The sequence below is a fragment of the Pseudomonas sp. VE 267-6A genome, from assembly GCF_024126555.1.
Classification (GTDB): domain Bacteria; phylum Pseudomonadota; class Gammaproteobacteria; order Pseudomonadales; family Pseudomonadaceae; genus Aquipseudomonas; species Aquipseudomonas palmensis.
Genome location: NZ_JAMYBY010000013.1, coordinates 114,179 through 200,059, shown reverse-complemented (window position 1 = coordinate 200,059; position 85,881 = coordinate 114,179). Strand labels below are relative to the sequence as shown.

General features: G+C 64.1%; 85 protein-coding genes, 2 tRNA genes and 3 pseudogenes. 45 read left to right on the top strand and 45 right to left on the bottom strand.

Going from position 1 to position 85,881, the window contains the following annotated elements:
• Positions 1-81: 81 nt before the first annotated feature.
• From nfuA to NJH59_RS17135, 3 genes are all read right to left on the bottom strand, one after another.
• Positions 82-666, bottom strand: coding sequence for a Fe-S biogenesis protein NfuA (gene nfuA / locus NJH59_RS17145; protein WP_058540345.1), 585 nt, complete (start codon positions 664-666; stop codon positions 82-84).
• A gap of 57 nt (positions 667-723) precedes the next feature.
• Positions 724-1,758 carry an acyltransferase gene (locus NJH59_RS17140; RefSeq protein ID WP_058540346.1) on the bottom strand — a complete coding sequence of 345 codons (1,035 nt, stop codon included), beginning with the start codon at positions 1,756-1,758 and terminating at the stop codon, positions 724-726.
• A 111-nt stretch (positions 1,759-1,869) separates the two neighbouring features.
• Positions 1,870-4,167 (bottom strand): fatty acid cis/trans isomerase, encoded by a 2,298-nt coding sequence (locus NJH59_RS17135; protein ID WP_054914322.1) that lies wholly within the window; start codon positions 4,165-4,167, stop codon positions 1,870-1,872.
• A 156-nt stretch (positions 4,168-4,323) separates the two neighbouring features.
• On the opposite strand from NJH59_RS17135, the gene metH reads away from it, so the two are divergent.
• Positions 4,324-8,031: a methionine synthase gene (gene metH / locus NJH59_RS17130; protein WP_058540347.1), complete on the top strand. Its 3,708-nt coding sequence runs from the start codon at positions 4,324-4,326 to the stop codon at positions 8,029-8,031.
• Between the two features lie 54 nt (positions 8,032-8,085).
• On the top strand, positions 8,086-8,304 hold the full coding sequence (locus NJH59_RS17125) for a DUF2970 domain-containing protein (RefSeq protein WP_043864080.1): 219 nt from the start codon (positions 8,086-8,088) through the stop codon (positions 8,302-8,304).
• A gap of 98 nt (positions 8,305-8,402) precedes the next feature.
• Here the strand turns inward: NJH59_RS17125 and NJH59_RS17120 are convergent, their stop codons facing one another.
• A complete protein-coding gene (locus tag NJH59_RS17120) occupies positions 8,403-9,023 on the bottom strand; it encodes a TetR/AcrR family transcriptional regulator (protein WP_043864081.1) in 621 nt (206 codons plus the stop codon).
• A gap of 159 nt (positions 9,024-9,182) precedes the next feature.
• Here NJH59_RS17120 and dkgB point away from each other — a divergent pair, with 159 nt between their 5' ends.
• Complete coding sequence (dkgB, locus tag NJH59_RS17115) at positions 9,183-9,986, top strand: 2,5-didehydrogluconate reductase DkgB (RefSeq protein ID WP_043864082.1); 804 nt, start codon at positions 9,183-9,185, stop codon at positions 9,984-9,986.
• Here the strand turns inward: dkgB and NJH59_RS17110 are convergent, their stop codons facing one another.
• The 4 genes from NJH59_RS17110 to NJH59_RS17095 are packed head-to-tail and all read right to left on the bottom strand — an operon-like array spanning position 9,987 to position 12,618.
• On the bottom strand, positions 9,987-10,226 hold the full coding sequence (locus NJH59_RS17110) for a DUF2790 domain-containing protein (protein WP_043864083.1): 240 nt from the start codon (positions 10,224-10,226) through the stop codon (positions 9,987-9,989). It lies immediately after the preceding gene.
• Positions 10,227-10,281: 55 nt separating this feature from the next.
• Entirely contained in the window at positions 10,282-11,499 is a 1,218-nt protein-coding gene (locus NJH59_RS17105; RefSeq protein ID WP_236176164.1) for a cyanate transporter, read from the bottom strand.
• Entirely contained in the window at positions 11,499-11,954 is a 456-nt protein-coding gene (locus tag NJH59_RS17100) for a nucleoside deaminase (protein ID WP_078481169.1), read from the bottom strand. Before NJH59_RS17100 ends, NJH59_RS17105 begins: the two co-directional genes overlap by 1 nt.
• Positions 11,955-11,973: 19 nt before the next feature.
• On the bottom strand, positions 11,974-12,618 hold the full coding sequence (locus NJH59_RS17095; RefSeq protein ID WP_253087069.1) for an ankyrin repeat domain-containing protein: 645 nt from the start codon (positions 12,616-12,618) through the stop codon (positions 11,974-11,976).
• 113 nt (positions 12,619-12,731) lie between these two features.
• On the opposite strand from NJH59_RS17095, the gene NJH59_RS17090 reads away from it, so the two are divergent.
• Complete coding sequence (locus NJH59_RS17090; protein ID WP_078481171.1) at positions 12,732-13,655, top strand: LysR substrate-binding domain-containing protein; 924 nt, start codon at positions 12,732-12,734, stop codon at positions 13,653-13,655.
• On the opposite strand, the gene NJH59_RS17085 is transcribed toward NJH59_RS17090, so the two are convergent.
• Positions 13,597-14,607, bottom strand: coding sequence for an AraC family transcriptional regulator (locus NJH59_RS17085; protein ID WP_058540352.1), 1,011 nt, complete (start codon positions 14,605-14,607; stop codon positions 13,597-13,599). The genes NJH59_RS17090 and NJH59_RS17085 overlap by 59 nt on opposite strands.
• Positions 14,608-14,787: 180 nt before the next feature.
• On the opposite strand from NJH59_RS17085, the gene NJH59_RS17080 reads away from it, so the two are divergent.
• From NJH59_RS17080 to NJH59_RS17070, 3 genes are read left to right on the top strand one after another with little or no spacing between them, the layout of a single operon-like run.
• Positions 14,788-15,972 (top strand): acetyl-CoA C-acyltransferase family protein, encoded by a 1,185-nt coding sequence (locus NJH59_RS17080; RefSeq protein ID WP_043861759.1) that lies wholly within the window; start codon positions 14,788-14,790, stop codon positions 15,970-15,972.
• A gap of 13 nt (positions 15,973-15,985) precedes the next feature.
• On the top strand, positions 15,986-16,834 hold the full coding sequence (locus NJH59_RS17075; protein ID WP_043861758.1) for a 3-hydroxybutyryl-CoA dehydrogenase: 849 nt from the start codon (positions 15,986-15,988) through the stop codon (positions 16,832-16,834).
• A gap of 9 nt (positions 16,835-16,843) precedes the next feature.
• Entirely contained in the window at positions 16,844-17,449 is a 606-nt protein-coding gene (locus NJH59_RS17070; RefSeq protein WP_253087067.1) for a TetR/AcrR family transcriptional regulator, read from the top strand.
• Positions 17,450-17,468: 19 nt separating this feature from the next.
• On the opposite strand, the gene NJH59_RS17065 is transcribed toward NJH59_RS17070, so the two are convergent.
• Genes NJH59_RS17065 through NJH59_RS17045 form a run of 5 tightly spaced genes read right to left on the bottom strand, consistent with a single transcriptional unit; the run spans position 17,469 to position 24,003 of the window.
• Positions 17,469-17,846 (bottom strand): response regulator, encoded by a 378-nt coding sequence (locus NJH59_RS17065; protein WP_043861756.1) that lies wholly within the window; start codon positions 17,844-17,846, stop codon positions 17,469-17,471.
• 55 nt (positions 17,847-17,901) lie between these two features.
• Positions 17,902-19,128 carry a hybrid sensor histidine kinase/response regulator gene (locus NJH59_RS17060; RefSeq protein WP_043861755.1) on the bottom strand — a complete coding sequence of 409 codons (1,227 nt, stop codon included), beginning with the start codon at positions 19,126-19,128 and terminating at the stop codon, positions 17,902-17,904.
• Positions 19,122-19,697, bottom strand: coding sequence for a chemotaxis protein CheB (locus tag NJH59_RS17055; RefSeq protein WP_043861754.1), 576 nt, complete (start codon positions 19,695-19,697; stop codon positions 19,122-19,124). The genes NJH59_RS17060 and NJH59_RS17055 overlap by 7 nt, the downstream gene beginning before the upstream one ends.
• A complete protein-coding gene (locus NJH59_RS17050; RefSeq protein ID WP_043861753.1) occupies positions 19,694-20,515 on the bottom strand; it encodes a protein-glutamate O-methyltransferase CheR in 822 nt (273 codons plus the stop codon). Before NJH59_RS17050 ends, NJH59_RS17055 begins: the two co-directional genes overlap by 4 nt.
• Complete coding sequence (locus NJH59_RS17045) at positions 20,512-24,003, bottom strand: response regulator (protein ID WP_054914314.1); 3,492 nt, start codon at positions 24,001-24,003, stop codon at positions 20,512-20,514. The genes NJH59_RS17050 and NJH59_RS17045 overlap by 4 nt, the downstream gene beginning before the upstream one ends.
• A 269-nt stretch (positions 24,004-24,272) precedes the next feature.
• Between NJH59_RS17045 and NJH59_RS17040 the strand changes: the two genes are divergently transcribed.
• Positions 24,273-24,632, top strand: a complete 360-nt coding sequence (locus NJH59_RS17040) for a response regulator (protein WP_054914313.1) — start codon at positions 24,273-24,275, stop codon at positions 24,630-24,632.
• 118 nt (positions 24,633-24,750) lie between these two features.
• Entirely contained in the window at positions 24,751-26,064 is a 1,314-nt protein-coding gene (locus NJH59_RS17035) for a glycosyltransferase (protein ID WP_054914312.1), read from the top strand.
• Here NJH59_RS17035 and cobF read toward each other — a convergent pair.
• Together cobF and NJH59_RS17025 are read right to left on the bottom strand one after the other, a co-directional pair.
• Positions 26,033-26,770, bottom strand: coding sequence for a precorrin-6A synthase (deacetylating) (gene cobF / locus NJH59_RS17030; protein ID WP_043861749.1), 738 nt, complete (start codon positions 26,768-26,770; stop codon positions 26,033-26,035). The two genes, NJH59_RS17035 and cobF, sit on opposite strands and share 32 nt — an antisense overlap.
• Before the next feature lie 65 nt (positions 26,771-26,835).
• Complete coding sequence (locus NJH59_RS17025) at positions 26,836-28,125, bottom strand: OprD family porin (RefSeq protein WP_196932829.1); 1,290 nt, start codon at positions 28,123-28,125, stop codon at positions 26,836-26,838.
• 358 nt (positions 28,126-28,483) lie between these two features.
• On the opposite strand from NJH59_RS17025, the gene NJH59_RS17020 reads away from it, so the two are divergent.
• The 3 genes from NJH59_RS17020 to NJH59_RS17010 all read left to right on the top strand — a co-directional run bounded on the left by NJH59_RS17020 (position 28,484) and on the right by NJH59_RS17010 (position 29,936).
• On the top strand, positions 28,484-28,843 hold the full coding sequence (locus tag NJH59_RS17020) for a histone-like nucleoid-structuring protein, MvaT/MvaU family (RefSeq protein WP_043861747.1): 360 nt from the start codon (positions 28,484-28,486) through the stop codon (positions 28,841-28,843).
• 219 nt (positions 28,844-29,062) lie between these two features.
• A complete protein-coding gene (gene gloA, locus NJH59_RS17015; protein ID WP_043861746.1) occupies positions 29,063-29,584 on the top strand; it encodes a lactoylglutathione lyase in 522 nt (173 codons plus the stop codon).
• Between the two features lie 103 nt (positions 29,585-29,687).
• Positions 29,688-29,936, top strand: a complete 249-nt coding sequence (locus NJH59_RS17010) for a hypothetical protein (protein WP_054914310.1) — start codon at positions 29,688-29,690, stop codon at positions 29,934-29,936.
• Between the two features lie 84 nt (positions 29,937-30,020).
• Here the strand turns inward: NJH59_RS17010 and ahpF are convergent, their stop codons facing one another.
• From ahpF to NJH59_RS16975, 7 genes are all read right to left on the bottom strand, one after another.
• Positions 30,021-31,583 carry an alkyl hydroperoxide reductase subunit F gene (ahpF, locus tag NJH59_RS17005; RefSeq protein ID WP_236176158.1) on the bottom strand — a complete coding sequence of 521 codons (1,563 nt, stop codon included), beginning with the start codon at positions 31,581-31,583 and terminating at the stop codon, positions 30,021-30,023.
• A gap of 117 nt (positions 31,584-31,700) precedes the next feature.
• Complete coding sequence (gene ahpC, locus NJH59_RS17000; RefSeq protein WP_043861743.1) at positions 31,701-32,264, bottom strand: alkyl hydroperoxide reductase subunit C; 564 nt, start codon at positions 32,262-32,264, stop codon at positions 31,701-31,703.
• A gap of 218 nt (positions 32,265-32,482) precedes the next feature.
• Positions 32,483-33,838: a glutathione-disulfide reductase gene (gorA, locus tag NJH59_RS16995; RefSeq protein ID WP_088514405.1), complete on the bottom strand. Its 1,356-nt coding sequence runs from the start codon at positions 33,836-33,838 to the stop codon at positions 32,483-32,485.
• Between the two features lie 98 nt (positions 33,839-33,936).
• Positions 33,937-34,776: a UTP--glucose-1-phosphate uridylyltransferase GalU gene (gene galU / locus NJH59_RS16990; protein ID WP_043861741.1), complete on the bottom strand. Its 840-nt coding sequence runs from the start codon at positions 34,774-34,776 to the stop codon at positions 33,937-33,939.
• A gap of 195 nt (positions 34,777-34,971) precedes the next feature.
• Positions 34,972-35,886: a c-type cytochrome gene (locus NJH59_RS16985; protein ID WP_043861740.1), complete on the bottom strand. Its 915-nt coding sequence runs from the start codon at positions 35,884-35,886 to the stop codon at positions 34,972-34,974.
• A complete protein-coding gene (locus NJH59_RS16980; protein ID WP_100632575.1) occupies positions 35,883-36,533 on the bottom strand; it encodes a c-type cytochrome in 651 nt (216 codons plus the stop codon). Before NJH59_RS16980 ends, NJH59_RS16985 begins: the two co-directional genes overlap by 4 nt.
• A 146-nt stretch (positions 36,534-36,679) precedes the next feature.
• Positions 36,680-37,033 carry a hypothetical protein gene (locus tag NJH59_RS16975; RefSeq protein WP_043861738.1) on the bottom strand — a complete coding sequence of 118 codons (354 nt, stop codon included), beginning with the start codon at positions 37,031-37,033 and terminating at the stop codon, positions 36,680-36,682.
• Positions 37,034-37,188: 155 nt separating this feature from the next.
• On the opposite strand from NJH59_RS16975, the gene NJH59_RS16970 reads away from it, so the two are divergent.
• From NJH59_RS16970 to csrA, 8 genes are all read left to right on the top strand, one after another.
• Entirely contained in the window at positions 37,189-37,491 is a 303-nt protein-coding gene (locus tag NJH59_RS16970) for a DUF1883 domain-containing protein (protein ID WP_043861737.1), read from the top strand.
• Positions 37,492-37,495: 4 nt separating this feature from the next.
• The gene (locus NJH59_RS16965) at positions 37,496-37,666 is read left to right on the top strand and encodes a hypothetical protein (protein WP_253087066.1); all 171 of its coding nucleotides are present in this window, start codon (positions 37,496-37,498) and stop codon (positions 37,664-37,666) included.
• Positions 37,667-37,692: 26 nt separating this feature from the next.
• On the top strand, positions 37,693-38,766 hold the full coding sequence (locus NJH59_RS16960; RefSeq protein ID WP_253087065.1) for a nitronate monooxygenase family protein: 1,074 nt from the start codon (positions 37,693-37,695) through the stop codon (positions 38,764-38,766).
• 78 nt (positions 38,767-38,844) lie between these two features.
• Positions 38,845-39,603 carry a molybdate ABC transporter substrate-binding protein gene (gene modA / locus NJH59_RS16955; protein WP_100632574.1) on the top strand — a complete coding sequence of 253 codons (759 nt, stop codon included), beginning with the start codon at positions 38,845-38,847 and terminating at the stop codon, positions 39,601-39,603.
• Positions 39,603-40,283: a molybdate ABC transporter permease subunit gene (gene modB, locus NJH59_RS16950; protein ID WP_054914304.1), complete on the top strand. Its 681-nt coding sequence runs from the start codon at positions 39,603-39,605 to the stop codon at positions 40,281-40,283. Before modA ends, modB begins: the two co-directional genes overlap by 1 nt.
• Before the next feature lie 3 nt (positions 40,284-40,286).
• Positions 40,287-41,375 carry a molybdenum ABC transporter ATP-binding protein gene (modC, locus tag NJH59_RS16945; RefSeq protein WP_078481840.1) on the top strand — a complete coding sequence of 363 codons (1,089 nt, stop codon included), beginning with the start codon at positions 40,287-40,289 and terminating at the stop codon, positions 41,373-41,375.
• Positions 41,376-41,427: 52 nt separating this feature from the next.
• Positions 41,428-42,465 (top strand): DNA topoisomerase IB, encoded by a 1,038-nt coding sequence (locus NJH59_RS16940; protein WP_054914302.1) that lies wholly within the window; start codon positions 41,428-41,430, stop codon positions 42,463-42,465.
• A 315-nt stretch (positions 42,466-42,780) separates the two neighbouring features.
• Positions 42,781-42,978, top strand: a complete 198-nt coding sequence (csrA, locus tag NJH59_RS16935) for a carbon storage regulator CsrA (RefSeq protein ID WP_043861731.1) — start codon at positions 42,781-42,783, stop codon at positions 42,976-42,978.
• Positions 42,979-43,026: 48 nt separating this feature from the next.
• On the opposite strand, the gene NJH59_RS16930 is transcribed toward csrA, so the two are convergent.
• The 3 genes from NJH59_RS16930 to NJH59_RS16920 are packed head-to-tail and all read right to left on the bottom strand — an operon-like array spanning position 43,027 to position 46,052.
• On the bottom strand, positions 43,027-43,419 hold the full coding sequence (locus NJH59_RS16930) for a response regulator (protein ID WP_054914301.1): 393 nt from the start codon (positions 43,417-43,419) through the stop codon (positions 43,027-43,029).
• A gap of 19 nt (positions 43,420-43,438) precedes the next feature.
• Complete coding sequence (locus tag NJH59_RS16925; protein WP_253087068.1) at positions 43,439-44,884, bottom strand: ATPase domain-containing protein; 1,446 nt, start codon at positions 44,882-44,884, stop codon at positions 43,439-43,441.
• Positions 44,885-44,888: 4 nt separating this feature from the next.
• On the bottom strand, positions 44,889-46,052 hold the full coding sequence (locus NJH59_RS16920) for a nitrogen regulation protein NR(II) (protein WP_054914300.1): 1,164 nt from the start codon (positions 46,050-46,052) through the stop codon (positions 44,889-44,891).
• A gap of 269 nt (positions 46,053-46,321) precedes the next feature.
• Here NJH59_RS16920 and NJH59_RS16915 point away from each other — a divergent pair, with 269 nt between their 5' ends.
• From NJH59_RS16915 to NJH59_RS16875, 9 genes are all read left to right on the top strand, one after another.
• Positions 46,322-46,516: a hypothetical protein gene (locus NJH59_RS16915; protein ID WP_043861727.1), complete on the top strand. Its 195-nt coding sequence runs from the start codon at positions 46,322-46,324 to the stop codon at positions 46,514-46,516.
• 14 nt (positions 46,517-46,530) lie between these two features.
• On the top strand, positions 46,531-47,235 hold the full coding sequence (locus tag NJH59_RS16910) for a YoaK family protein (protein WP_043861726.1): 705 nt from the start codon (positions 46,531-46,533) through the stop codon (positions 47,233-47,235).
• Positions 47,236-47,344: 109 nt separating this feature from the next.
• A tRNA-Leu gene (locus tag NJH59_RS16905) sits at positions 47,345-47,429 on the top strand.
• Between the two features lie 208 nt (positions 47,430-47,637).
• A complete protein-coding gene (locus tag NJH59_RS16900) occupies positions 47,638-48,060 on the top strand; it encodes a nuclear transport factor 2 family protein (RefSeq protein ID WP_043861725.1) in 423 nt (140 codons plus the stop codon).
• The gene (locus NJH59_RS16895) at positions 48,057-48,821 is read left to right on the top strand and encodes an SDR family oxidoreductase (RefSeq protein ID WP_253087064.1); all 765 of its coding nucleotides are present in this window, start codon (positions 48,057-48,059) and stop codon (positions 48,819-48,821) included. The genes NJH59_RS16900 and NJH59_RS16895 overlap by 4 nt, the downstream gene beginning before the upstream one ends.
• Positions 48,818-50,065, top strand: coding sequence for an FAD-dependent oxidoreductase (locus tag NJH59_RS16890; protein WP_253087063.1), 1,248 nt, complete (start codon positions 48,818-48,820; stop codon positions 50,063-50,065). Before NJH59_RS16895 ends, NJH59_RS16890 begins: the two co-directional genes overlap by 4 nt.
• Positions 50,062-50,877: a DUF1365 domain-containing protein gene (locus tag NJH59_RS16885; protein WP_253087062.1), complete on the top strand. Its 816-nt coding sequence runs from the start codon at positions 50,062-50,064 to the stop codon at positions 50,875-50,877. Before NJH59_RS16890 ends, NJH59_RS16885 begins: the two co-directional genes overlap by 4 nt.
• Positions 50,864-52,135 (top strand): cyclopropane-fatty-acyl-phospholipid synthase family protein, encoded by a 1,272-nt coding sequence (locus NJH59_RS16880; protein ID WP_104572582.1) that lies wholly within the window; start codon positions 50,864-50,866, stop codon positions 52,133-52,135. The genes NJH59_RS16885 and NJH59_RS16880 overlap by 14 nt, the downstream gene beginning before the upstream one ends.
• Positions 52,136-52,161: 26 nt before the next feature.
• A complete protein-coding gene (locus NJH59_RS16875; protein WP_253087061.1) occupies positions 52,162-52,662 on the top strand; it encodes a DUF2878 domain-containing protein in 501 nt (166 codons plus the stop codon).
• Here the strand turns inward: NJH59_RS16875 and NJH59_RS16870 are convergent.
• The 3 genes from NJH59_RS16870 to NJH59_RS16860 form a co-directional block, all read right to left on the bottom strand.
• The gene (locus NJH59_RS16870; protein WP_253087060.1) at positions 52,631-53,155 is read right to left on the bottom strand and encodes a DUF3833 domain-containing protein; all 525 of its coding nucleotides are present in this window, start codon (positions 53,153-53,155) and stop codon (positions 52,631-52,633) included. The two genes, NJH59_RS16875 and NJH59_RS16870, sit on opposite strands and share 32 nt — an antisense overlap.
• A complete protein-coding gene (locus NJH59_RS16865; RefSeq protein ID WP_054914294.1) occupies positions 53,152-53,685 on the bottom strand; it encodes a chalcone isomerase family protein in 534 nt (177 codons plus the stop codon). The genes NJH59_RS16870 and NJH59_RS16865 overlap by 4 nt, the downstream gene beginning before the upstream one ends.
• Before the next feature lie 113 nt (positions 53,686-53,798).
• Positions 53,799-53,990 (bottom strand): hypothetical protein, encoded by a 192-nt coding sequence (locus NJH59_RS16860; RefSeq protein WP_043861717.1) that lies wholly within the window; start codon positions 53,988-53,990, stop codon positions 53,799-53,801.
• A 242-nt stretch (positions 53,991-54,232) separates the two neighbouring features.
• Between NJH59_RS16860 and NJH59_RS16855 the strand changes: the two genes are divergently transcribed.
• Positions 54,233-54,796, top strand: a complete 564-nt coding sequence (locus NJH59_RS16855) for a hypothetical protein (protein WP_253087059.1) — start codon at positions 54,233-54,235, stop codon at positions 54,794-54,796.
• A gap of 37 nt (positions 54,797-54,833) precedes the next feature.
• Here NJH59_RS16855 and NJH59_RS16850 read toward each other — a convergent pair whose 3' ends face one another.
• Positions 54,834-55,136 (bottom strand): hypothetical protein, encoded by a 303-nt coding sequence (locus NJH59_RS16850; protein ID WP_253087058.1) that lies wholly within the window; start codon positions 55,134-55,136, stop codon positions 54,834-54,836.
• Between the two features lie 78 nt (positions 55,137-55,214).
• Positions 55,215-56,303 (bottom strand): methyl-accepting chemotaxis protein, encoded by a 1,089-nt coding sequence (locus NJH59_RS25520; protein ID WP_078481845.1) that lies wholly within the window; start codon positions 56,301-56,303, stop codon positions 55,215-55,217.
• Positions 56,304-56,548: 245 nt separating this feature from the next.
• On the opposite strand from NJH59_RS25520, the gene NJH59_RS16835 reads away from it, so the two are divergent.
• A complete protein-coding gene (locus NJH59_RS16835) occupies positions 56,549-56,932 on the top strand; it encodes a hypothetical protein (protein WP_253087057.1) in 384 nt (127 codons plus the stop codon).
• Between the two features lie 32 nt (positions 56,933-56,964).
• Here NJH59_RS16835 and NJH59_RS16830 read toward each other — a convergent pair whose 3' ends face one another.
• The gene (locus NJH59_RS16830) at positions 56,965-57,387 is read right to left on the bottom strand and encodes a hypothetical protein (RefSeq protein ID WP_058540370.1); all 423 of its coding nucleotides are present in this window, start codon (positions 57,385-57,387) and stop codon (positions 56,965-56,967) included.
• Positions 57,388-57,517: 130 nt separating this feature from the next.
• On the opposite strand from NJH59_RS16830, the gene NJH59_RS16825 reads away from it, so the two are divergent.
• The 4 genes from NJH59_RS16825 (at position 57,518) to NJH59_RS16810 (ending at position 59,093) form a co-directional block, all read left to right on the top strand.
• A complete protein-coding gene (locus tag NJH59_RS16825) occupies positions 57,518-57,952 on the top strand; it encodes a GNAT family N-acetyltransferase (protein WP_253087056.1) in 435 nt (144 codons plus the stop codon).
• A gap of 46 nt (positions 57,953-57,998) precedes the next feature.
• Positions 57,999-58,253 (top strand): hypothetical protein, encoded by a 255-nt coding sequence (locus tag NJH59_RS16820; protein WP_054914290.1) that lies wholly within the window; start codon positions 57,999-58,001, stop codon positions 58,251-58,253.
• Between the two features lie 155 nt (positions 58,254-58,408).
• Positions 58,409-58,741, top strand: a complete 333-nt coding sequence (locus NJH59_RS16815; protein ID WP_253087055.1) for a hypothetical protein — start codon at positions 58,409-58,411, stop codon at positions 58,739-58,741.
• 25 nt (positions 58,742-58,766) lie between these two features.
• Complete coding sequence (locus tag NJH59_RS16810) at positions 58,767-59,093, top strand: DUF2388 domain-containing protein (RefSeq protein WP_043861709.1); 327 nt, start codon at positions 58,767-58,769, stop codon at positions 59,091-59,093.
• A gap of 129 nt (positions 59,094-59,222) precedes the next feature.
• Here the strand turns inward: NJH59_RS16810 and NJH59_RS25605 are convergent.
• Positions 59,223-59,414, bottom strand: a pseudogene (locus tag NJH59_RS25605) (hypothetical protein); the annotation flags it as partial.
• A 170-nt stretch (positions 59,415-59,584) separates the two neighbouring features.
• On the opposite strand from NJH59_RS25605, the gene NJH59_RS16800 reads away from it, so the two are divergent.
• A complete protein-coding gene (locus NJH59_RS16800) occupies positions 59,585-60,733 on the top strand; it encodes a serine hydrolase domain-containing protein (protein ID WP_253087054.1) in 1,149 nt (382 codons plus the stop codon).
• Positions 60,734-60,767: 34 nt separating this feature from the next.
• On the opposite strand, the gene NJH59_RS16795 is transcribed toward NJH59_RS16800, so the two are convergent.
• The 3 genes from NJH59_RS16795 to NJH59_RS16785 form a co-directional block, all read right to left on the bottom strand.
• Positions 60,768-61,064, bottom strand: coding sequence for a hypothetical protein (locus NJH59_RS16795; protein WP_043861706.1), 297 nt, complete (start codon positions 61,062-61,064; stop codon positions 60,768-60,770).
• A gap of 235 nt (positions 61,065-61,299) precedes the next feature.
• Complete coding sequence (locus NJH59_RS16790) at positions 61,300-61,719, bottom strand: hypothetical protein (protein ID WP_253087053.1); 420 nt, start codon at positions 61,717-61,719, stop codon at positions 61,300-61,302.
• A 39-nt stretch (positions 61,720-61,758) separates the two neighbouring features.
• Positions 61,759-61,968 (bottom strand): hypothetical protein, encoded by a 210-nt coding sequence (locus NJH59_RS16785; protein WP_054914287.1) that lies wholly within the window; start codon positions 61,966-61,968, stop codon positions 61,759-61,761.
• A 65-nt stretch (positions 61,969-62,033) separates the two neighbouring features.
• Between NJH59_RS16785 and NJH59_RS16780 the strand changes: the two genes are divergently transcribed.
• A complete protein-coding gene (locus tag NJH59_RS16780) occupies positions 62,034-62,519 on the top strand; it encodes a GNAT family protein (RefSeq protein ID WP_253087052.1) in 486 nt (161 codons plus the stop codon).
• Between the two features lie 72 nt (positions 62,520-62,591).
• Here the strand turns inward: NJH59_RS16780 and NJH59_RS16775 are convergent, their stop codons facing one another.
• On the bottom strand, positions 62,592-63,059 hold the full coding sequence (locus NJH59_RS16775) for an anti-virulence regulator CigR family protein (protein ID WP_081315104.1): 468 nt from the start codon (positions 63,057-63,059) through the stop codon (positions 62,592-62,594).
• A gap of 103 nt (positions 63,060-63,162) precedes the next feature.
• On the bottom strand, positions 63,163-63,363 hold the full coding sequence (locus NJH59_RS16770) for a hypothetical protein (protein WP_054914285.1): 201 nt from the start codon (positions 63,361-63,363) through the stop codon (positions 63,163-63,165).
• Between the two features lie 146 nt (positions 63,364-63,509).
• On the opposite strand from NJH59_RS16770, the pseudogene NJH59_RS16765 reads away from it, so the two are divergent.
• Positions 63,510-63,631 (top strand): annotated as a pseudogene (locus NJH59_RS16765) (integrase); the annotation flags it as partial.
• Positions 63,632-63,730: 99 nt separating this feature from the next.
• Here NJH59_RS16765 and NJH59_RS16760 read toward each other — a convergent pair.
• Together NJH59_RS16760 and NJH59_RS16755 are read right to left on the bottom strand one after the other, a co-directional pair.
• Positions 63,731-63,804: transfer RNA gene (locus tag NJH59_RS16760), tRNA-Cys, on the bottom strand.
• Between the two features lie 182 nt (positions 63,805-63,986).
• The gene (locus tag NJH59_RS16755) at positions 63,987-66,152 is read right to left on the bottom strand and encodes a methyl-accepting chemotaxis protein (protein ID WP_123753214.1); all 2,166 of its coding nucleotides are present in this window, start codon (positions 66,150-66,152) and stop codon (positions 63,987-63,989) included.
• 302 nt (positions 66,153-66,454) lie between these two features.
• Between NJH59_RS16755 and NJH59_RS16750 the strand changes: the two genes are divergently transcribed.
• The 3 genes and pseudogenes from NJH59_RS16750 (at position 66,455) to NJH59_RS16740 (ending at position 73,407) form a co-directional block, all read left to right on the top strand.
• Positions 66,455-68,401 (top strand): methyl-accepting chemotaxis protein, encoded by a 1,947-nt coding sequence (locus NJH59_RS16750; protein ID WP_043861700.1) that lies wholly within the window; start codon positions 66,455-66,457, stop codon positions 68,399-68,401.
• Between the two features lie 154 nt (positions 68,402-68,555).
• A pseudogene (locus tag NJH59_RS16745) lies at positions 68,556-70,700 on the top strand (TonB-dependent receptor); the annotation flags it as partial.
• A gap of 241 nt (positions 70,701-70,941) precedes the next feature.
• Complete coding sequence (locus tag NJH59_RS16740) at positions 70,942-73,407, top strand: EAL domain-containing protein (RefSeq protein WP_058540378.1); 2,466 nt, start codon at positions 70,942-70,944, stop codon at positions 73,405-73,407.
• A gap of 41 nt (positions 73,408-73,448) precedes the next feature.
• Here NJH59_RS16740 and NJH59_RS16735 read toward each other — a convergent pair whose 3' ends face one another.
• Positions 73,449-74,933 (bottom strand): PLP-dependent aminotransferase family protein, encoded by a 1,485-nt coding sequence (locus NJH59_RS16735; RefSeq protein WP_054914280.1) that lies wholly within the window; start codon positions 74,931-74,933, stop codon positions 73,449-73,451.
• A gap of 161 nt (positions 74,934-75,094) precedes the next feature.
• On the opposite strand from NJH59_RS16735, the gene NJH59_RS16730 reads away from it, so the two are divergent.
• Positions 75,095-76,159 (top strand): phosphotransferase, encoded by a 1,065-nt coding sequence (locus NJH59_RS16730; protein WP_116053598.1) that lies wholly within the window; start codon positions 75,095-75,097, stop codon positions 76,157-76,159.
• The gene (locus tag NJH59_RS16725; RefSeq protein ID WP_043861696.1) at positions 76,160-77,479 is read left to right on the top strand and encodes an aspartate aminotransferase family protein; all 1,320 of its coding nucleotides are present in this window, start codon (positions 76,160-76,162) and stop codon (positions 77,477-77,479) included.
• A 96-nt stretch (positions 77,480-77,575) separates the two neighbouring features.
• Here the strand turns inward: NJH59_RS16725 and NJH59_RS16720 are convergent, their stop codons facing one another.
• Together NJH59_RS16720 and NJH59_RS16715 are read right to left on the bottom strand one after the other, a co-directional pair.
• Positions 77,576-78,610 carry an ABC transporter substrate-binding protein gene (locus tag NJH59_RS16720; RefSeq protein ID WP_054914277.1) on the bottom strand — a complete coding sequence of 345 codons (1,035 nt, stop codon included), beginning with the start codon at positions 78,608-78,610 and terminating at the stop codon, positions 77,576-77,578.
• 70 nt (positions 78,611-78,680) lie between these two features.
• Entirely contained in the window at positions 78,681-79,454 is a 774-nt protein-coding gene (locus NJH59_RS16715; RefSeq protein ID WP_078481037.1) for a class II aldolase/adducin family protein, read from the bottom strand.
• 171 nt (positions 79,455-79,625) lie between these two features.
• Between NJH59_RS16715 and NJH59_RS16710 the strand changes: the two genes are divergently transcribed.
• Positions 79,626-81,026 (top strand): PLP-dependent aminotransferase family protein, encoded by a 1,401-nt coding sequence (locus tag NJH59_RS16710; protein ID WP_043861693.1) that lies wholly within the window; start codon positions 79,626-79,628, stop codon positions 81,024-81,026.
• A gap of 183 nt (positions 81,027-81,209) precedes the next feature.
• Complete coding sequence (locus NJH59_RS16705; RefSeq protein WP_253087050.1) at positions 81,210-82,262, top strand: NAD(P)-dependent alcohol dehydrogenase; 1,053 nt, start codon at positions 81,210-81,212, stop codon at positions 82,260-82,262.
• Positions 82,263-82,271: 9 nt separating this feature from the next.
• Here the strand turns inward: NJH59_RS16705 and NJH59_RS16700 are convergent, their stop codons facing one another.
• Positions 82,272-84,155 carry a methyl-accepting chemotaxis protein gene (locus tag NJH59_RS16700; RefSeq protein WP_253087049.1) on the bottom strand — a complete coding sequence of 628 codons (1,884 nt, stop codon included), beginning with the start codon at positions 84,153-84,155 and terminating at the stop codon, positions 82,272-82,274.
• Between the two features lie 222 nt (positions 84,156-84,377).
• The gene (locus tag NJH59_RS16695; protein ID WP_253087048.1) at positions 84,378-85,793 is read right to left on the bottom strand and encodes an amino acid permease; all 1,416 of its coding nucleotides are present in this window, start codon (positions 85,791-85,793) and stop codon (positions 84,378-84,380) included.
• Positions 85,794-85,881: the final 88 nt, after the last annotated feature.

Below are 85,881 nucleotides of genomic sequence, written 5' to 3'. Positions count from 1 at the left end.
GGCCGGCTCCTACACAGGTCACGGTAAACCTGTAGGAGCCGGCCTTGCCGGCGAAGGGGCCCGCCAGAACGCTACAACTGCTTAGTAGTAGGCGTTTTCTTTCTGCGAATGGTCGGTCACGTCACGCACGCCCTTGAGCTCCGGAATGCGTTCGAGCAAGGTGCGCTCGATGCCTTCGCGCAAGGTAACGTCGGCCTGGCCGCAACCCTGGCAACCACCGCCGAACTGCAGCACCGCAATGCCGTCCTCGACTACTTCGATCAGGTTGACCTGACCGCCGTGGCTGGCCAGCCCCGGGTTGATCTCGGTTTGCAGGTAGTAGTTGATGCGCTCGTTGATCGGGCTGTCGGCATTGACCATCGGCACCTTGGCGTTCGGCGCCTTGATGGTCAACTGGCCGCCCATGCGGTCGGTGGCGTAGTCCACCACCGCATCTTCCAGAAACGGGATGCTGACCGCATCCAGGTAGGCGGTGAAGGACTTGAGCCCCACCGCTTCGTCTTCCGGCTTTTCTTCACCTGGCTTGCAGTAGGCAATGCAGGTTTCGGCGTAGTTCGTACCCGGCTGGGTAATGAAAATGCGAATGCCAATGCCTGGGGTATTCTGCTTTTCCAGCAGATCGGCCAGGTAATCGTGCGCGGCGTCGGTAATCGTTATGGCGCTCATGTAAGTTCCTCACAGACTTGTGCGCAGTTTACGCCAACACGGCCGGCGAACAAAGTCCTAGTAATTCTGTCGGGAAAGTGCCACCGGCACCGCCGGGCCCAGACGCGCCTCGAACCAGCCGCTCATGCGCCGGTACAGGCCCTTTTCCAACCAGCGGTAACTGGCCCACGACGCCCCGCCGATCAGCGGCACGCACAGCGCGAACACCAGGTAGGGGTTGAGCCCCAGACGCTCGCTGGCAAACCAGCCGCCGTACAGCACCAGCACATGGATCAGGTACACCGAATAGGAGCAGTCGCCCAGTGCCTTGAGCACCCGGTTGCCCTTGAAATACGGCTCCAGCGAGATGCACGCCAGCACGATCAGCGCACTCGGCAGGCCCCAGTGCAGCAGGCGTGACGAGGCATCCAGGCGGTAGATCGCCACCGATGCGGCCGCCAGGGTCAGCAACGGCAGCCACAGCCCCTGGGCAATCCAGCCGCGTCGGTAGAGCACGCCGATGGCTACACCCAGCAGGAACTCGTAGATGATGTTGTTGCTGTAGAACCGCCCCAGCACGCCCAGGCCGGTGAGCACCTCGCTGACCGCGAACAGCGCCAGCGCCACCAGCCACAGGTGATGGCGCTGGCGCACCAGGAACACCAGCGAGAACAGCAGGTAGAAGAACATCTCGTAGTTCAGCGTCCAGCCCACGTTGAGCGTGGGGTACAGGCCGTAGCCGCCGGGGTTTTCCGCCGGAATGAACAGCAGCGACAGCAGCAGGTGCGACAGCTCCAGGGTCTGATGCGGCATCCACTGGCTGGCCACCACCAGCAGCAGCGCCATCAGGCCGGTATAGAACCAGTAGGCCGGCACGATGCGCAGCACCCGGTTGAGCAGAAAGCGCCGGGGCGCCATGGGTTTGTCGCGGGTCGAGAGGTAGATCACCAGCCCGCTGATGACGAAGAAGATGTCCACCCCGACCGCACCGCGATCGGCCAGAAACTGCCCTACCGGGCCGCTGGCCTTGAAGTCGAAGAAGATCTGCATGAAGTGGTGACAGACCACCACCCAGGCGGCGAGCGCCCTCAATGCCTGAAGCGAAAACAGCATGTCGATTCCCGTCTCTCGTTACCCCACCCTGGCCCCGCACAAATCGGGACCGCTTGCGGGTGGGACTACGAAAGGCCGGGAAAGATCAGCCCGATCTGCCCGGCGGTTGCTTCAGAGGTTCTCGTAGCGGTTCATGTCGAGCACGCCGGCCTCCACCGGATCGGTCTGCTGGATGTAGCGGCTCAGGTCATGAAAGTACTGCCAGAACTGCGGGTGGCTGCGGCGCACGCCCCAGCGCATGACGATGCGCTCGAAGCGGGCCGGATCGTCCCGCGCCGCCTCCATGTCCTCGACCCACTCGGGCACGTCGCTGGCCGGAATGTTGAACATGAAGTTGGGGTAGCTGCTCATCACCCCCGGGTAGAGGGTCAGGGTGTCCAGCCCCGGCTGGTAGCGGTAGGCCTCGCCGAGCATGAACGCCACGTTGCTGTGGGCGCGGTTGCGCAGCAGGCTGTAGACCTTGCGCTGGCCGCCCTGCCCTTCGATGCGCAGCATGGTCGCCTCGGGCAACTGGCCGATCACCTTGAGCCCGGCCGCCGGGCGCGAGGCCAGCCGGCTCAGGGCCTGCTCCACGTCACGGAACTCCTCGCTGCCGGGCAGCGAGCAGTACGCGCCCTGGCAGCGGTTGATCGGGTCGGGCGCGGCGTTCAGGCTGCCGGTGCGCTCCACCAGCTTGAGGCCGAAGTCGCGCTTGGGGTCGCGCGGGTCGAGCTTGAGGGCGGTCGGGGTCTTGCTGTCGATCGCCTCGTAGTCCAGCCACATCTTGACCTTGCCGCTGTTCTGGTACCAGTCGCCGAGGATGTCGCTGCGCTGCTTGGCCGGCATCAGGCGCAGGAAGTTGACCTCGGCCCCGTTGCGGATCAGGTCGAAGTACAGGCGCGTCTGCGCCTGGTGCGAGACGTTGCCGTACACGTCGAAATTCACCGCCAGCTGGTAATAGGTGCGCTCGAACAGCGGGTAGTCGAACAGCCACAGGGTCTTGGGCACATCGCCGATCAGGCCCTTGCTCACCGAGGCGCTGTCGAAGTGGCGGAAGATGGTCAGCAAGGCGTTGTCGTTGCCGGCCCACAGGCTCGACCAGCTCGGTGGCGGCAGGTCGGCATAGGCGTCGCGGCGCAGTTTTTCGTACTCGTTGCGCTTGTCGCGGTAGGCGTGCCACAGGGTCAGGATGCTGCCCACGTCGTCGATCTGACCGGGCATCGCCAGCAGTGGCGTGGCCTTGCCGCGGTACTCGGCATCGGTGATGTAGCGGTCGTGTGCCGGCTCCTGGAACAGGGTCCAGAAGTTGTCGCGGATCACGTCGGTGGCGATCTGCCCACGGCATACCGGGCCGCGAATGAAGGTGCGCACGAAGTACTCGGCGTTATCGAGCATGAACTGGTAGCGCGCTATCGCCGGGATCGCCTCGAAGGTCTCGAACGGGTTGGCGCGGTGGCGCGGGCCGTAGCCGGGCAAGGCCGTGGCATGCCAGTCGCCGCTGTAGAACAGCTGCTTGACGCGCTTGAGCTTGTTCGGCCCCATCGGGTAGGTGATGTGGGTCTTGTGCACGATCACGCCCTGCACGGGCATCAGGCGGTAGTAGAAGTCGGTGCCGGGCGGATCGTTGGGGCGGCGTGTGGCGATCAGGTCGATCGGCTGGCCGCTGGGCGTGCGCGAGCGCACCCACTGGAAGAAGTGGCCCTGCTCGCCGCCGACAAAGTAGATGTGCGCCAGGAACAGGTGCTCGTACAGCCAGCGCCCCACCAGCGCCTCGGTGGACCCGGGGCGGTTGAGCAGCGCCTCCCATTCGGTGATCTGCGCGGCCTCGCTGGCACTTGGCTGGATCGGGTTGTACTCCACCGGCGCACCGGCGGCGAACCAGCGCTGCAGGGTCTGGTACTCGGCATCGGTAAGGCCGGTGACGGCCAGCGGCATGCCCTCCCTGGGGTGGGCGCCGGCGTAGGCGTCGAACTCGCCGGGCAGCGGGCACATGTTGTTGCGGTTGAGCCCCAGCACGATCTCCTCGGGCAGCTTGGCGTTGGGGGTGAGCGGCGTGTTGTGGCCCAGCTCGAGCATGCGCGCCATCAGCGCGGCCTGGCTGCCCTGGCTGTCGAGCACCGAACTGAAGCCCTTGCGCTGCCAGGCCTCGACGCTGTGCGCGTCGTAGAACAGCCGGGTCGGCGCAACCGCCGTACTGCGGTCGCCCTGATACACAGGCACCTTGGAGGCACCGCGTGCGGCGCCCTCGGCACTGCCCAGGTTCAGCTGGCAGGCCGCGTCGTTGCAGGCATGGCAGGCAACGCACTTCTCGGTGAAGATCGGTTGGATGTCCCGGGTATAGGAAATAGCCGGGCTTGTGACGGGGGCTTGTCCGAGCGCCGCGCCGCTGATGAGCAGTGCGAAGGCGCCGGCAAGTAAACGATGCACCATGTGCCGAATGTCCTGGGTATTGATAGCTTCACGATTCTACCGGTGGCGGCAGCGTGCCAACATGAATCAAATTCATGCAAACCGGCAACACGCCTAAAAACCGCGCAGGTTTGTTATTATTCCGCAACTTTTGTATTTGCCCGACCAGGTAGTCCTATGTCTGACCGCAGCGCCCGTTACCAAGCACTTCAGCAAGCCCTCAAAGAGCGCATACTGATCCTCGATGGCGGCATGGGTACTATGATCCAAAGCTACCGCCTGGAGGAACACGACTATCGTGGCACGCGCTTTGCCGACTGGCCTAGCGACGTCAAGGGTAACAACGACCTGCTGCTGCTTTCGCGCCCCGACGTGATCGCGGCCATCGAGAAAGCCTACCTGGATGCCGGCGCCGACATCCTCGAAACCAACACCTTCAACGCCACCCAGGTATCCCAGGCCGACTACGGCATGGAATCGCTGGTGTACGAACTCAACGTGGAAGGTGCGCGCATCGCCCGCCAGGTGGCCGATGCCAAGACCCTCGAAACCCCCGACAAGCCGCGCTTCGTCGCCGGGGTGCTGGGCCCCACCAGCCGGACCTGCTCGATCTCCCCGGATGTCAATGACCCCGGCTACCGCAACGTCACCTTCGACCTGCTGGTGGAAAACTACATCGAGGCCACCCGCGGCCTGATCGAGGGCGGCGCCGACCTGATCCTGATCGAGACCATCTTCGACACCCTCAATGCCAAGGCGGCGATCTTCGCCGTGCAGCAGGTGTTCGAGGACGACGGCATCGAGCTGCCGATCATGATCTCGGGCACCATCACCGACGCCTCGGGCCGTACCCTCTCGGGCCAGACCACCGAGGCGTTCTGGAACTCGGTGCGCCACGCCAACCCGATCTCGGTGGGCCTGAACTGCGCACTGGGCGCCAAGGACCTGCGCCCCTACCTCGAAGAGCTGTCGAACAAGGCCGGCACCCACGTTTCGGCGCACCCCAACGCCGGCCTGCCGAACGCCTTCGGCGAGTACGACGAGACCCCGGCCGAAACCGCCGCGGTGATCGAAGAGTTCGCCGCCAGTGGTTTTCTGAACATCATCGGCGGTTGCTGCGGCACCACCCCGGGGCATATCCAGGCCATCGCCGAGGCAGTGGCCAAGTACCCGCCACGGGCGATCCCCGAGATTCCCAGGGCCTGCCGCCTGTCGGGCCTGGAGCCGTTCACCATCGACCGCAGCTCGCTGTTCGTCAACGTCGGCGAACGCACCAACATCACAGGTTCCGCCCGCTTCGCGCGGCTGATCCGTGAAGAGAACTACACCGAGGCGCTGGAAGTGGCCCTGCAGCAGGTCGAGGCCGGCGCCCAGGTGATCGACATCAACATGGACGAAGGGATGCTCGATTCCCAGGCGGCCATGGTCAAGTTCCTCAACCTGATCGCCGGCGAACCCGACATCTCCCGGGTGCCGATCATGATCGACTCCTCCAAGTGGGAAGTGATCGAGGCCGGCCTCAAGTGCATCCAGGGCAAGGGCATCGTCAACTCGATCTCGATGAAGGAAGGCGTCGAGGCGTTCAAGCACCATGCCCGCCTGTGCAAGCGCTACGGCGCCGCCGTGGTGGTGATGGCCTTCGACGAGGTCGGCCAGGCCGATACCGCCGCCCGCAAGCGCGAGATCTGCAAGCGCAGCTACGACATCCTGGTCGATGAGGTGGGCTTCCCGCCCGAAGACATCATCTTCGACCCGAACATCTTCGCCGTGGCCACCGGCATCGAGGAACACAACAACTACGCGGTGGACTTCATCGAGGCCTGTGCCTACATCCGCGACCACCTGCCGTATGCACTGACCTCCGGCGGGGTATCCAACGTGTCGTTCTCGTTCCGTGGCAACAACCCGGTGCGCGAGGCGATCCACTCGGTGTTCCTCTACCACGCGATCCAGAACGGCCTGACCATGGGCATCGTCAACGCCGGCCAGCTGGAGATCTACGACGAGATCCCGGCGCTGCTGCGCGAGAAGGTCGAGGACGTGGTGCTCAACCGCACCCCCGACGGCACCGATGCACTGCTGGCGATTGCCGACGACTACAAGGGCGGCGGCGCGGTCAAGGAGGTCGAGAACGAGGAGTGGCGTTCGCTGCCGGTGGACAAGCGCCTCGAGCACGCCCTGGTCAAAGGCATCACCGCGTTCATCGTCGAGGACACCGAGGAGTGCCGCCAGCAGTGCGCGCGCCCCATCGAGGTGATCGAGGGGCCGCTGATGAGCGGCATGAACGTGGTGGGCGACCTGTTCGGCGCAGGCAAGATGTTCCTGCCCCAGGTGGTCAAGTCGGCGCGGGTGATGAAGCAGGCGGTGGCTCACCTGATCCCGTTCATCGAACTGGAAAAAGGCGACAAGCCCGAGGCCAAGGGCAAGATCCTGATGGCCACGGTCAAGGGCGACGTGCACGACATCGGCAAGAACATCGTCGGCGTGGTGCTCGGCTGCAACGGCTACGACATCGTCGACCTGGGCGTGATGGTGCCGGCCGAGAAGATCCTGCAGGTGGCGCGCGAGCAGAAGTGCGACATCATCGGCCTGTCGGGGCTGATCACCCCGTCGCTGGACGAAATGGTGCACGTGGCCCGCGAGATGCAGCGCCAGGACTTCCACCTGCCACTGATGATCGGGGGGGCAACCACCTCCAAGGCGCATACCGCGGTGAAGATCGAGCCCAAGTACAGCAACGACGCGGTGGTCTACGTGACCGACGCCTCGCGTGCGGTGGGCGTGGCCACGCAGTTGCTGTCCAAAGAGCTCAAGCCGGCCTTCGTGCACAAGACCCGCGAGGACTACGTGGAGGTGCGCGAACGCACCGCCAACCGCAGCGCGCGCACCGAGCGCCTGAGCTATGCGCAGTCGATCGAGGCCAAGCCGAAGTACGACTGGTCTGCCTACCAGCCGGTGGCACCGACCTTTACCGGTACCCGCGTGCTGGAGAACATCGACCTCAAGGTGCTGGCCGAGTACATCGACTGGACGCCGTTCTTCATCTCCTGGGACCTGGCTGGCAAGTACCCGCGCATCCTCAACGACGAGGTGGTGGGCGAAGCGGCCACCGCCCTGTTCGCCGATGCACAGGAAATGCTGGCCAAGCTGATCGACGAGAAGCTGATCAGTGCCCGCGCGGTGTTCGGCTTCTGGCCGGCCAACCAGGTGGCGCACGACGACATCGAGGTGTACGGCGATGACGGCCAGCCCCTGGCCCTGCTGCACCATCTGCGCCAGCAGACGATCAAGCCCGACAGCAAGCCCAATTTCTGCCTGGCCGACTTCGTGGCGCCCAAGGACAGCGGCATCACCGACTACGTGGGCGGCTTCATCACCACCGCCGGCATCGGCGCCGAGGAAGTGGCCAAGGCCTACCAGGACAAGGGCGACGACTACAGCTCGATCATGGTCAAGGCCCTGGCCGACCGCCTGGCCGAGGCCTGCGCCGAGTGGCTGCACGAGCAGGTGCGCAAGGAGTACTGGGGCTATGCCAAGGACGAGCACCTGGACAACGAGGCGCTGATCAAGGAGCAGTACGCGGGTATCCGCCCTGCCCCGGGCTACCCGGCGTGCCCGGACCACACCGAGAAGGAAACCCTGTTCCGCCTGCTCGACGGCACGGCGATCGGCGAGACCGGCCCGAGCGGCGTGTTCCTCACCGAGCACTTCGCGATGTTCCCGGCGGCGGCGGTCAGCGGCTGGTACTTTGCCCACCCGCAGGCGCAGTACTTTGCCGTAGGCAAGGTCGACAAGGACCAGGTCCAGAGCTACACCGCGCGCAAGGGGCAGGACCTGGCGGTAACCGAGCGCTGGCTGGCGCCCAACCTGGGGTACGACAACTAAGCGCTGGTGAGGCAAGGGTCTACACTGAGCTGAAGCCTTTTACAGGAGCAGATCATGGAAGACCCGGCCGAACACAAACCGCCGACCTTCTGGCAAATGCTGCACAGCGTGCTGGCTGCAGCCTTTGGCGTGCAGACCGGCAAGAACCGCGCCCGCGACTTCACCCACGGCAAGCCCGCGCACTTCATTGCGCTGGGCACGGCCTTCACGCTGGTGTTCATCCTGGTGCTGATAGGGCTGGTTCAGCTGGCGATGCACCTCACCGCCCGCTGAGGCGACCGCGTTGGCGCCTTCGCCGGCAACGCCGGCTCCTACAGGTCATGTGTGGCCCTGTGGGAGCCGGCCTTGCCGGCGAAAAGGCCGGTACAGCCTCAGGGCTCCAGCCCGATCCCGCGCAGTATCACACTGGTCACCGTCTGCAACGCCCGCTCGAACTGCGGTTCGCTCAGCGGCTGGTGCGCGTTGAGCAGGTTCACCTGGTGGCTGAAGTCGGCGTAGTGCTGGGTCGAGGCCCAGATCATGTACAGCAGCCCCGAGGGCTCCACCGGCAGAATCCGCCCGTCCTCGACCCACTGGCGAATCTTGCCCTCCTTGAGCTTGGCCCATCCGTACAGGCTGTCATCCAGCGCCGCCCCCAGGTGCGGCGCACCGTGGATGATCTCGTTCGCCCACACCTTGGAACCGTGCGGGCGGGTCCAGGAATGGTTCATCTTGGCGCGGATATAGGTGCTGAGCACGATGCGCGGGTCATCGTAGAGCTCGAAACACAGGGCGTCCTGCTTCCACACTTCCAGCAAGCCGAACAGCACCGCCTGGTACAGCTCGGCCTTGGTGCTGAAGTAATAGTGCACGTTGCTGCGCGGCAGCGCGGCGGCCTCGGCGATGTCGGCCATGGCCGTGCCGGCGAAGCCCTTCTCGGCAAAGACCTTTTCTGCTGCCAGCAGGATGCTGTCGACATTGCGTTGGCGAATGCTGTGCTTGTGCGCGGCCATGGGCGGGTCCGTTGCGGATGACCCTGCAAGGCTACCACCGCCAGGGCGATTCGTGCCGCACGCTCAAAAAAGTTGTGCCGCGGGCGGTGTTTTTCAGCGCCGTGCGCTGTCCGATACTGCGCATCACGGCATTACATCCCAAAGAAGAGGACGCACTCCATGACTATTCCCCTGCTCGGCCTGGGCACCTTCCGGCTCAAGGACCAGGTGGTCATCGACTCGGTCAGCCAGGCCCTCGAACTGGGCTATCGGGCCATCGACACCGCGCAGATCTACGGCAACGAGGCCGACGTCGGGCACGCCATCGCCGCCAGCGGCGTTGCACGCAACGAGCTGTTCCTGACCAGCAAGATCTGGACCGAGAACCTGGGCGCCGACAAGCTGATCCCCAGCCTGAAAGAGAGCCTGCACAAGCTGGGCACCGACTATCTGGACCTGACCCTGATCCATTGGCCGTCGCCCAAGGGCGCCGTGCCGGTGGCCGAGTTCATGGGCGCCCTGCTCGAAGCGAAGCGCCAGGGCCTGACCCGCCAGATCGGCGTGTCCAACTTCACCATCGCCTTGCTGCGTCAGGCCATCGAGGTGGTGGGCGCCGAACAGATCGCCACCAACCAGATCGAGCTGCACCCCTACCTGCAGAACCGCACGCTGGTGGATTTCATGCACGAACAGGGCATCGCGGTGACCTCCTACATGACCCTGGGCTATGGCAAGGTGCTGCACGATCCGCTGATCCAGCAGATCGCCGAACGCCATGGCGCCACCCCGGCGCAGGTGGCCCTGGCCTGGGCGATGCAGCTGGGCTATGCGGTGATCCCCTCCTCGACCCGGCGTGAAAACCTGGCCAGCAACCTGAAGGCAGCGCAGCTGCGCCTGAGCGAACAGGACATGGCGCAGATTGCCGGCCTGGACAAGGGCGAGCGCCTGGTCGACCCCGAGTCGCTTGCACCCGCCTGGGACTGATCAACCGCGGTCGGTGCACACCTTGGCCAGTTTCAGGTACTGCACGGTGTGCTGCCGGCCGGCAGAGTCCACGTAGGTCATGTACGCCTTCACCACGTCGCAGACCTCGGTGGCCGGCTCGTCCAGTTGCACCACGCGCGCCACGTCCAGTGGCATGCCGTACTGATAGACCGTGGTCGTCTGGGCCTGGGCGGCACCGGCCAGCAACAGCGCCAGGGGCAGCAGCATTCGCAGCGTCATGACAGTTCTCCCGTGAAATGGAAGGCACGCCCGGCACCGGCGCGCGCCGACCCTTTCAGTGTGGTGCCATGCCTGCCCTGGCGTCGCTTTCGCGGATCAACGGCATGCCCATCGCCTGCGCATAGCCGCTGGGAGCGAAGCGCCAGGTCACCAGCAGCATCAGCAGCACCGTCACGCTCAGCAGCAGCCAGGAGGCCTGGAAGTCGCCGCTGACGTCGCGCAACCAGCCGGTGACGTAAGGCACGATGCCGGTGATGATGAAGCCCACGCCCTGCACGAACGCCGCCAGCGCCCCCGCACTGGCGGGGGCCTTGAGGTGTTCGAGGGTCAGCGTGAGGCTGAGGCTGAAGCACGCGCCCAGGCCGAAGCCGATCAGGGCCACCCATAGCCCGGCGATTGCCGGGGCCAGCAGCAGGCCGAAAAAGCCTGCCAGTTGCACGGTCAACGCCAGCCACAGGCCGGGGCGCCGATCCACCAGGCGACGCAGCAGCAAGGGCAGCCCGAGGGCGCCGGCCACCTGGAACACGGTCATCAGCCCCACCAGCTCGCCACCGCCCTGGGCACTGCCGCCGACCTGCTGGTAGTAGGCCGGCAGCCACGCCACCATGCTGGTGTAGCCGCCATTGATCAGCCCGAAATAGACCGCCAGCAGCCATGCCCGACGGCTGCCGAACAGGTGCCCGCTGGCACCTGCGCCGCCGACCGCCGCTTCGAGCTGCGGGCGCACCCAGGCCCATACCGCGAACGCCAGCAAGGCCGGCAACAGCCAGATGCCCAGGCCTGCCTGCCAGTGCGAGAACTGCTCGGCCACCCGCGGCCCGAGCACGGCGGCGGCCCCGCCGCCGCTCATCAGGGCTGCCGAATACACACCCATGGCCATGGCCAGGCGGTGAGGAAACCAGCGGTTGACCAGCCCCGGCATCAGCGCCTGAATGCAGGCCACCCCAAGCCCGGCCAATGCTGCGCTGGCGATCAGCGCAGCGGCGGAGTCGAGGGTCAGGCGCCAGGCGCAGGCCAGCGCGATGGCGGCCAGCCCGGCGAGCATCGCGCCCTGCTCGCTGACCCAGCGGCGCAACCAGGGTTGCAGCAAGGGCACCAGCCCCATGCACAGCACGGGCAAGGCGGTCAGCAGCGCGGCCTGCTGGTAGCCGATGCCGGTGCTCTGGCGGATGGCCTCCAGCAATGGGCCGATGCTGGTGAGGATGGGGCGCAGGTTCAGCGCCATCACCACCACCAGCAACAGCAGCAAGGTACTGCGAGCCTGCTCGCGCATCACCCCTGCACCTGCTGCCAGGCGGCGTACAGGCCCTGCTCGCCGGCTGGCTTCAGGGGTGCCAGGGGCAGCGACTGCTGCTGCGGCGGGCGTGCCATCTGCGCGTACACCGCTGCCGTCGACAGGCCATAGGGCTCGCCGTCTTCGTTGCTGTAGGCGAACCAGGCGCGCTCGATACCGCACAGGTGCATGGCAGCCAGGCACATCGGGCAGGGGTGGCCGGTGGCGTAGATTTCGCAGCCCTCCAGGCGCGGGCTGCCGAGCACCTGGCTGGCCAGGCGGATGGCCTGCAGTTCGGCGTGGGCGGTCGGGTCCTGGGTCAGGTGGATCTGGTTGACCGCCTCGGCGATCACCCGGCCCTGGTGCACCAGCACCGCCGCGAACGGGCGGCCGCCGGCCTGGATGTTCGCCCGGGCCAGCCCCAGCGCTTGCTGCATGAAATGTTCGTTGGCCATGGTCAGGCTCCTGTCAGGTTCAATGGGCATCGTGGGCCAGCAGCAACTCGACGATCCGCTGCTGGCCGCGTTCCCGGGCGTGCTGCAGGGGCGTCACGCCCTGGCGGTCGGCAAGGTTGACGTCGGCACCGGCGTCGATCAGCAGTTGCACGATGGCCTGGTGACGCGGGCCGCCATCGCTGAGCAGGATGGCTTCGAGCAGCCCGGTCCAGCCCAGCGAGTTCACGTGGTCGGGTGCAACGCCGGCGGCCAGCAGGCGGGCGACCACCTCGACATGGCCGCGCTCGCATGCGGGGATCAGCGCCGTGCCGCCATAGCGGTTGGTGCTCTTGAGGTCCGCGCCATGGGCCAGGGTCATCTCCAGAATCTGCAACTGGCCTTCGGCGCCGGCCAGCAGATACGGGCTGTCGTGCATCCAGTTGCTGGCGTTGACGTCGGCGCCGGCGTCGATCAACCGGCGCGCCGCCGCCACATGCCCACCGGCAGTGGCCAGCAGCAGCGGCGTATTGTTGTGCGAGTCGCGCTGATCGACGTCGGCGCCCTGGGCCAGCAAGGCGCCGACGCGGGTGGGGTTGCCGCTGACGGCGGCTTCGAGCAAGGTGTCGGCCGCCCCGGCGGCCCCGGCGATGCCGAGGCTGGCGCACAGCCCGGCAACCCCGTACATCCACTGTCTGAGCAATGACATGGCGCCTCCTTTGGTGCAATGAAGCGGGATTATCCGAGGCTTGGGGTGTAGCATGAAATTAATTGATTTCATGCATACCAGTGGGTAATCGAATGCTTGACCCTGTACTGCTGCGCAGCTTCGTGACCGTGGTGGAAACCGGCAATTTCACCCGCGCCGCCGAGCGCCTGCACCTGACCCAGTCGACCATCAGCCAGCAGATCATCCGGCTGGAGCAGCACCTGGGGGTGCGCCTGCTGGATCGCAGCCAGCGCCAGGTGTGGCCGACCGAAGACGGCGAGCGCCTGCTGGGGTATGCCCGGCGCCTGCTGCGCCTGGACGAAGAGGCGCGCCAGGCGTTCAGCCCGGTGCAGGCGCAACGGGCGCTACGTCTGGGGGTGCCGGAAGACCTGGCCGGGGAAGTGCTGACCGAGCCATTGAGCCGGTTCATCGGCGAGCGCCCGCATGTGCGCCTGGAGGTCGAGAGCGGGCTGAGCAGCCCGCTGCTGCGCCTGTACCGTGATGGCGAGCTGGACCTGCTGCTGGTCAAGCAATGGGGCGCGGACCGCGACCGCCATGCCGGCTGGCACGAGCCGTTGTCGTGGGTGTGCAGTGCCGGGCAGACGCAGCTGGCCGACCCGGTGCCGCTGGTGGTGTTTCCGGTGGGGGCGCTGTACCGGCAGGAAATGATCAATGCGCTGGAAGCCCGTGGGCGCAGCTGGCGTATCAGCTATTCGAGCACCAGTCTGGCCAGCCTGGGGGCGGCGGTGAGTGCGGGGTTGGGCGTGAGCCTGATACCGACCCGCAGCGTGTTGCCGACCCATCGGGTGCTGGGTGAAGCGCAGGGGTTTACCCCGGTCCAGGGCCTGGAGCTGGCGTTGTACGGGCGCAAGGGGCTGGACGCCGATGGCCTGGCGCTGCGCGAGCTGCTACAGACCCTGTGCGAGCAGCGCGCAGGGTGTCGAGGGGGCCAGCCCCCTACTCCCCCGCCACCCGCGCCCGGTAGCTCCCCGGGCTCTCCCCCGTCCATTTCTTGAACGCGCGATGAAACGCGCTGGGCTCCTGGAAGCCGGTCTGCTCGGCAATCTGCGCCACGCTCAGCACACCATCGCGCAAGCATTCGAACGCCAGCGCACGGCGCACCTCGTCCTTGATCTGCTGGTACGAACACCCCTCACGCTCCAACTGCCGGCGAAAACTGCTCGGGCTCAGGCCCTCGGCTGCCGCCATGCCCAGCAAGGTTGGCCACTGGCCGTACTGACGCCCGCGCAGATGCCGGTATACCCGCGCCGCCAATCCGTTCTGGTTGCGGTAGCGCACCACCAGCCACTGCGGCGCACTGCGCAGGAAGGTCTTGAGCGCACCCAGGTCCTGCACCACCGGCAAGCGCAGGTAGTGCGCCGAGAACTCGACCTGGGTGCGGCCACTGCCCAACTGCAGGTTCGGCCCCCACAGCAACGCGTCGTCCTCCAGCACCGCACGCCCGTCGCGCAGTTCGGTACGGTCGATGGCGATGCGCCGCCCCCCCAGCCAGCACAGCAGGCTGACCACCAGCACCAGGAAGGTCTCCTCCGCATATACCCGAGTCTGCGCATCGTCGAAATGCGACTCCAGGCTGATCACCGCACGCTGCCCACGCACCACCAGGCGCCCGCGCACGTCACGCAGGAACAGGCCGAAGTTGCTCAGGCACTGGCGCAAGGCCTTTTCCAGCGTCGGCTCCTGGATCAGCCCACGACAGATCAGGGCGAAACTGCCCAGCGGCATGCCGTGGCTGTCGAGGTTGAAGAATTCGTCGCCCAGGTCTTCAATGAGCAGCAGCCACAGCCGTGCGAACGCCCTGGCCGGCACCCGTGCATCGGGTGCGTCCACCACTGCCGGGTCGATGCCCGCCTGCACCAGCAACGCACTGGCGCGCGCCGGCTGTTGGCGCAGTGTGTGCAGCATGATGTGCACGAAGTACACCGCGACCGAATCGTTTTCCCGCATGACTGTTTCCGCTATGCAGCGTAAGAATATGGCAAAAAGTGCCAGCCTCGCTGGGCAGTTATGGCATAGGCCCAGGCGTGGCCTTTGCCTAGACTCGAACCCATCCCGAGCGTGGCCCCGGGCGCCATTCTGGCAGAGCCAGGCAGCGCCCCGCCACGCTTTCGCACACTGGAGTCGCGTATGAACACCCCGCAAATCTATGTAGTGAGCGCCGTTCGCTCGGCCATCGGCACCTTCGGCGGCTCGCTCAAGGACCTGCCCCTGGCCGACCTGGCCACCCAGGTGACCCGCGCCGCCATCGAACGCTCCGGCATTGCCCCCGAACAGATCGGCCACATGGTCATGGGCAACGTGATCCCCACCGAGCCGCGTGACGCGTACCTTGGCCGCGTGGCTGCGATGAACGCCGGCGTACCCAAGGAAACCCCGGCATTCAACGTCAACCGCCTGTGCGGCTCGGGCCTGCAGGCCATCGTCTCGGCCGCGCAGAGCCTGCTGCTGGGCGAGGCCGAGGCGGTGATTGCCGCCGGCGCCGAATCCATGAGCCGCGGCCCGTACCTGCTGCCGCAGGCGCGCTGGGGCGCGCGCATGGGTGACCTGAAGGGTGTCGACTACATGCTGGGCATTCTGCAGGACCCGTTCGAAGGCTTTCACATGGGCATCACCGCCGAGAACGTGGCGGCGAAAAACGGCATCACCCGCCAGATGCAGGACGAGGTGGCCCTGACCAGCCAGCAGCGCGCCGCCCGCGCCATCGCCGAAGGCCGCTTCACCAGCCAGATCGTGCCCATCGAGATCCCGAGCCGCAAAGGTCCGGTACGTTTCGAGGTGGACGAGCATGTGCGTGGCGATGTGAGTGCCGAGCAACTGGCCGGCATGAAGCCTGCCTTCAAGAAGGACGGCACCGTCACCGCCGGCAACGCCAGCGGCCTCAACGACGGCGCCGGCGCCCTGGTGCTGGCCACCGGCGAAATGGTCGAGCGCCTGGGCTTGCGCCCGCTGGCGCGCCTGGTGGCCTATGCACATGCAGGCGTCGAGCCCGAGCTGATGGGCCTGGGCCCGGTGCCGGCCACGCGCAAGGTGCTGGAAAAGGCCGGCCTGAGCGTCGCCGACCTGGACGTGATCGAGTCCAACGAAGCCTTCGCTGCCCAGGCCTGCGCCGTGTCGCGGGAACTGGGCCTGGACCCCGAAAAGGTCAACCCCAACGGCTCGGGCATTTCCCTGGGCCACCCGGTGGGGGCCACCGGGGCCATCATCGCCACCAAGGCGATCCATGAGCTGCAACGTATCCAGGGCCGCTACGCGCTGGCCACTATGTGCATCGGCGGCGGTCAGGGTATCGCCGTCGTGTTCGAACGTGTTTGAGTCGGAGTTAACCGTGAGTATTGAAAACATCGCCGTGATCGGCGCCGGCACCATGGGCAACGGGATTGCCCAGGTGTGTGCAGTGGCCGGCTACCAGGTCACCCTGATCGACGTGTCCGAGGCCGCGCTGGAGCGTGGCCTGGCCACCCTGCGCAAGAACCTGGAGCGCCAGGTCAGCAAGCAGACCCTGCAGGCCGAACAGGCCGAGGCAGCCCTGACGCGCATCGCCACCAGCACCGACTACGCGCAGCTCAAGGGCGCGCAGCTGGTGATCGAGGCAGCCACCGAGAACCTCGCCCTGAAGGTGAAGATTCTGCAGCAGGTGGCCGCCAGCGTGGCCGACGACTGCGTCATCGCCACCAACACCTCGTCGCTGTCGATCACCCAGCTGGGCGCATCGGTGAGCCAGCCCGAACGTTTCATCGGCGTGCACTTCTTCAACCCGGTGCCGATGATGGCGCTGGTCGAGATCATTCGCGGCCTGCAGACCAGCGATGCCACCTACGCCAGCGCCATGGCCCTGACCGAGCGCGTGGGCAAGACCGCCATCAGTGCCGGCAACCGCCCGGGCTTCGTGGTCAACCGCATCCTGGTGCCGATGATCAACGAGGCGATCATGGTGCTGCAGGAAGGCCTGGCCAGCGCCGAGGACATCGACACCGGCATGCGCCTGGGCTGCAACCAGCCCATCGGCCCGCTGGCCCTGGCCGACCTGATCGGCCTGGACACGCTGCTGGCGATCATCGAGTCGTTCCACGACGGCTTCAACGACAGCAAGTACCGCCCCGCTGCCCTGCTCAAGGAAATGGTCGCCGCCGGCTACCTGGGGCGCAAGAGCGGCCGCGGCTTCTTCACCTACTGAGGTACGGGCATGCCGCAGACCTGCGCCGAACGTTGCGCCAACTTTGAAGAACGTCGGGACAAGGCACTCGAACTCTTTGCGGTCAAGGGGTTCGGCCAGGTCAGCATGCGTGAACTGGCCAGCCACCTGGGGCTGACGGCGGGCTCGCTGTATCACCACTTCCCGAGCAAGCAGCACTTGCTGTTCGACCTGATCGAAGAGCTGTTCGAGGAGTTGCTGGCCACCCTGCAGCCCCGTGGGCGCGGCAAGCCCGAGGCCACGGCGTTGAGCCGGGTGATAAAGGCACACTGGGCGCTGCATGCCGAGCGCCCGTTGCAGTTTCGCCTGGCCGAACGTGACCTGTGCTGCCTGAGCGAGGAACAACAGGCACGCATCGCCCAGCTGCGCCGTGAATACGAAACCCACCTGTTGCAGCTGATCGCCCCTCACGCGGCCCTGCCGCCGCCGGCCCGGGAGGCGACCGGCCATGTCATCGCCACGCTGCTCAACAGCCTGCCCGGCTGGTTGCAGGCCTCACCGCTGGGGCAGCCACAACGCCTGGCGCTGATGGAAAACATGCTGCTGGGGGCGATAGAGCGCACCCTGCAGACCGGTGCGCTGGACGCTGCCGCTTGAACTCACGCCAACGTCAGGCCTATTTCAGGAGTTCCTGAATCTGGTCGCGCAGGCTGTCCAGGTCGAACGGCTTGGCCAGGATCGGTGCCTTGAACGCGATCGGGCTGCCCGACTCGCGGATCTCCGCCGGGTAGCCACTGATGAAGATCACCTTCAGGTCCGGGCGCAGCTTGACCGCAGGTTCGGCGATCTGTACCCCTGAAATGCCGCCCGGCAGGCGGAAGTCGGTCACGATAAGGTCCAGGTGCGGCTTGCTGGCCAGGATCTTGAATGCCTGCTCGCCATCTTCGGCCACCAGCACGTGATAGCCCTCGCCTTGAAGATAGTCCTTCAGGATCATGCGAATGACCGGTTCGTCTTCGACGACCAGTACTACATCTTGCGCATCTTCACTCATGCCAATGCCTTCAACTCGTATTTGATTCATGGGGGATCGCTATACGACCCCGGCCTCACGCAGAGGTTGCCTGCTGCGCGCCACTTTCTTGCGGGCTGCGTACCAGTGGCAGGCGCACGCTGAATGTCGCGCCCTGGCCCTCGGTACTGCTGACCGTGATGCTGCCGCCATGGGCCAGCACGATCTGTTCGGAAATATACAGGCCCAGCCCCAGGCCGGCACTGCTCTGGTTGGAGCATACCCGCTCGAACTGCTGGAAGATGCGCTGCTGGTTCTCGGCACTGATGCCGATGCCATGGTCGCGCACCTGCACGCAGGCCATGCCCTGTTCCTCGAACACGCGCACCTGCACCGGCGACTTGGCGCCATAGCGCAGGGCGTTGGTGAGCAGGTTGGCGATCACCTGCTCGATACGAAACTCGTCCCAGTAGCCGACCAGTTCGGCGCCGGCCTGCAGGCTGATGCTCGAGTCGACCGCAGCCGCCTGGGCGGCGAAGTTCTCGACCAGGCCGCTGACCAGCTGGCACAGGTCGAACGATGCGGGCCGGATCGACAGCTTGCCGGTACGGATGCGCGACACGTCGAGCATGTCTTCGATCAGCCGGATCAGGCTGTTGATCTGGCGCTCGTCACGCTCGACCATGGCGTGCATCTTGTCCAGGGTGAAGGCATCGGCGTTGTTGCGCGCCAGGTGCAGCTTGCGCAGCTGGGTCTCCAGTATCAGACCGTTGAGCGGTGTGCGCACCTCGTGGGAGACGATCGACATGAAGTCGTCGCGCATGCGTACCGCGTGCTCCAGCTCGCTGCGCGTGACCTGCAGCTGCGCCAGCAGCAGCTCCTGCTCCTGGCGGCTGCGCTCCAGGGCCTCCAGCTGCTGGCCGAGGGCCTTGCGCTGGCGGTACAGGTCGATGAACACCGCCACCTTGCTCTTCACCGCCTGGGTGTCCAGCGGCTTGTGCAGGAAGTCCACCGCGCCGCTCTCGTAGCCCTTGAAGGCGTAGTTCATCTCGCGCGCCGCAGCGCTCACGAACACGATGGGAATGTTCTTGGTCTTTTCCGTACCGCGCATCATCTCGGCCAGTTCGAAACCGTTCATTCCGGGCATCTGGACGTCGAGGATGGCCAGCGCGAACTCGTGCTCGAGCAACAGCGACAACGCATGGTCGGCCGATTGCGCCTGGTACACGTTGCGGTCCGGCCCCTTGATCAGCGCCTCGAGCGCCAGCAGGTTTTCCGGCAGGTCGTCGACGATCAGCAGGTTTGCTTGGATATGGCTTAGCATGCACGTGGTTCCAGCTTGGCGAGCAATTGCCCGATGCCATTCAATGGGAGTATGTGGTCGGGCCGGTGCAGCGCCAGCGCCGCCTCGGGCATGACCGCGACTTGCGCCTCATGCGGGTCCTGAATCAGGGTAGTACCGCCGTGCTCCTTGATGCGCGCCAGCCCGCGCGCTCCGTCTTCGTTGGCGCCGGTCAGCAACACGCCGACCAGGCCGTCGCCATAGGCATCGGCGGCCGACTCGAAGAGGATGTCGATCGAGGGCCGGGAAAAGTGCACGCGGTCCTCCTGGCTCAGGGACAGGCTGCGGTCACGCTCCACCGACAGGTGATAGCCGGGGCCGGCCACGTAGATCATCCCCGGCACCACGCTTTCCTTGTCGCGGGCCTCCTGCACGGGGCGCTGCAAGCGGCGGCTGAAGACTTCGGCCAGCTGGCTGTGGCGGTCGTCGGGCAGGTGCAGCACGCACAGCAACGCAATGGCGTAGTCGGCGGGCAAGGCGGCAAACACCGTGAGCAGCGCCGACACGCCCCCGGCTGAAGCCCCCACCACGATCGCATCGGTGCCTTTCATGACTTTCGGTAGATCCGTTCTGGCTTGACCAGCGCGTCGAAGCGGTTGGCGTAAGCGGAAAAATCCAGGGTTTCCTTGCTGCCCAGCACCAGAAAGCCACGGTGGCACAGCGAGTCGTGAAACAGGCCGAAGGCCCGGTCCTGCAGGGTCTTGTTGAAGTAGATGAGCACGTTGCGGCACGAGATCAGCTGGGTTTCGGAGAACACGCTGTCGGTGGCCAGGCTGTGGTCGGCGAAGGTCACGTTTTCGCGCAGGCTGCTGTCGATGATCGCGTTGCCATAGGCGGCAGTGTAGTAGTCGCTGAAGGCCCGGCGCCCGCCGGCCTTCTGGTAGTTCTCGGTGTACTCGCGCATGTTCTGCATCGAGTAGATGCCCTGCTTGGCCTTTTCCAGCGAGCTGGGGTTGATGTCGGTGGCGTAGATGATGGTGCGTTCGAGCAACCCTTCTTCGCGCAGCAGGATGGCCATGGAGTAGACCTCCTCGCCCGTGCTGCAGCCGGCAATCCAGATCTTGATCGAGGGCCAGGTCTTGAGGTGCGGCACCACCTCCTCGCGCAGCGCGAGGAAGTGACCGGGGTCGCGAAACATCTCGCTCACCGGGATGGTGAGGTACTGCAGCAACTGCATGAACACACTCGGGTCGTGCAGCACCCGTTCCTGCAGGGCCGACACCGTGGCACATTCGAACTGGCGCACGGCATGCAGCACCCGGCGCTTGATCGAAGCGCCGGAATAGTCGCGAAAGTCGTAGCTGTACTTGAGGTAGATCGCCTCGATCAGCAGCCGGATTTCAATGTCGGTGTTACGTTCGATACTCAAATTCGCTCCAGTTGCGGCAGCCATACCCGAATCAGGGAGAACAGCCGGTCCAGCTCTATCGGCTTGGCCAGGTAGTCGTTGGCGCCGGCCTGCAGGCAGCGCTCCTGGTCATCCTTCATGGCCTTGGCGGTGACGGCGATGATCGGCAGCTTGCGCCAGCGCGGGTCCTTGCGAATGCGCCGGGTGGCTTCATAGCCGTCCATCTCCGGCATCATCACGTCCATCAGCACCAGGTCGATATCGCTGACCTGCTCGAGTTTTTCGATGGCCTCGCGGCCATTGCGACCGATCTCCACGATCGCGCCCTTGTGCTCCAGCGCACTGGTGAGGGCGAAGATGTTGCGCACGTCGTCGTCCACCAGCAGGATCTTGCGCCCCTCGAACACCTTGTCGCGGCTGCGCGCGGTCTTGAGCATGCGCTGACGTTCATGGGACAGCGTCGACTCGACTTTGTGCAGAAACAGCGTGACTTCATCCAGCAACCGCTCGGGTGAACGCGCGCCCTTGATGATGATCGAGCGCGAGTACTTGAGCAGGTCGGCCTCTTCGTCGCGGGTCAGGTTGCGCCCGGTGTAGACGATCACCGGCGGGAACGAGCGGATATCGTCGGCGGTCATGCGCTTGAGCAGCTCGTTGCCGAGCATGTCGGGCAGCTTGAGGTCGATGATCATGCAGTCGTAGATGTTCTCGCGCAGCAGCTCCAGGGCTTCCTGGGCCATGCCCACCGCGGTGATCTTGATGTCTTCGTCGCCGATCAGGCGGGCGATGCTTTCGCGCTGCAGGTCATCGTCTTCCACCAGCAGGATGTGCTTGAGCTTCTGGGTCAGCTTGGCTTCCAGGCGGCCGAACACGGCCTTGAGCTCCTCGCGGCTGGTGGGCTTGACCGCATAGCCGATCGCGCCCATGTGCATGGCCGCCTCGACACGGTCCTCGACCGAGATGATGTGCACCGGTATGTGCCGGGTGGACGCCTGCTCCTTGAGCCGCTGCAGCACGGTTAGGCCGGAATGGTCGGGCAGGCGCATGTCCAGCAGGATGGCGTCGGGGATGTAGCTGGCCGCCAGTTCGAAGCCTTCGTCGGCGGCCTGGGCCACCAGGCAGCTGTAGCCCAGTTCGTGGGCCAGGTCGAAGAGGATGCGGGCAAAGTTGGGCTCGTCCTCGATCACCAGGATGCAGCGGTTGCTGAACGGTGCCAGGTGACGGTCGTCGGCGAAGCTGGCCGCCGGGCGCGGGGCTTCGGCGGCCGGCAGCACGACGGGGGCCGCCACGGGCAACGGCGCGGCGGCGCGGGCCACCAGTGCCAGCGGCTGCGCCTCGACGCTCGGCTCGTACGACTCGGGCAGTATCAGGCTGAACACGCTGCCCTGGCCCAGTTGGCTTTCGACACGGATCTGGCCGCCCAGCAACTGCGCCAGGTCACGGGAAATCGACAGCCCCAGGCCCGTGCCGCCGTAGCGCCGGTTGGTGGTGCCGTCGGCCTGGTGGAAGGCTTCGAAGATGCTCTGCTGCTGGTCGTCGGCAATGCCGATGCCACTGTCGCGCACCGAGAACACGATGCCGGTGCCGGCCTGGTAGCCGATGGTCAGCGCCACCTGGCCGCGCTCGGTGAACTTCAGCGCGTTGGACAGCAGGTTCTTGAGGATCTGCTCCAGGCGCTGTCGATCGGTGAACAGGGTGGCCGGCACCTGCGGCTCTACGGTGACGCTGAAGGCCAGCTGCTTCTGCTGCGCCAGCGGCTCGAACAGGCTGCGCAGGCCTTCGGCCATGCGGCTGATGTGGGTGGTTTCGGCGCGTACATCGAGCTTGCCGGCCTCGACCTTGGCGATGTCGAGAATGTCGTTGATCAGGTTGAGCAGGTCGTTGCCGGCCGAATAGATCGACTCGGCGAACTTGACCTGCTCGGCGCTGAGGTTGTCCTGCGGGTTCTCGGCCAGCAGCTTGGCCAGGATCAGCGAGCTGTTGAGCGGGGTGCGCAGCTCGTGGGACATGTTGGCGAGGAATTCGGACTTGTACTTGCTCGAGCGCTGCAGTTCCTCTGCACGCTCCTGCAGCTCGACCTGCACCCGGTTCAGCTCGCCGTTCTTGCGGTCCAGCGCATCGCGCTGCTCGGCCAGCGCGTCGGTACGCTCGGCCAGTTGCTCGTTGGTCTGCTCCAGCTCGGCCTGCTGCGTCTCCAGATGGGCCTGGGACTCCTTGAGCACCCGGGACTGTTCCTCGAGCTCTTCGTTGGCAGTCTTGAGCTCTTCCTGCTGCACCTGCAGCTCTTCGTTGAGCTGCTGGGTTTCGGCCAGCACTTCCTGCAGGCGCTGGCGATAGCGCGCACTCTCGATGGAGGTGCCCAGGTTGTCGGCCAACCGCTCGAGAAACTCGATGTCGCGGTCCTCCACTGCGCGCAGAAAGCCCAGCTCGACCACACCATTGACCTGGCCGTCGTTGATCGCCGGAATCACCAGCACGTTGCGCGGGCACCCCTCGCCCAGCCCGGAGCTGACCTTGAAGTAGTCCTGCGGCACCTCGTCCAGGCGCATCAGGCGACGCTGCGCCACGGCCTGGGCAAGGATGCCCTCCTGGGCGCCGACGACCTGCTCCTGCCCCTGCTGCTCGCGGGAGAAGCCGTAGCTGGCCACGCGGCGCAGGCTGCCATGCTCGTCACGCACGTACACGGCCGCCACCACGCTGCCCAGGTAATGGGCGAAGAACTGCAGGATGTTGTTGCCCAGCATCGGCAGGGTCAGTTGCCCCAGCACCTGCTCGGCCAGACGCGATTGCCCGGCGCGCTGCCAGGCCTGCTGTTCGAGGCGCTCGGCAGCGCGCTGCTGGGCCTCCAGGTTGGCCGCGTAGTTGCTGGACAGGTTGAGCAGGTCGCGGCGGCCGATGTAGGCCAGCAATGCGCTGAGCAGCACCACGAAGGCCAGGTAAAGGGAAATGGACCACTTCGTGGTGTTGCTGACCTGATCGTTGCGGGCAAGACGCAGCTGTTGCTCCATCGCGACGAAATCGTCGAACTCCTTGCGGATCTCGTCGGTCAGGCGCTTGCCCTGACCGAGCTTGATGGGCGTGCGGTAGTCGTCATTGGCGCGGCGCAGGGCGATCATGTCCTTGCCGAAGTTGTTCCAGGCGGCCTGCAGGGCTTGCAGGCGGCTCAGGCGGTCGACCTGCTGCGGGTTGTCGGCCACCAGTTCCTTGAGCGTCTCGAGTTCGGCCTGTATGCGTGGCTTGGCCACTTCATAGGGGTCGAGGAACTGCTCGTCGCCGGTGAGCAGGAACCCGCGCATGCCGGTTTCCATGTCGATGGACAGCTTGACCGCCTCGTTGGCGTTGTTGATCACCCGGTCGGTGTGGGCGACCCACTGGATGACCGACAGCAGGTAGGCAATCACGGCGACGAAAACCACCGCACTGATCAGACCGACCCCCAGGGGCAGGCCGATGTTGCGGCTCAGCAGCTTGCGAAAGCTCTGCTGATCGGTCGAGGCTGGTTGACTCATTGGAAAGGCCCGAGCAAGTAGACGAACGAAAGAGTGTGACGGATTTTCGAGCAATTGTTCCAGTTTTCCGCCAGTTCAATGCCCGCAGCGTGGCGCCGTGCCCGTGTTGGCCGGGCATCGAGCCCGTATTTGAGCCAGTGCTGCGCCAAACGTTCCCTGTTTGGCCAGAGCCCGCTATGCTCACTGGCTGGTACGTTTGACGATCCAGGGAACTAAGCACCGCGTGCTGTTTACAGATAGTGTGTCACCCATTTTCACAGGATCCTGCCATGCCCGATAATCACCCTCTTCTGGTCGTCGAAGACGACGCCATCGTGCGCATGCTGATGGTGGATGTGCTCGATGAACTGGGTTACCAGGTGGTGGAGGCCAAAGATGCCGAACAAGCGCTGCAAGTGCTGGGCAACCCGGACAAACCCCTTGCCCTGATGATGACCGATGTCGGCTTGCCCGACATGGACGGCAAGCAACTGGCGGGCAAGGCCCGCGAACTGCGGCCGCTGTTACCCATCCTGTTCGCCAGTGGCTATGCCGACAGCTTCGATGTGCCCGAGGGCATGCACATGATCGGCAAGCCGTTCAGCATCGACCAGCTGCGCGACAAGGTGACCTCGATTCTGGCCCTCTAGGCGCGCCAGCTCCCGCACCGCTGTACCTGCGGGAGCCGGCCTGCCGCCGAAGAGGCCGAAACGGGTGGCCCGGATTCTGGTTTAATACGCCTTTTTTGCCCAAAGGCCCGCCCTCCCCATGCACCCAACCGCCCTCCACGTCCTGGTCATCGGCTATGTCTGGCCCGAACCCCGCTCTTCGGCCGCCGGCGGGCACATGATGCAGCTGCTGGAGTGTTTTCTGGAGCGCGGCTGGCGCATCACCTTCAGCAGCCCCGCAGCCATCGGCGAACACAAGGCCGACCTCGCGAGCCTGGGCATCGCCGAGCAGGCCATCGAGCTGAACAACGCCAGTTTCGACCGTTTCATCGCCGACCTTGCCCCCGACGTGGTGCTGTTCGATCGCTTCATGATGGAGGAGCAGTTCGGCTGGCGCGTCGAGAAGCATTGCCCGGCGGCCCTGCGCGTGCTCGAGACCTCCGACCTGCAGAGCCTGCGCGATGCCCGTCATCAGTTGCTGCGCCGGCGCCTGGCCGAGGGCCTGGACAGCAACGACTTTCGCGCGCTGTTCAACACCTCGGGCCCCGACCTGTATCGCCAGATGGCCGGTGCCGACCTGGCCCAGCGTGAACTGGCGGCGATCTACCGCAGCGACCTGAGCCTGATGATCTCGGATGTCGAGATAGACCTGCTGGTCAATGGCTTCGGCGTGCCCGAGGCGTTGCTGCACTGGTGCCCGCTGATGCTGGCGCCGCCCACCGAAGCCTTCAGGCCGTTCGCGGAACGCGAGCACTTTCTCAGCATCGGCAACTTCCGCCACGCGCCGAACTGGGATGCGGTGCTGTGGATGAAGCACAGCCTGTGGCCGATGATCCGCCGTCGCCTGCCCAAGGCTCAGTTGCACATCTATGGTGCCTACACGCCGCCCAAGGCCACCGCGCTGCACAATGCTGCCGAAGGGTTTCACGTGATGAACTGGGCTGAGGACGCCCTGCAGGTGATGAGCGGCGCACGGGTGTGCCTGGCTCCGCTGCGCTTTGGCGCCGGCATCAAGGGCAAGCTGACCGATGCGATGCTGTGCGGCACGCCCAGCGTGACCACCCCGATTGGCGCCGAGGCCATGCACGGCGACCTGCCCTGGCCAGGCCTGGTGGCCGACACCGCCGAAGGGTTGGCCGATGCCGCGGCGCGGCTCTACAGCGAGCAACCGCGCTGGGAGCAGGCCCAGCGCGACGGGCGCCAGCTGCTGAGCGCCCGCTACGACAGGCGCTGGCACGGCCAGGCCCTGGTGCAGCGCATCGAACACACGCTGGCGCACCTGGATGAACAGCGCCTGTACAACTTCACCGGGGCCATGCTGCGCCACCATCACCACAAGAGCACCCAGTACATGGCCCAGTGGATCGAGGCCAAGAACCGGCCTAGCGGCGGCGCAGCAGATACGTGTCCATGATCCAGCCCTTGCGCGCGCGGGCCTGCTCGCGCTGAGCCAGGATCTGCGCCTTGACCTGCATCAGCGGCCCCTCGATCAGCAGCTCGTCGGCAGTGCCCAGATAGGCGCCCCAATAGATGTGCAGGTGCGGATCGTCCAGTTCGGCAAAGGCGCATTGCCCGTCCAGCATCACCACCACGTTGTCGATGCCTGACTCATCAGCCAGGCGTCGGCCCGGCAGGATATGCAGCGGCTCGCCAATACGGTTCAGTGCAATGCGGTGAGCGGCCGCCAGGGCCTGGACGCTGCTGATGCCGGGGATGACTTCAAGGCTGAACGCCGGCTGCGCCACCCGCTCCAGAATGCGCAGGGTGCTGTCGTAAAGCGTCGGCTCGCCCCACAGCAGGAACGCGCCGCATTGCCCCTCGGCAAGCTCGTCGTGCAGCAGGCGCCCATACAGCGCAGCGCGCTGGCGGTGCCAGTCCTCCACGGCACCGACGTAGTCTGCAGCCGCCGCGTCGCGTTGCGGGTCTTCGACCTGCACCAGGCGATAGGGCCGGGTGACGTGGCGCTCCAGCAGCTCCTTGCGCAGGCGCAGCAGGTCGTCCTTGGCGGCGCCCTTGTCCAGCACGAAGAACACGTCGGCGCGGTTCAGGCTGTCGATGGCTTCGAGGGTGATCTGCCGGGGGTTGCCCGGGCCTATTCCAATCAGCAGCAGGTGTTTCATCGCAAGCTCTCCCAGGGGCGCGCGGCCATTGTCGACCGGCCCGCGCCACTTGGCAAAGCCTGCGCCTACAGTACGGAGAAGTTGTAGCTGACGATCACCCGGGTCTCATCCATGTCGCGGGCGAATTTCTCGTAGTTGCTGCGGTAGGTGGAGTTGCGCAGGCGCACGCTGACGTCCTTGAAGGTGCCGCTCTGCACCTGGTACTTGAGTTCGCTGTCCCGCTCCCATTCCTTGCCCTGTGCCGGGCTGCCCGGCACCTTGACGTGATCGCCGCTGATGTAGCGGCTCAGGAAGCTCAGGCCTTCGAGCCCTACTGCCTTGAAGTCGTAGTCGTAGCGCACCTGCCAGGACCGCTCCTGGGCCGCAGCGAAGTCGTTGACCTGGGCGTAGTTGACCAGGTAGGGGTTGCTGCCATCGAGGTACGGCATGGCGTTCTCGCCGTACATGCGCTGCCAGCCGGCGCTGAGCTTGTGCCCGCCCAGGCTGTAGCCAAGCATGGCGCTGAAGGCGCGGTGGTCGATGTCGCCGGCACGGGCACGACCGATGTCGTCGCTCTTGATCAGGCGCAGGTCGGCCGAGAGGCGGCCCACGCTCAAGGGCTGGCTGGCCACCAGCCCGAGGAAATGCTGGCGATAGATGTTTTCGAGCTTGGCCACCTGGTACTGCGCGCTCAGGCGCTCGTTGAAGCGGTACTCCAGCCCGGCCGTGTCGAAGTGGTCGGCGCGGGTGTCGCAGGCATAGCGCTTGTTCTTGCAGTGCACGCGGATATCTTGCTGGTCGGTCGAATCGCGGGCAGTGTACTTGTCGAGCCGCGCGGCGCTGAAGGTGAGGTTGTCGACCTCTCTGGACGTCAGCATCGCGCCATGGAACATGGTGGGCAACAGGCGCCCGTCGTTGTACTTGAGCAGCGGCATGTCCGGCAGCATGGCACCGTATTTCAATACGGTCTGCGAGTAACGCACCTTGCCGGCCACACCCAGTTTTGCGTACTGATCGGCCGAATGGCGCGGGTTGTGGCCGCTGGACGGGAGCAGCCCGCTGTTGCTGTCGGCCGGGCTGGAATCGAGTTTGAAACCCAGCATGCCCAGCGCATCGATACCAAAGCCCACGGTGCCCTGGGTATACCCGGACTGCGCGTTGAGTATGAAACCCTGCGCCCACTCTTCACGTTTCGACGCGCCCTGGGAGGAGGCGGTGTGACCGTCACGAAAGTCACGATTGAAATACACATTGCGCGCCTCGATGTTGACACTGCTGTCTTGCAGGAAACCACTGGCCTGGGCCGAAACAGTAACGAAGGACAACAACGCGCCGACCACCGGGCGTTGGGCAATGAAGGGAGTTGGGGCACGCATGAAAAGCAGTATCCAGAACGAAGGGCAAGGTATCCATCAGCCCCGACGGGGCTGGGCAAGGGCCGCTGCACACAACTAGGCAGCGACCGCTTATTATCTCCAAAGCGCTCTGGCACGGGCCATTGGACCATGGTCTAGAACAGATGCCGATGCGGTAATTAATTCTTTAGTGTGGCGAGCACTGTGCAATAAGAAAGTTCCGTAGTGTGTTGTCGTAAAAGTTTGATGTTTATCGCAGGGCGATTGACTACACTCTTTTTACTGTGTTGTTTGTTTTCTACCCGGTGACGCGGCATCAATAGCGGCCTCAAGCGGTTGCGCCGCGCACGGCCCTTACCGACCAACAGGAGAGATGACAGTGTCCAGACTTGCAGAGTTTCGTGCTGCCGAAAAAGCCCTTCAGGAACAGCTTGCTCAACTGGAGGCACTGAAAAAAGACGCCGGCCTCAAACGGGAAATCGAATTCGAGCAGAAACTTGTCAGCCTGATGAAAACCTATGACAAGGGCTTGCGCGACATCATCAATATTCTCGACCCGGCGGCCACTACGCGCCGGCCTGCCAGCGCGCCCAAACAACGCCGTGCGCGCGTGGTGAAAGTCTATGAAAATCCGCATACCGGCGAGCTGATCGAAACCAAGGGCGGCAATCACCACGGCCTCAAGGCATGGAAGCAGGAGTACGGCGCACAGACAGTCGACAGCTGGTTGCGCAAGTGAAACAGTACTTCACACTTTTTTCACATGTACTGGCTCAGGATGAAGACTGCTAAAGGATTAGCGCCCCATACGCCCGCTTCGGCGGGCTTCTAATTCTTGCGCCCCGTCAGGCCTGGCCGACGGGGCGCAAACCGTTTGCGCAATCGCTTCAGTTCCGTATCATTGCTCCCTGACTGTTTTGCTGGCGCGCCAAGCGCCGGCCCTATCTGCGGAGTGCCCATGAGCCTGCAAAACCTCGACACCCTCCCCGGCGTCACCGCGCAACCGGATGCCGCGACCCACAACTTCGTGTTCAACCACACCATGCTGCGGGTCAAGGACGTCGCCAAGTCCCTGGACTTCTACACCCGCGTTCTGGGCTTCAGCCTCGTGGAAAAACGCGACTTCCCGGAAGCCGAATTCAGCCTGTACTTCCTGGCGCTGGTGGACAAGGCGCAGATTCCGGCCGACCCGGCCAAGCGTACCGAGTGGATGAAGTCGATCCCGGGCATCCTCGAGCTGACCCACAACCACGGCACCGAAAACGATCCCGCGTTCGCCTACCACAACGGCAACACCGACCCGCGCGGTTTCGGCCATATCTGCATTGCCGTACCGGACATCCGCGCGGCCTGCGAGCGCTTCGAACAGCTAGGCGTGAACTTCCAGAAGCGCCTGAGCGACGGGCGCATGAAGCACCTGGCCTTCATCAAGGACCCGGACGATTACTGGGTAGAGATCATCCAGCCGACCGAGTTCTGACAGCGGCCCCGGGGGCGCGCTCGTCGGCGCGCCGCCCCGGCGCACCTGGCTGTGGTATACCGGAGCTGATACCGGTTGAAGCCACCACAGCGAGGTAGCGCTCATGCACACCCTTGAATGTGTCCACCGCAACTACACGGTCACGGCAAACGTGGTTCCGCATGCCGGCATTCCCCTGCCGTTCGAAGTCGGATGCCGCATCACCTCCCCAGACAAGCACAGCACCCGGCGATTGTGTGCCCACGCGCCTCTGTTTCTGGCCGACCTGGAAAACGCCCAGCGCGCGTCGATTGCACTGGGCAAGTCGCTGGTCGACCAGCAACTGGACAAGGGCCGGTCGCTGTTCGAATAGGCCACGCAAAAGCCCTGACAGGCTGACCTGTCAGGGCTTTTGCGTTGTTGCACCGTCACGGGCCGGCAAGGCCGGCGATGCGCCTCAGGCCGGAGCGCTGGTACGGATCAGGTGGTCGAACGCTGCCAGCGATGCCTTGGCCCCCTCACCCACCGCGATCACGATCTGTTTGTAGGGCACCGTGGTCACGTCACCGGCGGCAAACACGCCCGGCACGCTGGTCTGGCCCCGCGCATCGACAATGATCTCGCCACGGGGCGACAGCTCGAGGGTGCCCTTGAGCCAATCGGTGTTGGGCAGCAGGCCGATCTGGACGAAGATCCCTTCCAGCGCGATGTCATGCTGCACGTCGCTGTTGCGGTCCTTGTAGCGCAGCCCGTTGACCTTCTGGCCGTCGCCCAGCACTTCGGTGGTCAAGGCGCTGGTGATCACGGTCACGTTGGCCAGGCTGTGCAGCTTGCGCTGCAGCACCGCGTCGGCACGCAACTGGCTGTCGAACTCGATCAGCGTGACATGGGCGACGATGCCGGCCAGGTCGATGGCCGCCTCCACGCCGGAGTTGCCACCACCGATCACCGCCACACGCTTGCCCTTGAACAGCGGGCCGTCGCAGTGCGGGCAGTAGGCCACGCCACGGCTGCGGTACTCCTTTTCGCCCGGCACGTTCATCTCGCGCCAGCGTGCGCCGGTGGCCAGGATCACGGTCTTGGCCTTGAGCGTGGCACCGTTGGCCATGCGCACCTGGTGCAGCGCGCCGTCCTGGCCCGGCACCAGCGCATCGGCGCGCTGCAGGTTCATGATGTCGACGTCGTACTGCTTGACGTGCTCTTCCAGCGCCGTGGCCAGCTTCGGCCCTTCGGTCTCCTGCACGGAGATGAAGTTCTCGATGGCCATGGTGTCCAGCACCTGCCCGCCGAAGCGCTCGGCAGCCACGCCGGTGCGAATGCCCTTGCGGGCCGCGTAGATCGCTGCTGCCGCGCCTGCCGGCCCACCACCGACCACCAGCACGTCGAAGGCGTCCTTGGCATTGAGTTTCTCGGCCTGGCGCTCGCTGGTGCCGGTGTCGAGCTTGGCGACGATCTCCTCCAGGCCCATGCGGCCCTGGCCGAACACTTCGCCATTGAGGTAGACGCTTGGCACTGCCATCACCTGGCGTGCCTCGACTTCGGCCTGGAACAGCGCGCCGTCGATGGCCACATGGCGCACGTTGGGGTTGAGTACCGCCATCAGGTTCAGCGCCTGCACCACGTCCGGGCAGTTCTGGCACGACAGCGAGAAGTAGGTTTCGAAGTTGAACTCACCCTTGAGCCCGGCGACCTGTTCGATCAGCTCGGCGCTCGCCTTGGAGGGGTGGCCACCGACTTGCAGCAGCGCCAGCACCAGCGAGGTGAATTCGTGGCCCATGGGGATGCCGGCAAAGCGCAGGCTGATATCGCCCCCCGGGCGATTGAGCGAGAACGACGGGCGACGGGCGTCGGCACCGTCCTCGCGCAAGGTAATCAGATCCGACAGGCTGGCGATTTCCCGCAGCAGGTCGTGCATTTCACGGGACTTCGCGCCGTCGTCGAGGGAGGCAACGATCTCGATCGGCTGGGTGACCCGCTCCAGGTAGGCTTTCAACTGAGTTTTAAGCGTGGCGTCCAACATACGGGCGATTCCTTTTCAAACGGTAGAAAAAACAACGCCCGGGCAGAGTCGCCCGGGCGTTTTGCGGGGCGGGACAGACTTCAGGTGCGGTGGCCCGCCCTCGGCTGGTTCACGGTCTTAGATCTTGCCGACCAGGTCCAGCGAAGGCGCCAGGGTAGCTTCGCCTTCTTTCCACTTGGCCGGGCAGACTTCGCCTGGGTGGGCAGCGACGTACTGGGCAGCCTTGACCTTGCGCAGCAGCTCGCTGGCATCACGGCCTACACCGCCGTCGTTGAGTTCGACGATCTTGATCTGGCCTTCAGGGTTGATCACGAAGGTACCGCGGTCGGCCAGGCCGGCTTCTTCGATCAGCACGTCGAAGTTGCGCGAGATGACGTGGGTCGGGTCACCGATCAGCGGGTACTGGATCTTGCCGATGGTTTCCGAGGTGTCGTGCCAGGCTTTGTGGGTGAAGTGGGTGTCGGTCGACACACCGTAGATTTCCACGCCCAGCTTCTTGAATTCAGCGTAGTTGTCGGCCAGGTCGCCCAGTTCGGTCGGGCAGACGAAGGTGAAGTCGGCCGGGTAGAAGAACACCACGGACCACTTGCCCTTCAGGTCGGCTTCGGAAACAGGGACGAATTCGCCGTTGTGGTAGGCAGTAGCGTTGAACGGTTTGACCTGGCTGTTGATGATAGGCATCGGTGACTCTCCTCAGGGTTGAAAAACTTGATGGGAGAATCCTAACCATTCATCGCCGATAGCGCTCATTGGCAAAGCTGATGCTGGTGATTGGTTTTGGCTATAAAGCTCAGTTCAGATAGACGATTTATGTTGATGCGATCGCGGGCCAAGCCCGCTCCCACAAAGACCGTTGCAATCGCTGTGGGAGCGGGCTTGACCCGCGCTGGAGGCACCGCTTAGCGCGTAGGCGTACGCAGCGTCACGAACTCCTCCGCGGCTGTCGGGTGCACACCGATGGTTTCGTCGAACTGTTGCTTGGTCGCCCCGGCCTTGAGCGCGATGCCCAGGCCCTGGATGATCTCGCCGGCATCCGGCCCGACCATGTGACAGCCCAGCACGCGGTCGGTGTCGGCATCGACCACCAGTTTCATCAGGGTCTTCTCCTGCACGTCGGTGAGGGTCAGTTTCATTGGCCGGAAGCGGCTTTCGAAGATCTGCACCTTGTGCCCCGCCTCCAGCGCCTGCTCCTCGGTCAGGCCCACGGTGCCGATCGGCGGCTGACTGAACACCGCCGTCGGGATGTTCTGGTAATCCACCGGGCGATACTGCTCCGGCTTGAACAGGCGCCGCGCCACGGCCATGCCTTCGGCCAGGGCCACCGGAGTGAGCTGCACGCGGCCGATCACATCGCCAATGGCCAGGATCGACGGCTCGTCGGTCTGGTACTGGTCATCGACCTGCACGTAGCCGCGCTTGTCCAGTTGCACTTCGGTGTTCTCAAGCCCCAGGTTATCGAGCATGGGGCGCCGGCCGGTGGCGTAGAACACGCAGTCGGCAATCAGCTCGCGACCATCCTTGAGGGTCGCCTTGAGGCTGCCATCGGGCTGCTGGTCGATACGCTGGATATCGCTGTTGAACTGCAGGTCGAGACCGCGTTTTTCCAGCTCTTCCTTCAGGTGCGTACGCACTGCGCCATCGAAGCCGCGCAGGAACAGGTCGCCCCGGTAGAGCAAGCTGGTCTTGGCGCCCAGCCCCTGGAAGATTCCGGCGAACTCCACCGCGATGTAACCCCCCCCCACCACCAGCACACGCTTGGGCAAGGTCTTGAGGTAGAACGCCTCGTTGGAACTGATGGCCAGCTCGCGCCCGGGGATGTCCGGAATCTGTGGCCAGCCGCCGGTGGCGATCAGGATGTTCTTCGCGCTGTAGCGCGTGCCGTCCACCTCGACCTCATGGGGCCCGGTGAGGCGGCCGTGGCCTTCGAGCAGGGTCACGCCACTGTTGACCAGCAGGTTGCGGTAGATGCCGTTGAGCCGCTCGATTTCACGGTTCTTGTTGGCGATCAGCTGTGCCCAGTCGAACTGTGCATCTTCCAGCGACCAGCCGTAGCCTGCCGCCTGCTCGAAGTCATCGGCAAAGTGCGCGCCGTACACCAGCAGTTTTTTCGGCACGCAGCCGACGTTGACACACGTGCCGCCCAGGTAGCGGCTTTCGACCACCGCCACTTTTGCGCCGAAACCGGCAGCAAAACGTGCTGCACGCACACCGCCGGAACCGGCGCCAATCACGAACAGATCAAAATCGTAGGCCATATCAGTCTCCTTGGCAGGCCGCCAGCATACCGCCAGCCAGGCCCATAAACAAAAAAGCCACCCGAAGGTGGCTTTGTGACGCAACCGACCGAGTGAACTCAGTAGGCCTTGCCGGTCTTGTAGAAGTTTTCGAAGCAGAAGTTGGTCGCGTCGATGTAACCCTCGGCGCCACCGCAGTCGAAACGCTTGCCCTTGAACTTGTAGGCAATCACGCAGCCGTCCTGGGCCTGCTTCATCAGGGCGTCGGTGATCTGGATTTCACCGCCCTTGCCCGGCTCGGTCTCTTCGATCAGCTTGAAGATGTCCGGGGTCATGATGTAGCGGCCGATGATCGCCAGGTTCGACGGGGCGTCTTCCGGCTTTGGCTTCTCGACCATGTTGCGTACACGGTACAGGTCGTCGCCGATCAGGTCGCCGGCGATCACGCCATACTTGCTGGTTTCCTGCGGGTCGACTTCCATGATCGCAACGATGGTGCAGCGGTACTGCTTGTACAGCTTGACCATCTGCTTGAGCACGCCGTCACCGTCGAGGTTGACGCACAGGTCGTCGGCCAGCACCACGGCGAACGGCTCGTCACCGATCAGCGGGCGACCGGTCAGGATAGCGTGGCCCAGGCCTTTCATTTCGGTCTGGCGGGTGTAGGAGAACGAGCACTCGTCGAGCAGGCGACGAATACCGACCAGGTACTTTTCCTTGTCGGTGCCCTTGATCTGGTTTTCCAGCTCGTAGCTGATGTCGAAATGGTCTTCCAGAGCGCGCTTGCCGCGGCCGGTGACAATGGAGATTTCGTTCAACCCAGCGTCCAGCGCTTCTTCAACGCCGTACTGGATCAGTGGCTTGTTCACCACTGGCAGCATTTCCTTTGGCATGGCTTTGGTTGCTGGCAGGAAGCGGGTGCCGTAACCGGCTGCCGGGAACAAGCATTTCTTGATCATAAACGTCCTTAACAAGGGGCTGTGCAGTACGAAATTCGGCGCAGTCTAATCAGGCGGCGATGCGCTTACAATGCCCCCGTGGCCCGGCCGAATGAATGATAGAGAAAAACTCAGTGTAGATAGTTCCCGCAGGTTGCAAATAATCCGCGTATCCAGGCCCGCAGGCAGGCCTGGATACGCGGATGGGCGAGCGTTCTAGCCGCCTGTGCCCTGCCCGATCAGCACCCCGTCGACCTTCTGGCCATAGAGGTTGACGCCGTCATTGGCGTGGAACTTGAGCCGGGTTTTTTCCACCGAGCCTTCGACCAGGCGCGGGTCCTGAGGGCGCTCATGCGCGTTGATGAAGGCCGCCACGTCCCAGGCCTGCTGGTCGGTCAGCGTGCCTGGCTTGCCCAGCGGCATGTTGTGCTTGATGAACGAGGCCGCCGTGTTGATGCGGTGCATGCCGGCACCCCAGTTGTAGGAGTCCTTGCCCCACAGCGGTGGCATCACATAGTCCTTGGCCACCTTCTGGCCCTGGCCGCTGTCGCCGTGGCAGATGGCGCACTGCTGCTGATACACCTGGGCACCGCGCTTGATGTCATAGCCCTGCGCAGGCTTGTCGACCTCCGGGTAGCCACGCCCCGGTGTCTCGACGCCGATCGGTGCCTTGCTCGCCAGCCAGTAGGCATACACCGACAACGCCGTCATCTCGGGGCTGTCGGCCGCCGGCGGCTTGCCGTTCATGCTGAACTGGAAGCAGCCCTGGATACGCTCGGCAAAGGTGTTGACCTTGTCGTTTTTCTTGCGATAGGCAGGGTACATCGGGTAAGCCCCCCACAGCGGCGCCGAATGCGCCAGCCGCCCCTGATCCAGGTGGCAGTTGCTGCAGTTCAGGCCGTTGCCAACATACTCGGGGGCCAGGCGCTTGGTGTCGACGAACAGCGCATAGCCGTCGCGCACCATCTTGCCGAAGGCGTTGTCGGGCAACTCGCTTTCGGCGGGGGGCTTGAAGCTGGCAGGCGTGCTGGCCGGCGCCACCTTCAGTTGCGACTGGTCTTCCATGGCGATCGGGGCCGCCTGAACGCCGCCCATGAACAGGGTCAGGGTAGTGAGTAGCAAGCGATTCATTGGGCGGCCTCCTGGCTGGCGCGGGTGGCAAAGTATTCAGCCAGCGCCTTGACCTCGGTATCGGTCAGGGCTTTGGCGACACCGACCATCAACTGGTTAGGGTCGTTGCTGCGCCGGCCGTCGCGCCATGCGTCAAGTTGCCCGGCCAGGTAGCTGGCAGGCTGGTGGGCCAATGGCGGAAAGTGCTCGCCTACCCCCACACCACCCGGCCCGTGACATTGCACGCACCCGGGGATGCCTCGGCTCCAGTCGCCGTAAAGCGCCAGCGACTCGACCGGGTCGGTTGCCATCTGCTGGCGACGGGTATCAGGGGTGGGCGGTACCGGCATTGCCGCCAGCGTGGCGCTGATGGCGCTGATCTCGGCGTCGCTCAGGGCCTTGGCCAGCGGCTCCATGATCGGCTGCTTGCGGCTGCCGTCACGAAAGTCCTTGAGCTGTTTGCTCACATAGGCGGCCGGCAGGCCAGCCAGGCGTGGGAAGCCGGCGGCGGCCATGCCCAGGCCATCGGGGCCATGGCAGCTCATGCAGGCCATGGCAGAGGGGTTCTCCCCTCCCTGGGTGAATATCTTCTGGCCATCGGCGGCAGTGGCGGCTTGCATTGAAAGCAACAGCAGGCTGCCTATCAGGATTCGATCCAGTGGGATCATCACGGACTCCATTTTTCTTGTTATAAGCTTAGACTTATAAAATATAAGCCTACCGATACTAGGCCTATCCGGCCAGCGCTACAACGCGGGCAGGCACAGAAAAATGCAGGGACAACCACTGAATCGTTTAAACGCGGCTCACGCAATCACTTGGAGATGCACACGCTCACAGCCGCTTTGACATCCCCCGGGCGCAGGGGAAAATTGCTCAACCGCTCATGCAACTTGACCGCGCTGCCACTCGAGCGCTCGCTGATCTCCAGCACTGCAGCCGGGGACTTGTCCGAGAGCTTCTGCGGAACCACCACGCGCAGGCCGCTACCCCGCTCCTCGATGGTCAGCGGGCCACGGCTATCAGCCAGTTTTTGCTGAACGCAGGTGGCAAACTCGCGTGGCGACTTGCCCGAGATCACGCTCATGGTCTCGGGGCTCTGTTCGATTTCGGCTACATTGGCACAACCGGTCAGCGCAACTGCCAGCGCTGGTACAACCCATTTCATCGGTACCCCTCCATAAAAAACCGTTGGACCATGGCCAGGCCGATTTGCTCCCTGGATTGGCAGTTTTATCTCTGGCCTTGGCACTCAGCCCCACAGTGTAACCCGACATCGTGCTATCGTTTTGATTTGCCAAAAGATCCCTTGCGGAGAGCGACATGAAATTCGTACACCAGCGCGAGCACCTCAATGAAGACGACATCGTCGTCATCCACTGCTCCCAGCGCTGCAATATCCGCCTGATGAACGATGCCAACTTCCGCAGCTTCAAGAATGGCGGCCGGCATACCTATCACGGCGGCGCCTTCGTCGACTTCCCGGCGAAGATCACCGTGCCCAGCGACGGCTTCTGGAACATCACCATCGACACCGTCGGCCCGCGTGCCCTGTCGGCGGTAAGCAAGCCGACCTTCACCCACACGATCAAGATCATCCGCCGTTCGTCGTCGAAGCTGAGATAACCCCATGAGCGAAAACATCAAGTACGTCATCAAGTACAACCTCGGCGGCGAGCGTCGTTTCGACTTCGCCGTGCTCAGCAGCACGGCGCCACAGCAGGTCGAGGAAGCCTTGCGCAAACTGCACGGCGAAGACTTCAGCAAGATCACCGACATCAAGGTAAGCAAGGCGCTGTAACCCACGCCCACACAAGGAGCCCCGCGATGAGCCAATGGCCGGACCCACGTATCCTCGACCTGCTCGGTATCGAGTTGCCCATCATCCAGTCACCGATGGCGGGCGCCACGGGGTCGGCCATGGCCATCGCGGTCAGTAACGCCGGGGGGCTGGGCTCGCTGCCATGCGCGATGCTCACCCCCGAGCAGATACGCCAGGAGATCGCGACCTTCAGCCAGGCCAGTCGCGGCCCGCTCAACCTCAATTTCTTCTGCCATCGGCCACCCGCCACCGATGGCGAACGTGCAATCCGCTGGAAGCAGGCACTCAAGCCGTACTACGAAGAAGTGGGTGCCGACTTCGGCGCCACCACCCCGGTCTCCAATCGCGCGCCCTTCGACGAAGCGGGCTGTGCCTTGGTGGAAGACTGCAAGCCTGCAGTGGTGAGCTTTCACTTCGGCCTGCCTGCGCCCGAGCTGCTGGCGCGGGTCAAGGCCAGCGGGGCCAAGGTACTGTCCAGTGCCACCACGGTCGAGGAAGCACGCTGGCTCGAAGCCCATGGCTGCGACGCGATCATCGCCATGGGCTATGAAGCAGGTGGGCACCGCGGCATGTTCCTGAGCGATGACCTCACCACCCAGATCGGCACCCTGGCGCTGGTGCCCCAGGTGGCCGATGCGGTCAAGGTTCCGGTGATCGCGGCTGGCGGCATCGGCGATGCCCGCGGTGTTGTGGCGGCCTTCGCACTGGGCGCCTCGGCCGTTCAGGTGGGCACCGCCTACCTGTTCTGCCCCGAGGCCAAGGTGTCGGCCGCGCATCGCCAGGCACTGCACAGCGCACAGGCCAGCGATACCGCGCTCACCAACCTGTTTACCGGGCGCCCGGCACGCGGCATCAATACCCGCATCATGCGTGAGTTGGGCCCGATGAGCCCCCTGGCCCCTGCCTTCCCCCTGGCCGGCGGCGCCTTGATGCCCCTTCGCGCCATCAGCGAGCCGCAGGGCAACAGCGATTTCAGCAACCTGTGGGCCGGCCAGGCGCTGCGCCTTGGCCAAGCCCTGCCGGCAGCCGAACTGACGCGCCAACTGGCAGAAAAGGCGCTGGCATTGATGTCACGGTAAAACAGATCTTTCCGTTTGTCGGGCAATCGCTATATATTCCAATGCATAACGATTACCTCATGCACATGGAGCTGTTTGATGAGAATGCGCGCCCCTCGTTTTGCCCTGACCGCCGTATTCGGCATGCTGACCCTCAACAGCGCCTGGGCCGATGAAGTCCAGGTGGCCGTCGCGGCCAACTTCACCGCGCCCATCCAGGCTATTGCCAAGGATTTCGAAAAGGACACCGGCCACAAGCTGGTCGCCTCCTTCGGCGCTACCGGGCAGTTCTACGCGCAGATCAAGAATGGCGCGCCCTTCGAGGTGTTCCTGTCGGCCGACGACACCACCCCCGAAAAACTCGAGAACGAAGGCGAAACCGTCAAGGGCTCGCGCTTTACCTACGCCATCGGCACCCTCGCGCTGTGGTCGCCCAAAGCGGGCTATGTGGATGACAAGGGCGAAGTCCTGAAGAAAAACGACTACAAGCACCTGTCCATCGCCAACCCCAAGGCCGCGCCCTACGGCCTGGCCGCCACGCAGGTACTGGCCAAGCTGAACCTGACCGAGGCCACCAAGGGCAAGTTGGTCGAAGGCCAGAACATCACCCAGGCGTTCCAGTTCGTTTCCACCGGCAACGCCGAGCTGGGCTTCGTGGCGCTGTCGCAGATCTACAAGGACGGCAAGGTCAGCAACGGCTCGGCCTGGATCGTGCCGGCCAACCTGCACGACCCGATCAAACAGGACGCTGTGATTCTCAACAAGGGCAAGGACAACGCCGCCGCCAAGGCGCTGGTCGATTACCTCAAGGGCCCCAAGGCCGCTGAAGTGATCAAGTCGTACGGCTACGAACTCTGATGCCACTGGACGCCAGCGACCTGGGCGCCATCTGGCTGACGTTCAAGCTGGCGTCGCTGACTACCCTGATCCTGCTGCTGATCGGCACCCCGATCGCCTGGTGGCTGGCGCGCACGCGCTCCTGGCTGCGCGGGCCGATCGGGGCGATCGTGGCCCTGCCCCTGGTGTTGCCGCCCACGGTGATCGGCTTCTATCTGCTGATCGCCCTGGGACCCCACGGCTGGCTTGGCCAGGCCACCCAGGCGCTGGGCCTGGGCACCGTGGTGTTCAGTTTCACAGGCCTGGTGATCGGGTCGGTGGTGTACTCGATGCCGTTCGTGGTGCAACCGCTGCAAAACGCGTTCAGCGCCATTGGCGAGCGCCCGCTGGAGGTGGCTGCCACCTTGCGCGCCAGCCCGTGGGACTGCTTTTTCAGCGTGGTGCTGCCCCTGGCCCGCCCTGGCTTCATTACCGCGAGCATCCTGGGCTTTGCCCACACCGTCGGCGAGTTCGGCGTGGTGCTGATGATCGGCGGCAATATTCCCGACAAGACCCGCGTGGTTTCCGTGCAGATCTTCGACCATGTCGAGGCTATGGAGTACATGCAGGCCCACTGGCTGGCCGGCGCCATGCTGGTGTTCTCGTTCCTGGTGCTGCTGGCGCTGTACGCCAGCCGCCGCGGCAAGCCGGCCTGGAGCTGACCGATGAGTGCATTGATCCAGGCCCGGTTGCAGGTGGCCTTCGACGATTTCCGGCTGGATGTCGACCTGCAACTGCCCGGGCGCGGTGTCAGCGCCCTGTTCGGCCATTCGGGCTCGGGCAAGACCACCTGCCTGCGCTGCCTGGCAGGCCTGGAGCGGGCCGACCAGGCCTACATCGAGGTCAATGGCGAGGTCTGGCAGGATTCCGCACGCCAGTACTTCATGCCGCCCCACCAACGCCCCATCGGCTACGTGTTCCAGGAAGCCAGCCTGTTCCCCCACCTGAGCGTGAAGAACAACCTGATCTTCGGCTGGCGACGCATCGCCCAGCACCAGCGCCAGGTCGGCCTGGAGCACGCCTGCGAGCTGCTGGGCATCAGCCACCTGCTCGCGCGCAAGCCGGACACCCTGTCGGGCGGTGAACGACAGCGCGTGGGGATCGCCCGTGCGCTGCTCACCAGCCCCAAGGTGCTGCTGATGGACGAACCCCTGGCAGCCCTGGACGGCCCGCGCAAACGCGAGATCCTGCCGTACCTGGAGCGCCTGCACGACCAGTTGCAGATCCCGCTGATCTACGTCAGCCATGCGCAGGACGAAGTGGCGCGCCTGGCCGATCACCTGGTGCTGCTCGAACAGGGCAAGGTGCAGGCCAGCGGGCCGATCAGCCAGACCCTGGCCCGCCTGGACCTGCCGCTGGCCCTGCAGGAGGACGCCGGGGTGGTCATCGAGGGCGAGGTGGACGCCCACGACGCGGCCTACCAGTTGCTGGACCTGAAACTGCCGGGCAGCGACCTCAGGTTGCGCCTCACCCACGAGGCGCTGGCCCCGGGGGCGCGCCTGCGGGTCAAGGTCCAGGCACGCGACGTGAGCCTGAGCCTGGCCGACGACAGCCGTTCGAGCATTCTCAACCGCCTGCCGGTGCGCGTGTGCGCGCTGCGCGCCGGTGACAACCCGGCGCAGATGCTGGTGAGCCTGGACGCCGATGGCACAGCCCTGCTGGCGCGGGTGACGCGCTACTCGAGCGACCAGCTGGGGCTGCACGAAGGCCAGCAGTTGTGGGCGCAGATAAAATCGGTGGCATTGCTGGGCTAACTTGCGCGAACGGCTGCTGTCCATCGTCAGAGCCCCTACGCGAGCGCCCAGCATGAGTGTCGACCTGCCCCCTTTGCCCAGTGGCCTGCATTACGTGGATGACAGCCGCCCCGGTTTCCATCGGCGCCTGCTGCGCAAGCACTTTGCCTATTTCGACGCCCACGGCCAGCGCATCACCGCACCGGATACCCTGGCCCGCATCAAGGCGCTGGCCATACCGCCGGCCTATACCGATGTATGGATCTGCGCCGACCCGCGCGGCCACCTGCAAGCCACCGGACGCGACGCACGTGGTCGCAAGCAGTACCGCTATCACCCCGACTGGCGCGAACTGCGCGACAGCCACAAGTACGACCGCATGCTGGCCTTCGCCAAACGCCTGCCGCGGCTGCGCAAGCAACTCGACGAGCACCTGGCGCGGCCAGGCCTGGACCGCGAAAAGGTCATGGCACTGGTGGTCAGCCTGCTCGACAACACGCTGATCCGCGTGGGCAACCGTCAGTATGCCCGCGACAACCGCTCCTACGGGCTGACCACGCTGCGCACTCGCCATGTGCAGGTCGAAGGCAGCGCGATACGGTTTCGCTTTCGCGGCAAGAGCGGCATCGAGCACCAGGTGACCCTCAAGGACCGGCGCCTGGCACGCATCGTCAAGCGCTGCCTGGAACTGCCGGGCCAGGACCTGTTCCAGTGGCAGGACGCGCTGGGGCAATGTCACACCGTCGGTTCGGCGGACGTGAACGCCTACCTGCAGCAATTGACCGGTGCCGACTTCACCGCCAAGGACTATCGCACCTGGGCCGGCAGCGCGCTGGCGCTGGAGTTGCTGCGCGAGCTGCAATGGCAACCGGAAACCGAAGCGCGCCGACAGATCGTGGCCATGCTCAAGCAGGTGGCGTCGCGACTGGGCAATACCCCCGCCGTATGCCGGCGCAGCTATGTGCACCCGGCGCTGCTGGAGCGCTTCGTGCTGGGCGAGCTCCACGCGCTGCCACGGCCACGGGCGCGCCAGCGCATGGAGCTGGCCGAGGTGGCCCTGGCACGTTTTCTCATGACATTGAATGCATGTGATACGAATGAAAATCATTAACTAGCACATTAAATAACCCTACTTTTTAAACGCCGCCGTTCCATAGAAAAAAGACATATCCCCCATCAGGCAGAGAAATTTCCCATATGCGTTGAAGCCCCCTATGCTTGCGTCCATGGGCGATACCGGTTGTGCGTAATTGCCCATCTGCCCAATCGGAACCTGTGACTAAAGACCTCAACAGAATCTTGTGCTCGGGGAATTAATTTCCATCGAATGCGTCTTTAATGAAGGGAAAGACGGCTGTGCCACCGCGCACACCCGGCCTGTGCAGCTACCGCCTGCAAGGCATTCAAAGTTACCAAGGAGAAGTACATGCTGATACTCACCCGCAAAGTTGGCGAAAGCATCGTCATCAATGATGACATCAAGGTCACCATTCTAGGGGTCAAGGGGATGCAAGTGAGGATCGGCATCGATGCACCCAAAGATGTCCAGGTGCACCGTGAAGAGATTTACAAGCGCATTCAAGCCGGCAGCCCGGCGCCGGAGAAGGGGGATGATCATCAGTAACCAGGGCTAATCGAGTCGCACGGATGCGCTTGGTCCCGGCAACACGGTTCACTGAAGCTCTGGCGTATCCCGCCCGGCCTCCGCCACACCGATGAATGCCCTGACCCTGGCCACCATGCTGGCAGTATCGAACGGCTTGTCGAACACTGCAGAAAACAGGTCAGGTATGGCTTTGCCGATACTTGCCTGGGCCCCGCTCATGAGAATGACCGGTAGGTCCGCAAACTGCGCATTGCTGCGAATCGCTTTGGCCAACTCCTCGCCATTCATTATCGGCATCATGTAGTCGGTGATGACCAGGTCGATTCGCACCTTCTCCAGCACGTCCAGGGCCGTCTTGCCATTGGGCGCCTTCTCGACCTTGTAGCCGGCGTCCTCCAGGGCATACCCCAGGATATCGGCGATCACATACTCGTCGTCCACGACCAGAATCGTGCTCATGGCTGCCAGCCCAGGGCTTTCATGCCCCTTGCGCCGATGAAGCGGTGCCCGACATCACCGCGCTCGCCTGAACGAACGCCTTGTCGAGCTCGATGCCTGTCGAACGGATGACCAGCTCCAGCAGGGCCGGATCGTATTCACTGTCGCGCACCTTGAGGATCGACAGCAAGCGTTTGAGCTCGGCGTCCAGCTCGACGAAACGCATCAGGAACAGGTTGTCGACGATCGACGACAGCTCCGACGCGGGTGCGTTGATTTCAGAGCCGAACAGGTCGCGCATCTCCCAGGTCGCCAACACCGTCACATCCTCGGCACGCAGCTCGCCCATCAGCGCACGGAAGAACTCGTTGAGCCGCCCCTGGTTGGTGGCCAGCCGGGCAAACGCGCCCAGGCTGTCGATCAGCACCCGTTTGATGCGGTGCTTGCGTACATGGCTGAGCAAACGGGCGCCCACGCCATCGAGCAACCCTTCGGTAGTGGGCTGCCACGCCAGGTGCACCGCCCCGCTTTTCTCCAGTGCCGGCAGATCGATACCGATGGCCTTGGCCTTGATGCGCAAGCGCTGCGGGGTCTCGTAGAAGCCGAAATGCAGGCCCGGCTCGGCCACTGTGGCACCGGCCAGAAAACTCAGGCCCAGGGAGGTCTTGCCAATGCCCGACGGCCCCATCGCCAGCGAGACCGAAGCGCTGGGAAAGCCCCCGCCCAGCAAGCCATCGAGACTGGCCAGGCCCGTGCCGACGCGGGTCAACACCTCGCTGCCCGGGCTGGAGGGGTGGCTGTAGAGTGCTTCGAGGCGCGGATACACCTTCAGCCCCTGCTCGGTGATCTCGCATTCGTGCACCCCGGACAGCGCCCCGCTGCCGCGGGTCTTGCGCAACTGGATGCGTCGCACCGAACGTGCGCCGTACAGGTCCTCGCCCAGCTCGATGACGCCATCGACCATGGTGTGTTCCGGGCTGCCGTCATCCAGGCGCGAACTGGTAAGCAGCAGCAAGGTGCAGCCGGCAAACGCGGCATGGCCTTGCAGCTCTGAAATGAACTTCTTGGTGTCGAGCACGTTTTCGGCGCGTGAACGTGCATTGAGCAGGCCGTCGACAATCAGCAGGGAGGCGCCCTGGCGGCCGATTTCACCGCGCAGCAGCTTGACCACCGCCTCCAGCCCCTCGCTTTCGAGGGTATCGAAGGCACTGAAGAACTGCAGCTGGTTGCCCACCAGCGCAGGGTCGAAAAAGCTCAGGGTGGACAGGTACTGGAACAGACGCTCATGGGACTCGCTCAGCAGCGTCGCCACCAGCACCCGCCCGCCCGTGGCCACATGGTTGAACGCCAACTGGTTGGCCAGGATGGTCTTGCCCGAGCCCGGGCGACCCTGGACGATATAGGACGAGCCGGCCACAAGGCCGCCCTTGAGCAGGTCGTCCAGACCTTCGATGCCTGTAGCAAGACGCTTGAGCTGCTCCACGATAGGTTCACTCGCTTTGAAGGTTGTCGGGCTGGGGTGGCTGCCATGCCGGCAGGCACAGGGTCATGCAGGTGCCGCGACCGCTTTCGCTCTCGACCCTGATGCAACCGTTGCTCTGCTTGGCAAAACCGTAGGCCTGGCTCAACCCCAGGCCGGTTCCCTTGCCAAAACTCTTGGTGGTGAAAAACGGCTCGAAAATGCGCGGCAACACCGCAGCATCGATACCACGTCCGGGGTCGCGCACGCTGATGAGCACATGATCGCCAACCAGCCCGTCCCACTCCCCCTGCAGCACCTGGTTGCGTGCAACCAGTTCGATGCGCCCCTCGGCATCCATGGCGTCACGGGCGTTGAAGATCAGGTTGAGCAGCACCATCTGCAACTGGCCGCTGTCCACCTCGATATCCGATACCTCGCCCTGGATATCCACCAGCAATTCGATGCCCTTGGGCAGCGCCTGGGACAGCAACGCCTGGCTCGCCCGGACCAACTGCGCCACATCGACCCGGCTTGTGCTTTGCACCTTGCGCCGGGCAAACCCGAGCAACTGCTGGGTCACCTGGCTGCCGCGTTCGCCGGCATCGACGATATGCTGCAACAGGCGCTCGGTACGCTGCGGGTCGCGAGAGGTCATGGCCAGCTTGGCCGAGCCGATGATGATCGTGAGCAGATTGTTGAAATCGTGGGCCATGCCCCCGGTAAGCTGGCCGAGGGCTTCCAGCTTCTGCGACTGGAACAGCTGCGCACGCATGGCGTCCAACTGTAATGCGGCTTCCCGACGATCGGTGATGTCGCGGGTGATTTTCGCCAGCCCGACCACCTCGCCCTGCTCGTCCCGAATCACATCCAGTGCCGCCAGGGCCCAGAACTGCGTGCCGTCCTTGCGCATGCGCCAGCCTTCGTCCTGTGCCCCGCCGGTGCTCAGCGCACGATTGAGCAACCAGCCAGGCCGGCCTTCGGCGCAATCCTGCGGCGTGAAGAACATCGAGAAGTGCCGACCGATGACCTCGTCGGCGTTGTAGCCCTTGATGCGCTGGGCCCCCAGGTTCCACGACACCACATGGCCCTCGAGGTCGAGCATATAGATGGCGTAGTCCGCAACGGTCTGCACCAACTGCTCATAGCGGCTGGCGTGCATGGTTTGAAGGTCAGAGCGCTGGGAAGAATCCATGGCAAACCCGCAGGCACCGCAGTGAGGACAATGAGAAGGTAGACAACCGGGTGCCTCTGCAATTCCGTAATTTCGAAACAGTCGTATCGACCTGCAGGACGTGAACGATAAATCACTGGCGGAACAGTGGCGCAGTGATTGCCCGGTGTCAACGGGTGCTCACCTATCCGGGCAGTGCCCGGGGAAATCGTTCCGGGCCGGGGGGCAACTTGTTATAGTCCACAGGTGCAAGCGCAACCGGGGGAAGGACGTTGACCACAGATGCAAGGATGAAAGGCATTCACGATGACCTGGAGCACACCGCCGCCGATCTGGAGCAGATCGCGCGCGAAATGGCCGGGCATGCGCGCTACCTGCAGCACTCGGCCCACCCGCAGGATGCCCTGGAAGTGCAGCGCAGCATCAATGGGCTGCAGGCATCGATCGACCAGTTGCGCAGCGTGGCCGACCGCATCGAACCCTAGCCCCGGAGACGCCCATGCTGCCAGAGCGCCCACAGGGCCAACGCGGGCCGCTGACTACCCTCGTCTACAAGCGCCGGGGCCGCGTCGGGTTGTTTTTCGTCGCCGCCCTGTCGGTGCTGGCGGGCATGACCGACGCCATCGGCTTTCTCGCCACCGGCGATTTCGTTTCTTTCATGAGCGGCAACACCACGCGCATGGCCGTCGCCCTGGGCGATGCGCACTGGGCACTGGTGGCCCGCCTGGCCCTGCTGATCGGCGCCTTCATTGCCGGCAACGCGCTGGGGGTGATCATCGCCCGCCTGAGCGCCAAGCGAGCATGGCCGCTGCTCGCCCTGTCGGCGGCACTGCTGCTGGGGGCAGGCCTGTGGGGCGCGCAGGCGCAGTTGCCGGCGCTGCTGGGCGCGATCATCGCCATGGGCATGCTCAATGCGGCGGTCGAAGAGGTGAACGGGCTGCCCATCGGGCTGACCTATGTAACCGGCGCCCTGTCGCGCTTTGGCCGCGGCCTGGGCCGCTGGCTGATGGGGGAGCGGCGTCCGGGCTGGCGCGTGCAACTGGTGCCGTGGTCCGGCATGTTCGGCGGCGCAGTGCTGGGCGGGCTGCTGGAGCACCGCTACGGCCTGGCGGCGCTGATGGCCTGCGGTGGCTTCGCCCTGGCGCTGGCCATCGTGTCACTGCTGATTCCGCGTCGCTGGCTGCGGCGTTACATGGCAAAGTAGCGGGTGCGCGAGTTGACTCGAATATAACGATGAGTTATAAAGCCGCCTTGATCCGGAAGGTAAAGTGTCGCACACACCCTGTGCCTGACCTTGCAGCCGGATGATCCGTGCGAGTGTGGTGGAATTGGTATACACAGCAGACTTAAAATCTGCCGGCGTGAGCCTTGCGGGTTCGAGTCCCGCCACTCGCACCATCTTCTGAAAAGCGCCCCTTGGGGCGCTTTTCTGCTTTCTGCGTCCTGCGTTCTCCCCCGCCTTGCCCCTGCCCCTGCGTCCATCTCCCTGCAGCAAAATCTGCAGGGATGAATTGACTTGTACAAATTTCCCTCTAACCTGCAAATATCTTGTACAAATAACAACACATGTACAACTAAATGACCACAATGGTCATGGGTGCAGGCAATGTCCGAGTATCTCAAACGCTTTGCAGAGCGATTCTGCGCCATCGACGCGCACAACCTGGGTGTGCTGCGCGAGTTGTACAGCGACGATGTCCAGTTCCGCGACCCGCTGCATCAGATCCACGGCATGGCCGCGCTGCAGGATTATTTCGCTCAGCTGTACGCCAACGTCGATCAGGTGCGCTTCGAGTTCCACGGTTATGACCAGGTCGACGACGGGAAGGGCTACCTGCGCTGGACCCTGCACTACCGGCATGCGCGCCTGAACGGTGGGCGCCCGGTTCAGGTACAGGGTTGCTCGCACCTGATGTGGCGCGACAAGGTCTACCTGCACCATGACTACTTCGACGCCGGGGCGCTGCTGTACGAGCACCTGCCGGTGATGGGCAGCGTGATCGGCTGGCTCAAGCGGAGGCTGGCATGAGACGCATCTGGCTGACCGGCGCCAGCAGCGGCATTGGTGCGGCACTGGCCCCCCTGCTGCTGGCCCAGGGGCATCGCCTGGCGGTCAGCGCGCGCAATGTCCAGCCCTTGCAGGCATTGGCGCAGCGCTACCCCGACCAGGTACTGGTGGTACCGGGCGACCTTCGCGAGGGTGACCAGGTGCGCGCGATCGCCCAGCAGATCGCCCAGGCCTGGGGTGGCCTGGACCAGGTGATACTCAACGCTGGCACCTGTGAGTACCTGGACAGCGAAGCCTTCGAAGCCGCCATAGTCGAGCGCGTGGTGGCTTCCAACCTGTTCAGTGCCAGCCACTGCGTGGAGGCTGCCCTGCCCCTGCTGCGCCAGGGCCGACAGCCGCACCTGGTGGCCGTGGCCAGCGCCGTGACCTTTCTGGCGCTGCCCCGCGCCGGTGCCTATGGCGCCTCCAAGGCCGCGGTACGCTACCTGTTCGAATCGCTGCGCATCGACCTGGCCCGCGAAGGCATTGCCGTGACGCTGGTCAGCCCGGGCTTCGTCGACACCCCGCTGACCCGGCGCAACGACTTCCCCATGCCGCTGTGCTGGCCCGCCGAAAAGGCCGCACGCCATATTGCCCGGCGCCTGTACAAGCGCCCGTACACCATTGCCTTTCCGCTCCTGTTCATCGCCGGCCTGCGCCTGGTCGCGCTGCTGCCGGTGAGCCTGCAACTGGTACTGGGCAAGCACCTGTCACGGCCACTGCGCCAGGAACCCCACCCATGAAGATAGCCATCATCGGCAGCGGTATCGCCGGGCTTACCTGCGCCCACCTGCTGCAGCGCCAGCACACCATCACGCTGTACGAGTCCAGTGACCGGATTGGCGGGCACACCCATACCGTCGACGTGCAGCTTGGCGAGCGACACTACGCGGTGGATACCGGGTTTATCGTGTTCAACGACTGGACCTACCCCAACTTCATCCGCCTGCTCGATCAGCTGGGCATCGCCTCGCGCCCTACCGAAATGAGCTTTTCGGTCCACGACCCGCAGACCGCCCACGAGTACAACGGCAACACCCTCAACAGCCTCTTCGCGCAGCGCCGCAACCTGTTGTCGCCGCCCTTCTGGGGCATGCTCTACGACATCCTGCGCTTCAATCGCCAGGCCCTGAACGACCTGGAGCAGCAGCGAGTCAACGACACCCTTTCGCTGGGCGACTACCTGTACATGAACGGCTACGGCGAGCGCTTCATCGACCACTACATCGTGCCGATGGGAGCCGCCATCTGGTCGATGCCGCTGGCGCAGATGCTGGGCTTCCCGCTGCAGTTTTTCGTGCGCTTCTTCAAGCACCACGGGCTGCTGTCGGTCAACGACCGCCCGCAATGGCGGGTAGTGGAAGGTGGCTCGCGCAGTTACCTGGCCCCGCTGTGCGCACCGTTTGCCGAACGCATTCGCCTCAACTGCCCTGTACTGGGCGTGACCCGCGATGCCGACGGTGTCAGCCTGTTCAGCCGAGCAGGCATGGAGCGTTACGACAAGGTGGTGTTCGCCTGCCACAGCGACCAGGCGCTGCTGATGCTGCATGATCCCAGCCAGGCCGAGCGCGAGATTCTTGGCGCGCTGCGCTATGCCGACAACGACGTGGTCCTGCACACCGACACCCGCCTGCTGCCGCGTCGCCCCTTGGCCTGGGCCAGCTGGAACTACCGCCTCGGCGGCTCGCAGTCCCAGCCGGCCGCCGTCACCTACAACATGAACATTCTGCAGGGCATCGATGCCCCGCAGACCTTCTGCGTGAGCCTCAACCAGACCGGCGCCATCGACCCCGGCAAGGTCCTTGGCCGCTACACCTATGCCCACCCGCAGTTCAGCCTTGCCGGGGTACGGGCCCAGGCGCGTCACGCCGAACTGTGCGGTGCCCGACACAGCTACTACTGCGGCGCGTACTGGGGCAACGGCTTTCATGAAGACGGCGTGGTCAGCGCGCTGCGCGTGGCCGCCCAATTTGGTGAGCAGTTGTGAACAGCGCGCTCTACCAGGGCTGGGTCAGCCACCGCCGCCCCGCCAGGGGGGATTTCGGCTTTGCCTACCGCATCGGCCTGCTGTACCTGGACCTGGACGAGCAGGCGCAACTGCCGGCGCTGTCGAGGCTGGCCGGCAGGGGCCGGTGGAGCCCCTTTGCCTTCGACGAGCGGGACTATCTGCCAGCCGCCACTCACCAGGGCACGCCCCTCAAGAGCGCCGTGCTGGACCTGCTCGAACAGGTGCTGCACCACCGCCCCCAAGGGCCGGTGTGCGTACTGACCCAACCCCGCAGTTGGGGCCTGGCCTTCAACCCGGTGAGCTTTTTCTACTGTTTTGAAGGTGACGGGCGTCTGGCTGCGATTCTCTGCGAGGTCACCAACACGCCCTGGCGCGAACGCTTTCACTACGTGTTGCCCGCCGACGGCCCGGGGCCGTGGAACTTCAGCGTGGCCAAGGCGTTTCATGTGTCGCCGTTCCTGCCCGCCGACCTGGAATACCGCATGCACTTCTGCACACCTGCAGCACGTATCCGTGTGCGCATGGAGGACTGGCAGGCACACACCCGGGTGTTCAGCGCCGTGCTGAACCTGGCGCGCATCGACCTGGACCGACGCAGCCTGCACCGGCACCTGCTGAGCTTCCCGTGGATGACCGCCAAGACCCTGCTGGCCATCCATTGGCAGGCCTTGCGCCTGCTGCTCAAGCGTCATCGCCTGTTCGACCACTTCGCCGCCCGGGGCACCTGGCGGCGAGCCAAACCGATCAATGCACCCGACAGCGCAAAGGACACCCCCCATGAAGAGCCCTGAGGCAATCCCGGCAAAACGCTTCGCGTCCGCCGGCAACGGCATCGGCGTGATGCTGCTGCGGCGCGCTGTGCTGCGCCAGCTCGAACGCCTGCGCCACGGCGCACTGGTGGTCATCGAAGCCAATGTGGTGCACCACTTCGGCGACGCCGGCGCGAACCTGCAAGGGCATGTCCAGGTAGTGGACGACGCGCTATGGGGCCTGGTGGCCAGCAACGGCTCGATTGGCGCAGGCGAAGCCTACGTGCACGGCTACTGGACCAGCCCGGATCTTACCGCCGTGGTCCGCGTGCTGGTGGCGAACCTGGAGGTACTCGACGGCCTGGAAGGCGGGCTGGCACGCCTGGGGCGCCCGCTGCTGCATGGCCTGCACTGGCTCAACCGCAATACCCGGCGCGGCGCCAGACGCAACATCGCCGCCCATTACGACCTGGGCAACGAACTGTTCGAGCGCCTGCTGGACCCGAGCATGATGTACTCGGCGGCCATGTTTCAGGGGGCAGACGATACCCTGGAACAGGCCCAGCACTACAAGTTGCAGCGCATCTGCCAGAAACTCGCCCTCACCCGCGACGATCACCTGCTGGAGATCGGCACCGGCTGGGGCGGCCTGGCCATTTACGCGGCACGCCACCACGGCTGCCGGGTAACCACCACCACGGTGTCGGCCGAACAGTTCGCCTATGCCCGTCGACGCATCGACGAAGCCGGCCTGCAGGACCGCATCACCCTGCTGCTGGAGGATTACCGCGACCTGCAGGGCCAGTACGACAAGCTGGTTTCCATCGAGATGATCGAAGCTGTCGGCCATCGCTACCTCAGCAGCTACTTCAGGCAATGCGCGCGGCTGCTCAAGCCCGATGGCCTGATGCTGCTGCAGAGCATCACCATCCGCGAACAGCGCTACGCACAGGCGTGCCGCTCGGTCGACTTCATCCAGCGCTACATCTTTCCGGGCGGCGCCCTGCCTTCGGTGGGGGTGATGCTGCAGGTGATGGGCCGCGACACCGATCTGAACCTGCACCACATGGAAGAATTCGGCCTGCACTATGCGCGCACCCTGCGCTGCTGGCACCAGAACCTGCAGCAGGCGCGCCAGCCGTTGCAGGCGTTGGGTTATGACGACACGTTCTACCGCTTGTGGGAGTTCTACCTGTGCTACTGCGAGGGGGGCTTTCTGGAGCGTGCCATCGGCACCGCCCAGCTGTTGCTGGCCAAGGCCGGCGCACGGCCCGCACCGCTGCTGGGGCAACCAGGCTGAACCGGCGGACAGCGCATTGGGCAGCGGTGCTGGGCAATGCGCTGCTGTTTCAGCTTGGCTGGTTCGCCTGCGTGCTGGGTGCTCGCCACCCCGCCTTGCTGGCAGTGGCAGTGGCCTGCCTGGTGACGCACCTGAGCTGCCTGGCCAGGCCCGGCGAGGTGCGCCTGATCGTCGCCGTCAGCCTGTGCGGGTGGCTGACCGACAGCCTGCTGCTGGCGCTTGGGGTGTTCGAGTTTGGCGGTCATCGTTGGCTGCCGCCGTTCTGGCTGCTGTTGCTGTGGCCGGTGTTCGCCTGCACCTTGCGCCACAGCCTGCACTGGACCGCCAACCCCTGGTGGCGGGCCAGCCTGCTGGGCGCGGTGGGCGGCCCGTTGTCCTACTGGGGCGGTGTGCAGCTTGCCGGTGCCGGGCTGCCATTGGGCACCTGGCCGAGCCTGCTGGTGCTTGCCGCTGTGTGGGCCTTGCTGCTGCCGGTACTGCACCGTCTCGGCCGGCCTAATGCACCTGCTTGCGAAAGAACAAGGTGACCTGCCCGACTTCGATGCCGAACTTGGTCATGTAGGAGCGGTTGGCCAGGGTGTTATCGTCCAGCAGGTACATCCAGTCGTCGAAGCGGATGGCCCAGGTCTTGCCGTCCACCGGTACGTCGAGCACGTACTGCCAGCGCAAGGCGAAACCGGCGTTCTGCCCGCGCGCCTCTTCCACCACATCCCCGGCCGTGCCGCGCCAACGTCCCGGGCCGTCCGGGCGAATGGTCCAGGTGCGTTGCTGCCGGGTGCCGTCGCTGTAGGTGAAGTGCTCGTTCAGCACCACGTTATCGCCTTCGCTGCGCCCTTCGATCAGCACGTGAAAACGCTTGATGACCTCGCCGGAACGCTTCTGCACGATGCCCCAGCCGTCGACGCGGCCGTTGAAGTACTGGCGCAGGTCGAACGCCGGTGACTGGTTGCGGTAAGCCTCGACATCGACATTGCCGCAGCCGGCCAACAGCAGGAACACCAACAGGTACCAGGCTTTCATGGGGAAGCTCCAAGGAGTTGCCGACGCAAGTCGGGGTAGCGGCTGCGAGGGTCCAGCCAGATGGCGAAGAACGCACGGGCGAATGCCTGGTCACGCACTTCGTGCTGCAGGCGCTCCCCCACATAAAAGCGACAGCCAAGCCCGGGAACGTACACGCCCGTGATGCGCATACCCGCCTCGACATCCACGAACGCCTGCTGCATCTGCGCCTGCCACTGGTCCCGTTGCGCTGCCGTCAGCGGGGTGGCAGACAGACGCTGGATCTCCTCGAGGCTGACCTTGACCAACCGCTCGCGACTGACCGCGCGCCGGTAGGTGATCTCGAGGGCGAAGCCATCGCCCTCGTTCAAGCGTGCACCGGGGGCCCACAATCGCGCCGTATAGATATCCAGGCCCCAGGTCCTGAATTCAGCACTGCCTACCAGACGCGCATCCGGCAGGTCGGCCCGCCACCCCGCCTGGGCGTAACCGCAGGCCAGCACACCGATCAGCAACAGCAGCCTGCACAGCGCGATGGGTGGTGGTCGCATGCGGTACTCCCTGGCAGCCCCTTGGGCGGGGGGTTGCGGCGATACTTGCACATGGAAAATTTTATGTACAAGTTAATTGCCGTATCTGTACACGCTAGCACAGCCTGCAGAAGTCACTGCTTGACGAACACTACCCACGACGGCGAGGAGTCGATGATCTGCTCCTTGAACTCGATCTGGACCTGCCCTGCCCCGAACAGGCTGATGTCCTTCAGGCCCAGGCCACCCTGAACCACCACCCGTGCATCCTGCGGAAGCCGCGACAAGGCTGCCACCAGCTCGCCAACGGTCTTGTACTGCGCCATATCAACCTCACTGTGCAAAAGCCAATCGGCCATCTTCGCCGAGGCCCGCGAAGCCTCGCAAGGGCGCATTGCTTTTTCAAATCCGTGCGCTTAGGATTAACGCTTTTTGATAAAGAAACAATTTTAGGAAACGTCTTACATAAAACTATTTATGTTTCTGTTTGACTTAATCCGAAACGCTCTGGGCGGGCGTGAATCCTTCACCTGCATCACGCGACATCGCCTTATCCAAGGATACCGACTTGAACGCTAATCTGCTGACCTTATCCCTCGGGCTGCTCCTGGCACCTGCCTGCTGGGCGGCCTATCCGCCAGAGCCCACCAAATCCTGGAAGCTCGAGCCCGACAGCTTTGTCGGTATTAAGCTGGACGGCAGCAATCTTGCCGAACTAACGCCATGTCCTGCAGATGCGGTTGCCCCTACCTCCGAGCCGATGTGTTTGGAGCAAACCTCGCTGGCTGATTTCTACAGCATCAGTGGCACCGCCTATATTGGCCTAGTCAGCGACTACTTGGTGGGCTTAAAGCTCAACGCGGGGCAGTTAGAATACCTTTCGATATCAGGCAGCGCGGAAGGCTTCAACGATATCCATCAGCTACTGGTTTCGAGATACGGTCAACCGACGCGCCGCGAGAGCAAGAGCCTCGAAATGCGCAACGGACTCATGTTCAACAACGACATCCTGATCTGGGAGGGCAAGCAGGTCACCATCACTCTGCAGCGCAACACTGATAACTACCGGCAATATTCAGCAACGTTCACCAACATCGGTAGCCATCCAGAATTGGCGGAAGTCCAGCCATGAGCGCTTTGCAATCCTGCGCTGGAGCAGCGAACTCCAGTCAAACCAGCACAAATCTGTACCACAGCACAAATGCCGCCAGTGCGATGCCCTGCACGATCAGCAACACCCGAGCACCATCAGGCCTGAACGCCAACAGCCAATAGGCAAACACCAGTGGCAGGCACAGCAGGTTGGTCAGTGCCAGCGCAAAAATCGCCAGCACTGGGCCCAGCGAGGGGAACATGCTGGCCGGGCTCAACAGGCAGTACAGGGAAGCACAGATACCAACCGCCGCAATGATGAGCGCACAAACAACGCAGAAACGACGCGCGACGTCGCGCTCATCCAGCTCCCCAACCATGCAGCACTCCCTTTACCCGATCCGATCGCACGAATCCTACCACTTTTGCTCCCTCGCGCCGGTGCCTGCAACTGTCGATCAGTCGCCGCGATGGGCGAGCGCCTGCAGCACCTGGTTCACCTTGAGGCTGGCGGTCTCCATGCTGTCCAGCGAGGCCACCACCGCGCTCCAGTCCTTGTGCTGCGCCTGGTGCAGCGCATGGCTGGCCGATTCGTGGCAGATACGGTGGGGGTCGTCGAGCTGGGCGAATGCCCGGTCGTGCTGGTAGATCTGCTGGGTTTCCGGCATCAGGTACCACTTGCCCAGGCGGCAATGCTTGTGGTCCGACAGCTCAAGGTTCGGGTCCTGATTGAACAGGCGCAGGTACACCATCAGCTTGAACAACAGGTGGTCGAGCTTGACCGCCTCGCAGAACGAACTGAGTGCCATGTTCTCGATCAGGGTGGTCATGTGGTCCCCCATCACCACCATTTCGTCCAGGGTCTGCGCCGAGGTCGACACGTCGCCAGCCAGGCGCGTGGCTTCATTGGAGAGGTTGCCGATCGAGTTGCTCGCCGCCGTGGTATCGACATTGATGGCGTCCACCAGCACGCTGATGTCCTGGGTGGCCTGGTGGGTGCGCTGGGCCAGGGCCCGTACCTCGTCGGCCACCACCGCAAACCCGCGCCCCTGCTCACCGGCCCGCGCCGCCTCGATGGCGGCGTTGAGTGCCAGCAGGTTGGTCTGGTCTGAAATAGCCTTGATCAAACCCACGATGCTGCTGATTTCGCTGACCCGCGCCTGCAGATGGGTCACGCTCTCGACACTGCTCACGCCTTGACCGGCCATATGCGTGAGCGAGGTGGAGAACGACGAAAGCAGTTCGGACGTCTCGCTGAACACGCCGCTGTTGGCCTTGAGGTGGTCGACCTCCCCGCGCAGGGTTTCGGCCTGGCTGACCACCCCATCACGGGTCTGCTTCATCGACTCGTCGAACATGCCCATCTTGCTGTGCAGATCACATTGGTAACGGCTGTAGGCATTGAGCTCGGCCTGCTCACCCTGGGTTTGCGCCAGCAAATCGGTCAGTTGCTGGTTTTCCTGCTGGAGCGCCAGATTCTGCTGCTTCAGCTCCTGCAACTCACGCGCCTGTGCGTTGACCTGTTCTCGCCACTTTCTACCAAACATTGCCACAACTCCCCGGCACGCAACGCCTATCGATATGTGTCTCGATTTTAAAGGCGCAGCAGGGAGGTAACATTGACATCAATCAGCCATCATGCATGAATTGGCCCCTTGCGCACTGCCCAGAGCGTCTACATCGCGTTTTTCGCGTCCTTGAAAATGCCCATGGCCATGGCACAGTGCGTGGGCTGCAGTGTTTTCTCTTCGTTGTCGCAGGTAGCTGTATGGACAAACTCACCACCTTTCGAATGGGCCTCACCCTGGCTGCCGTACTGGGCCTGATGCCCCTGACGCTGCTGTTCATTGCCGGGTGCATCGGTTTTTTCTTCCCGATGTTGGTCATCAGTGAGCAACCGCTGTTCGCGATACCCATAGCCATGGGCCTGATGTCGATTTCGTTGTTCGGCCTCTGGTCGTGCTGGAAGATCTACCTGCTGGCGATGGCTGAAATACCCGTGGTACCCAACCGCCGCCTGCTGATCTGCGGGGTGGCAGTCACGCTGATATGGGGCGGCGTGCTGGCCGGCTTCACTCACAAGTTCCCGCAGCTCGTGTATATCTTCATGATGCCCGGCCTGCTGTCGGCCGCCCTGTTGTGGCATACACTGCGGCGGGAACGGCAGGCGGGGTGACGCGCCCCTTCATCCCCCCCTTGGTCAACGGCTTAGCGCTGGTCAGCCTCCAGCGACCTATCGGGCCTGCGCCGCTCGAGGGCGACCGCAAGCCCCGCCAGCAAAATGGCCAGCGCGTAGGCAAAAAGACCAAGGTTGACGCCCAGGATCATCTTCTCCGAACCGTCGGTGAGTACCATCGAGCCGCCGTAGCCATCGCGCAGCCAGTACGCCATCAGGAACCCGCCGGTGACGAACAGGGTCAGCAGGCTCGCCAGCCTCAGGTTATCGCGCCCCCACACCAGCCAGACGCTGTACGCACCAATGGCGGTATTGGTGAAGAGCTGCCAGGTTTCATGCAGGCGCGCGTGTGGCTCCCAGGCCTGATTGAAGACGTGGGTATCATTGATTTCGAGGATCGGTACCACGACGGCGTAAAACACGATACCAACGGTGACCATCAACTTCGCTATCATCGCAAACTTCCTTGTTCAGACCATGACGGGACTATTCGGCACTGTAGCGCCAAGTTGCGTATATCGCGACTTTTATGGATTCAGTGTCCCTGAAGTACACTTCGCGGCATCAAACCGACAAGGCGAGACCATGAGCCTATCTATCAGGCAGGCCCTGGCAGAGGACATCCACCACCTGACAGGCATTGACGCTGTTGCACGCAACGATGAACGCCGCCGCGAGCAGCTTGCGCAGGCCATCGGCGCACGTGAGTGCTGGATTGCCTGCAAAGCGAACGACGCCGCCACCCCCTTGGGTTATGGTTGCCTGGACCGAAGCTTTTTCGGTGAGTACTTCATTCCCCTGGTGGTCGTTTCAGATGCATCCAGGCGCACCGGTGTCGGCCGCCAGCTGATGACACACCTGGAGCGAGTCGCCTCGGCGCAGAAGGTGTTCACATCCACCAACACCTCCAACCTGCCGATGCGCCAACTCCTGGCACAGCTGGGCTATCAACACAGCGGGACAATCGAAAACCTCGACCCGGGCGACCCGGAACTGGTGTTCGTGAAGTTCATGCGTTGAGCGGGCTTGTTGCCAGGCTTCGACAGAACAGAAAAGGATTTCATCGATGGCATTTTCCCCGACAGAACGTACTGCCCTGCTGGCGCTCAAGGGCGTAGGCCCCACCGTCATCACCCGGCTCGAGCAGATGGGCATCGATTCCCTGGCCGAGCTGGGCAGATCGGATGTCACTGACATCCTTGCCCAGGCATCTGCCGCATTGGGCTCGACCTGCTGGAAGAACAGCCCCCAGGCCAGGGCCGCCATTACCGCAGCCGTGGACCTGGCCAGAGGGCTGGCCGATGGTGAGCCCGCGCGCTAGTTCACTCCCCATCGATGGCGGCACCGCCCCGGCGCAGCACTGGCATCGCCCGGGTGAATCTTTCAAAACGAGACTCAGCGCAGGGTAATGAAAACCCTCACCCTGTAGTCTGCAGCGCTAATGCAACAATGATGCAACTACCAGGACCCGTGACCATGAAGTGCAAGTACCTGTTGCCCCTGGTGCTGCTGGCCGGCTGCACCACCCAGCCCAATCATCAGCCCAATCATCAAGGCATCGACTGGGGCCAGGGCACTTGCCCGGCCCCAGACCCGCAGAGCATCTCGCCCAACCACCAACTGGTGATCGAAGATGGCAAGACGCTCAAGTGCCAACTGCGCCCCTACGTGTCGAACATGGCATGCCAGGGCATCGTCGACAGCCAGAATGAAGGCGTCATCTGCCAGGACAACGTGGGCAACCAGATCATCTTTCTGTTCGACGACAAGGGCGTGCTGAGCCGGCATCGAAGCCTGAGATCACGCTAAGCCACCCGATGCAATGGAACCGCAAATGACCGTATGGAACGCCCTGGGCGCCGCCCTGCTTGTCCTGGCCAGCAGCCACGCTGCGGCTGCCGAAAACGCCAATCCGTTCGATAAGGCGCTGATGTACACCACGTTCGTGCCGAGCATCCTGGTGGCGGGCACCACCGCGCTGACCTTCAATGCGCCCGATCTGTTCAAGTCGGCCAGAAGCGATGCGCTGGCCTTCGTTGGCTCGGATGGCCAGATACGCGGCGCACAGTTCGAGCAGGCGTCTCGGCATTATCGTGCGACCGCCCGGCCACCTTTGATGACAGATCGGCAGCTGGCTCAGGCCATCACCGCCACCTACTGACCAGGCGAGGGTTCAGGCACCGGACTCAGGATCGCTCGCAGGCACGTCGCGCGTCTCCTTTCTCTCATCGCCCTGCTCGCGCAATGGCGAGCCCGCATGCGGGTGGTCGTCGCGACTGTGGTTTCCTGCCTCGGGATGCTCGCTCAGTACCGAGTTGCCGGCCTCCACATCGGTCATGTCTTCTTCGACCGCCGCTTCGTCGTCAGGCGGCAGTGGCACCTCTGGCGCCTCGCGCCTTGGATCGTGACCGGTTTCGTTGTCGGTGGTGCGCGTAACGCCCTGCTGTGACCTGTTGCCAGGTGCGTTCTCGTCGATGTCCATGGTGCTTCTCCAGGCTGCTGCACGGGATGCCCGCGCATAAGCGTGAGAAGCTTCGAAGGGTGTGGGAGTGCCGGGCATTGGACGAACGGTGCGCACAAGCGCAGGGCACCGGCACCCCCACCGCGCAGTACGGGCTAGAGTTCAGCGCTCGATCGAATGGAGTCAATGAGATGCAGGTACAAGGACGATGTGACGCTGCTTTTGAACCGGTCCGCCAGGCCTTCGCCGCCATCCTGGAAGAGCCCCACGAGCGCGGTGGCGGTGTCTGCATACAGGTCGGCGGCAAGACCGTCGTAGACATCTGGGGCGGCGTGAAGGATGTGCACGGCCATGCCCCCTGGCAGCGCGATACCCTGGTCAACGCCTATTGCACCATCAAGCCGATCACCGCTGTGGCGGTACTCATGCTGGTGGAACGGGGCCGACTGGGTCTGGATGATCCCGTGGCCAAACACTGGCCTGAATTCGCTCGACACGGCAAAGAACGAATCACCCTTCGCCAGGTGTTGAGCCATACCAGCGGCTTGCCTGCGCTGCGCCTGCCGGATCGCACGCCCCACATGTACGACTGGAACCACATGGCCCAGGTGACAGCAGACGAACAACCGTGGTGGTCGCCAGGCACACAGGTGGGGTACGGCGCGACCACCTATGGCTGGATCATCGGTGAGCTGATCCGCCGCGTGGACGGTCGCGACGCCGGGGTTTTCATACACCAGGAGATCCTCGAACCCCATGCGCTGGATGTGTTCCTGGGCGTGCCTGCCGATCAGTTCAAGCGTATCGCTCACTTCGAGCATGCGCCCGGCCGAGTGGGTGACCGGTTCGCACAGGACCTGCGCACCCTCATCCTCAATGAGCCTGCGCATGTGGCGACCCTGGCATTCACCAACCCCAGCCTTTCACCCACCCGTACGGGTAATCCGCGCTGGTGGGGCTACCACCAGCCGGGCGTCTGCAGCCATGGCAACGCCCATGGCCTGGCGGGCTTCTACAGTGCCCTGCTGCAAGGCAAGTTGTTGGGGCCACAACTGTTGAAGGCGTTCGGCACAGAGCAAAGTGCAGGGTTCGACCAGACCCTGCGGCGCCCCATGCGCTATGGCCTGGGTTGCATGATGGAACATGCCGCCGACCCTGACGCGTCCTATTGCATGGGGCCGCAGGCATTCGGTCATGTTGGGCTGGGCGGGCCGGTGGCGTTCGCAGACCCAGACCGGGAGATGAGCTTTGGTTTCGTGACCACCACCATGGGCAGCCATGTGCTGATGGACCCTCGCGCCAGAACGCTTGCGGCACTTGCCTTCGCAGCGGTTGAGTGACGCATCGTGCCAGCGCTTACCGGGCGCTGGCGCTTCAGTCCTGATCGGCCAGTTCGCAGACGCCATTCGCACGATTCTTGCCGGTGTACGACACATCCGGCGAGCCGTCGGGCCTGATGGTGAGCGACACGGTTATCCCGCTGCCCTTGGCTTCGAAATAGTTGTCGTTGAATTTCTTCAACGTGGCCTCTTTGCCATTGATATAGATCGGCCCGCCTTCATCGGCGTGAACCTCGATGTTGCCTGGGCAGGTGGCGTTAAGCAGCGGGATGTCCGCATGGGCAATGCCGGCAGCGCTCACCAGCAAGGCGCCCAACAGTAGCTGTTTCATCGAATTGTCTCCTGAGTCGGCCAGGTGCCGAAACATCAGCAATAGCTCACTTCAACGGTGCACGCCACCCTGGTGCAGGGGCGGATGAATTGAATGCGCTACCACAGCGATGGATTCAAGATGAAAAGAGCCCCTCTCGGTCAACCAGCAAAGTGGCTGCAAGCAAAATGCCACCAAGTGCAAGAATGTTCGGAGCTGTTTTAAAATGCGCACTTTGTAATTTCAAAGGAATGAACTAGTGGTAAGTCACAATGCCGTCGCGTGCCCACACTGTCACGGGCAAAATGTTCAACTGCTGTCCGTTATCCATGCCGCAGGCACCTCCCGCATCAAAACCACTCATCAAGTGCAATCCGGAGTAGGGCCAAGTGTTACGGTCGAGACGACGGGTAAACATCAGACTGACCTGGCCGCCAGCGTCTCTCCCCCACCAGGCAAACGCTTGCTGGGGCCCGTCATACTTACGATCGTGGGTTCCATCATCCTGTATGACGGCCTTAAACTCATGAACACCTGGTGGGGAGTCGATTGGACCAGGTTCTTCATTGGCGTTGCGTTCATTGCAATCGGCGTGATCGGTTTTGTTCGTCATTGGCGGTTCAACGTCGCGCAATACGACAAGTTGGAAGTCTGGCGCCGTAGTTGGCTGTGTCATGCTTGTGGCACCCGATTTCAGCCCTCATAACGTGTGAGGTCACTGTACCGACGCATACTTGAGCCCGTCTAGCGCGGGCTTTTTTTGAGCCATTTTTCTGCATGAGCATAATTTGAGGGCCGCCAGCTTCTGGTTGTACTCGTCGAGGCTCATGCCGCAGGCGCTGTCACTGTAGTTATTGGCTAGGTTCAGCTTTTTCTGGTTGATCCGGTCGGCGATGGTGGCGGCATCGATCTGCTCATCACGCACCTGGACGTTGAAATAATGGTGAGTTGCCGGTATTGGTGAACATCAAGTCATCCGCAAGGCAAATCATGCAGCTAACGTTCCGACATCTCAGCGATGTTTCAACCGATGCCATCATGGCGCTTAACAACAATCCAGATGTCTTACGCCAGATGCCCCTGGGTCGCCCCGACTTCGACGAAAAAAAATGCAAGGCATGGGTCGCCCAAAAAGAGGCCCAATGGGTCCTTAACGGATATGGGCCCTGGGCCTTCTTCGTCGAGAATGAATTTGCCGGTTGGGGTGGGCTACAGAAAGAGGGCGACGACGCCGATCTTGCCTTGGTGCTCCATCCACACTACTGGGGATTGGGAAAGGTAATTTTCAATGAAATCGTACGGCGCGCTGTTCAGGAGTTGAGGCTGGAGTCGATTACCCTACTGCTTCCACCAACCAGAGTTCGAATCAAAGGTGTCCTGCGCCTAGGGTTTCGCCCTGACGGAGAAGTTGATATCGACGGTACGTACTTCAGGCGCTATCGGCTCCTTGTCGGTCCAAGCGCACAGCACCCGTAACCCTTCAACTCGCATCCAGAGGAGCAAGCGCGCCGCCTGTAAAGCCTGATGCGAGCTTCTAATAGATCGAGCTTAATCCAGCACTCCATTTATCACTTCGTAGATGATGCCAGTGGCAATAGCAACGAGAATCAAGTCTGTGCCAGCTTGTTGCCACTCATAGCCATCGTAGCGCGGTAGATGGCCGATAAGTCTTGCGTCGAGCTTTTTCGCGATGCCAGGAGGGAGCGGTTTTCCTCGTGCCAAGTTCTTCTGGATGCCAGGCGGTAGTGCTGGACTTGGGGCCCAATAATTGCGGTAACTGTTCAGAACGTTCAGGACGCTGCCACGATCAATGTTCGGGCCGTGGTCCCAGTCATTTTGCCCTGAACGCGTTCCCTTCGCCCCGCTCCCCTGGTTGCCGTGGCCTTGAGCATTGTGAGCGTTACCCTTTCCGTTGCCTTGCCCTTTTCCATTACCGGGGTCAGCGCATGCGCCGACCGAGCCTGTAACTAAAACAAGGCTTGATAGCACTGAGATCAACGTTTTCGATTTGAGCATGGCCGTACTCTCAGAAAGGGGATAGCCCCTCCAATGTAGACGACGCTGTATGAAAAGGTTCATTCACCCCCATGCCGCATCCGGCCACGGAGGGTCACCAGAGTCACCATCTGCCTGCCAGGTAGAACATGCCTCCTGCAAACACAGTCAAGATGATGCCGTCCAGTACATCGCCAAATGCGGCGTTATCTGAGCACCATGCTTCGAGCTGTGCGGCCAGAAAGAAGATCGCAATGAACAACACGACGCCCGCGATGCGCCGCTGAACCTTGAACCTGGCTTTGTCGGTTCCGAACCACAGCATTCACGCCTCCTTCAGTAATCCATCCACAATCTCACGATAACTCGCGTAGGCGCTCAGGTCACGGAGGGCGTCGCATGTATGGGGAAAGCCATGGACAAGTAGTCCGCCCAACATTTCAAGTCCGCAGCAGTGGCGCCACAACACTTCCGAAAGCGGCCTCGGTGATCGAGGGCATCAGCCACGCCAGCCGACTGCTGGGACACTCCAAAGAGGATATACCCAGGCCTGTTTACGACGCGGTGGGGAGGTGGTGAGCCCTACAAAATAGGTGGGGTTGCGGAACGCATGCCAAAAGTTGCGGAACACTTGGTCTTTTCTACGCCCAAAGAAAAACCCCGCAGACGTTAATCTGCGGGGCTTTCGATAATGGAGGCCGAGGTCGGAATCGAACCGGCGTAGACGGATTTGCAATCCGGAGCATAACCACTTTGCTACTCGGCCTCAAATGACTGAACCCTCTGAAGCAGCTCAATCACGTACAAACTGTAGAGATTTGCATCTCATTGAAAACGTTGAGATTTTTATTTCTCGTCGCTTTCGATGGACGCCATTATGTCCGCATTCGGGAGGGCTTGCAACCCCCTGATTTAAAAAAGATTTGCGGTGGGTTTTCGCCAACGGGGTCATGCGGCGGCAGGCTCTCCTGCCCCGCGGCTGACTTCGAACACGCCCACCAGCTTCTGCAGCTTGTTCGCATTCAAGCGCACGGTCTCGGCACTGGTGTGCAACACCGTCACGGTCTGGCGCATTTCCAGTGACGCCTGATCGACCTCCTTGATGGTGCGCCCGTACTCGAGGCTGCGCTGGTTGAGCTGCTGGATGATGCCGAACATGTTCTCCACGGCCCGGTGCAATTGCACGTTCTCGGACGAGGCCTGCTCGGCCAGGCGCAGGCTGTCATCCACGTCCTGCACGCCGCTCTGCATGAAGCCCACGGCCTGCTGCGTCTCGCTGTGCAAACCGTCGACCATCGTACGGATATCGTCGGCCGCCCGTGCCGTGCGCGCCGCCAGGCTGCGCACCTCGTCGGCCACCACCGCAAAGCCGCGACCATGCTCGCCGGCACGCGCCGCCTCGATGGCGGCATTGAGCGCCAGCAGGTTGGTCTGGCTGGTGATGTCGCTGATCAGCCCGGTGATGTTGCCGATCTCGGCCATGCGGCTGTCCAGCAACCTGACACTGGACGATGAACGCTGCACCACATCGCGTATCGACTGGGTGCCCGCCTGCACGGTCAGGAACTGCTCCCGCGCCCGGCTGACCACCTCGTCCATGGCCTGCTTCATCTGCTCGGCGCCGGCCGAGGCCTGCTGGATCTCGCCCAGTTGCTCCTCCACGATCACCATCATGCGGTGCACGGCATCGGCCACCTCCTCGGAGGTGAGGCTGGCGGCCTGGCTGCGCCCCAGCATCATCTGGTTGGTGGTGCCCACGCTGTGGCTGGCCTTGATCACCTGCCCCACCACCGCGTCTAGGTGGTCGATGAAGCTGTTGATCCAGCGCCCCATGTCGCCGGTCTCGTCATTGGCCATGCGCGTGGTGTCCAGGCGCTGGCGCAGGTTGCCCTCGCCTTCGGCGATGGCCCTGATCACGCCGGTCATCTCGCTCAGGCGCGCGGCGAGGCGCCGCGGCCCCAGCACGCTGAACACCAGCGCGGCCAGCAGCAGGCTCACGCCCTCGCACGCATCGATCAGGCCCTGGTCGAGGCCGCTGTAGTGCTGCACCAGGTAGTTGCTGACGAACAGGCCGAGCATCGTCGCCAGGTATGGCTTCATCAGGCCGTAGCTCAGCGAGCGCCGCCGGTACACCTCCTCCAGGTCGGCTTCGCACATCATGCCCCAGCGGTCCGGCGAACCGGGCAACTGAAAGGTCACACCCTTGCCCACCACGGGAATGTGGCGGTAGTCCGAGTAGCCAGGGTAGCTCACGAACAGGTTGGCGCCGGTGCGGATGGTTTCGCGCACGCCGGGGTGCAATTGCCCGGTGGCCGGGTCGGTGAAGCGCAGCTCAAGCTCGGTGTGGCGCTGCACCTGCACGGTCTTCCACGGGGTGTGCACGCCGCTCTTGAGGTTCTCGCCGTGGCTGAAGGTGCCGTCCTCGAAGCGCGAGCGCGACAAGGCCACCCCCGGCTGCAGGCCGGGGTCGAAACGCGACTGCACCATGAACAGGTAGTTGTCCCCGGACTCGGCAAAGATATGCCCGGCCTCGCGCTGGATCAGGTCGCCCAGTACGTCGTTGGGCACCCGTGCACACAGGCAGCCCACCACCTGGCGGTCGACCTTGATCGGCTGGTAGAACATCAGCGTCACTTCATCATGAAAGCTGGAGGTCGACGGGCCGATCGCCAGGGTCAGCGGGTCGCTGTAGGGCCCATGCAGAAACGGCGCCTTCAGCCCCTCGGCCAGCGGCCGTGGGTCGATGCGCGGGCGCGTGCCCTGGCCGCGCCAGGTCGAGGCAAGCACCTCGCCCGCCGCATCCACCACGAACAATTCGGAAAAGTCTTCGGCCTGCGCCAGCTTCTGCTGCAATACCTGCCCATCGAGGCTGCGGATGTCGCTGCCGGCACTGGCGGCCAGCTCCGCCAGGTGCTCCCACTGCTCCTGGGCCCAGCCCTGCAGCAACTTGACGCGGGTTTGCGCAATGGCTTCGAAGGTCTGCCCGATCACCGGGTACGCCGATCGGTTGAGGCGGCAGGCCCAGCCCATGGCCAGTTTGCCGGTCTTGCCAAACCATGGCAGCCAGCGCTTTTCTGCGGCGGACAGTTGCATGCAATTGTTCGATAGCGACATTTACATCTCCCGATACGACATTCCTTTGTCCATTCGGCAGGCAACTACCAGGCCAACGCAAAAAACCACCTTGAAAACCGACGCGCAAGCCAGCCACATAGCACTCTGCCAGCCCCTTCCATGCCCCCTGCGAACCCACCTTTTCTGCGCCCCGAAACGGCGCATGAACGCGCTTGTGTGCACCGCAGGAGTGCGCAGATGAAATGTCCTACAATCCTTGCCTTTGCTGCTCAAGCGGCCGCTCGCCACGCCGATAACCCGACCAGACGAAACAACAATTAAACGGCGTCAGCGGAGCGGATATGAACATCAAACAGAAACTCACGTGGGGCTTCGCGACCATCGCCTGCGTACCGATACTGGTCGTCGCTACGCTGGTGATACTCAACATCCGCCTGGAAGCGCGGGACAACTTCGTCGACGGCAGCGACCGCGAAATTCGACAGGTGGCCAATGCCATGCAGTTGTTCTTCGACGGCATCAGCCAGAACATCGAATTTCTCAGCAAGCTGCCCATGCTGCAGAACACCGACGCCAGCCTGAAGAAGTACATTTCGCCCGACGCCCCCACGCTGCCGATGGGGCCGCAGGACAAACCGGTGTTCGACTACTTTGCCCGCCTCGGCGCCAGCCACCCGGCCTATGGCTACATCTCCATCGGCACCACCGAGGGCGGCTACATCTCATGGCCCGAAGACCCCAGCCTGGCCAACTACGATCCGCGCCAGCGCCCCTGGTTCAAGATGGCCCAGGCCAACCCGGGCAAGACCCTGCGTACCGCCGCCTACTACTGGGCCAACGACGACGCGGTGCTGGTCAGCACCGTGCGCAGCCTGCCCAACGCGCTGGGCGCCAACGGCGGCGTGGTGAGCGTGGACGTGTCGCTCAAGCAACTGACCGAGATCATCAAGCAGCTCAAGCTGGGTGAAACCGGCTACGTGATGCTGCTGGAGCAGAGCGGCAACATCCTGGTCGACCCCAAGCAGCCGGCGCACAACTTCAAGCAGCTCGACAGCCTCGGCCAGGGCTATGCGCAACTGGCCAAGACTACCCAGGGGCTGGTGGAGATCGAGCTTGACGGTGAGCGCTACATGGCCAACGTGTGGCCTTCCGAGCAACTGGGCTGGCGCTTCATCGGCCTGGTCAAGCAGAGTGAAGTGATGGCCTCGGCCACCCGCCTCACCTGGCTGATCGTCGGCATTGCCGCCGCGCTTGGGCTGCTGTTCGCCTTCGTCGGTGCCAGCTTTGCCAAGGTCATCGTGCGCCCGATCAACGACGTGTCCCACGGCCTGGAAGGCATCGCCCAGGGCGAAGGCGACCTGACCCGCAACCTGCATGTGCGCGGCAACGACGAAACGGCCCAGCTCTCGGGCTGGTTCAACCAGTTCCTGGGCGCGATCCGCAGCCTGATCCAGCACATCATGCACGCCGCCGATGGCATCCTGACCAACTCCCACAGCGCCACCAGCGTGTCCAACGAAATGGCCGACGCCGCCAGTCGCCAGCGCGAGGCCGTGGACATGGTGTCGACCGCCTTCCATGAAATGGTCGCCACCGCCAACGAGGTCGCCCGTTCGTGCAGCCAGGCCGCCGAGTCGGCCGACAACGGCCAGCGCCAGGCTTCCGAGGGCCAGCAGCAGATCGACGCCGCCGTGGGCAGCGTCGACCAGCTCAGCCAGGAAATTGCCCAGTCGGCGCAATCCATGCAGCAGCTGGAGCGCGACAGCAACGCCATCCAGTCAATACTGAGCACCATCCGCTCGATTGCCGAGCAGACCAACCTGCTGGCCTTGAACGCGGCCATCGAGGCGGCGCGGGCCGGCGAGCAGGGTCGCGGCTTTGCCGTGGTGGCCGACGAAGTGCGTGCGCTGGCCAAGCGCACGGCCGACTCCACCGCCGAGATCGACGGCATGCTCGCCAACCTGGCCCGCGGCACCAGCCAGGTCGCCGCACAGATGAACACCAGCCTGAGCCTATCGCAGGACTCGGTCAGCCGCATCGGCGAGGCACGCACCCGCTTTGGCCAGATCCGCGAGTCGGTGGACATGATCCGCGACATGAACACCCAGATCGCCACCGCCGCCGAAGAGCAGCACCAGGTGGCCGAAAGCATCAACCAGCACATCAGCCAGATCCACGGCGATGCGCAGCGGGTGGCGCAACTGGCCAGTGAAGCCAAGAGCGATGCGTTCAACCTGACCCAGCTGTCCAACGAAATGAACACGCTGGTACGGCGCTTCAAAACCTGAAAAAAAGGCGCTGCACGATTTATTTTGCAGCGCCTCTGTCACTTTTTGTTTCTCGTGCGGCAACAGGGTTACTGAGAACCATTCACATCAGGAACCTGACCCCATGTCCGTTGCCGCCCCTACGCCCCGCCCTCACCTGCTGGCGCTTGCGATTGCCTGCGCCGGTATCGCCACGCCGCTGCTGGCCGCCGATGAACAGGCTGCGCCCCAAGCCCGGCTGAACCTGCCGCAAACCGACGTCAACGCCACCCGCATCGCCGACGGCAGCGCCGAAGCCGGCTACCTCACCGACTCGCTGAAGAACGTCGGCGCCCTGGGCGGCATGGCCCTCAAGGACACGCCCTATTCGATCAGCGTGGTGTCCAGCGAGCTGATCCGCAACACCCAGGCCACCTCCACCGACGACATCTTCAAGCTCAGCCCCTTCACCCAGTTCACCTCGCCCTCGGGCGCCGGCTATGCCAGTTCGGTGGCGATCCGCGGTTTCAACGACCTGGGCAATCTCAACATCGCCAACGACGGCCTGCGTTTCAGCAATGGCTCCGACAGCGGCAACTTCGTCGAGGAGATGGAGCGCCTGGAGATCGTCACCGGCCTCAGCGGCTTCCTGTATGGCCCCGGCAGCCCGGGCGGGCTGGTCAACTACGTGCTCAAGCGCCCCACCTACGAGCGCTACAACAGCGTGACCCTGGGCAACGCCGGCGGCGAGAACGCCTATGTGCACGGCGACTTCGGCGGCCCGATCGACGATCAGGGCGTGCTGGCCTACCGCGTCAACGTGCTGGCCCAGGACGGCGAGACCGCCATCGACCTGCAGAACCGCCGTCGCAAGATGGTCAGCCTGGCGCTGGACTGGAACGTCAGCGACGACCTGCTGGTGCAGTTCGACGCCTCGTACAAGAAAAACCAGACCCACGGCCTGACCAGCTACTGGTACTTCGCCGACCAGCGCCTGCGCCCCGACGCCGATCAGTTGGACAACGACAAGCTCTACAGCCAGCGCTGGGCGTTCTCCGACAGCGAGCACGAGCGCGTCGGCAGCCGCTTCAACTGGCGCCTGAACGAGGTGTTCAGCCTGCGCGGCGCGGTGGCCCACGACCGCAACCGCACCCAGTACGCCTACACCGGCCCCACCGTGACCTCGCCCGGGGTCTACAGCCAACCGCTGTACGCCTTCGCCCCGGTCGAGCGCGAGGAAACCTCGGCCTACCTGTTCGCCGACGCGGCCTTCGACACCGCCAGCATCGGCCACAAGGTCACCTTCGGCTACCAGGGCAACGTGGCGCGGGTACGCGACTACACCGACTACATTCCCTTCCCGGGGCCGCAGTACCAGCCGGTGGGCGGCAACGGCTCGATCCCGCTGGATGAAACCCCGCAGTACGCCAAGCCCGACTACTCCATCGGCCACGGCGACCAGCGCCTGTCGTCGCGCACCCAGGCCGACAACCTGCTGCTGGGCGATGTGATCACCTTCAACGAACAATGGTCGACCATCCTCGGGGTCACCCGCACCCGCATCAAGACCTTCAGCGACAACTTCGTGTGGGCCGAATCGTTCGGCACCCCGAGCCAGATCGACAACTACAACCAGAGCAAGACCTCGCCCAACGTCTCGCTGATCTACAAGCCGCTGCCCTGGCTGACCACCTACGCCACCTACATCGAAGGCCTGCAGGCCGGCGGCATCGCGCCCAACACCGCACTCAACGCCGGCCAGGCCATGGCCCCGGCCATCAGCGAGCAGTACGAGGTGGGGGTCAAGGCCGAAGTGGGCGAAGCCCTGCTGACCCTGGCACTGTTCAACATCGACAAGCCCAATGGCTACACCAACCAGCAGCAGATCTACGTGCAGGACGGACGCCAGGAGAACAACGGCCTGGAGTTCGGCATCACCGGCAAGGTCACCCCGCAGCTGACCCTGGTCAGCGGCCTGACCCTGCTCGACCCCCAGGTGAAGAAGGCGGCCAATGCCAGCATCGAGGGCAACAAGCCGGTGGGCGTGGCCAGCCAGCTGGCCAAGGTGTACGCCGAATACGACCTGAACGGCGTGCCCGGATTCGCCGTGACCGGCGGCGCCTATTACACCGGCAAGCAGTACGTGGATGAGGCCAACCACTACAGCCTGCCGTCGTTCACCACCTTCGATGCCGGTGCGCGTTATCGCCTGCCGCTGGCGGACAACGCCCTGACCCTGCGCGCCAACGTCAGCAACCTGACCAACAAGGCGTACTGGCTGAGCGACCACTTCCTGGGCGCGCCGCGTACCCTGACGTTCTCGGCACAGCTGGAGTTCTGAGCCCTTTCGCCGGCATTGCCGGCTCCTGCACGGGCGCACGCAGCCTGCAGGAGCCGGCGTTGCTGGCCAAATGCCCACCTCGCGCCGCGCAAATCCCTGAGCGCCGCCAAAATCAGTACCAAAGAACCATTGCCGTTCGCATCCGGCCCTGATATTGAGTGTGCCGCTTTGCGCACCCGCGCCTTTCGTTTCCTCTTGCCCACCCCGCTGGCTTCACCCCCACGCGATCCGAGATGCCGACATGATTGAAAACTCCGATGTAATGTATCGCCTGCTGGTACAGAGCGTGATCGATTACGCGATCTACATGCTGACCCCGGAGGGTGTGGTCAGCAACTGGAACGCCGGGGCGCAGCGGGCCAAGGGGTATACCGGCGAAGAGATCATCGGCGAGCACTTCTCGGTGTTCTACAGCGCCGAGGAGCGCGCCACGCAGTTGCCGCAGAAAAACCTGCAGACCGCCCGCGACCAGGGCCGCTTCGAGGCCGAGGGCTGGCGCCTGCGCAAGGACGGCAGTGCGTTCTGGGCACACGTGGTGATCGACGCGGTGCATGACGACGACGGCCACCTGGTCGGCTTTGCCAAGGTTACCCGCGACTGCACCGAACAGCGCCGCGCCCTTCTCGAACAACGTGAACAGGAGCGTCACTTCCGCCTGCTGGTACAAGGCGTGAACGACTACGCCATCTACATGCTCGACCCGCTGGGCCATGTGATCAACTGGAACGCCGGCGCCGAGCGGGCCAAGGGCTACACCCACGACGAGATCGTCGGCCAGCATTTCTCGGTGTTCTACACCCCGGCGGACCGCGCCGCCGGCCTGCCCGCCCAGTGCCTGGACGCCGCACGCCAGACCGGCCGCTTCGAGGCCCAGGGCCTGCGCCAGCGCAAGGACGGCTCGCACTTCTGGACCAACGTGGTGATCGAAGCCATCCACGACGACGATGGCCAGCTGCTGGGGTTTGCCAAGATCACCCGCGACATCACCGAGCGTCGCCAGTACGAGCTCGACCTGCTGGCAGCCAAGGAACTGGCCGAGGCGCAGAGCGAGAAAATGGCCGCGCTGTCGCAGTTTCTCGACTCGGTGATCAGCAACATCCCGTCCAGCGTGATGGTGCTGGACGTGGCCTCGCGCCAGATCCTGCTGGCCAACCCGCAGGCCGAGAAGCTGTTCTCCAGCCAGCAGTGCGCCCTGGTCGGCAGTACCCCGCAGCAGAGCCTGGTGCCGGTGATGGCCGGCTACCTCGAACACCTCACCGAGCATTGCCTGAACCACAACGGCCTGCACCTGACCGAAGACCACCTCGACACCCCGCTGGGCCGACGCACCCTGCGCTCACGCACCCTGCTCAGCCGCAACCCGCAGGTGGGTGCGGGCCACTATGTGCTGCAGATCGCCGACGACGTCACCGACGAGATCGCCGCACACGCGCAGATTCACCACATGGCGCACCACGACGAACTCACCGGCCTGCCCAACCGCACGCTGTTCCACAACTGCCTGGAAGAGGCGCTGGCCGACGGGCAGGCGCGCCAGCACATGACTGCGGCGCTGTGTCTGGACCTGGACAATTTCAAGAACATCAACGATGCCCTGGGGCATGCCTTCGGCGACCGCCTGCTGCGCGCCCTGGGCCAGCGCCTGCGCAGCGTGCTGCGCGACCAGGACACCCTGGCGCGCCTGGGCGGTGACGAGTTCGCCGTGGTGCTGCCGCACCTGGCGCGCCTCGAGGATGCCCAGCGCACCGCCACGCGCCTGATCGAGGCAGTGGCGCCGGCGTTCCTGATCGACGGCCACAGTTTCTCGGTGGGCCTGAGCGTGGGTATCGCCATCGCGCCGGTCGACCACCACAAGGCCGACCAGTTGCTGCGCTACGCCGACATGGCCCTGTACGAGGCCAAGCGCAACGGGCGCAACCGCTACGAGCTGTTCCACCCCGAGCTCGACGAAGCCGCGCGGCGCCGCCGCATCATGGAAACCGACCTGCGCACCGCGCTGCACCTGGGCCAGTTGCACATGCACTACCAGCCGATCATCGGCAACGACGGGCAGATCACCGGCTACGAGGCGCTGATGCGCTGGCAGCACCCGGTCAAGGGGCAGGTCATGCCGATGGACTTCATCCCGATTGCCGAAGAGACCGGGCTGATCCACGAGGTGGGTACGCGGGCGCTGAACCTGGCCTGCCAGGAGGCCGCCAGCTGGGCCACCGAGCAATCGGTGGCGGTCAACCTGTCGCCGGTGCAGTTCAAGAACAGCGACCTGGTGGAAGTGGTGCAGCTTGCGCTGACCGACGCCAGGCTCGACCCATCGCGCCTGGAACTGGAGATCACCGAATCGGTGCTGCTGGAGAACAGCGACGGCAACCTGCGTACCCTGCAGGCGCTCAAGGACATGGGTGTGCGTATTGCCCTGGACGACTTTGGTACCGGCTACTCCTCGCTGGGCTACCTGCGTTCGTTCCCGTTCGACCGGATCAAGATCGACAAGTCGTTCGTGCACGACATGGGCGAAAGCCGCGAGGCGATGTCGATCATCCGCGCCATTACCGGCATGAGCAGCAGCCTGCTGATCAACACCACCGCCGAGGGGGTGGAGACCGAGGCGCAGTTCAAGCAGTTGCAGGCCGAGGGTTGCTCGCATTTTCAGGGGTATCTGTTCGGGCATCCGCAGCCGGCTGACAAGCGCCAGAAGGGAGGCCGGTAGATCAGCGAGCGCGCAGGCCGTTTCGCCGGCAAGGCCGGCTCCTACACGACAGGTGCGGGAGCCGGCCCTGCCGCCACCTGATCGTACAGCCGCCGCAGCCGCTGCACCGCCGCCTCGATCTCGCCCACCTTGACCCCGCCGTACCCCAGCACCAGCAGGTTGTCGTCATCGGCGTCGGGCTCCACGCTGTAGCCGCCGCGCAGCACCAGCCCATGTGCCGGGGCCTGCGCCAGCATCTTGCGCGCCGTGCCCGGTGCACCGATGCGTACCGCCAGGTGCAACCCCGCCTGCCCCGCCGAGTACCCGATCAGCGCCCCGAAGGCCTCGTCCAGGCACTGCTGCAGGCAACTGCGGCGCTGGGCGTACTCGGCGCGCATCTTGCGAATGTGCCGGGCGAAATGCCCTTCCTGGATGAAGTCGGCCATCGCCGCCTGAATCGACAGGTACCCTGGCCGGTACAGCTGGATCAGGCCCTTGCCGAAGGCCTCGGCCAGCCCCTCGGGCACCACCAGGTAACTCAGGCGCAGCCCCGGGAACATCACCTTGCTGAAGGTGCCCAGGTAGATCACCCGGTCTTCGCCACCGAGCCCCTGCAGCGACGGCATCGGCTCGATGTCGTACCGGAACTCGCTGTCGTAGTCATCCTCCACCACCCACAGGTTGTTGGCCTGGGCATACGCCAGCCAGTCACGCCGGCGCTGCAGCGACATGATGTTGCCGGTGGGGTACTGGTGCGACGGCGTGACGAACGCCAGCCGCGGCGCAGCAGCCGGCACTGCCGAGGGCAGGCAGGCGCCCTGCGCATCGATCGCCAGCGGCGCGCAGTGCAGCCCCGCCGCCGAAAACACCACCGGCGCCCCCCAGTGGCAGGGGCTCTCGACCCACACGGTGTCCCCCGGGTCGCCCAGCAGCTTGGCCACCAGGTCCAGCGACTGGTGGGTGCCCTGGGTCACGATCACCTGCGCCGGGCTGCAACGGACTGCGCGGGCCGCATACAGGTAGGCACTGAGCGCCTCGCACAGCGGGCGATAGCCGCCCTGATCCACGTAGCCAGCCAGGTGCGCCTGGCGCTTGCTCAGGTAGCGGTTGTGCAGGCGCTTCCAGATATGAAACGGAAACAGGTCGGCGTCCGACACGCCGCCCACGAAGGCGCCCTCGGCCCGAGCCACCGCGCCGAAACGCGCGTTGATCGCCTTGCCCCGGGCCGACAGCGGCGCCTGGTCGGGCGTATCGGGGGCCGGCACGCCGGTTTTCACCTGGGGCAAGGTGTCGGCCACGAAGGTGCCGCTGCCGGGCCGGGCGTACAGGTAGCCTTCATCGAGCAGACGGTCGTAGGCCAGCGACACGGTCAGGCGCGAGACCAGCAACTGCTCGGCCAGCGCCCGGGTGGAGGGCAACTTGTGGTTGACCGGCAGGCGCCGCTGCAGGATCGCCGCCTGGATCGCCTGGTACAACTGGCGCTGCAGGGTCACGCCGCCGTCGCGGTCCAGCGTGCCGACCAGCAGGTCGTGGAGAAGCGATGCCATCGGGTGCCTCACTGCAGGGGCGGGATCGAAACCGCGAGCATACAAGTGGCCTTAACAACTGATCAACTCTGGATATAACCGATATAGCCAAACAGGCCTATGTTCGAACCAGTGCTGGCCTGACACCCCAGCTTTCCCGGCAATCGACAGAGTGATGTTCAGTGACCCTTCACACACCCCCTGCCTTCGACGCATTGCTGGTCGCAGCTCCGCCCAAGGTTTCGGCCGAACAGGCGCAGGCCGTGGCAGCGCAGTACTTCGGCCTGCACGGCGCATGCCGCCTGCTCACCGGCGAGCGTGACCTCAACTTCCAGATCACCTGCGCCGACGGCGCCCAGTACCTGCTCAAGGTCTCCAACGCGGCCGAAGACCCGCAGGTGGCCGACTTCCAGAACCAGGCGCTGCTGCACATCCAGCACTGCGACCCGACCCTGGCGGTGCAGCGCATCTACCCCAACACCAGCGGCAGCTACCAGATCCCGCTGATGTTCGATGGCCAGCCGCTGCTGGTGCGGCTGTTCTCGTTCGTCGACGGGATCTGCCTGCACCGCGTCGAACACCCCGACGTGGCGCTGCGCAGCAGCCTGGGCGAGCACCTGGCCCGCCTGGGGCTGGCCCTGCGCGGCTTCTTCCACCCCGGCGCCGGGCACGAGCTGCTGTGGGACCTCAAGCACGCCTCGCGGCTGAGCGACAAGATCGGCCTGATCCAGGACCGTGAAGAGCGCCAGCTGGCCCAGCACTTCCTGGACAACTTCGAGCGCCACGCACAACCGCACCTCAAGGGCCTGCGCGCCCAGGTGATCCACAACGACCTGAACCCGCACAACGTGATCGTCGATGCCAGCCAGCCGCACCCGGTGCGCAACATCCTCGATTTCGGCGACATGGTGCATGCCCCGCTGGTCAACGACCTGGCCGTGGGCGCCGCCTATCAACTGGGCAGCCAGGGCGACCCGCTGGAACACGCTGCACCGTTCATCCGCGCCTACCACCGCATCGCGCCGCTGGAGCCGCTGGAACAGGAACTGCTGGTGGACCTGATCGCCACCCGCCTGGTGCTGACCGTGACCATCACCAACTGGCGCGCTGCGCTGTACCCGGAAAACCGCACCTACATCCTGCGCAACGCGCCGTCTGCCTGGCGTGGCCTGAAGGCCCTGGCTGACGTGCCGCGCGAGGTCGCGCAGCAACAGATTCGTCGTATCTGCTCCGAGGAGACGCTGTAAATGACCATGATCAATGGCTTCACCGCCGAAGATGCCGCACGCCTTAGCGAAACCGAACGTGCCCTGATCGAGCGCCGTGCGCGCGTGCTGGGCCCGGCCTACCGCCTGTTCTACGAACACCCGCTGCACCTGGTCAAGGGTGAAGGCGTGTGGCTGTACGACGCCGACGGCAAGCGTTACCTGGATGCCTACAACAACGTGGCCTCCATCGGCCACTGCCACCCCAAGGTGGTCGAGGCGCTGTACGAGCAGGCCAAGGTGCTCAACACCCACACCCGCTACCTGCATGAAGGCATCCTCGACTATGCCGAGAAACTGCTGGCCACCTTCCCGCCCGAGCTGGACCAGGTGATGTTCACCTGCACCGGCAGCGAGGCCAACGACCTGGCCCTGCGCATCGCCCGTCAGTACACCGGCGGTACCGGCCTGATCGTGACCCAGCTGGCCTACCACGGCGTGACCGACCAGATCGCCGCCGCCTCGCCTTCGCTGGGTGCGGGCGTGCCGGTGGGTGACTTCGTGCGTACCGTGCGGGCTCCTGACGCCTACCGCCTGGGCGCCGAGAACGTGGCACAGATCTTCGCCGACGACGTGCGCGCCGCCATTGCCGACCTGCGCCGCTGCGGCATCAAGCCGGCAGCGCTGCTGCTCGACGGCATCTTCGCCAGCGATGGCGTGCTGTCCGACCCGGCCGGCTTCCTGCAACAGGCGGTGGCCGTGGCCCGCGAAGAGGGCCTGCTGTACATCGCCGACGAGGTGCAATCGGGCTTTGGCCGTACCGGCTCGCACATGTGGGGCTACCAGCGCCATGGCGTGCAGCCCGACATCGTCACCATGGGCAAACCCATGGGCAACGGCCAGCCGATTGCCGGGGCGGTGTTCCGCGGCGAGGTGCTCGATGCGTTCGGTCGCACCGCCCGCTACTTCAACACCTTCGGCGGCAACCCGGTGTCATGTGCAGCAGCCAACGCGGTGCTCGACGTGATCCAGGGCGAAGGCCTGATGGCCAACTGCGCGGCGGTGGGCGAATACTTCAAGGCGGGTCTGCAAGGGCTTGCCGAGCGCTACCCGCTGATTGGCGACGTGCGCGGGGCCGGGCTGTTCGTGGGGGTCGAGCTGGTGACCGATCGTGCCAGCAAGGCGCCGGCCACCGAGGCAACGGCACGGGTGGTGAACGGCATGCGTGAACGTGGCGTGCTGATCAGTTCGGCGGGGCCGGCGGCCAACATCCTCAAGATCAGGCCGCAGTTGATCTTCCAGCGCGAGCATGCCGATCTGTTCGTGCAGACGCTGGAGGCGGTGCTGAAGTCGCTGAACTGACAGCGAGAGGCATTGACGGTTGTGGCCCTTTCGCCAGCAAGGCTGGCTCCTACAACGATTGGTGCAGGAGCCAGCCTTGCTGGCGAAGGGGTTTACTCACTTGGTCTTGGCAACCCAGGCATTGAAGCGCTGCTCGAGGTCTTCGCCGTTGTTGACCCAGAACTCGCTGTCCATCGGGATGGCCTGTGCCAGGTTGTCCGGCGCGGTGTTCAACTGCGCCGCCAGTGCAGGGTCAAGCAGCCCGGCGGTATGCAGGTTGGTCGACCCATAGCCCAGCTTGGTGGTGTGGATCTTCTGGTTTTCCGGGCGCAGCGAAAACGCGATGAAGTCCTCGGCCAGGGCCTTGTTCTTGCTGCCCTTGGGGATCGCCCACGAGTCGATGGCGTAGATGCTGCCATTCCATACCGTGTGCACATTGGCGCCGGCCGCCTGTGCGGCGAACACCCGGCCGTTGAACGCGGTGCTCATCACCACGTCGCCGCTGGCCAGGAACTGCATCGGCTGCGCACCGGCCTCCCACCACTGGATGTCTGGCTTGATCTGGTCCAGCTTGCGGAATGCCCGCTCCACCCCTTCCGGCGTCGACAACACCTTGTACACGTCGGCATACGGCACGCCATCGGCCATCAGTGCCGCTTCCAGGGTGTACTTGGCGCCCTTGCGCAGGCTGCGCTTGCCCGGAAACTTCTTGGTGTCCCAGAAATCGCTCCAGCCGGTAGGCGCCTGCTTGAGCTTGTCGCCGTTGTAGGCAAGTGCCATCGACCATACCAGCAGGCCGCCGCCGCAGTCCGACAGGGTGCCGGGCACGAAATCCGATTCCTTGCCGATACGGTTGAGGTCCAGGTGTTCGAACAGGCCCTCCTCGCAGCCACGGATCAGTTCGGCACTCTCGACCTGCACCACGTCCCAGTTAACGCTGTTGGTGTCGACCATGACCTTGATCCGGCCCATTTCGCCGTTGTATTCACCCGCTACCACCTTGCTGTGGCTGGCGGCGGCAAAGGGGGCGTAGAAGGCCTCGGTCTGTACATCCTTGCTGGCACCGCCAAACGAAATCACGGTGATTTCGGCAGCAAGGGCGTTGGCGGCAAAAGCACTGAGCAACACGGCGGCAATGGTGGTTTTTTTCATGTCTACCTCTGTAATTTATTGGTTTTGGCAGAGTTGATACACGCTGGGCGTCCTTTCGGGTGGTCGCACTTCAGCTTCGGTAATCCACCTGATCACCACTGATCAGGCGCAAGGCGGCGGTCCAGGCCAACAGGTGGAGTTGCTGATCGAATTCGGCGTCGGACTGCTGCGCGGTCAGTTCGCAGACCGCTTCGTCCGGCAGGCGCAGCGGCGAGTTGCCCGCCAGTGCCTGTACCTGCGCCTGGCAGGCGCGCTCCAGGAAGTAGATCTGGTTGAAGGCCTCGGCAATGCAGCGCCCGGCGGCCAGCAGGCCATGGTTGCGCAGGATCATCGCCATGTGCGGGCCCAGGTCCCTGACCAGGCGCTCGCCTTCGGCCGGGTTCAGCGCAATGCCCTCGTAGTCGTGGTAACCCAGGCGGCGATAGAACTTCAGCGCATGCTGGGTGATCGGCAACAGCCCCTGCTCCTGGGCCGACACGGCCATGCCGGCTGCGGTATGGGTGTGCACCACACAGGCCAGGTCCGGACGTGCGGCGTGGATCGCCGAATGGATGTTGAAGCCGGCACGGTTGACGCTGCCGGCGTCATAGCCAGGGTCGATGGTGTTGCCGTGGTGGTCGATCTTGATCAGGTCCGAGGCGCGCATTTCATGAAACAGCACGCCGTAGCGGTTGATCAGGAAATGCCCCGGCTCGCCGGGGACACGGGCCGAGATGTGCGTGTCGATCAGATCGGTCATGCGAAAGTGGGCCAGCAGCCGGTACAGCGCTGCCAGGTCGCAACGGGTCTGCCACTCTTCGGGCGAAACCTGCTGCGCGTCGATCCGCGGGGTGTTGGGGTGCATCGCGCCTCCTTGTTCATGGTATGTTTCGGGCACTTGGCCCGCCGGCATGCAGGGATGTTGCAGCAGCCCCCGGCGGCCCACCATGCACAGAACGCGCTGGTTGTGCCGGCCCTGTTATGGTGTTTTCACCAGTACACCCACCGCCACACCCTCGCCTGACGGATGTTTTCTATGATGTTGTTGGATGCCAGCTCGTCGCAGTCGCTGGTCAACCAGATCGTTGCGGGCATCACCCTCGCGATCAACGAACAGCGCTTGCGCCCGGGCACCAAGCTGCCCTCCATCCGCAAGTTCGCGCAAACCCACAAGGTCAGCCATTTCACCGCCGTCGAGGCCTATGACCGGCTGGTGGCCCTGGGTTACCTGACGGCGGTGCGCAATGCCGGCTTCTATGTACGCAGCGCCCCCGACACCCCCGCCCCGCCGCCGATGCCCAGTGCCAGCGACGATGCCTTCGACTTCGACGCCTACCTGCTGCTGCAGAAGGTGTTCCAGCCACTGGGCATGGACCTGCGCCCGGGCATCGGCCTGCTGCCCGAGCCCTGGAGCGACGATGACGGGGTGCAACGCAGCCTGCGCGCCCTGAGCCGTCGCGACCCGAGCGAGTTCACCGGCTACGGCCATGCCAAGGGGTGCGCCAACCTGCGCGCCCGGCTGGTGGAGAAACTGCTCGATACCCGGGTCAACGCCCACCCCGAGCAGATTCTGCTGACCAGCGGCGCCAGCCATGCGCTGGACCTGCTGGTGCGCTACCTGGTGCACCGCGGCGACAGCGTGCTGGTGGACGAACCGGGCTACCACAACCTGTTCCTCAACCTGCGCCTGCAGGGGGCCCGTCTGCTGGGGGTGCCACGCACCCGCGACGGCATCGACCTGGACGTGCTCGAGGCGCAGATCCGCGAACACCGGCCCAAGGTGTTCTTCACCAACACGCGCCTGCAATGCCCCACCGGCACCAGCCTGACACTGGCGGTGGCCCACCGTCTGCTGCAACTGGCGGAAAAGTACGACTTCCTGATCGTGGAAAACGACATCTACGCCGACCTCGACCCGTCCGACCAGCAGGCGCTGGCAGGCATGGACCAGCTGGCGCGGGTGATCTACGTGGCCAGCTTCTCCAAGAGCATCGCGCCGTCGCTGCGGGTGGGGTTCGTTGCCGCGCACCGCGACCTGATCGACGAACTGGTGCCACTGAAGATGGCCAGCGGCCTGACCACCTCGGCAATTGCCGAGGAACTGGCACTGGAGGTGCTGCTGCAGGGGCGCCACCGCAAGCACGTCAAGCAGTTGCAGGCCAACCTGGCCCTGGCCCATGAACAGGTGGCGCGCAAGCTCGAGGCGGTGGGCATGGAGATCTTCGTCAAGCCCCATGCGGGGTTGTTCCTGTGGGCCCGTCACCCCCAGGTCGAAGACGCCACGGCACTGGCCATGGACGCACGCGAACACAAGATTCTGCTCGCGCCCGGGCAACTGTTCATGCCCGATGCGCGGGTGGTGCCGTGGCTGCGCTTCAATGTGGCGCACGCGCAGGATGAGCGGATCTACCGGCTGTTGGAGCAGGCCGCGCACTGACCAGATTCGACTCGCCTCTTCGCCAGTAGGCGCCGGCTTTGCCGGCGAAGCGGCCCGCCCGGGCGACACCCCCGCAGGTCCGGAGAATCAGGCATGACACGCAGAGGAATGCCGGTGGGCACGCCCGTTGCCCGCGCGGACAATGCGCCGCCTCTACCGTCATTGCTTTTGCGAGGTTCCCCCATGTACACCGCCATCGGCTACGCCGCCCAGTCGGCCACCACGCCCCTCGCCCCCATGACCTTCCAGCGCCGCAGCCCACGCCCCGACGACGTGGCCATCGAGATTCTCTACTGCGGCGTGTGCCACTCCGATATCCACCAGGCCCGCAACGAATGGGGCATCGCCGTGTACCCGCTGATGCCCGGCCACGAAATCGTGGGCAAGGTCACTGCCGTGGGCGCCAGCGTCAGCCGCTATCAGGTGGGTGACCTGGTGGGTGTGGGCTGCATGGTCGACTCCTGCCGCCACTGCCAGGCCTGCGCCGCCAACCTGGAACAGTACTGCCTCGAAGGCCCGACCATGACCTACGCCACCCCCGACCGGGTCGACGGCAGCAACACCATGGGCGGCTATTCCAGCAGTATCGTGGTCGACCAGCATTTCGTGGTGCGCATTCCGGCCGGCATGGACCTGGCCAGCGCCGCGCCGATCCTCTGCGCCGGCATCACCACCTATTCGCCGCTCAAGCACCACGGGGTCAAGGCCGGGCACAAGGTCGGCATCCTCGGCATGGGCGGCCTGGGTCACATGGGCATCAAGCTGGCCAAGGCCATGGGCGCCGAAGTCACCCTGTTCACCCGTTCGGCCAGCAAGGCCGAGGAAGCCCGCCGCCAGGGCGCCGACCATGTGGTGGTGTCCACCGATGCCGCGCAGATGGCCGAGGTGGCCGGGCACTTCGACTTTCTGCTCGACACCATCCCGGTGCAGCACGACCTCAACCCCTACCTGGAAACCCTGAAGTTCGACGGCGTGCACATCCTGGTGGGCCTGATCGAACCGGTGGAGCCGCCCCTGCACGCCGCCAACCTGGTGCTCAAGCGCCGCGTACTGGCCGGCTCGCTGATCGGCGGCATCGCCGAAACCCAGGAGGTGCTGGACTTCTGCGCCGAGCACGGCATTTGCTGCGACATCGAGATGCTCGACATCCAGCACATCAACGAGGCCTACAGCCGCATGATCGCCGGCGACGTGAAGTACCGCTTCGTGATCGACATGGCCTCGCTCAAGGCCTGAGCCCCCGCCTCACAGGTTGAAACGCCCCAGCAGGTGGTGCTGTTGCCCCACCTGCTCCACCATCACCGCACACTGGCGCACCTGCACCTGGGTGCCTGCGGCCACTTCATGACTGATGTCGCGAATGGTCGTGGTGTTGCGGTTGATCTCTTCGCTGGTGGCGCTCTGCTGCTCGGCCGCGGTGGCGATCTGGGTGTTCATGTCGTTGATGCGGGTGATCGCCTGGCGAATGCGCACGAGCCTGTCGTTGGCCGCGCCCGCCTCCTCGGCGGTCTTGCCGGCGCTGTCGCGGTTGTGCTGCATGCGCGACTCGGCGTGGCGCACCCCGGCCTGCAGCTGGTCGATCATCTGGCGGATCTCCTGGGTCGACTGCTGGGTGCGCGAGGCCAGCGTGCGCACCTCGTCGGCCACCACCGCGAAACCTCGCCCCGTCTCGCCGGCACGTGCAGCCTCGATGGCAGCATTGAGCGCCAGCAGGTTGGTCTGCTCGGCAATGCTGGTAATCACCGCCAGGATCGACTCGATGTTGTCGCTGAGGCGCGACAGGTCATTGATTGCATGGCCAGTGTCGTCCATTTCGCTGGCCAGTTGCCGGATCGCCGCGGTCGAGCGTCGCACCACGTCCTCGCCGCCGTGTGCTTCCTCGTCGGCAATCACTGCGGCCTGCGCCGCTGCCTGGGCGTTGCGCGCGACGTCTTCGGCGGTGGAGGCCATCTCCTGCATGGCCGTGGCCAGTTGGTCCAGCTCCTGCAACTGGCGCTGCAGGCGTTCATCGGTCCGGGTGGCTTCGGCCGACGTCAGGTGGGTGCTCTCGCGCACCTGGTTGGAGGTGCTCATCACCTGATGGATCAGGTTCTGCAGGTTGCCCAGAAAGCCGTTGAACTCGCGCGACACCAGCGCCACCTCGTCATTGCCGCCGTCGGGCAGGCACCGCGTCAAGTCGCCGTCGCCCTGGTTGACCTCATGGAACGAGCGGTGCAGCAGGTCCAGCGGCTTGAGCAGGCGCCCGAGCAGCAGGCCCAGCACCACGAGGCTCACCAGCACGCCGAGCAGCGTGGCCAGCACTGCACGCCAGGTCAGGCTGTCGGCCTCGGCCATCACGATGCGCTGGTCGAGCACCACGCCGATCAGCCAGTCCATGCCCTCCAGGTAGGTCAGCGGAGTGAAGGACACCAGTGAATCGTGATCGCCGGTTCTAACCGTCTGCAGCTGGCTGTCCAGCGCCGGGTGCTGGCCATCGAACAGGCTGCTGTAGGGCTTGCCGTTGTACTGGCTGTCGGGGTGGGAAATGATCGTGCCGTTGCGGCTGAGCAGAAAGGCATGGCCGGCGCCGTTGAAGTCCAGGGTATTGATGGCATCGGCCACGCTCTTGAGGCGGATATCGCCGCCCAGCACGCCGGCGAAGGTAGCGCCATCGTAGAGGCGCGTGACCGCCGAAATCAGCGTTTCGCCAGTGGCCGAGTCGATGTAGGGCTCGGTGAGCACCGCCTTGTCGGCGCCCTTGGCGACGGCATACCAGGGCCGTGTGCGCCCGTCCCAGCTCGCATCGGGGCGCCAGCTGGGCGTGTTGGTGAGGGGTTTGCCGTCGCGTTGCAAGGCGCCGAATATCAGGATGAACTCGTCCTTGAGCATCGGGCTGTCGATGATGCGCTGGGTGTTTTCAGGGCTGTAACGGCTGTCGATGGCCTGCGCCACCAGGCCCATGAGCTTGAGCTTGGCGTTCAGCCAGTTCTCTATCTGCCGGGCCAGGGCACCGCTGGACTCGGCGATGCCGGCAGAAACTTGCTTGTGCAGGGCGTCGCGCACCTGGCTGACCTGCGTGACCGACAGCAATCCGGTGGTAATGAACAGCAATGTGGCGGCCGCCAGGCCAGCCTTGTGAACGATCTTCATGCCTGCACTCCGTGCCGAATCGAGCAAACGGGCATGCTAGGCAGGCGTACTGGCACACTGCAATCAACGTTGCGATGATTGCCCGGTGCCGTGATGGGGATTGTTTACCGGCATCACGGCCACTGCCTGTAGGACGAACCCGGCGGGCGGCATCCGCGCCGCGGGCAGGCAAAAAAAAACCAGGGCCGTTCGCGGCCCTGGTCTTTTTCGTCATGGTGCCTGTCAGCCCTTGAGCTGCCTGGCCGCACGCACGTGCATGAACACGCCCATCAGTGCCACGATGGCCGCCGCCGCACCGGTGGAGAACACCAGTACCTGGTAGTCCGGCACAAAGGCCATGGTCACCAGGCACCCGATGATGAACACGATCACCAGGTAGGTCAGCCACGGGAACAACCACATCTTCAGGCGGATTTCCTTGCCCTCGGCTTCCAGCTTGCGGCGCATCTTCAGTTGCGAGAACGCGATCACCAGGTACACCAGCAAGGCGATCATGCCGGTGGTGTTCATCAGCACGTCCAGCACGTCTTTCGGGCGCAGGGTGTCGCTGAAGTTGATCAGGGCGACGAACACCGCCACCGAGCACGAACCGATGATGGCGAACACCGGCACACCGGTACCGGCGCGGGTGATCTTGAAGAACGACGGTGCATCACCGCGGGTCGACAGAGAGAACAGCATGCGCGAGGCGGTGTAGTGCGCCGAGATCAGGCAGCTGCTCACCGAGGTCAGCACCACGAAGTTCATCACGAACTCAGCGCCCGGAATGCCCAGCAGTTCCAGGGTACGACGGTACGAACCGTAGCCCGACTGGCCCATCAGCGGGTCGTTCCACGGCACCAGGGCCACGATCAGGAAGATCGAACCCACATAGAACAGGCACACACGCCACACCACCGAGTTGGTGGCCTTGACGATCTGCTCGGACGGGTTCTTCGACTCGGCGGCCGCGATGGTCACGATTTCGGCGCCCAGGAAGGCGAACATCACCCCCAGCATGGCCACCACCACTGCCTCCACCCCATTGGGCATGAAGCCCTGGGCCGTGAGGTTGCTGATGCCGTGGACCTCACCGGTGGGCCACAGGTTGGCCAAGGCCAGCCCGCACACCACAAGGAAGCATATGATCGCCACCACCTTTATCAGCGCGAACCAGAATTCGAACTCCCCGTAGTGCTTGACGTTGAAGAAGTTGACGCTGATCAGCACCAGGGTAGTGGCCAGCACGAACACGTTGACGCTGATGGAGGGGAACCAGCCGTGCAGGATCTTGCCCGCCACGTAGGCTTCCCAGGCCATCAGGATGACCCAGAACCACCAGTACAACCAGCCGATGGTGAAGCCTGCCCAGCGCCCGATGGCGCGCTCGGCGTAGGTGGAGAACGAGCCGGTGTCTGGCGAGGAGGTGGCCATTTCACCCAGCATGCGCATGATCAGCACCACCAGGATGCCGCCGGCCAGGTACGCCAGGATGGCGGCCGGCCCGGCGCTGTGGATCACACTCCCCGAGCCCACGAACAGCGCACCGCCGATCACCCCGGCGATGGACATCATGGTCAGGTGGCGCGATTTGAGCGAAGCGCTAAGCTTGCTCTCGGGCTCCACCTTGGAGGATGTGGAAGTCGATGTAGCGTCCATCAGTTGTCTACCCCTTGTTTTTCTTTTTCCAGCGAACACGCAAGACCGGCGAATGCCGGGCTTCATTGCTCGTCAGTGTCTGATTGTG

Coding starts and splice junctions, on each gene's coding strand:
- nfuA (WP_058540345.1), bottom strand. CDS start 666: ATGAGCGCCATAACGATTACCGACGCCGCGCACGATTACCTGGCCGAT.
- NJH59_RS17140 (WP_058540346.1), bottom strand. CDS start 1,758: ATGCTGTTTTCGCTTCAGGCATTGAGGGCGCTCGCCGCCTGGGTGGTG.
- NJH59_RS17135 (WP_054914322.1), bottom strand. CDS start 4,167: ATGGTGCATCGTTTACTTGCCGGCGCCTTCGCACTGCTCATCAGCGGC.
- metH (WP_058540347.1), top strand. CDS start 4,324: ATGTCTGACCGCAGCGCCCGTTACCAAGCACTTCAGCAAGCCCTCAAA.
- NJH59_RS17125 (WP_043864080.1), top strand. CDS start 8,086: ATGGAAGACCCGGCCGAACACAAACCGCCGACCTTCTGGCAAATGCTG.
- NJH59_RS17120 (WP_043864081.1), bottom strand. CDS start 9,023: ATGGCCGCGCACAAGCACAGCATTCGCCAACGCAATGTCGACAGCATC.
- dkgB (WP_043864082.1), top strand. CDS start 9,183: ATGACTATTCCCCTGCTCGGCCTGGGCACCTTCCGGCTCAAGGACCAG.
- NJH59_RS17110 (WP_043864083.1), bottom strand. CDS start 10,226: ATGACGCTGCGAATGCTGCTGCCCCTGGCGCTGTTGCTGGCCGGTGCC.
- NJH59_RS17105 (WP_236176164.1), bottom strand. CDS start 11,499: ATGCGCGAGCAGGCTCGCAGTACCTTGCTGCTGTTGCTGGTGGTGGTG.
- NJH59_RS17100 (WP_078481169.1), bottom strand. CDS start 11,954: ATGGCCAACGAACATTTCATGCAGCAAGCGCTGGGGCTGGCCCGGGCG.
- NJH59_RS17095 (WP_253087069.1), bottom strand. CDS start 12,618: ATGTACGGGGTTGCCGGGCTGTGCGCCAGCCTCGGCATCGCCGGGGCC.
- NJH59_RS17090 (WP_078481171.1), top strand. CDS start 12,732: ATGCTTGACCCTGTACTGCTGCGCAGCTTCGTGACCGTGGTGGAAACC.
- NJH59_RS17085 (WP_058540352.1), bottom strand. CDS start 14,607: ATGCGGGAAAACGATTCGGTCGCGGTGTACTTCGTGCACATCATGCTG.
- NJH59_RS17080 (WP_043861759.1), top strand. CDS start 14,788: ATGAACACCCCGCAAATCTATGTAGTGAGCGCCGTTCGCTCGGCCATC.
- NJH59_RS17070 (WP_253087067.1), top strand. CDS start 16,844: ATGCCGCAGACCTGCGCCGAACGTTGCGCCAACTTTGAAGAACGTCGG.
- NJH59_RS17065 (WP_043861756.1), bottom strand. CDS start 17,846: ATGAGTGAAGATGCGCAAGATGTAGTACTGGTCGTCGAAGACGAACCG.
- NJH59_RS17060 (WP_043861755.1), bottom strand. CDS start 19,128: ATGCTAAGCCATATCCAAGCAAACCTGCTGATCGTCGACGACCTGCCG.
- NJH59_RS17055 (WP_043861754.1), bottom strand. CDS start 19,697: ATGAAAGGCACCGATGCGATCGTGGTGGGGGCTTCAGCCGGGGGCGTG.
- NJH59_RS17045 (WP_054914314.1), bottom strand. CDS start 24,003: ATGAGTCAACCAGCCTCGACCGATCAGCAGAGCTTTCGCAAGCTGCTG.
- NJH59_RS17040 (WP_054914313.1), top strand. CDS start 24,273: ATGCCCGATAATCACCCTCTTCTGGTCGTCGAAGACGACGCCATCGTG.
- NJH59_RS17035 (WP_054914312.1), top strand. CDS start 24,751: ATGCACCCAACCGCCCTCCACGTCCTGGTCATCGGCTATGTCTGGCCC.
- cobF (WP_043861749.1), bottom strand. CDS start 26,770: ATGAAACACCTGCTGCTGATTGGAATAGGCCCGGGCAACCCCCGGCAG.
- NJH59_RS17025 (WP_196932829.1), bottom strand. CDS start 28,125: ATGCGTGCCCCAACTCCCTTCATTGCCCAACGCCCGGTGGTCGGCGCG.
- gloA (WP_043861746.1), top strand. CDS start 29,063: ATGAGCCTGCAAAACCTCGACACCCTCCCCGGCGTCACCGCGCAACCG.
- NJH59_RS17010 (WP_054914310.1), top strand. CDS start 29,688: ATGCACACCCTTGAATGTGTCCACCGCAACTACACGGTCACGGCAAAC.
- ahpF (WP_236176158.1), bottom strand. CDS start 31,583: ATGTTGGACGCCACGCTTAAAACTCAGTTGAAAGCCTACCTGGAGCGG.
- ahpC (WP_043861743.1), bottom strand. CDS start 32,264: ATGCCTATCATCAACAGCCAGGTCAAACCGTTCAACGCTACTGCCTAC.
- gorA (WP_088514405.1), bottom strand. CDS start 33,838: ATGGCCTACGATTTTGATCTGTTCGTGATTGGCGCCGGTTCCGGCGGT.
- galU (WP_043861741.1), bottom strand. CDS start 34,776: ATGATCAAGAAATGCTTGTTCCCGGCAGCCGGTTACGGCACCCGCTTC.
- NJH59_RS16985 (WP_043861740.1), bottom strand. CDS start 35,886: ATGAATCGCTTGCTACTCACTACCCTGACCCTGTTCATGGGCGGCGTT.
- NJH59_RS16980 (WP_100632575.1), bottom strand. CDS start 36,533: ATGATCCCACTGGATCGAATCCTGATAGGCAGCCTGCTGTTGCTTTCA.
- NJH59_RS16975 (WP_043861738.1), bottom strand. CDS start 37,033: ATGAAATGGGTTGTACCAGCGCTGGCAGTTGCGCTGACCGGTTGTGCC.
- NJH59_RS16970 (WP_043861737.1), top strand. CDS start 37,189: ATGAAATTCGTACACCAGCGCGAGCACCTCAATGAAGACGACATCGTC.
- NJH59_RS16965 (WP_253087066.1), top strand. CDS start 37,496: ATGAGCGAAAACATCAAGTACGTCATCAAGTACAACCTCGGCGGCGAG.
- NJH59_RS16960 (WP_253087065.1), top strand. CDS start 37,693: ATGAGCCAATGGCCGGACCCACGTATCCTCGACCTGCTCGGTATCGAG.
- modA (WP_100632574.1), top strand. CDS start 38,845: ATGAGAATGCGCGCCCCTCGTTTTGCCCTGACCGCCGTATTCGGCATG.
- modB (WP_054914304.1), top strand. CDS start 39,603: ATGCCACTGGACGCCAGCGACCTGGGCGCCATCTGGCTGACGTTCAAG.
- modC (WP_078481840.1), top strand. CDS start 40,287: ATGAGTGCATTGATCCAGGCCCGGTTGCAGGTGGCCTTCGACGATTTC.
- NJH59_RS16940 (WP_054914302.1), top strand. CDS start 41,428: ATGAGTGTCGACCTGCCCCCTTTGCCCAGTGGCCTGCATTACGTGGAT.
- csrA (WP_043861731.1), top strand. CDS start 42,781: ATGCTGATACTCACCCGCAAAGTTGGCGAAAGCATCGTCATCAATGAT.
- NJH59_RS16930 (WP_054914301.1), bottom strand. CDS start 43,419: ATGAGCACGATTCTGGTCGTGGACGACGAGTATGTGATCGCCGATATC.
- NJH59_RS16920 (WP_054914300.1), bottom strand. CDS start 46,052: ATGGATTCTTCCCAGCGCTCTGACCTTCAAACCATGCACGCCAGCCGC.
- NJH59_RS16915 (WP_043861727.1), top strand. CDS start 46,322: ATGAAAGGCATTCACGATGACCTGGAGCACACCGCCGCCGATCTGGAG.
- NJH59_RS16910 (WP_043861726.1), top strand. CDS start 46,531: ATGCTGCCAGAGCGCCCACAGGGCCAACGCGGGCCGCTGACTACCCTC.
- NJH59_RS16900 (WP_043861725.1), top strand. CDS start 47,638: ATGTCCGAGTATCTCAAACGCTTTGCAGAGCGATTCTGCGCCATCGAC.
- NJH59_RS16895 (WP_253087064.1), top strand. CDS start 48,057: ATGAGACGCATCTGGCTGACCGGCGCCAGCAGCGGCATTGGTGCGGCA.
- NJH59_RS16890 (WP_253087063.1), top strand. CDS start 48,818: ATGAAGATAGCCATCATCGGCAGCGGTATCGCCGGGCTTACCTGCGCC.
- NJH59_RS16880 (WP_104572582.1), top strand. CDS start 50,864: ATGAAGAGCCCTGAGGCAATCCCGGCAAAACGCTTCGCGTCCGCCGGC.
- NJH59_RS16870 (WP_253087060.1), bottom strand. CDS start 53,155: ATGAAAGCCTGGTACCTGTTGGTGTTCCTGCTGTTGGCCGGCTGCGGC.
- NJH59_RS16865 (WP_054914294.1), bottom strand. CDS start 53,685: ATGCGACCACCACCCATCGCGCTGTGCAGGCTGCTGTTGCTGATCGGT.
- NJH59_RS16860 (WP_043861717.1), bottom strand. CDS start 53,990: ATGGCGCAGTACAAGACCGTTGGCGAGCTGGTGGCAGCCTTGTCGCGG.
- NJH59_RS16850 (WP_253087058.1), bottom strand. CDS start 55,136: ATGGTTGGGGAGCTGGATGAGCGCGACGTCGCGCGTCGTTTCTGCGTT.
- NJH59_RS25520 (WP_078481845.1), bottom strand. CDS start 56,303: ATGTTTGGTAGAAAGTGGCGAGAACAGGTCAACGCACAGGCGCGTGAG.
- NJH59_RS16835 (WP_253087057.1), top strand. CDS start 56,549: ATGGGCCTCACCCTGGCTGCCGTACTGGGCCTGATGCCCCTGACGCTG.
- NJH59_RS16830 (WP_058540370.1), bottom strand. CDS start 57,387: ATGATAGCGAAGTTGATGGTCACCGTTGGTATCGTGTTTTACGCCGTC.
- NJH59_RS16825 (WP_253087056.1), top strand. CDS start 57,518: ATGAGCCTATCTATCAGGCAGGCCCTGGCAGAGGACATCCACCACCTG.
- NJH59_RS16820 (WP_054914290.1), top strand. CDS start 57,999: ATGGCATTTTCCCCGACAGAACGTACTGCCCTGCTGGCGCTCAAGGGC.
- NJH59_RS16815 (WP_253087055.1), top strand. CDS start 58,409: ATGAAGTGCAAGTACCTGTTGCCCCTGGTGCTGCTGGCCGGCTGCACC.
- NJH59_RS16810 (WP_043861709.1), top strand. CDS start 58,767: ATGACCGTATGGAACGCCCTGGGCGCCGCCCTGCTTGTCCTGGCCAGC.
- NJH59_RS16800 (WP_253087054.1), top strand. CDS start 59,585: ATGCAGGTACAAGGACGATGTGACGCTGCTTTTGAACCGGTCCGCCAG.
- NJH59_RS16795 (WP_043861706.1), bottom strand. CDS start 61,064: ATGAAACAGCTACTGTTGGGCGCCTTGCTGGTGAGCGCTGCCGGCATT.
- NJH59_RS16790 (WP_253087053.1), bottom strand. CDS start 61,719: ATGACACAGCCAACTACGGCGCCAGACTTCCAACTTGTCGTATTGCGC.
- NJH59_RS16780 (WP_253087052.1), top strand. CDS start 62,034: ATGCAGCTAACGTTCCGACATCTCAGCGATGTTTCAACCGATGCCATC.
- NJH59_RS16775 (WP_081315104.1), bottom strand. CDS start 63,059: ATGCTCAAATCGAAAACGTTGATCTCAGTGCTATCAAGCCTTGTTTTA.
- NJH59_RS16770 (WP_054914285.1), bottom strand. CDS start 63,363: ATGCTGTGGTTCGGAACCGACAAAGCCAGGTTCAAGGTTCAGCGGCGC.
- NJH59_RS16755 (WP_123753214.1), bottom strand. CDS start 66,152: ATGTCGCTATCGAACAATTGCATGCAACTGTCCGCCGCAGAAAAGCGC.
- NJH59_RS16750 (WP_043861700.1), top strand. CDS start 66,455: ATGAACATCAAACAGAAACTCACGTGGGGCTTCGCGACCATCGCCTGC.
- NJH59_RS16740 (WP_058540378.1), top strand. CDS start 70,942: ATGATTGAAAACTCCGATGTAATGTATCGCCTGCTGGTACAGAGCGTG.
- NJH59_RS16735 (WP_054914280.1), bottom strand. CDS start 74,933: ATGGCATCGCTTCTCCACGACCTGCTGGTCGGCACGCTGGACCGCGAC.
- NJH59_RS16725 (WP_043861696.1), top strand. CDS start 76,160: ATGACCATGATCAATGGCTTCACCGCCGAAGATGCCGCACGCCTTAGC.
- NJH59_RS16720 (WP_054914277.1), bottom strand. CDS start 78,610: ATGAAAAAAACCACCATTGCCGCCGTGTTGCTCAGTGCTTTTGCCGCC.
- NJH59_RS16715 (WP_078481037.1), bottom strand. CDS start 79,454: ATGCACCCCAACACCCCGCGGATCGACGCGCAGCAGGTTTCGCCCGAA.
- NJH59_RS16710 (WP_043861693.1), top strand. CDS start 79,626: ATGATGTTGTTGGATGCCAGCTCGTCGCAGTCGCTGGTCAACCAGATC.
- NJH59_RS16705 (WP_253087050.1), top strand. CDS start 81,210: ATGTACACCGCCATCGGCTACGCCGCCCAGTCGGCCACCACGCCCCTC.
- NJH59_RS16700 (WP_253087049.1), bottom strand. CDS start 84,155: ATGAAGATCGTTCACAAGGCTGGCCTGGCGGCCGCCACATTGCTGTTC.
- NJH59_RS16695 (WP_253087048.1), bottom strand. CDS start 85,793: ATGGACGCTACATCGACTTCCACATCCTCCAAGGTGGAGCCCGAGAGC.